This window comes from Veronia pacifica, from assembly GCF_001707825.1.
GTDB classification, from domain to species: domain Bacteria; phylum Pseudomonadota; class Gammaproteobacteria; order Enterobacterales; family Vibrionaceae; genus Veronia; species Veronia pacifica.
The window spans coordinates 1-115,343 of the sequence record NZ_LYBM01000006.1; the positions used below are offsets into that span (position 1 = coordinate 1).

At 43.9% G+C, this 115,343-nt stretch carries 96 protein-coding genes and 3 pseudogenes (1 of these 99 running past the window's edge); 46 read left to right on the top strand and 53 right to left on the bottom strand.

Going from position 1 to position 115,343, the window contains the following annotated elements:
* The first annotated feature begins 438 nt into the window (after window positions 1-438).
* Entirely contained in the window at window positions 439-3,180 is a 2,742-nt protein-coding gene (locus A8L45_RS05055; RefSeq protein WP_068899893.1) for a hypothetical protein, read from the top strand.
* 602 nt (window positions 3,181-3,782) lie between these two features.
* Here the strand turns inward: A8L45_RS05055 and A8L45_RS05060 are convergent.
* A complete protein-coding gene (locus A8L45_RS05060) occupies window positions 3,783-4,187 on the bottom strand; it encodes a DUF1801 domain-containing protein (protein WP_068899895.1) in 405 nt (134 codons plus the stop codon).
* An 81-nt stretch (window positions 4,188-4,268) separates the two neighbouring features.
* Window positions 4,269-5,135, bottom strand: coding sequence for a DMT family transporter (locus A8L45_RS05065; RefSeq protein WP_349266990.1), 867 nt, complete (start codon window positions 5,133-5,135; stop codon window positions 4,269-4,271).
* 259 nt (window positions 5,136-5,394) lie between these two features.
* On the opposite strand from A8L45_RS05065, the gene A8L45_RS05070 reads away from it, so the two are divergent.
* Window positions 5,395-6,663 carry an FAD-dependent oxidoreductase gene (locus A8L45_RS05070; RefSeq protein ID WP_068899899.1) on the top strand — a complete coding sequence of 423 codons (1,269 nt, stop codon included), beginning with the start codon at window positions 5,395-5,397 and terminating at the stop codon, window positions 6,661-6,663.
* A 187-nt stretch (window positions 6,664-6,850) separates the two neighbouring features.
* Here A8L45_RS05070 and A8L45_RS05075 read toward each other — a convergent pair whose 3' ends face one another.
* From A8L45_RS05075 to A8L45_RS05095, 5 genes are all read right to left on the bottom strand, one after another.
* Window positions 6,851-9,049: a carbohydrate-binding protein gene (locus tag A8L45_RS05075; RefSeq protein ID WP_068899901.1), complete on the bottom strand. Its 2,199-nt coding sequence runs from the start codon at window positions 9,047-9,049 to the stop codon at window positions 6,851-6,853.
* A 122-nt stretch (window positions 9,050-9,171) separates the two neighbouring features.
* A complete protein-coding gene (locus tag A8L45_RS05080) occupies window positions 9,172-10,782 on the bottom strand; it encodes a glycoside hydrolase family 3 protein (RefSeq protein ID WP_068899903.1) in 1,611 nt (536 codons plus the stop codon).
* A 25-nt stretch (window positions 10,783-10,807) separates the two neighbouring features.
* On the bottom strand, window positions 10,808-11,788 hold the full coding sequence (locus tag A8L45_RS05085; protein WP_068899905.1) for an ABC transporter permease: 981 nt from the start codon (window positions 11,786-11,788) through the stop codon (window positions 10,808-10,810).
* A gap of 15 nt (window positions 11,789-11,803) precedes the next feature.
* The gene (locus A8L45_RS05090; protein ID WP_068899907.1) at window positions 11,804-13,288 is read right to left on the bottom strand and encodes a sugar ABC transporter ATP-binding protein; all 1,485 of its coding nucleotides are present in this window, start codon (window positions 13,286-13,288) and stop codon (window positions 11,804-11,806) included.
* 39 nt (window positions 13,289-13,327) lie between these two features.
* Window positions 13,328-14,347: a substrate-binding domain-containing protein gene (locus A8L45_RS05095; protein ID WP_139122310.1), complete on the bottom strand. Its 1,020-nt coding sequence runs from the start codon at window positions 14,345-14,347 to the stop codon at window positions 13,328-13,330.
* A gap of 404 nt (window positions 14,348-14,751) precedes the next feature.
* Here A8L45_RS05095 and A8L45_RS05100 point away from each other — a divergent pair, with 404 nt between their 5' ends.
* The 11 genes and pseudogenes from A8L45_RS05100 (at window position 14,752) to A8L45_RS24125 (ending at window position 29,070) form a co-directional block, all read left to right on the top strand.
* The gene (locus A8L45_RS05100) at window positions 14,752-15,495 is read left to right on the top strand and encodes a helix-turn-helix transcriptional regulator (protein ID WP_068900092.1); all 744 of its coding nucleotides are present in this window, start codon (window positions 14,752-14,754) and stop codon (window positions 15,493-15,495) included.
* Window positions 15,496-15,706: 211 nt separating this feature from the next.
* Window positions 15,707-16,954 (top strand): efflux RND transporter periplasmic adaptor subunit, encoded by a 1,248-nt coding sequence (locus tag A8L45_RS05105; protein ID WP_068899911.1) that lies wholly within the window; start codon window positions 15,707-15,709, stop codon window positions 16,952-16,954.
* A 276-nt stretch (window positions 16,955-17,230) separates the two neighbouring features.
* The gene (locus A8L45_RS05110; protein WP_068899913.1) at window positions 17,231-17,935 is read left to right on the top strand and encodes an ABC transporter ATP-binding protein; all 705 of its coding nucleotides are present in this window, start codon (window positions 17,231-17,233) and stop codon (window positions 17,933-17,935) included.
* A complete protein-coding gene (locus tag A8L45_RS05115; RefSeq protein WP_068899915.1) occupies window positions 17,935-20,358 on the top strand; it encodes an ABC transporter permease in 2,424 nt (807 codons plus the stop codon). Before A8L45_RS05110 ends, A8L45_RS05115 begins: the two co-directional genes overlap by 1 nt.
* Window positions 20,359-20,361: 3 nt before the next feature.
* Window positions 20,362-21,768 carry a sigma-54-dependent transcriptional regulator gene (locus A8L45_RS05120; protein ID WP_068899918.1) on the top strand — a complete coding sequence of 469 codons (1,407 nt, stop codon included), beginning with the start codon at window positions 20,362-20,364 and terminating at the stop codon, window positions 21,766-21,768.
* Complete coding sequence (locus A8L45_RS05125) at window positions 21,761-23,044, top strand: sensor histidine kinase (protein WP_068899920.1); 1,284 nt, start codon at window positions 21,761-21,763, stop codon at window positions 23,042-23,044. The genes A8L45_RS05120 and A8L45_RS05125 overlap by 8 nt, the downstream gene beginning before the upstream one ends.
* Window positions 23,045-23,418: 374 nt before the next feature.
* Complete coding sequence (locus A8L45_RS05130) at window positions 23,419-24,924, top strand: methionine--tRNA ligase (protein ID WP_068899923.1); 1,506 nt, start codon at window positions 23,419-23,421, stop codon at window positions 24,922-24,924.
* A 159-nt stretch (window positions 24,925-25,083) separates the two neighbouring features.
* A complete protein-coding gene (locus tag A8L45_RS05135) occupies window positions 25,084-26,946 on the top strand; it encodes a M48 family metallopeptidase (RefSeq protein ID WP_175401907.1) in 1,863 nt (620 codons plus the stop codon).
* A gap of 185 nt (window positions 26,947-27,131) precedes the next feature.
* Entirely contained in the window at window positions 27,132-27,866 is a 735-nt protein-coding gene (locus A8L45_RS05140; protein ID WP_245680646.1) for a PhzF family phenazine biosynthesis protein, read from the top strand.
* Window positions 27,867-28,308: 442 nt separating this feature from the next.
* A pseudogene (locus A8L45_RS23740) lies at window positions 28,309-28,491 on the top strand (eCIS core domain-containing protein); the annotation flags it as partial.
* A 57-nt stretch (window positions 28,492-28,548) separates the two neighbouring features.
* Entirely contained in the window at window positions 28,549-29,070 is a 522-nt protein-coding gene (locus A8L45_RS24125) for a hypothetical protein (protein WP_139122306.1), read from the top strand.
* A 69-nt stretch (window positions 29,071-29,139) separates the two neighbouring features.
* On the opposite strand, the gene A8L45_RS05150 is transcribed toward A8L45_RS24125, so the two are convergent.
* The 3 genes from A8L45_RS05150 to A8L45_RS05160 all read right to left on the bottom strand — a co-directional run bounded on the left by A8L45_RS05150 (window position 29,140) and on the right by A8L45_RS05160 (window position 30,600).
* The gene (locus tag A8L45_RS05150) at window positions 29,140-29,511 is read right to left on the bottom strand and encodes a hypothetical protein (protein WP_068899932.1); all 372 of its coding nucleotides are present in this window, start codon (window positions 29,509-29,511) and stop codon (window positions 29,140-29,142) included.
* 107 nt (window positions 29,512-29,618) lie between these two features.
* Complete coding sequence (locus tag A8L45_RS05155) at window positions 29,619-30,263, bottom strand: hypothetical protein (RefSeq protein WP_068899934.1); 645 nt, start codon at window positions 30,261-30,263, stop codon at window positions 29,619-29,621.
* An 88-nt stretch (window positions 30,264-30,351) separates the two neighbouring features.
* The gene (locus tag A8L45_RS05160; RefSeq protein WP_068899936.1) at window positions 30,352-30,600 is read right to left on the bottom strand and encodes a hypothetical protein; all 249 of its coding nucleotides are present in this window, start codon (window positions 30,598-30,600) and stop codon (window positions 30,352-30,354) included.
* Window positions 30,601-30,857: 257 nt separating this feature from the next.
* Here A8L45_RS05160 and A8L45_RS05165 point away from each other — a divergent pair, with 257 nt between their 5' ends.
* Both A8L45_RS05165 and A8L45_RS05170 read left to right on the top strand, forming a co-directional pair.
* Window positions 30,858-31,307 carry a hypothetical protein gene (locus tag A8L45_RS05165; RefSeq protein WP_068899938.1) on the top strand — a complete coding sequence of 150 codons (450 nt, stop codon included), beginning with the start codon at window positions 30,858-30,860 and terminating at the stop codon, window positions 31,305-31,307.
* A gap of 126 nt (window positions 31,308-31,433) precedes the next feature.
* Window positions 31,434-31,709 (top strand): hypothetical protein, encoded by a 276-nt coding sequence (locus A8L45_RS05170; protein ID WP_068899940.1) that lies wholly within the window; start codon window positions 31,434-31,436, stop codon window positions 31,707-31,709.
* A gap of 80 nt (window positions 31,710-31,789) precedes the next feature.
* Here A8L45_RS05170 and A8L45_RS05175 read toward each other — a convergent pair whose 3' ends face one another.
* The 4 genes from A8L45_RS05175 to A8L45_RS05190 all read right to left on the bottom strand — a co-directional run bounded on the left by A8L45_RS05175 (window position 31,790) and on the right by A8L45_RS05190 (window position 35,331).
* On the bottom strand, window positions 31,790-32,242 hold the full coding sequence (locus A8L45_RS05175; protein WP_068899942.1) for a hypothetical protein: 453 nt from the start codon (window positions 32,240-32,242) through the stop codon (window positions 31,790-31,792).
* 258 nt (window positions 32,243-32,500) lie between these two features.
* Window positions 32,501-33,055 (bottom strand): TFIIB-type zinc ribbon-containing protein, encoded by a 555-nt coding sequence (locus A8L45_RS05180; RefSeq protein ID WP_068899944.1) that lies wholly within the window; start codon window positions 33,053-33,055, stop codon window positions 32,501-32,503.
* Between the two features lie 202 nt (window positions 33,056-33,257).
* Window positions 33,258-34,412: an FMN-dependent L-lactate dehydrogenase LldD gene (gene lldD / locus A8L45_RS05185; RefSeq protein ID WP_068899946.1), complete on the bottom strand. Its 1,155-nt coding sequence runs from the start codon at window positions 34,410-34,412 to the stop codon at window positions 33,258-33,260.
* A gap of 241 nt (window positions 34,413-34,653) precedes the next feature.
* Window positions 34,654-35,331: a hypothetical protein gene (locus tag A8L45_RS05190; RefSeq protein WP_068899947.1), complete on the bottom strand. Its 678-nt coding sequence runs from the start codon at window positions 35,329-35,331 to the stop codon at window positions 34,654-34,656.
* Between the two features lie 675 nt (window positions 35,332-36,006).
* Here A8L45_RS05190 and A8L45_RS05195 point away from each other — a divergent pair.
* The gene (locus A8L45_RS05195; RefSeq protein WP_217492125.1) at window positions 36,007-36,816 is read left to right on the top strand and encodes a tetratricopeptide repeat protein; all 810 of its coding nucleotides are present in this window, start codon (window positions 36,007-36,009) and stop codon (window positions 36,814-36,816) included.
* 320 nt (window positions 36,817-37,136) lie between these two features.
* Here the strand turns inward: A8L45_RS05195 and tkt are convergent, their stop codons facing one another.
* From tkt to A8L45_RS05210, 3 genes are all read right to left on the bottom strand, one after another.
* Window positions 37,137-39,131 (bottom strand): transketolase, encoded by a 1,995-nt coding sequence (gene tkt, locus A8L45_RS05200; RefSeq protein WP_068899949.1) that lies wholly within the window; start codon window positions 39,129-39,131, stop codon window positions 37,137-37,139.
* 91 nt (window positions 39,132-39,222) lie between these two features.
* The gene (gene tal / locus A8L45_RS05205; RefSeq protein ID WP_068899951.1) at window positions 39,223-40,173 is read right to left on the bottom strand and encodes a transaldolase; all 951 of its coding nucleotides are present in this window, start codon (window positions 40,171-40,173) and stop codon (window positions 39,223-39,225) included.
* Between the two features lie 243 nt (window positions 40,174-40,416).
* Window positions 40,417-41,394: a sugar-binding transcriptional regulator gene (locus A8L45_RS05210; protein ID WP_068899953.1), complete on the bottom strand. Its 978-nt coding sequence runs from the start codon at window positions 41,392-41,394 to the stop codon at window positions 40,417-40,419.
* Window positions 41,395-41,736: 342 nt separating this feature from the next.
* On the opposite strand from A8L45_RS05210, the gene A8L45_RS05215 reads away from it, so the two are divergent.
* A complete protein-coding gene (locus A8L45_RS05215) occupies window positions 41,737-44,265 on the top strand; it encodes a bifunctional diguanylate cyclase/phosphodiesterase (protein WP_175401908.1) in 2,529 nt (842 codons plus the stop codon).
* A 47-nt stretch (window positions 44,266-44,312) separates the two neighbouring features.
* On the opposite strand, the gene A8L45_RS05220 is transcribed toward A8L45_RS05215, so the two are convergent.
* A complete protein-coding gene (locus A8L45_RS05220; RefSeq protein WP_068899956.1) occupies window positions 44,313-45,413 on the bottom strand; it encodes an anhydro-N-acetylmuramic acid kinase in 1,101 nt (366 codons plus the stop codon).
* Window positions 45,414-45,681: 268 nt separating this feature from the next.
* Between A8L45_RS05220 and nagZ the strand changes: the two genes are divergently transcribed.
* On the top strand, window positions 45,682-46,668 hold the full coding sequence (gene nagZ, locus A8L45_RS05225) for a beta-N-acetylhexosaminidase (RefSeq protein WP_068899958.1): 987 nt from the start codon (window positions 45,682-45,684) through the stop codon (window positions 46,666-46,668).
* Between the two features lie 176 nt (window positions 46,669-46,844).
* Here nagZ and A8L45_RS24415 read toward each other — a convergent pair whose 3' ends face one another.
* A complete protein-coding gene (locus tag A8L45_RS24415) occupies window positions 46,845-47,021 on the bottom strand; it encodes a hypothetical protein (RefSeq protein ID WP_175401909.1) in 177 nt (58 codons plus the stop codon).
* A gap of 462 nt (window positions 47,022-47,483) precedes the next feature.
* Between A8L45_RS24415 and A8L45_RS05230 the strand changes: the two genes are divergently transcribed.
* Entirely contained in the window at window positions 47,484-47,819 is a 336-nt protein-coding gene (locus tag A8L45_RS05230) for a MaoP family protein (RefSeq protein ID WP_068899960.1), read from the top strand.
* Window positions 47,820-47,919: 100 nt separating this feature from the next.
* Here the strand turns inward: A8L45_RS05230 and deoD are convergent, their stop codons facing one another.
* The 3 genes from deoD to A8L45_RS05245 form a co-directional block, all read right to left on the bottom strand.
* Window positions 47,920-48,630, bottom strand: a complete 711-nt coding sequence (gene deoD / locus A8L45_RS05235; protein WP_068899961.1) for a purine-nucleoside phosphorylase — start codon at window positions 48,628-48,630, stop codon at window positions 47,920-47,922.
* Between the two features lie 425 nt (window positions 48,631-49,055).
* The gene (locus tag A8L45_RS05240; protein WP_068899963.1) at window positions 49,056-49,946 is read right to left on the bottom strand and encodes an aspartoacylase; all 891 of its coding nucleotides are present in this window, start codon (window positions 49,944-49,946) and stop codon (window positions 49,056-49,058) included.
* A gap of 149 nt (window positions 49,947-50,095) precedes the next feature.
* A complete protein-coding gene (locus tag A8L45_RS05245; protein WP_245680647.1) occupies window positions 50,096-50,746 on the bottom strand; it encodes a pyridoxamine 5'-phosphate oxidase family protein in 651 nt (216 codons plus the stop codon).
* A gap of 99 nt (window positions 50,747-50,845) precedes the next feature.
* On the opposite strand from A8L45_RS05245, the gene pdxR reads away from it, so the two are divergent.
* The gene (pdxR, locus tag A8L45_RS05250; protein ID WP_068899965.1) at window positions 50,846-52,297 is read left to right on the top strand and encodes a MocR-like pyridoxine biosynthesis transcription factor PdxR; all 1,452 of its coding nucleotides are present in this window, start codon (window positions 50,846-50,848) and stop codon (window positions 52,295-52,297) included.
* A 185-nt stretch (window positions 52,298-52,482) separates the two neighbouring features.
* Window positions 52,483-52,944, top strand: a complete 462-nt coding sequence (gene ybiA / locus A8L45_RS05255; RefSeq protein ID WP_068899967.1) for a riboflavin biosynthesis intermediates N-glycosidase — start codon at window positions 52,483-52,485, stop codon at window positions 52,942-52,944.
* A gap of 64 nt (window positions 52,945-53,008) precedes the next feature.
* Here ybiA and A8L45_RS05260 read toward each other — a convergent pair whose 3' ends face one another.
* Window positions 53,009-54,232: a glycosyltransferase family protein gene (locus A8L45_RS05260; protein WP_068899969.1), complete on the bottom strand. Its 1,224-nt coding sequence runs from the start codon at window positions 54,230-54,232 to the stop codon at window positions 53,009-53,011.
* Window positions 54,233-54,634: 402 nt separating this feature from the next.
* Here A8L45_RS05260 and A8L45_RS05265 point away from each other — a divergent pair, with 402 nt between their 5' ends.
* The gene (locus tag A8L45_RS05265) at window positions 54,635-54,976 is read left to right on the top strand and encodes a hypothetical protein (protein WP_068899971.1); all 342 of its coding nucleotides are present in this window, start codon (window positions 54,635-54,637) and stop codon (window positions 54,974-54,976) included.
* A 52-nt stretch (window positions 54,977-55,028) separates the two neighbouring features.
* Here A8L45_RS05265 and arsJ read toward each other — a convergent pair whose 3' ends face one another.
* The 3 genes from arsJ to A8L45_RS24420 all read right to left on the bottom strand — a co-directional run bounded on the left by arsJ (window position 55,029) and on the right by A8L45_RS24420 (window position 57,843).
* Window positions 55,029-56,264, bottom strand: coding sequence for an organoarsenical effux MFS transporter ArsJ (gene arsJ / locus A8L45_RS05270; RefSeq protein WP_068899973.1), 1,236 nt, complete (start codon window positions 56,262-56,264; stop codon window positions 55,029-55,031).
* On the bottom strand, window positions 56,265-57,281 hold the full coding sequence (locus tag A8L45_RS05275) for an ArsJ-associated glyceraldehyde-3-phosphate dehydrogenase (RefSeq protein ID WP_068899975.1): 1,017 nt from the start codon (window positions 57,279-57,281) through the stop codon (window positions 56,265-56,267).
* Between the two features lie 397 nt (window positions 57,282-57,678).
* Window positions 57,679-57,843, bottom strand: coding sequence for a hypothetical protein (locus A8L45_RS24420; RefSeq protein WP_175401910.1), 165 nt, complete (start codon window positions 57,841-57,843; stop codon window positions 57,679-57,681).
* A 256-nt stretch (window positions 57,844-58,099) separates the two neighbouring features.
* Between A8L45_RS24420 and A8L45_RS24425 the strand changes: the two genes are divergently transcribed.
* The 5 genes from A8L45_RS24425 (at window position 58,100) to katG (ending at window position 64,127) form a co-directional block, all read left to right on the top strand.
* Window positions 58,100-58,243: a hypothetical protein gene (locus A8L45_RS24425; protein ID WP_175401911.1), complete on the top strand. Its 144-nt coding sequence runs from the start codon at window positions 58,100-58,102 to the stop codon at window positions 58,241-58,243.
* 523 nt (window positions 58,244-58,766) lie between these two features.
* Window positions 58,767-58,925, top strand: coding sequence for a hypothetical protein (locus tag A8L45_RS24430; protein ID WP_175401912.1), 159 nt, complete (start codon window positions 58,767-58,769; stop codon window positions 58,923-58,925).
* A 270-nt stretch (window positions 58,926-59,195) separates the two neighbouring features.
* Window positions 59,196-60,134 (top strand): lipase family alpha/beta hydrolase, encoded by a 939-nt coding sequence (locus A8L45_RS05280; protein ID WP_068900097.1) that lies wholly within the window; start codon window positions 59,196-59,198, stop codon window positions 60,132-60,134.
* A 545-nt stretch (window positions 60,135-60,679) separates the two neighbouring features.
* On the top strand, window positions 60,680-61,648 hold the full coding sequence (locus A8L45_RS05285; RefSeq protein WP_068899977.1) for a cytochrome-c peroxidase: 969 nt from the start codon (window positions 60,680-60,682) through the stop codon (window positions 61,646-61,648).
* Window positions 61,649-61,922: 274 nt separating this feature from the next.
* Window positions 61,923-64,127 (top strand): catalase/peroxidase HPI, encoded by a 2,205-nt coding sequence (katG, locus tag A8L45_RS05290; RefSeq protein WP_068899979.1) that lies wholly within the window; start codon window positions 61,923-61,925, stop codon window positions 64,125-64,127.
* Window positions 64,128-64,252: 125 nt separating this feature from the next.
* Here the strand turns inward: katG and A8L45_RS25475 are convergent, their stop codons facing one another.
* A complete protein-coding gene (locus tag A8L45_RS25475; RefSeq protein WP_139122313.1) occupies window positions 64,253-64,564 on the bottom strand; it encodes a phage integrase N-terminal SAM-like domain-containing protein in 312 nt (103 codons plus the stop codon).
* A 362-nt stretch (window positions 64,565-64,926) separates the two neighbouring features.
* Here A8L45_RS25475 and A8L45_RS05295 point away from each other — a divergent pair, with 362 nt between their 5' ends.
* The gene (locus A8L45_RS05295; protein ID WP_245680648.1) at window positions 64,927-65,205 is read left to right on the top strand and encodes a VOC family protein; all 279 of its coding nucleotides are present in this window, start codon (window positions 64,927-64,929) and stop codon (window positions 65,203-65,205) included.
* A gap of 97 nt (window positions 65,206-65,302) precedes the next feature.
* Here A8L45_RS05295 and A8L45_RS05300 read toward each other — a convergent pair whose 3' ends face one another.
* The 4 genes from A8L45_RS05300 to A8L45_RS05315 form a co-directional block, all read right to left on the bottom strand.
* A complete protein-coding gene (locus A8L45_RS05300) occupies window positions 65,303-65,725 on the bottom strand; it encodes a hypothetical protein (RefSeq protein ID WP_139122307.1) in 423 nt (140 codons plus the stop codon).
* A 65-nt stretch (window positions 65,726-65,790) separates the two neighbouring features.
* Window positions 65,791-66,927 (bottom strand): glutathione S-transferase family protein, encoded by a 1,137-nt coding sequence (locus A8L45_RS05305; RefSeq protein WP_068899985.1) that lies wholly within the window; start codon window positions 66,925-66,927, stop codon window positions 65,791-65,793.
* A gap of 162 nt (window positions 66,928-67,089) precedes the next feature.
* Window positions 67,090-67,620, bottom strand: a complete 531-nt coding sequence (locus A8L45_RS05310) for an NADPH-dependent FMN reductase (RefSeq protein ID WP_068899987.1) — start codon at window positions 67,618-67,620, stop codon at window positions 67,090-67,092.
* A gap of 34 nt (window positions 67,621-67,654) precedes the next feature.
* Window positions 67,655-68,863, bottom strand: a complete 1,209-nt coding sequence (locus A8L45_RS05315) for an MFS transporter (RefSeq protein ID WP_068899989.1) — start codon at window positions 68,861-68,863, stop codon at window positions 67,655-67,657.
* 332 nt (window positions 68,864-69,195) lie between these two features.
* On the opposite strand from A8L45_RS05315, the gene soxR reads away from it, so the two are divergent.
* Window positions 69,196-69,624 carry a redox-sensitive transcriptional activator SoxR gene (soxR, locus tag A8L45_RS05320; RefSeq protein WP_068899991.1) on the top strand — a complete coding sequence of 143 codons (429 nt, stop codon included), beginning with the start codon at window positions 69,196-69,198 and terminating at the stop codon, window positions 69,622-69,624.
* A gap of 96 nt (window positions 69,625-69,720) precedes the next feature.
* On the opposite strand, the gene A8L45_RS05325 is transcribed toward soxR, so the two are convergent.
* Genes A8L45_RS05325 through A8L45_RS05335 form a run of 3 tightly spaced genes read right to left on the bottom strand, consistent with a single transcriptional unit; the run spans window position 69,721 to window position 72,117 of the window.
* Window positions 69,721-70,779: a succinylglutamate desuccinylase/aspartoacylase family protein gene (locus A8L45_RS05325; protein WP_068899993.1), complete on the bottom strand. Its 1,059-nt coding sequence runs from the start codon at window positions 70,777-70,779 to the stop codon at window positions 69,721-69,723.
* Window positions 70,766-71,671 (bottom strand): 30S ribosomal protein S6--L-glutamate ligase, encoded by a 906-nt coding sequence (gene rimK, locus A8L45_RS05330; RefSeq protein ID WP_068899995.1) that lies wholly within the window; start codon window positions 71,669-71,671, stop codon window positions 70,766-70,768. The genes A8L45_RS05325 and rimK overlap by 14 nt, the downstream gene beginning before the upstream one ends.
* Window positions 71,671-72,117 (bottom strand): ATP-dependent zinc protease family protein, encoded by a 447-nt coding sequence (locus tag A8L45_RS05335; protein ID WP_068900099.1) that lies wholly within the window; start codon window positions 72,115-72,117, stop codon window positions 71,671-71,673. The genes rimK and A8L45_RS05335 overlap by 1 nt, the downstream gene beginning before the upstream one ends.
* An 858-nt stretch (window positions 72,118-72,975) precedes the next feature.
* Here A8L45_RS05335 and A8L45_RS05340 point away from each other — a divergent pair.
* Complete coding sequence (locus A8L45_RS05340; RefSeq protein WP_068899997.1) at window positions 72,976-75,042, top strand: S8 family serine peptidase; 2,067 nt, start codon at window positions 72,976-72,978, stop codon at window positions 75,040-75,042.
* Window positions 75,043-75,140: 98 nt separating this feature from the next.
* On the opposite strand, the gene A8L45_RS05345 is transcribed toward A8L45_RS05340, so the two are convergent.
* From A8L45_RS05345 to A8L45_RS05370, 6 genes are all read right to left on the bottom strand, one after another.
* Window positions 75,141-75,506 (bottom strand): histidine triad nucleotide-binding protein, encoded by a 366-nt coding sequence (locus tag A8L45_RS05345; RefSeq protein ID WP_068899999.1) that lies wholly within the window; start codon window positions 75,504-75,506, stop codon window positions 75,141-75,143.
* Between the two features lie 757 nt (window positions 75,507-76,263).
* The gene (locus tag A8L45_RS05350) at window positions 76,264-77,223 is read right to left on the bottom strand and encodes a DUF2860 family protein (protein WP_068900001.1); all 960 of its coding nucleotides are present in this window, start codon (window positions 77,221-77,223) and stop codon (window positions 76,264-76,266) included.
* A 299-nt stretch (window positions 77,224-77,522) separates the two neighbouring features.
* Window positions 77,523-80,429 (bottom strand): EAL domain-containing protein, encoded by a 2,907-nt coding sequence (locus tag A8L45_RS05355; protein WP_068900002.1) that lies wholly within the window; start codon window positions 80,427-80,429, stop codon window positions 77,523-77,525.
* A gap of 2 nt (window positions 80,430-80,431) precedes the next feature.
* On the bottom strand, window positions 80,432-82,009 hold the full coding sequence (locus tag A8L45_RS05360) for an ABC transporter substrate-binding protein (RefSeq protein WP_175401913.1): 1,578 nt from the start codon (window positions 82,007-82,009) through the stop codon (window positions 80,432-80,434).
* Window positions 82,010-82,465: 456 nt separating this feature from the next.
* Window positions 82,466-84,061, bottom strand: a complete 1,596-nt coding sequence (locus tag A8L45_RS05365; protein WP_083228213.1) for an ABC transporter substrate-binding protein — start codon at window positions 84,059-84,061, stop codon at window positions 82,466-82,468.
* Window positions 84,062-84,399: 338 nt separating this feature from the next.
* Entirely contained in the window at window positions 84,400-85,143 is a 744-nt protein-coding gene (locus A8L45_RS05370) for a hypothetical protein (RefSeq protein WP_068900008.1), read from the bottom strand.
* A 480-nt stretch (window positions 85,144-85,623) separates the two neighbouring features.
* Here A8L45_RS05370 and A8L45_RS05375 point away from each other — a divergent pair, with 480 nt between their 5' ends.
* Window positions 85,624-86,058, top strand: a complete 435-nt coding sequence (locus A8L45_RS05375) for a TIR domain-containing protein (protein WP_068900010.1) — start codon at window positions 85,624-85,626, stop codon at window positions 86,056-86,058.
* Between the two features lie 311 nt (window positions 86,059-86,369).
* A complete protein-coding gene (locus tag A8L45_RS24435; RefSeq protein WP_068900012.1) occupies window positions 86,370-87,296 on the top strand; it encodes a GNAT family N-acetyltransferase in 927 nt (308 codons plus the stop codon).
* A 339-nt stretch (window positions 87,297-87,635) separates the two neighbouring features.
* Here the strand turns inward: A8L45_RS24435 and A8L45_RS05385 are convergent, their stop codons facing one another.
* From A8L45_RS05385 to uraD, 4 genes are read right to left on the bottom strand one after another with little or no spacing between them, the layout of a single operon-like run.
* Entirely contained in the window at window positions 87,636-88,916 is a 1,281-nt protein-coding gene (locus A8L45_RS05385; RefSeq protein WP_068900013.1) for a TRAP transporter large permease, read from the bottom strand.
* A 15-nt stretch (window positions 88,917-88,931) separates the two neighbouring features.
* On the bottom strand, window positions 88,932-89,429 hold the full coding sequence (locus tag A8L45_RS05390) for a TRAP transporter small permease (RefSeq protein WP_068900015.1): 498 nt from the start codon (window positions 89,427-89,429) through the stop codon (window positions 88,932-88,934).
* A gap of 14 nt (window positions 89,430-89,443) precedes the next feature.
* Window positions 89,444-90,454 (bottom strand): TRAP transporter substrate-binding protein, encoded by a 1,011-nt coding sequence (locus A8L45_RS05395; protein WP_175401915.1) that lies wholly within the window; start codon window positions 90,452-90,454, stop codon window positions 89,444-89,446.
* A gap of 59 nt (window positions 90,455-90,513) precedes the next feature.
* Window positions 90,514-91,023: a 2-oxo-4-hydroxy-4-carboxy-5-ureidoimidazoline decarboxylase gene (uraD, locus tag A8L45_RS05400; RefSeq protein ID WP_068900018.1), complete on the bottom strand. Its 510-nt coding sequence runs from the start codon at window positions 91,021-91,023 to the stop codon at window positions 90,514-90,516.
* Between the two features lie 149 nt (window positions 91,024-91,172).
* On the opposite strand from uraD, the gene A8L45_RS05405 reads away from it, so the two are divergent.
* The 5 genes from A8L45_RS05405 to A8L45_RS05425 all read left to right on the top strand — a co-directional run bounded on the left by A8L45_RS05405 (window position 91,173) and on the right by A8L45_RS05425 (window position 99,568).
* A complete protein-coding gene (locus tag A8L45_RS05405) occupies window positions 91,173-92,105 on the top strand; it encodes a LysR family transcriptional regulator (protein WP_068900020.1) in 933 nt (310 codons plus the stop codon).
* 545 nt (window positions 92,106-92,650) lie between these two features.
* Window positions 92,651-93,829, top strand: a complete 1,179-nt coding sequence (locus A8L45_RS05410) for an MFS transporter (protein WP_068900022.1) — start codon at window positions 92,651-92,653, stop codon at window positions 93,827-93,829.
* A gap of 560 nt (window positions 93,830-94,389) precedes the next feature.
* Window positions 94,390-95,427: an efflux RND transporter periplasmic adaptor subunit gene (locus A8L45_RS05415; protein ID WP_068900023.1), complete on the top strand. Its 1,038-nt coding sequence runs from the start codon at window positions 94,390-94,392 to the stop codon at window positions 95,425-95,427.
* Window positions 95,424-96,512, top strand: a complete 1,089-nt coding sequence (locus tag A8L45_RS05420) for an efflux RND transporter periplasmic adaptor subunit (protein WP_068900025.1) — start codon at window positions 95,424-95,426, stop codon at window positions 96,510-96,512. Before A8L45_RS05415 ends, A8L45_RS05420 begins: the two co-directional genes overlap by 4 nt.
* A complete protein-coding gene (locus A8L45_RS05425; RefSeq protein ID WP_068900027.1) occupies window positions 96,509-99,568 on the top strand; it encodes an efflux RND transporter permease subunit in 3,060 nt (1,019 codons plus the stop codon). The genes A8L45_RS05420 and A8L45_RS05425 overlap by 4 nt, the downstream gene beginning before the upstream one ends.
* A 72-nt stretch (window positions 99,569-99,640) precedes the next feature.
* Here the strand turns inward: A8L45_RS05425 and A8L45_RS05430 are convergent, their stop codons facing one another.
* Window positions 99,641-100,051, bottom strand: a complete 411-nt coding sequence (locus A8L45_RS05430; protein WP_068900029.1) for a GFA family protein — start codon at window positions 100,049-100,051, stop codon at window positions 99,641-99,643.
* Between the two features lie 217 nt (window positions 100,052-100,268).
* On the opposite strand from A8L45_RS05430, the gene A8L45_RS24440 reads away from it, so the two are divergent.
* The 5 genes from A8L45_RS24440 (at window position 100,269) to A8L45_RS24130 (ending at window position 103,042) form a co-directional block, all read left to right on the top strand.
* On the top strand, window positions 100,269-100,430 hold the full coding sequence (locus A8L45_RS24440; protein WP_175401916.1) for a hypothetical protein: 162 nt from the start codon (window positions 100,269-100,271) through the stop codon (window positions 100,428-100,430).
* A 199-nt stretch (window positions 100,431-100,629) separates the two neighbouring features.
* A complete protein-coding gene (locus A8L45_RS24445) occupies window positions 100,630-100,776 on the top strand; it encodes a hypothetical protein (RefSeq protein WP_175401917.1) in 147 nt (48 codons plus the stop codon).
* Between the two features lie 292 nt (window positions 100,777-101,068).
* Entirely contained in the window at window positions 101,069-101,719 is a 651-nt protein-coding gene (gene grxB, locus A8L45_RS05435) for a glutaredoxin 2 (RefSeq protein ID WP_068900031.1), read from the top strand.
* Window positions 101,720-102,184: 465 nt separating this feature from the next.
* Window positions 102,185-102,370 carry a hypothetical protein gene (locus A8L45_RS05440; RefSeq protein WP_068900032.1) on the top strand — a complete coding sequence of 62 codons (186 nt, stop codon included), beginning with the start codon at window positions 102,185-102,187 and terminating at the stop codon, window positions 102,368-102,370.
* Window positions 102,371-102,721: 351 nt separating this feature from the next.
* Window positions 102,722-103,042, top strand: a complete 321-nt coding sequence (locus A8L45_RS24130; protein WP_139122308.1) for a hypothetical protein — start codon at window positions 102,722-102,724, stop codon at window positions 103,040-103,042.
* A 113-nt stretch (window positions 103,043-103,155) separates the two neighbouring features.
* Here the strand turns inward: A8L45_RS24130 and A8L45_RS05445 are convergent, their stop codons facing one another.
* Window positions 103,156-103,719: a dioxygenase family protein gene (locus tag A8L45_RS05445; RefSeq protein ID WP_068900033.1), complete on the bottom strand. Its 564-nt coding sequence runs from the start codon at window positions 103,717-103,719 to the stop codon at window positions 103,156-103,158.
* 244 nt (window positions 103,720-103,963) lie between these two features.
* Here A8L45_RS05445 and A8L45_RS24450 point away from each other — a divergent pair, with 244 nt between their 5' ends.
* Window positions 103,964-104,134, top strand: coding sequence for a hypothetical protein (locus tag A8L45_RS24450; protein ID WP_175401918.1), 171 nt, complete (start codon window positions 103,964-103,966; stop codon window positions 104,132-104,134).
* Between the two features lie 55 nt (window positions 104,135-104,189).
* Here A8L45_RS24450 and A8L45_RS05450 read toward each other — a convergent pair whose 3' ends face one another.
* The 6 genes from A8L45_RS05450 to A8L45_RS05475 form a co-directional block, all read right to left on the bottom strand.
* Window positions 104,190-104,756 carry a carboxymuconolactone decarboxylase family protein gene (locus A8L45_RS05450; protein WP_068900034.1) on the bottom strand — a complete coding sequence of 189 codons (567 nt, stop codon included), beginning with the start codon at window positions 104,754-104,756 and terminating at the stop codon, window positions 104,190-104,192.
* A 531-nt stretch (window positions 104,757-105,287) separates the two neighbouring features.
* Entirely contained in the window at window positions 105,288-105,704 is a 417-nt protein-coding gene (arfB, locus tag A8L45_RS05455) for an alternative ribosome rescue aminoacyl-tRNA hydrolase ArfB (protein WP_068900101.1), read from the bottom strand.
* Window positions 105,705-106,624: 920 nt separating this feature from the next.
* On the bottom strand, window positions 106,625-107,119 hold the full coding sequence (locus A8L45_RS05460) for a GNAT family N-acetyltransferase (RefSeq protein ID WP_068900036.1): 495 nt from the start codon (window positions 107,117-107,119) through the stop codon (window positions 106,625-106,627).
* A 292-nt stretch (window positions 107,120-107,411) separates the two neighbouring features.
* Window positions 107,412-108,302, bottom strand: coding sequence for a DNA-3-methyladenine glycosylase family protein (locus A8L45_RS05465; protein ID WP_068900037.1), 891 nt, complete (start codon window positions 108,300-108,302; stop codon window positions 107,412-107,414).
* A 402-nt stretch (window positions 108,303-108,704) separates the two neighbouring features.
* On the bottom strand, window positions 108,705-109,418 hold the full coding sequence (locus A8L45_RS05470; protein ID WP_175401919.1) for a response regulator: 714 nt from the start codon (window positions 109,416-109,418) through the stop codon (window positions 108,705-108,707).
* Between the two features lie 85 nt (window positions 109,419-109,503).
* A complete protein-coding gene (locus tag A8L45_RS05475; protein ID WP_083228219.1) occupies window positions 109,504-111,129 on the bottom strand; it encodes an ATP-binding protein in 1,626 nt (541 codons plus the stop codon).
* Window positions 111,130-111,360: 231 nt separating this feature from the next.
* On the opposite strand from A8L45_RS05475, the gene A8L45_RS05480 reads away from it, so the two are divergent.
* The 3 genes and pseudogenes from A8L45_RS05480 (at window position 111,361) to A8L45_RS05490 (ending at window position 114,488) form a co-directional block, all read left to right on the top strand.
* Window positions 111,361-112,362, top strand: a complete 1,002-nt coding sequence (locus tag A8L45_RS05480; RefSeq protein ID WP_083228215.1) for a tripartite tricarboxylate transporter substrate binding protein — start codon at window positions 111,361-111,363, stop codon at window positions 112,360-112,362.
* Window positions 112,363-112,460: 98 nt separating this feature from the next.
* Entirely contained in the window at window positions 112,461-112,982 is a 522-nt protein-coding gene (locus tag A8L45_RS05485; RefSeq protein WP_068900039.1) for a tripartite tricarboxylate transporter TctB family protein, read from the top strand.
* Window positions 112,933-114,488, top strand: a pseudogene (locus A8L45_RS05490) (tripartite tricarboxylate transporter permease). The gene A8L45_RS05485 and the pseudogene A8L45_RS05490 overlap by 50 nt, the downstream one beginning before the upstream one ends.
* 141 nt (window positions 114,489-114,629) lie before the next feature.
* On the opposite strand, the pseudogene A8L45_RS05495 reads toward A8L45_RS05490, so the two are convergent.
* Window positions 114,630-115,343 (bottom strand): annotated as a pseudogene (locus A8L45_RS05495) (DEAD/DEAH box helicase) (it continues 533 nt past the right edge of the window).

Here is a 115,343-nt window from a genome sequence, read left to right on the forward strand (position 1 = left end):
AAATGGTATTTTATTACTTTATTTAAATATCAATTTTTTTAATCAATAAAACTATGAAAATGTTTTCAATAATTTACTTGAGTTGAATCACAAAGTAATAAAAATAATAAAACAAATTAGTGAATATGTTTTTTTTCATATTAGATTTTAAAGAAAAACAATAATCGACTTCTATGTTTTTTATCCGGACGGCACCATCGAAGCTGTAATAAGAAAAAAGAGATATATTTTTTTTATCAATTTTATTGGTTGAAGTAGAGAGGGCTATTTATTAAATAAATTTTACTTGATGCCTTTTGGTACCTTTTAATGATTATTTATGTCTCTTTGAAAAACACAATTTATTGAAATTTAAAAAACAACGTCAGCTTTATCACTGTCATTAAAAACTCAACCACCCTAAAAAATTTAGGGTGGTTATAACTGTGAGAGAGTATTATGTCCGATTTAACAGCGATATCATCTAAACGTCTGGATGCCGCAAACAACATTACTAATGATGATAAAAACGTAAAAGATGAAAACCAAGAAGATAGAGATCAACAAGCTCGTGATCAGGTTAAAGATAAACGTGGCAAACCGAGAACGAATGAAGGTGCAAGACTGAGTGGTGACGAAGTACAGCGCAGGGCTCAGGCTCAGGTAAATAAAGACAGTAATTCAGAGGCAAAGAAACCAACAGAACAGTCAACTCCCCCCGCTACATCATTGCCGAATGACAAATCGCAAAGAGAACAGTCGCAGTTACCCAGACAAGGTAAGTCTTTATCAACACAGCCTTCCCAGCAAGAGGTGAACGAGTACGTAAGTAAACACTATACAAAACAAGAAGAGAAATATTTGAGAGAGAATTACGAGAATGCCAAAAAGTCTAACCCAAACTTGAGTTTGGGTGACTATGTACAAAGCACCAATGTCGATGGTAAAGGAAATCCGGTGCCGATTTTCGGCAATAGCGGGAAGAGTCAGGCAAAACGATCTGCGGACAATCAAACTACTACTGGGAACAGCACAGTAGCGGAATATAACCCCAGTGCGGCTCAGCAAAAAAGTGATGAAAAAGCCGCAACCTCAACGTTTTTAGGTGTGATGAAAAAAGCAAATGAACTCGCCAGTAAGGGAAGTTTAATCACAGAAGAAAATGTAGAGAAATTAGGAAATGCCTTTAAAGATTATGCATCAAACAATAAGGAATTTTTGAGGAATTTAGTAAAAAACACGAAAGAGGGAGAGGCCGTTCCTCTGAAAACGGAATGGTTAAGTGGAAATCCGACTCTTCTTGCTATTGCACAATACGGCACTCAAAGCAGTTATGGTACAGGTAACAGTGTGATTAGCGGTGTAGGAGGGAAAGGACCGTCAGTACAATTGCTTGCATATTTGAACCCTGAAACTGGAGGTTTTGGATTTCAAGTTGCGCAACACACTGAAGTCAGCTGGGACTACGGCAATTCTCGGTTAAGTTCAGATGCGGTCAATGCATTAACTCAAGGAATAATAGCTCCGTCTCTGGGGGCTGGGGGGCAATTAATCACCAACAGAGGAATACAGTGGGACTTCAATTGGCAAAATGGCGAGCCTAAAATGGATGGTGGCTCCGTTTATGATGAAACAATTTTACGGCCTGTGGAGGCAACATTTAAGGCATTCCCTGGTGCTCCTACTCACCAAGGCACCGTTGGTCTTGAGTTTGGAATGGTGAACAAAGATAAATTTGATTCTGAATACAATGGCTTAGATTGGGAAGACGTGAATAAACGTGCCGTAGCAAATGGCTATGAGACGTTGGCCGGAGCGGGGGGCTTTGCAGTAGTCGCTGCTGCAAAAGCCATGTCCGCCTATTCCCAAGGAGACAGTACTGGTCGGGCTTTAGCCGGTATTGCGGCAGCAGCTGCGACTGGTTACAGAGTAGGTCAACAACTTTATGGGACAGGGGACACTATTTATAACTTTGCTAGTGGTTCTGCGGATTCGTCCCATGCTTGGGGGCATGTAACATTCGGAGGGGCGGATTTCAATGCTAACCCCGCGCCTGTAAGAAATGCAATTAACACAATAAGAGATCAGATCCGCTCTCAGGGAGTGACATCTTCTGATATTGACATTGAAGCTGGCTCAAACAATATTGAGTTAAGTATATTAGGGTCAAGTGAGGATAGACCATATGTACCACTGGATGAAGATCAAATACCACAAATACCATATGTACCGCAGGGCGCCGATCAAATACCATATATCGATGATGACCCTATAGAGGAGCCTATTGGTGCACCAGTCCCCGGTGCAATTCAGCCGCCAACCCCTGCCGAGGGCAGCAGACCTCAGACACCTCAAGATCCAGCATCGCAAGTTCCGAGGCCTCCCACACCTGTTGACTCTGGATCTGTTGGCCCAGAATCGCAAATACCGAGTCCCGATACAAATAACAATGCTGTAGCAAAAGAGTTTGCCGCGATTTACCCAAGACTTAACATAAACTGGTTTAGTCATGACCGCATAAATGTACCGACTTCTGTGGACGGAAAACCCGTTGATTTGCCTGATGGAAGAAAATTAGATGGACTCAAGCCAGACTATCCTGACTTTGCAGAACGCTATGAAAAAAGTTCCTGGTCGGCGCTTGCAAACCTCGGTCAGAAACTCGGTGCACGAAAACAAGCTATCCGATATAGCGATGGCTCCATATTAACTGGCGGTCCGTCGAATGCTCCGGGCTATGATAATTACGGTCGATTAGAGCTTATCGATGGCGACACCGGCCAAACACTTTGGTCCTACGACAGCGGACAAGCACGTGCCAAACAAATTCAAAATTCGCCAAACTTTTCTCCAACCACACCACATCAGCAATGGAGTCAACAGCAGATAGAAGATGGCGAACCACTACGATGGGCCCAACAACACTTTACCTCAATTAATGGTGTAGAGAAGTATGCTGGGATACATTCATTGGATGCTTTCCGTAAGAATGTCGATAACTTCAATTATTACAATGACTGGGGTGATTGGGGGCCAGGTTGGTCGTCTGCGCAAAACTACCTTAAGGGTGAGTATTTTGCGTTTCAAGATGGGTATGCTGTTGCTATGCCAGGAAGTACAACTGGATCATGGCATTGGTATGCTTATACCAGAGAGGGGCAATTAGCGTGGCAAAGGGATCTTCCAAATTATAAAAATTAAATAAAACTGTAAAAAAGTAAAAACCTCAGGTGACCCCTGAGGTTTTTCACCATATTGATTATCATTTCTGTACATATTTTATGCTTTGCCGCAGGAGCAGGTCTACAAATAGATATTGAATGTTCCGATCCTTTCCATTAATCAGTCAATATCACGTGACTTTAGTTATTCCTGCTGCCGCATAAGTTATTAAGTATATTTTAGCAATATACTTAATAATTTTTTAAAACAGCACTTTAAAGATAAAATGCATACTGTTATGAATAATTCAATGTCAGTTAGTTTTTTATAACATCACATTCCGCATACTTTTATGCGAAGGAGTAGATGGTAAGAGGTGAATATATTATGTCTGGAACTTAGAAAATACCATCTTAAACAAAAGAGTGGATAGAATTGATGGTGTAAGTCCCTTTGTTGTTAACAGAGGAACTGTTTACGTTGAGTGTTAAAGCTTGCTGACCTATTTTTACTCAGCGCATCTTGTTCGAATAGTAGGCTTGGAGCACAGCTGAGATAAGTACAGCGATGCTTGAAGCAAGGTAGATATACTGTGATTGTTTGTGGTGTAGGCTCCCGCCTTAACACGTAATGGCTTTGTATCAGGCACCCAGCAAGGGTAAGTGCTTGCAACGTTTATAGGTCATGGCTATCTCAATGCAATGCTGAATGACGTTTAGCGGCACTGGTTCGTTGGTCTGTAAGACGATCGCCCGGCTTCCTTCAAAAGAAAGTCTGTCGTCGTATAGCTCACGGAATGCATCAATCAACTTGGTTCTACAATGAAAAAAAATAAAACACTGTGCCGGGTATTTTTCTTTCCAGTCAATTCGAAGCGGGCTACCACTTTTTACTTTGTAACTGAGTTCACCCCACTTTATGGATTCTTCAACTTCACCAGCATCAGTGGCTTTTGCAACCTCGTAGATGAGGTCTCTTAACTCAAGGATCAGTGGCTTAATATGTTCTGGGTAGCGATCTATTTTTTCCTGAATATCTGCTTTCATTTGAACACGCCTTACGTTGAATTATTTTGTTGTCAGGTCTATTCAAGTGGCTTTCTCATGCCGCTCTTTAGTGCAATCGAATCATTTTTTCGTCGTTGGTATGTCTGCTGCGCGCGTTTGATTGCCATAGATATTGAGCAAATTTCCAATCAGCATTAATAAAGCGCCAACCAGCAAGGCGATCTCAAACTTTTCTCCATATAGGAGTACACCCACCACAGCAATTAGGGGTAAACGCAGAAAATCCATCGTCACGACTAAAGTCACTTCGGTATAAGTCATCGCTTTTGTCAGACAATAGTGGGCAGAGAGCGCCGTGAAACCAACAATACCTAACCATAACCAGTCAACACCGTGCGGCTGCTGAAAATCGTGGAGTGATAAAAGTAGCCCGATCGGTAGCTGAATGAGACACATCATGAATAAAATGGTCAACGGGTGTTCTGTATTGGACAGTGCTTTGGTTGATGAGTGGGCGATGGCGTAACAGATGGCGGCGACCAGCACGATAACAGAGGCTGAGTTGATGATGGCGATACCGGGTTGAACAATAATCAATACCCCAGCAAGCCCGAGTGAAATAGATATCAGTTTTTCGCGGGTCAGGCTTTCGTTAAGAAAAGTACAGGCAATCAGTGCTGTCCATAATGGTACGGTAAACTCCAAAGCGAAAACCTCCGCCAGCGGTAATAATGCGATCCCCTTAAACCAGCCAAACTGACCACCAAAATGAAAAAGATTGCGAAAGGTATGCAGGTGGAGACGCTGAGTCGTAAACAAATGGGTTTGTCTGGTGGAAGCGATGACGGCCACTACCATAATAAGGCCAATGACGCTGCGGTAAAAAAGTATCTGAAAGGTGTCGAGATGCTCGCTTAACTCCCGTCCTCCGATGGCCATAAGGCAAAAAGAAGCCAGCGCACCAATCATCCACAACACCGAAAAAATATTGATACAGCCTCCATGCCGCCATCGTTATAGCCGTTGGGGGTCATTCTACACCCAGTTATGACGATTTTCGAAAACCGGCGAAAATAAGGTGCTAAATCTGAGGTATATGGCAATTAAGTCGTGGATTCTCATCTTCAAAGGGTGTTGTATCTGTCCTGAACACGCCCTTTTGCTGCTGACGTTTACGTCTTATATTGATGGAGGTGTCTGCCGTTAGAACAAGCATTTTCCGACAGCATTGATAAGAGAGGTCGCTATGAAATACTCAGATCATGCCACCATTATCGGAGGTGGAGTGGTGGGCTTAACCTCAGCCTACGAGATGCTGAAACAGGGCTTTGCGGTCACGCTCCTGGAGAAAGAGCCGGATGTGGCATTAGGCGCCAGTCATGCTAATGGTGCCCAATTGAGTTATAGCTTCGTCGACGCCATGTCCTCTCCTTTAATACTCAGAAAACTCCCGGTTATTCTGGCGGGAAAAGACCCTGCGTTAACGGTGAAATGCCAGCCATCAATCATGCTTACCCGCTGGAGTGCAAAATTTCTGTTCAATGGTCTGGCATTCAGAGAACGGAAAAACAGTGAACATCTTTATCGTCTCGCGTTATTTTCAAGTGAAAAAATGGAGAAGCTGAGGCGAGAGAACAATCTGGAATTTAACTTTCGTGAGTGTGGAAAACTGGTTGTTTACCGAAACAAGGACGACTATGAGCGGGCCAAACAGGGGGTTGAACGAAAAGCTGAATGGGGATTCAGGCAGCAGATTCTTTCAGTCGATGAATGTGTGAAAAAAGAGCCCGCGTTGAGAAATATCTCGTCGAGTCTTGCAGGGGGTCTGTACTCAGGCATTGACCATATTGGGGATGCGGCACGTTTCTGTCAGTCGTTACTCGCTGTATTGCAAGACATGAAAGGGTTTGACATTAAATTTAACTGTGCAGTCTCTCGGCTCGTGGCAGTACACGGGCGCGTTACCCATATTGTGACTCATCAGGGGGTGTTTGATACTGACAAGGTGATCGTCGCTGCTGGCTGTGGGGCGCAACACATACTCCGCTCGCTTGCCATATCTTTACCGATTTACCCTGTTAATGGCTATAGTCTGACTTTTCCCGCCAATAATTTTTCACCCAATTGCAGTGTGACTGACCTGGCCAATAAAGTTGTTATTGGCAAAATCGGTGACCGGGTTCGTCTCGCTGGGTTTGCAGATATAGTCTCCGGCTCAGCTCAACATACTGAAGGTCGATTGGCAGAGTTACTGGCGCTTGGGCGGGCTCTCTTCCCGGACGCAGCAGATTACGATCACATTCTGGATAGGTGGCAGGGCAGCCGGCCCTGTACGCCAACAAGCTTGCCAATCATTGATCGGGTGGGCTATGAAAATCTTTACGTCAATGCGGGACATGGAATGTATGGATGGACGCTTGCCGCCGGGTCTGCAAGATTGCTGGCTGCGCGGATAACCGATGATGATCTGTGGCAGCAGTTTGGCGGCCTTTCCCGCGGATATCACGCGTTTTAACGCTGCCGATTAGCCTGCTTTTTACTGTCTAGCCCAATCAAACATATCGGGTTGGCAGCGTCTCTAAAAGACTACACGCAGGATGTCATGATTGCTGACACCGTGAATATTGCTTAAAGCAAAAAAATGGCAGCCTCCCGACTGCCAAAGCATCACGTAGTGATGAAATTTTACAGAGAAGAAACGATTACTCACATGGGCCGATTAGATCCCACGGTCCCCATTGACCACCCGGTGTGACATTTTTATTCCACCACTGCGCTCTATAAATATTTTGTTGATAAAGCACTTCCTCGCCGCCTGTGTAAACAGTATCTGGATCCCAGTTTGCAGGACAGCTTGGGGTTGGATTATCACTCTTTTCAAACGACACACTTACCGTATGTGCGCCGCTGAGTGCGGTGAAGGTATAGGAGCCTGAGGCTGGTTGGACTTGGCCATCAACAATGACGGCCTTGACCGCATAACCCTGATCAGCCGTGAAGTTGATGGTAAAGTCTGTACCACCTTTGCCTTTGATCACTCCATTTGCATCAGGAGTTGGTGATACTGAACCACCCAGCCCATCAACGGTGACAGTGATGTCAAAGAAGACAGGATTGTCGACGGTGACTTCTGAAAAGTCGCCAGTGAAACCGGCAAAATTATTTGCAGACAGTGAGCCAACTTCTGTATTTTTCAGGATAATTTTCTTCTTATCGCCCTTTGCATACGGTTCAACAAGACTGATCACTGTATCTGCGCCCTGCTGGACAAGTTGCAGGCTGGCAAACGGTACTGGGTTATTGCTGGGTACGGTTAGCACTGTTTTGCTGACATCAAAAGAGCCAACAACCAGTTCCATGTTCCATCCCCAGTTGATGTGGTTCAAAGGAACGATAAAGCCGAGTCGATCAAAGCTGCCCGTGACGTTAACAAACATATCTGGGCGCAAGTCTGCCAGTGTCAGCCCAGTCAGTTCGTAGTAAGCATAAATGCCGCCGTCCTGCGCCTGGGGACCGATGATCACTGAGTTTTCAGTCTGGTAGGCTTTAAGGTGTTTGAAGCCAATACCTGAGGTGCCTTCGATCTTATCTATGTTTGGATCAAAGTTATCAACCACTGACTTACCACGCCATGCCAGCGGGTATATGTTTGATTTCACGATAACGTCGGCGGGGTTTGCCTGAACCGAAGATGCAGATACACCGTTCAATACTACACGCTGCCCAGCAAATTGAAGCTCCGCACCTTCACCTGTCTCGGCAACAACAAGGTTAGCGAGAGGGTCAGCCGCATTCCAGCCACTCAGTACGACAAGGTCATCACCGACAGTAAAGTCGACGACGGTGGTGGTTGAGCCCTGTTGCTCATTCAGCATTAACTTATCGCTGCCGCCGCCAGTGATGACGGTGTCATTACCCCAGCCTGCGGTGAGAACTTCTGGATACGGTGAGCCATGTGTCGTGCTGTCACCCGGTACATCGAAAATGGTGTCAAAGCCGCCAAATTTATACACATACTTGGTAATGCAGGTGCCAAGCTCATCACAGGTGATTTGGTCTTTTGTCAGCAGCGCGCCGGTTCCCCATGCGCCGCGAAGGTGTGCTGCGGCGAGTAAGCCTGACATAGTGGCTTTAACCTCAATAGGTCGCCCATTGTCATCTTCTCCCGGCCAGCTTTTATTCAGTGCCTGTTCCCACGTCATATTGGCGTCAGACAACAGCTTGGTCAGCACTTTATAGTTAAAGTGCATGGCGTCACGAATCACCAGTTCCTGCTTCTCCGGTAGCCTGAGGTCAGCCAGTGAATTAACGCCATTTTTACCGACAAATGTGCCTTCCCAGAGGTTGTTGTCAGTCACATAGACTTTGTTGCCGCCTGAACCCTCAATTTCTGCCAGTGCTTCTGTTTTGCAGCCAATCCACGTTGAATCAGGAACAAACATGTAGAAGCTGTCATACTCGACACCATCAACGACCGCAGTGGTTGGGCTGTAATAACCGGAATCAATCAGCAGGGCTTCACCCAGTTGATAGCCAATAAAGCCCCATGCATTCATTGAGTTATATTGCATCTCTCTGAACATTGCTGGGTCGTTGGGGGTGTCAGGGTTATAAATTCCGTCGATACCGAGCTTTTTAAAGAAGTCACTTATTGTGGTTGGCTCAGAAATCATTTCTCCGGTTGAGCAATCGCGAACCAGTCTGCCCGGTTCTGTTACCTGGGCATAGGTGTAAACAGGATTGTCGAGGTTTTCGAGGTAAAAATCCGCCAGAGCTGGGTTGATTCCCGATTCGAAGTCGCGCAATGAATCCAGAAATGCCTGCACGCCTGAAGCCTGAACAGGGGCTGCACACGCGGCGGCGATCACGAAGCCAAGCGCTGTTTTCTTGGTGTTAAACATATTTTCCTCTTGTTCGTAGGGTAGAGGTTTTAGTGATAACTTTGCTGAAAAAAGACAGCAAAGTGCCTACCCGCTGCCAGTGAGGCAGCAGGTGTGATTCTTATTTGAATATTGGTGTTTGTTTAGCTCACGTTAATCACTGCGTTACCCGTTCCCGGCTCTGCTCGACCCAGCAACACATTGGCTGCAGCGACTGCACTTTCTGGTCTCGGTGAGTGGGCGCATAGGTAATGTTGCACGTCGGGATACGTCAAAAGGTCATAGGGACTTCGCAGTGCAACCACGACAAGGTTGGCGAAGTCAGAGCTCAACATTTTTACTGTCAGCTTTGCTTCAACCTGATCAAAATCTTCACCCGGGAGCGGGTGATTTTCAGTGACGACAACAATATAGCCATCAACACAATTCGAGAGATCCTGAATGGTGACATCATGGCAGTGAGGATGAATATTTTTTATGGCTTGTCTGAATGCACTAAATGCAGGCTCTGCCTGATTAGGGCCGATACCTCTCGGATTCATAAGATTGTGGTAACTCGCGCTGGGTGTGGCATTGAGCAAGTAGAGGGGTTTATCAGCAACATCTGCCACGCCACCGCGCACCCAGGTAACCGCCTGTTGCGCCGTCGACTGGGCAACGCGTTGATTTGCAGCAATGTCAATATCACCAAATAAAGACTGAGGTACAAGCTTGTCGAGTTTACACTGCACCACACGTCTCACAGCGTCATCAATGATGGCTTCATCCAGCTCACCACTCTCAACAGCGTCAATCAGACCATGAATCATGGCAAGCTGCTTATCCAGATATGCGTCGGAGTGATCGTAGTGTTCTTCAGAGAGCATGATCATGGTGATACCCGCTTTCATGGCTTTGACAGCGGCATCGACAGGGGCGTAGTGGTTTTGAATCGCGCCCATATTCATGCTGTCTGAGATAATGATGCCGTCAAAGCCCATATCGCGGCGAAGCACATCTTGCAGAATGACGTTTGATAATGTCGCTGGGTTATCTTTATCCAGCCTCGGATACAGTATGTGGCTGGTCATGATCAAATCAACACCTGCATCAATCGCTGACTGGAAAGGAGCAAGATCGTTTGATTTCAGCTCATCATATGTTTTGTCAACGCGTGGGATATCGCGGTGAGTATCGCCTTGCGTATCGCCGTGGCCGGGGAAATGCTTAGCACATGAAAGAATGTTTCCGGCACTCAGTCCGTTGACCGCCGCGGCTGAATGCGCGCTGACTTTTTCAGGCATGTCGCCAAAGGAGCGGGTATCGATAATCGGGGAGTTTGGGTTTAGGTTTACGTCGCAGCAAGGCCCGAGAATACAGTTGAAGCCAGCAGCACGCATTTCGTCACCAAACACCTTGTACATTTGCTGTGTTCCGCTGACATCATCCGAAACACCCAGAGCAAGGTTGCCCGGGCCTGTTGTTGATTCACCAACCAGTACGCCCCATGCGCCTTCCTGATCAACGCCCAGTAGCAGTGGCAGACGCTGGTGGGCATCGAGGATCGACTGTAACTCTTTGTTGAGATTTTCCGCTTCAGCAAAGGTCTCTGCGTTGTCCTGACTCAAGTAACAACCGCCCAGATTGTATTCAGCGATCATTGTGCGTGCTGTCTCGGCCGACTTACCCGGAAAAGCCAGAATAAATAATTGCCCAATCTTCTCTTTCAGGCTCCATGCCGAGATCTGTTTCATGATGTCGTTATTGTTTTTCATTGTTTCTCCAAAGTTCCTATTGGATTTATTTCTTGCGCAATTGTTTTATCTGACCCATGGTGAAGGTCACCGCGACGATGATGATGATTCCGCGCAATATGAGTTGCTGGTCAACATTGAGCCCCATCAGAACCAAACCGTTGTTTACCATGCCCATAATTAATGCGCCGATCACTGAACCAACAACGGTTCCTTTTCCGCCAAACAGACTGGTTCCGCCAATAATGACTGCCGCAATAACCAACATGAGATCACTCTCGCCCAGTGTGTACCGGGCGCTATAGAGGCGACCTGAGTAAAGGATCCCCGCCAGTGCGGCGAGAAAGCCATTGATCATCAGGACATATAACTTGATGCGATTGACGTTGATGCCTGAATACATGGCCGAGACTTTGTTGCCGCCGGTGGCCAGTACATGTTTGCCAAAGGTGGTATTTCTGAGGACAAATGCTCCGATGACGGTCACAATCAGCGTCCATATAAAGAGGACAGAGAAGGGGCCAATATCTCCGGAGCCGAAGATAAAGGCATACGTATCGTTATCGACAGGGATGGTTTGCAGCGAGGTCGACCAGCGTGCAATACCGGTGATGATGCCAGTTGTGCCCAATGTGACCAGAAACGAGGGAATACCAATCTGTGTGACGAAGAAACCGTTGATAAAGCCGATCATCGTTCCGACAGTGAGTGCCGCGGTCACGGCGAGTAAAATACTGTCTGTTTCCTGCAAAGTAAGGGCAGAGACGATGGCAGCCAACGCGACAGTGGCACCAAATGAAAGATCTATTTCAGCGGCGCTGAGCACGAAGGTCATCCCTACAGCCATAATAGCTATCGTGGCTGTTTGACGGGCGATATTCATCAGGTTCACCGATGAAAGAAATCCCTTGTCATGCAACATGATAGAGAAGAACGCGAAGATCCCTATAAATACAAAGTAAATAATGTAATCACGCCACTGAACCTGCTTCAGCTGTCCGTGTAAAGACAGGACTTTTTCAGTCATGCTAACTCCCTATTTTCATTGAACTGCTTTTAACAGCGCGTCTTCAGAAATCTGATGGCCTTCGATACGCTCAGCAATTCGTCCTTTTTTGACTACATAAATAACGTCACAAAAGTTACCGATTTCTGCGTATTCACTGGACACAAAAAGGACGCCATATCCCTCAGCAACATACTGGTCGACAATTTTCATGATTTCGTATTTGGCGTTGATATCGATGCCGAATGTTGGGTCATCGAGCAGCAGGACTTTGGCCTGAGTAGACAGACATTTACCTATCACCACCTTTTGTTGATTACCGCCGGATAGAAACCGGACAGCTTGCTCTGAGCTTTCTGCTTTGACCCCCAGTCTTTTCATTGCTCTATCAACAACGATTTGCCCTGATGCCTGATTGATCACAGACGATTTGGCGATTCGGTCGAAAGAGGCCATTAGCAGGTTGTCTGATACAGAAAAATCGAGCACTAAACCCTGTGTTCTTCTCTCCTCAGGCACCATATTGATGCCATTTTTAATCGCCTCTTTGGGTGATGATATGCGCACGCTTTTGCCACCAATCAGAATCTCACCTGACGTTGGCGGTGAAAGGCCATAGATGGTCTCTAATATTTCAGTGCGTCCGCTACCCAGTAAGCCCGCTAGACCAACGACCTGACCAGGCATCACACTAAGGCAAATATCGGTCAGACAGTGATTACTGACCGACTTTAATTCGAGCAAGGGCACTTTATTTTTTTGTGAATGTCTTGATGAAAGCCAGTCAAACTGGGTGGCTGTTTTGTTGCCTAACATAGCCTCAACAAGCGCGGCGATAGATGTGTCAGACGGTCGAGTTTCAAGCACAGTGTAACCGTCCCGCAGTACAGTCACGGAATCACATATCTGCATGACATCGGCGAGATAGTGGGTGATATAGATGATGGTGATCCCACGCCTTTTCAGCTTTTCTATCACATTGAATAAGTTCTGGGTTTCACTGTTAGAGAGGGATGCAGTCGGCTCGTCTAACACAATAATTTTTGCATCTACGGCCAGTGCCTTTGCAATTTCGATCAGCTGTTGCTCGCCAAGACTTAAGTTTTCTACACGGTCACTGGGCTGAATATCAACGCCCAATAAATCCAGAATGGGCATGGTCATTTTTTCTCGTGATCGATTAGAGAAAAGTGATGTCCGCTGAGTAGGGTGATTGAGAAAAATGTTATCAGCGACACTGAGACTGGGCACCAGACTCAGATCTTGATAGACCATGGCAATCCCTTTCTCCTGCGCCATTTTAGGTGATGAAAACTCCACTTTTTCACCAAAGACGGCAACGGTTCCGCCATCGCGGGAATGGAATCCGTTCAACACTTTGACGAGTGTGGATTTGCCTGCTCCGTTCTGACCGAGCAAGGCGTGCACTTCGCCTGTTTTAAGCGTGAATGTGACATCCTTCAGTACAGGGGTGCCATCAAAGCTTTTTTTGATCGCTGATGCCTTAATTGCGACGTCCAATGTTCTCTCTCCCGACACAATGATTACCTATACCCGCGGTTACTTTTCCAATGCTCTGTGAATGGACTTTGGTGCGGGCCTTCTCAGTGCTTGCTGCCAGGAGTCAAGCAGGTTGTCGCGTGTCACCGCGTTTGCGCCAACGGTGACAAACGGAGGCGTGTATGCGCCCAGCTTTGCTAACGAGCCCATCCGTGCGAGTGTCTGGCCAAGGTCATAAGGGAGGTCGGTGACAATGCCTGATACATTGCGATTCTTTGCCATATCGAGCGCATTGGCTGCGCCAAGATCCATGGTAACGACTTTGATGTCTTTTCTTCCGGCCGCTCGTGTCGCTGCAACCACGCCCTCTGCAATGCTATCCCACGGTGCATAAATCGCCTTGATATTTGGATTTTGGGTGATCATTGCGGAGGCAATCACTTCGCCGTCATTGGCGTTGGCGATCCCCTGTTTTGCGACCACATGGATATCGGGATAGAAGTGTTCAATGCTTGATAATGTGGCTTGGTCACGCTGATTGGTAACGTAGTAATCAGCCTCGTGATAAATGAAGCCGATGTTACCCTCGGAATCGACAGCGTCTGCGATGAGATCCGCAGCCAGTTTCCCCATTTGATAGAGATCATCCGTGACTATGCCGGCGTAGTCTTTACCATGCTCAAAACCAGAGGGTAAATTGCTGATCAAGACCAGCTTGCTGCCCTGCTCGATAGCTGGGCGGAATGCAGCAGCACCTGACACAGGGTCAACGACCAGAGAAATAATAATATCTGGCTTCCTCACCAAGGCTGTTTCAACATCTGTTTTTTGTTTATTGGCGTTAAACTCTGCATCGGTGACTGCTACAATCTCAACATTCAGATCTGAGAAGGTAGATTTTGCTCCTTCGATCAAGGCATTAGACCAGTCAGATGTGCTATGCATTAGAATTGCAGCTTTCAGGTTCTTTGCCCGAACCGCTGCTACTTGATTTTCAGTCAGTGATATATCGGTGTAAGGGGTCGCTTTTTCACCATTTGGACCGCGGGTTTCAGCCATAGCTGGCAAGGTTGTAGCCATAGCAAAAACCAAGATGCCACCAATAAACCACGCTGCTTTTGAGATGAATTTTTCTACTATCATACGTTCCGACACCTTAGTAGGTAATAGTTGAGTATTAACATAGCTACTAATATAGGTATTACATGAGTATTTAATGTGCGAAAGATCTCGTCGAAAGCATTTAACAAGGTGATAACACTCGCATTGATCTTGGTAAATCAATGAATAGCTAATATTCCAATCTGTTTTGGTTCCCGAAAGCGACCAGTTAAGTCGATGGTATATGCAGAGTGCTTATATAGGTGAAATATAGGTGTTATGATGAATTGTCTAACATGAATACCTACGCTTGCAGGGTAAATGAGAGGGTAAAAACGTTAATGGAAGAAGGCACCAATAATTATAAAAGCCACTTAACCAGCATGTACCACGCACTGCTGTCCGACAGAGATGTTTACTTCATTGCATTTGATAGCAACGAGGTTGTTATAGACACTAATTATCCTGTTGTGTCGTTAAACCTTAACCACTTAGATGATTTGATCTTTTTGGTTGGTGCAGAGCAGCTGTCCGCCATTCGGCAACACATGACCCAACAACCACTGAATTTCACATTCAATGTTGCCAACCTGAGTTTTGCCATGTCGCGTTTTGATATCGACAATTCGGATACTGTTTTTTGTTTGCAAGTCGAAGCAAAACAGGAATTATCAGATGCGGGTAAATTGAGTGCGATAGAGCGTGATTATCAATTGATCACTGAGTTATCGTCATCTTTCAATTTGCTCAACAGCGCAGGTGCTGCGCACATGACTGATGACCTCAAGCATGAGATTCGAGATGTTCACCTACCAGAGGTGAAATCAAAGCTGGCAGAGCTTGAAGATCCCAGCCTGAAATTGTGTCTTGAGATTGTTCAGGCAAATATGGAATCGCTGTTAGCTGAGCCAGATGTGAACAATCAATTGCTGTCGGTTTTAACGCCGTCGGAATATCAGGTGGCTGAATTTATTCGAAGTGGTATGTCGAGTCAGGAAATTGCCAATACGTTGAATGTTGCTAAAAAAACAGTTGAGAATCACAGGAACAGCTTACGTAACAAATTGGGTATCACCAACCGAGGTGTCAATCTGAGAAACTACTTACAGACACTGGAGACCAAGTAGTCGCCTCGTTGTCTGTCTTTATCGCCGCTATTTCTCAAGCACGTTTCCCGACCAGTGTTCCTATTTCGGCACACTCTATTCTCTTTGTGTGTTCCGGTATCGCTACACCCCTCAGTGCTCCCTGAAAATAATCAATAATAACAATCATTTATTTTTGGCACTGTCATTGCTTCAACTCACAGACTATCGCGAATATTAAGTGGGTAAAGAAATGGATATCAAGTTAGAAACCAAAGGGAAATCATACAAGCATCTGATTTTATTTGGCGCTGCGTTAGCAGTTCTCATATCAGGCGTCGTAGCGGGAAGAAGTTACCTTGGTGACGCCAGCCAACTTGCAGATAGCAATGACCTGAGGCGCGCTGTTGTTGAACAGGGAAAGTTCGACATTCAGGTGAGTGGTATGGGGAAATTGTTGATCGATAACCAACAGCTGATCACAGCGAATACCGATGGCAAAGTTGTCGATATTCAGATAAAACCGGGCCAGATTGTTCAAAGGAATCAAGTCATCGCCAGACTTGAGAATACCGTGACCCGCGAACGTTTGGCGCAGAGGCGTAATCTATTAAATCAGCGACTTTCCGAGCACGATGCTGAATTAACGGTAATGGATGTAAAACTGGTTGAGCTTGAAGCCGAGAAAAGTGATTTGGCGCTTGAGCTGAATAGCAAAGAAAAGATGCTGCCAGGTTACAGAAAGTTGTTTGATAAAGGTTATATATCCGAGCTGGAATTCAGTTCAGAACAGCTTGCATTGGCAAAAACACGAAATGCGCTCAGGGTGCAAGAATCGCGGGTTGAAAAACACACCAAAAAACTGGCAGCAGTGAAAAAGGCACAGTTAGCTGAACTCGCAGGCCTAAAACTGGATATTTCGACACTGGAGTCAAACATTGATGCTCTGACGATACGTTCGCCAATGACAGGACAAATCCAGCAGGTCTCCGTCACGCTCGGCATGCAGGTATTATCGAATCATGCGATTGCCAATGTAGCTGACCATAATCAGTTGATTGCCAGGCTGCAGATTGCTGAGCTTGAAGCTCCTTTTGTGAAGGTCGGTCAGAATACCATCATCGATACTTTTAGCACTGAAATGACGGGTTTGGTCAGCCGTGTGTCACCCATAGTGAAAAACGGACAGGTAAAGGTTGACGTAACGCTCACTGGAGAGCTTCCAAATGAAGCGAGAAATCAGCTCAATGTACAGGGCATTATCAAAACGATGGAACGAAATAATGCCCTGTACGTGAAGGTCCCTGCCAATAGCCAGCCAAATCAGGTGAATACTGTGTTTGTGATTAGTGGCAATAAGGCAAATAAATATCGGGTACGTTTTGGCCTGAGATCCATCAACAACATTGAAGTCAAAGATGGCCTGTCTGTCGGCGATGAAATTATCATTTCGGATACCCGTGAATATGCCTCAGACCAGCAGATTCTCCTATATCACTGACAGTTGGTTTCTCTTCTCTATTAAAGCCTGCTTATTAAGTAGGCTTTTGTTTTTTTATTCCGAGATTTTTGCCGCAATTTATCTGATTTGATTTTTCTGGCTATATTACTGGTGTCTCGATATCGATACACTGAATTTGAATAGTGTGTCGATATCGAAACCCTATGTATTCATGATGATATTAAAGTCATATAAAACAATATGTTAAACTTGGCATGCGCCTTGCTATTAAGCCCATATAAGAATAGGGCTTAAACAGATATCAAGGACGAAACGATGAAAAAGATCATTGAACTCAAAGGCATTAGTCGAGTATTCAAGACAGAGGACATTGCCACACAGGCACTGAACAATATTAATCTCTCTGTCGCAGAGGGTGAGTTTGTTGCCATCACAGGGACATCGGGCTGCGGTAAGTCCACATTACTATCAATTCTCGGTTTAATAGATATTCCCAGCAGCGGTGAATATTGGATCAGCGATAGGCCGTCAACAGATCTCTCGTCAGACCAAAGGGCTTTTATCCGTGCTAATCACCTTGGTTTTATTTTTCAGGCATTCAATCTGATTAGTGACTTAACGGTAATGGAGAATGTGATTCTCCCGCTGACCTATCAGGACGGGATAAAGCGTGAAGAGATGCTCGCTCGCGGTAAAAAGGTGCTCGAGGAAGTGAATCTGATGAACCGCTGTGATCACTATCCTGCACAGCTTTCAGGCGGGCAACAGCAACGTGCTGCAGTGGCAAGGGCATTGATCAACGAACCGGATCTCATTCTGGCAGATGAACCGACCGGTAATTTGGATTCGAAAAATGCCCGGCAGGTGCTGGAGTTACTAAAACGTCTTCACGCTGCCGGTAAAACCATCTGCATGGTCACCCATGATACAGATTCAACCCGTTACGCTTCTCGCACCTTAACTCTGAGTGATGGCGCAATCGTGAACGATCGTCAACAAGTGCTGGCGGAGGTATTGTGATGGGTGGAATACATGAAGTGAAACACAGCCTTCGACGTCTGGCGAAAGCGCCCTCATTTACCCTGCTGATGCTGTTTATCATTGTTGGTAGCCTGACCGTGAGTATGGTTGGGTTCAACTACGTCTACACGGTCACGGTGAAGCCTCTTGACAGTGAGAGAGAGCAGTCGGTCCGTATCATTCGACAGATACGAAACACTGTATATATGGGAGAGGTTGGCGAGCCACGTTTTGTGAGATTTCATCATGATGAGATCAAGAGGCTTGAGCAATCCGGTGTGCTCGATGAAATGGGAGAGTTTACCTACGTTTCCCCTGAATCGGTGTGGTTATCAACAGGAACAGTTGGAGAAGAAGTTCAGGGAATGTCGGTGTCGAAAGAGTTCTCCTCTTTCAGTGGCGTCAAGGCGATACTTGGCCGTGCCTTGAAGGACAGTGATTATGACCCTTCTAATTCTCCTGTTGTTGTCATTAGTCACTGGGTCTGGCAACACTTTTACGCAGGCCGAGAAGAGGTGATTGGCAAACGGGTTACGATAGATGGTGTCCCAACAACCATTGTTGGTGTCATGCCGGAAGGCTACCGATTTCCGACTTTCAGTCATCTCTGGAAACCCGATACGGGTTCGTTATCCGAGTCCAATCAGATTAAACTGTATTTTCGTGCCCGGAGTGACGAGCATGAGGAAAATGTCAGACAGCTCATCGCCGAACGCATGACAGACGAATTGAAGGCTTCTGTGAGCCAGATTCAACGCGAGATGGTTACACCGGTTGAGGTGCGGTCACTGAGCCTTGTCGAAGAGAGCACAGACAGCATGGGCATAAAAATTATGCTTGCCAGTTTGTTATTGGTCATCGCTGTTGTGGTGGTGGCAGCAATCAATATCAGTAATCTGCTATTGGCTCAATCTCTGAAGTATCAGCGAGAATCAGCGATCCGGGCGGCACTTGGAGCCAGTAAAAGTCGAGTTGTCGGTCAACTTGCCAGTGACGGACTACTCTTGTGTGTTGTTGGCCTTTCGGTTTCTTTACTGCTGACCTCTTTAACCCTAGAGGGACTCAGCAGTGCGATAACAGCACTGATTGGCTCACGCCTGCCTTATTGGTGGCATTGGCAACTCGATATAGCAACTAGCATCTTGGCGGGCTGCCTGACATTGATCATTATTCTGGTTGCCGTTATTTATCCTGCCAATAAAACGGCGAACTTTAATATCAGCGATATTCTGAGAGATGGAACGCGCGGTGCGGTCAGTAAAATTAACACCGTGGCCTCTAAGCGCATGCTGGGTATTCAGCTGGGCGTTGTGAGCTTCCTGATCATGGTCGGTAGCCTTGTTGTCTATTTAATGACGAGCGTGATCTCATCGACTGACCTGGAGAAGGATAAGGGCTTTTACACGATTTCACTTGAGCGTAGTGGTGCAGAAGAGATCAGCCAAGAACTGCAAATCGCTCTCAGAGAGAGACTGTCAACGAATGCGATGGCGCCGATGATAGACGAGCCTATCTTAAGAGGCGCAGAGAAAATTGATACGAGAATCTATCAATCACAACGCGACATCAACAAGCGTATTCGAACAACATTTATCAGCACTCTCGACGCGGACAGGCTTATACGCGGTCAGAATTTTGGAGCGTCTGACCATCTCAATAGCGAGCGGGTTGCGATTATCAACTCGTCTCTGGCTAATGAAATCTTTGGCTCGCTAGACGTGATTGGCAATAGGATCGAGATTGGACCACTTGAACAGGAAGACAGTTTTCTGGAACGTGAGTACGTCAGGATAATTGGTCTTGCTGAGGATAGTCTGATCAGCTTAACAGCAGATACAGATCATAGAATTTATTTACCCTTGTCGCAGTCAACTTCCATCCCCTGGCTAGATTTATCTTTCCGTTCGCAAGATATCAATCAGACCATGACATTCATCCAACGTAGCCTGAAAGCGATGGATCAGCAGCTTATCGTCACCAATATTTTTGATCACTACCAGAATCGCCGGGCCATGTTGGCTACATTTGGTCTGTCGATGGGAGGGATCGCGATCATTGGTGGCTTCTCACTGTTTATGGCGTTGATTGGTATTTACGGCATGGCACGTTCACAGGTAAATCAAGCGAGATATGAAATTGGCCTGCGCAGGGCGTTGGGCTCGACGGACAGGCGTGTGGTCTGGCTGATGATCAATAAGAATATGCATTATGTAGGTTTGGGGATTGGCATTGCGACTGCCATCTTTGCTGCCTGTGGTTTTGTTGGTTATCAGCTATTTCAAGGGAAAATACCCGTCAGTATGTTTGTTCAGTCTGGTTTCTTCACTTTTATCGGATTAGCTGCCGTTGTTGTACTGGCACTCTATATCCCAGTCAGAGAGGTGTTGAAACAGACGCCGTCGGCTAGTTTAAGGATGGACTAATACTTGAAAAAAATACTCATCGTTGATGACTCGCTGGATATTCAGGCGAGTCTCAAATTCCTTCTCGAAGATGAAGGCTTCGAAAGTCGGGGTTTTACCCAAATCCCGGCAGTGTGCGAGTTCTTGAAGTCTAACAGCGCTGATTTGATATTGTTAGACATGAATTTCAATTCAGATACCACATCAGGCAAAGAAGGCTTGGACGCGATTCCTGCTATCAGGGCTATTTGCCCTGATTTGCCCATAATTATGATGACAGGATGGGGCACGATAGATATCGCGGTCGAAAGCCTGAAACGTGGTGCGAGTGATTTCATCGAAAAGCCGTGGAATGACGACCGCCTGATCCATGCCATCAAGCAGCAGGTGTCGCAGTCTCAAACGCTGAAAAAGCTACAGCGTATTAGTGAGGAACATGCCCGGCATCAACAGCAAGAAGCACAGCCGCACATTGACTCCCTCTCGCCAAAGAAGCAAAGGGTATTGCAGCAGCTTGCTGCGTTGGCAAAGAGTGATATGAATATCTTGCTGCGAGGTGAAAACGGGACCGGAAAAAGCTTTTACGCCAAATACGTTCACCAACATTCTCAGCGTGCCAACGAGAGCTTTATCGCCGTCAATCTCGGTGCAATCTCAGACACCTTGTTTGAGTCAGAAATGTTCGGCCATGTGAAAGGGGCGTTTACCGATGCGAAGGCCAATCGCATCGGTAATATCGCGTTGGCAGATGGCGGCACGCTGTTTCTTGACGAAATTGCCAACCTGTCAAAAGGTGGGCAGGCCAAACTGTTACACGTTCTGGAAGAAAAGCGTTATCAGTCGGTGGGTAGCAGTCGGACGCTTGAAGTGTCTGCCAGAATTATTTCGGCAACCAATGGGGATCTGCCTGCGTTAATGGAAAGCGGTGAATTTCGACAGGATTTGTATTTCAGATTAAACACTGTGGAGATTGAAATCCCCCCATTGAGAGCGTGTCAGGAGGACATTTTGCCTTTGGCAGAAAAGTTTATTGGTGAATTCAGTCAGCAATATTCACTGCCTGCTGCCGCACTAACCACTTCGGCGAAGCAGGCGCTTTGCCAGTATCACTGGCCGGGTAATATTCGAGAGCTCAGGCACGTGATGGAAAGGATGGTATTTGTCTGCCAGCAGGGGCAGATAACTGCTGATGATTTAGGTCTCACATTGAGCTCTGGCAGTGAAGATGAGAGCTCTCAGTCCCTTCATCGATCTACCGTTTCTGACTCTTCAATGCTGCCAGAAAATGAAGCAATGCCAACACTGGACAATATCGAGGAACAAGCTTTGTTTCATCGTTTGGCGTTCTTTGAGGGCAATGTGAGTAAAACGGCCAAATCACTCGGTTTATCACGCAGTGGCTGGTATCGCAGAATGGCAAAGTATGAGTAAGTTTCCCCTCTATAATCCTACGACAGCCACTCTGTGGCAGGTAACATTATTGATGCAGGCTGGCATTACTTGCCTGCTGTATTTCCATGACTATCCGCAGCAAGTTGTTATCCTCATTTGGCTATTATACGTTTCGCTGATTTGTGGCATTGCCCTCAAGATGACTCATCGTGATAAAAAGCAACTCAATATCGTTAATACCCTGATTCATGCGATGGTAGAGCGTGATTTTACCCTGCGCGGAGTCGAGGTCGCAGATACCCGCTTGAATGACACTGTTGAGATGCTCAATGAGCTTGCTGACAGGTTAGAAAACGATCGCAGGCAGACGATTGAGCATCAGCAGCTCACCAGCCAACTGATTGAACAACTTGATGCTGCTGTATTTGTCGTTAACTCTGACAGGCAGTTAATTTTGAGCAACAGTTATGCCCGTCGGACATTGGAGCCTGTTTATCGCGATCTTGGTTTTGCAGATTGGATAGAGGTAATGCAAACGAATCTATCGGCTTCAACGGTGACTATCGATATTGACGGCAATAACCACACTTTTTTGCTGGAGGCGGATACCTGTCTGTTAAATGGCGTTCGACATGATATCTATCTGTTCAAACAAGTGGACAATGTACTCTACCAACAGGAAAAACAAGCATTGCAGCGATTTGTCAGGGTGATCAGTCATGAAATTAATAACACGATTGCACCGGTTGGGACGATCGCACGTAGCCTCAGCAAACGTTTGGATAAGCCTTTTTCGCGGGAAAACTTCGCCAGTGGGTTACAGTTGATTAACGAACGTAGTCAGTATTTGACTGACTTTATTCGTGCGTATAGCGCACTGGCTAAATTGCCCGCCCCGTCGATTGAGACCGTGGATCTTCAGCTTTTCATGGAAGACCTTAGAACAATATATCCATCGTTGGTGATCACATCCGAAGGCAGACACACCGCGCATTTCGATCGTGGTCAGGTTAAACAGGCACTTTGTCATTTGATCAATAATGCTTACGAGGCTGCGAGTGATGAAACCTCGGTTGTCAGGCTGGAAGTAGAGACAACAAACGGTGCGTGTTTCAACGTGATAGATCAGGGGCCGGGATTCAGTAATCTTGAAGAGGCCTGTACGCCTTTCTATACCACTAAGTCATCAGGTAATGGAATTGGGCTGATGCTCGCCAGATCGATAGCGGAAAATCACACTGGCCGTCTTGAGCTGAGGAATAATGATGATCAACGCGGTGCAAATGTGCGTTTATGTCTTCATGGATCGCCATAACAAAGGCTAAACAGCACTCTATATGGTAGTGAGTATTAACTTATTGCTGTTCACATACATTCATGTGTTCAGCAATACCGCCAGATTGTACGGAACCAATAAACAACCTCGCTCGCAAATCCAGTTGGACACGGCCCATTTTACTGTTGCGGTAAATTCAACCTCCTGTTAATTTCGAAGGATGAAAAGATCAAGCACTTACTTCACTCCAATGATGCGCATGCCTGCTCAGCGAATGCTGAGGGGGATGGGCTGCTTGTTCTGAAGAATCACTGAAAGCAACACCATTCCAACTTTGTACTCTGCTGGAATGGTTCGTTGACAGTTCATGCATTGTCTCCATTCCAGCACCTACCACGGCAAGGAGACGATAAATGACAACATTCACTACCACACCGATATTTTATGCCAATGGTGAACCCCACCTCGGACACGCGTATAGCGGGATCCTCGCTGATATTTGTCACCGTTATCAGCGACTCGCTGGTCATAATGATGTGCTGATCACCGGGACTGACGAACATGGCAAAAAGATAGCTTCAACGGCCGAGGCACATCACACGGATATTCGTGAGTTTGTCGACCAAAAATCTGCTGCGTTTTCAGCCTTATGGCGACCTTTGGTCATTGAACCTGATGTGTTCGTTCGTACCACTGACACCTATCATAAAGCACATATCACAGAGGTCTGGTCCCGGCTTTTGGCAAAGGGGGATATTTATCTAGGTGCCTATTCTGGGGAGTATTGTGTCGCGTGTGAACAATATTACTCAGAGCGCGATCTAAATGGCAGACAGTGTCCGGTTCACGGTCGTGAAGTGGAGACGATTTCTGAACCGACATATTTATTTAAGCTTGAGCATTATCGCCAGTCGTTGCTGGCTTACTACCACGCAAATCCAGGTGTCATCACACCATTGCATTATCAGGAAGCCATTATTGAGCAGCTCGAAGCTGGCCCTCTGGAGGATTTGTCTGTCTCGCGTATCAACAACAACTGGGGTGTGGAAGTGCCCAATGATCAGGAACACACTGTGTATGTGTGGATTGATGCCTTATTCGGTTACATCACCGCGATAACGTCCCAAGACGGTTCAGAGCAAGATATCGCTAACACAGTTCATGTGCTGGGCAAAGATATTCTCAAATTTCACGCTTTGTACTGGCCATGTTTATTACTTGCGCTGGAACTTCCTTTGCCGCGCAAGCTGGTGGTCCACAGTTGGTGGACCATAGAGGGAGAAAAAATCTCTAAATCTAACCCTGACACTATTGTGAATCCGGAAGTGTTCGCAAAAAGGCTCACGGCCGACGGTTTACGGTACGCACTGGTCAGGCAAAAGCCGTTATCCCGCGACGGTAATGTCTCTTTGTCTGAATTTATCGAAACCGTGAATGCCGATCTGGCGAATAGTTTTGCCAATTTGGTGAAGCGAAACAACACACTGATCACTCAGTATTTTGCTGGACATATCTCGCAGGACAATGCCATCGCTCTCGACGATGAGTGTCTGCTGCTTTTATCCTCTGCTGAGGAGTATATCCAGCAGGCTGCTACTGCTTACCAGTCCTTTTCTCCCTTTGAGGTCACACTTGCCTTAAAACAATTACTGGATGAGACGAATGGCTTTTTCCACCATCGTTCTCCTTGGTTAATGAATAAAGGAAAGGGCAGTCAGCATGTGCGTCAGACCTGTTTTGTCGTGGCTAACATTGTCCGTCAGATCGCAATTGCTATTTCACCCATCACACCAATACTGGCTCAAAGCGTGCTGTCAGAATTTGGTCTGAGCCTTAAAACACTGAAGTGGGAGAGTGTTGCGTTTACTGACGAGGTAAATGTCACAGGAGCAAAGAGCCATTTCCAGCGAGTCAAATGATGGCTCATTAGATTTATACGCCTATCGTTTTTATTTTGAATACTGGGTTTAAACGTTCACGGTTTTTATCTGGCTAACAAAGCAAAGCAAGTATGAATAGAGGACGTTAGTTTAACTCGTTCTGACTATTCAAATTATGTTCAATCCATGGCTGGTGATATGACAATTAATACAGAAGATGACTTTATTGCGTTGGTAAGAAAATCAGAAATTGACGCTAAAAATAACCCCAGAGCCTATAACCGAAAGTTATTTGTTTATGCATTATTTGGTTACGGCATCATATTATTGATGCTGGTTTTACTTTTGGGTTTGGTAGGTGGCCTGATTGGAACAGCGTTTTTTAGTGCGGGTATTTTCATCCTATTACTAAAGACAAAAATTATTATTCCACTTGTACTTGCCGCGTGGGTATTGATGAAGGCTTTATGGGTGAAAATGTCACCGCCTGAGGGAATGAAGTTGAATCGACGTGATCATCCAGAGCTCTTCAAAGAAATTGATCAGCTTCGTCGCGAGCTTAATTCTCTGAAAATTCATGAGGTCATTCTGGATGATCAATTAAATGCCGGTGTGGTCCAGCACCCTAGGCTGGGTATTCTGGGCTGGCATAAAAATACCTTAATTTTAGGCTATCAGTTGTTGCTCACCATGGATCCTGAGCAAATGCGCTCAATTCTTGCACATGAGTTTGGTCACCTTTCCGGAAACCATAGCCGTTTTTCTGGATGGATATATCGGGTTCGAACGAGTTGGTTGAAAGTAATGCAGGCTTGCGATGAATCAGACTCCTGGGGCGGGCGAATGACGCGAGCTTTCTTTAACTGGTATGCCCCAAACTTTGAGGCGTATTCTTTTGCACTAGCAAGAAATAATGAATATGAGGCGGATGCGATTGCTGCCAAGCTGACGTCGCCTGCAATTGCGGGAAGTGCATTGGTCAATGTGTATGCAACGGCGCCTTTTATTGAGCAAAAGTATTGGGCGAGTTTTTACCAAAAAGCTGACGAATATGAAACGCCCCCTTTCTCTCCATTTTTGGGGTTAGAAAAGTTTTTGGTCGACAATGCGCTTGGAGAAGAGGAGCTCAGAGACCGTATTGATTTGGCGATGAAAGAAGAAACACATTATTCAAATACCCATCCATCTCTAAAAGATCGCATGAGTGCGCTAGCGATAGATGCGACAACTCCTGAACCATGCATCAATCACTCAGCGAAGGTATGGCTGGGTGATAGACATCATGAAATTGTTGCTCTCCTTGACAAAGAATGGCTTGAAAATAACCAAGAGTCTTGGAAGCAAAGATATAATTATGTATCGGACGGTAGACAGTCTTTGGCCGCTTTTAGTAAGAAAATGCCTGAGGTATTGAGTGACAAAGAGCTTTGGAAGTACGCCTACCTCACTTACGAATTTGAGACGCACAGCGCCGCACTTCCTTTGTTTATGCTCTATCAGAATCGCAATCCAAAAGACCCGGAATCTGCAATGTTTGTGGGTTCCATCCTTATTGAACAATCCGATGATTCAGGACTGTCATTTCTCAAGCAAGCTCAGGAGAGCAGCGAGCTCATTAGAGATGCGGCTAATTTAGGGTACGACTTTCTCATTGAGCAAGGCAGGGATGAAGAGGCTGAAACGTGGTGGCAGGAAGCGACTCAAAAATATGAATACTTTGAAAAAATCTTTGAAGAAGCGAGAGAATTTCGTCCTCTAGATGAATATAAAGCGCCTGAGCTTCCTGATGAGGCACTGCGCAAGTTAACGGATGCACTTTCCGGTGAGAACAAAGTAAAAGAAGCTTGGGTATCTCAGAAAGAGCTATCAGATGATGTAGGCGTATCGGCTTTTATCGTTGTTTTTTCAGTAAAATTTTTCACATTGAGTCCCGAGAAAATTGAAAAAAGATTGCAGGACGCGCTTAATCTTGAAGGATACTGGGCCTTTATCTGTGATACCGACAGTGATCGTATTCAGCTGGTAGACAAAGTAGTGGCCAATTCTAAAAAGCTGTTATAGCCACCGTATGTTTGAGAGTGCCTCATAACTAGTCTTTTTCTGTGTTGGAAATAATCTTATCCCTTGGATATAAGTCACCGGTTATAGGCGTTTAAAGAGGTGTTGAAGAATCTCTAATAAGGAATAAAACCATAAACACAGACATTTATAACGTATTCTGCAGTCACGAATACGATGATCGAGCAGTGAGCAAAAAACAGGCTCAAGGAAATCCGGCAGCGGTAGTGTTAATGCATAACTGGCCGGATGATAACGAGATGTTGACCTTTGCCAGCGAGAGAGAACAGCCTGTTACTGCATTTGTGGTGAAGGAATCGAAATCTTATGCGATCCGCTGGTTTTCTCAATCTGCTGAAATCAATTTATGCGGTCATGGCACACTTGCGGCGGCGGCAGCGATTACGGATCGTGATGGCATCGAGGCTATGTCTTTTACCAGTCGGTATGGCGATATTGATGTGACCAGAATTGGTGAACAATATCGGATTCAGTTCCCTATCTTTTCGCGCGATGGCGATAAAGCAACCATTGATGTCGGTTGTCTTCCCATCCAGCCAGTGGAAGCATTTTTCACCCGGGATATTGTTTTGGTGTTGGCCTCAGAGTCTGAGGTCATGCAGTTCGAACTAGATAAATCGTGGCTGAAACAACAATGTGAACATCATGCGTTGATCGTAACAGCGCAAAGTGCAGACGATGAATATGTACTGCGTTATTTCGCGCCATCGATTGGGATTGATGAAGATATTGCCACTGGCTCGGCTCAGTGTTCACTGGCTCCCTACTGGTTTGAGAAGACCGGGCGACGTTCGCTTGCGGTCCGGCAACTGTCAGAGAGTGGAGGACAATTTAATGTTCATCATCATTCTGATAGTCAAATTTTCCTCGACGCATCAGTACATCAATGCCACGTTGAGTAATTCATTGAAGTAGGTCATTGATCGTTATTATTTGAGTAAATCCTACTCTAGAAGAAGATCTATGGATGGATACCGCTTTAGTACGGATAAAAATGACCTCGATATTGACCTTATTTTCTCGTTTATCGCTGACAGTTATTGGACAAAAAGGAATACCGACGTAAAAAATGTGCAGACCCTGATGCAGATCTGGCGGCCAGGAGTCTATCTCAGGGGGTAAGGGACACACAGGATAGGCACATTTCTCCTTTTTGTATTGAAAAGTAGACAGTGATGAGAGGTAAGTGATCCTAGCCTTCGCGTAGGAGGTTTCTATGCTAAGCTACAACTCGCATTCTCACGATACTCGGTCAACAGCATCCAAAACGCCTTGCGCTTGCCAACAATGCGCGAAAAAGAAAAAGCAATCTGGTGTCCTTGACCGGTCTTCGTCTTCTCTAGTGGTCAATATAAACCCGATACACATTCCGGTAGGCATTTATTGGCTCATGAATTGACTCATGTCGTCCAACACCAACGTGGTTTTGGTATGGGTATAATTCAGGCGCAGGACAGAAATAAAACCAGTAAAGCACCAAAAGCTGCGGCTAAAAGCGGTGTCGTATGTGGTCCTGACGTGACATAACAAGTAAAAAAAGCGGTAAAAAATACCCAAACCACATTTGGCGGTTGGTCAAAAAGTTTGAAAACTGACCACTGTAATGCGCTTGATAGCTGTATAACAGGCGGTTATGCATGGGACATTATTCACCTTCACAATAATGCCTGGATATACCAAAACTTCCGACCTGATTGTGCCACAAAAGGCGCAAATCCTCCTTGTGGTTCAACGGTTGAGGTTGATGGTGGCTGTAGTTACGCAGGATCACTGAACCATGTCATTTATGGCTCCATGTGCAAACTATGCCATGACCACTTCAAGGCACATTCTAATACGTCCCGAATGAATGACTTTACGCAAAAAGAGATGGAAGGCTGGATAAACTTTTATAAAGGGACAGGCTCTTTAGGTTGGAGCACTCCGTCTAAAAACTTTGTCCCATCCAAAGAGTGGGCGATAGCCGGATATAAAGGGTGGCCCGGTGTCGCATCGCCAAAAGGGGACAGACCTAACTGTAAACCGACGTGCACCCTGAAGTATTCGAAGCCTGACTTTCAGGTCGCATGGTTCCGGCGTAGTAACAAAAAACGAACAACAATCTAATAGCAACAGATGGGGATCCGGTAAACGGACACTGGCTGCCTTGCTCAGACAGAGTGCCCGTATTGTCGGTTATTCGAAGATTTCAGTCGCCAAGTGATACTTCAGTACTTCATCGGTAGACATCAAATGAGTATTTTCACATTTGGCGCTGTAGATGGTGTAGAAGTAAAATGCGGGACCATCTTTCTTGCCCAGCATCTTGTCGAAGTAGGTCAGTTGCGCCCAGTGCTCTTTGTCATCTCTTGGAAGTGAGCCCGCTTGGATAACGTTATCGCCATCTTCATCGGTTCCACACCATGAGTGAACATGCAACTGACCGCCTTTTTGTAAACGACGTTTAAATCCGGCAGAGAAGAGATCAACTCCTCCTGAAGCAACTAAGCTTCCTTTGGGCACAACTGTGGTGATCTTGTGGTCACGTATCAGACTTCCGGTGTGCATGTTGACCTCATCATTAATTGAGCCCGGAACATCGACCAGATAAAGCGTATCAATCTTGTCTGCAACCTGCTCTATCTGTCTGTACGTTTTCGCGCCCAGAGTACCGGTCAGGCTTGCCTCTCTTTTGTTCTCATTAACAGTGATTGTTGAAGTACCAAAATTCGCAAGCTTGGGTCGAAGGTAAATGCGATATCTGATGTATTACCATACTGATCAACGCGTTGACCGGAAATGTTGATCGTACCATCCTGCTCATTATTGATAAAAGTGAAGGACGGAGCCGATGGATCAATGTAGAAGTCAGGATTTAGAAAATACTCATCTTCCGGATCTATATCGTCAGGTATTTTGCCATCATTAACAGTGATCCTGCCGGGAATAGAATCGTTCTGTTCTGATAAGGGGAACCAGATGTAACCGAAATCAGACGCGTCTTTTTTATTGGTATACTGCAGCACCACAATTTTTTCGCCATCATCATCGTCTATTTTCGACATGTCCTCAACGTCAACATAGTAGTCTTGCTGACCTGTTGGTCGTGACATTCTTAGTCCAACGTGATCATATTGTTCATATTGTTCATCAACTCTAGAAATAACCTCTTGCTCTGAAAGAGGTTCAGTTTTTTCAAAATAGACTTCTTGAGAGTCTGGTGCCGCAGTATGGTTTATTAGTTGGTCTCTAGGCTGCGCACCATGGCAGCCCTGCAACAAAATCAAAATTGCTGACACCAGAAAGACGGGCTTACGCATATTTACCTCGTTAAAAACATTGTTCAATTAAGTGCGCAGGCTAACAGCAACTGTAATTTACAATCAAGTTGCTGCTTGGATTTATTGGTTACTTTTTGTTGTTACAGAACGCGTCGAATGCCGCTTGAGTGTTATCAAACCCTTGATCATCAGCCAGTTCCCACGAACGAACACATTCATTTTTACTCTCGCACCAAGAGTAACCAGCTGAACCAATACAACCATGCTTGTCACGATCAGAACCTGGCATCGTGTTACCTGTGTTGTCATGGCTTTGTGAATGTGTGCATCCAGCAAGGGCCAATAACAGAAGTGAAGTCAGGGTAGGTTTAATCATTATTTTTCTCCATTTGACGGACAGGGCGATATAAAGACGACCAGCAGTGTACTCTTTTTAATAGTGACGCGATAAGAATTTTGTTTGTGAGATAAGGTGTTGGCTAGCTTTCGAGATAGTGACTTTCAGGTAAGACTTATCTCTTTGTCACGGTTTTGAGTCAATGGCAGTTAGAGTAAAGACGTAACCTCATTAAAGGTGAGTAATTAACTAAATTAGGCAAAAGACAAACGCTTATAAAAATAGTCAGGGAGTAGATGATGGTAGCAGAGAGCCTATCGATTTTAGCGGCAGGGATCTTTTTTTTAACGGGTCTTTTGACGGGGATTTGGAAATATCAGCAAATCATGTATTCAGAAAAGGGAGAGGCTCATCCTTACGTGGATATTTGCCACCGGACATCGTTGCTGTATTCCTTTGCTGCTATTCTACTGGCAAAATTTGTTGAGATTAGTCAACTCGATAGCAACATCGAACTGATCGCGACAGGCGTGGTCCTTTTTTACTTTGGTTTTGCCATTTTCACCTACTTCGTACATGGAGTACTACAAGATACAGATAACCAGCTCAAAAAGCCGTTTACGCTTGGTTCCTTCCAACTCCCTAAAGCAATCATCTCACTGAGTATGTGGTCTCTGATCCTTGCTGAAGTGAGCGGGTTTCTGGTGCTTTTTTATGGCGTCCTGATTGCACTGAAATGGCATTAAAATCAAAGCCTAGTGGTGAATAGTAAACGTCATCATTATTTCTTTCACGGTTTCTGTCTTGACGTTATGACATAAATATAGTCCAATGCGCCATAATAAAACGATGTTCAAAATGGTGTGATAAATATGTACAAGTCAAGCAACATCAAATCGGGATTAGGCTTTTTCATCAATAATCTTCTTGCTTACTCAAGTGTTGGTGTGTTGGCTTCGGGTATCCCTTTCTCCTTTTTCGGTATGACATTTGGTTTTATACCGGTGGTTATTGCATCAATCACTATGGCAGCTATCCGTACGGCGGAGTATAGAAAGAAAACGTTTCCTGCGATGAACTGGAAGCCTTGGTTAATTGGTCTGGCTGTCCTGCTACTGGCCAATATTGTTGTGGCCATCATTGGTTAGATGTGACCACGGATTAGGGAGATTTACAGATTTTGTCTGTCTGTTAGGTCTGTTGCGGAAAAAAACGAGTAATAACGAATTTAGCCTGTGGTGGTACTCAGTGTTGCCCAACGTTGTTTCACGCCAATGGCATATAAAAGGCCTATTATTGAGCAAATACCAGAACTCACCAGCCAGAACGTCAGACCGTTTTCCGGAAAGAATGGTGTAATGGCAATGAAACCAATACCTCTTAACAAATAGACAGATGTGATAGCGCAGAGGCCAATACGCAGAAGGGGCAGCCTTTTAATAATTCCAGCACCTGAAAGGGCGTATAATGCCCAAACAATCAATATTCCGGATATTATCAAAGTCACTACGGTAGGATACCAGTGCCCTTGCTCTGCCATTGTAGCCATTTCCTCTCCCGCACCAAAAAATCGGTACCAATCGCCACCAAAAACAATACAAAGCAGGTGAGCAGCCGCTGCTGCAAAACTGCAACAGGCTGCGAGAATAAGTGGCTTATTGACCTTCGACTGTCTCTCCATCAGGTATTTCCTTAATCAAGTAACTTCATGAATAAATGAAGATTCTGCCAGAAGAGTCTATAAATTCATTCAACAAGACGGGTTAAATTAAGAGTAAAAAGAATACTTGTGTTGTCTGTGCAAAAAGGATTGAAACGAGGTAAAGATATATTATGCATGCCCAACAGATAGGTAGAGATGGTAAGTGTTGCTCGACGAGACCCGGACAACATGAGATCAATAAGGGCGTATTGACGTTGTCCGAGTACCTTAGCCTATTTACTTTTCGGCAGAGTAGGGGTTATCGGCCAAAAGGTACGCACGTAAATCGGCCTTCTGCGGATGCTGATTGAGCCAATCGCGTAACGATTTTACTTTTTGGTACGAATCTTCGCCAAATTTGTCATTGTAAAGATCGACAAACTGCTGTTCGGCATTTTGTTCTCTGATTCGGCTTTGCCATTGTTGAGTTACGACGGCATTCAGCGACCCAGCAAGGCCTTCTGATTTGAGCAGTTCCCATTCCCCTTTGTCGAGCCAGATACCGCCAACAGCGTTACTGTAATCGACCCGATGAGCGTTGCTGGCAGAAATACGAAACTTTCGCATAATACTGCCGGTAACCGGGCAAAGAAGCGCTTTTTTTGTTTCGGATGCATCCGCTGAGAATTCAATATTCTCAGCGAATTGGTAATCGGGATGACGCTCTTTCCAGCAGACGAAATCTTCAATTAAAATCCAGTTTCCTTCGCAGGCAGAGCAGGTATGCGCGCGGAATTGACCTTCAATAAAGTCTGGCTCTAAGCGGCCATTTTCACAGTTTGTGCAGTTCATAGTTTTCCTTCGTGTATCACACCACAAAACGTTGCAGTATTTGCACGCTACTTAATAATGCCAACTCAAACCAGCTTAGCGAGGGAATTTTGAGATAACTACATGAGGATAGGTGAAATTTTTTTAAGCTGATCGCAACTGAAAGGTATATGTAGCCCAACCACTCCGGCTCTACAACATAGTGAGCGCCGCATCAGTTAAATCATTTTGAGGCGTCTTTAAAACCGTCCACCAATAGCGAAGACGATATGTCTGCTATTTTTTTCGCGCCAGTAAGGGTCATAGCGACCTGCATTTCTTTTTTATACAGCTCAAGCAGATTTTCAACGCCCTTTTGTCCGGCCACTGCCAACGCATATATGTATGCTCTCCCGAGCAGTGTGCAATCTGCTCCGAGTGCCAGCATCTTTACAACATCAAGGCCTGAACGAACTCCAGAATCAACCAAAATAGTAATATCATTTTTTACTGCAGCGGCAATCGCTGGCAGGGCTTCAGTTGACGACAATACGCTATCTAACTGTCGGCCACCGTGGTTTGACACTACTATGCCATCCGCACCAAAGCGAACAGCGTCTCTGGCATCTTCAGGGTCTAAAATGCCTTTAATAATGAGATCACCTTTCCACATGTCACGTATCCATTCGAGATCCTGCCAGCTGATTGATGGATCGAAGTTGTTACCCAGCCAGCCAATGTAATCATCGAGCGGAACTGATTTACCTCTATAAGTAGATACATTGCCAAGGTCATGTGGTCGGCCTCTGACACCGACATCCCATGCCCAGAATGGATGTCGTATGGCCTGAAAGAGTTGTCTGGTCTTTGAAAATGGGCCACTCATACCCGAGTGGATATCGCGGTATCTTGCGCCAGGTATTGGCATATCAACGGTGAACACTAGGGTAGTTACTCCCGCAGCTTGTGCCCGTTCCAGTACATTTTTCATAAATCCCCGATCTTTGAGAACGTAGAGCTGAAACCAGATAGGCTGATGAACCCTGGTCGAGATCTCTTCAATTGAGCAAACTGACACTGTTGATGAAATGAAAGGAATACCGACATTTTCAGCGGCTTTAGCAGCCTGTACTTCTCCTCTTCTGGAGAACATTCCCGCAAGGCCAATGGGGGCTAGAGCCAATGGCATTGCTATTTTACGACCAAAAAGGCTGGACTCAACACTCATCGAAGACATGTCTCGCAACACTCTCTGTCTGAGTCTGACCTCGGACAAGTCACGACAATTATTGTTGAGTGTATGCTCCTGATAAGAGCCGCCATCGATGTATTGAAAAAGAAATGGCGGCAGCTTACGTTTTGCTGCTTTTCTATAGTCTGAAGGAGCCGATATCAACATAGGTAAAAGCCTGAGCGACTATTTTGGTAGGTTTAAAATAGGGGACAATTTGAAGTGCGTCTATGTCATAACGCTGACTTTGCTTCACTCATCGTACATTCAATGTTGCTCAAATGCGTGAGGCTCAGCCTAAAAACGGATTGAATACCCTTTTTCTTGGCCGGGTCGATATTCTATTCGTGTAAATAAACAAACATCGCCCGGATGAGCGATGTTTGCAGAGAGTTTTATCAGATAGCAGTTATCTGGGTTTGATGACACTTTTTATCGAGTTTTTTAAACCATCCCCACTGGGTTGTAAGATCTCCTCACCTTTACGGGTTGTGGGGTAGGGAATAGAGCGATATTTTTCTGCAATTTCTTTGGCCTGTTCAATAATCTCAGGCTCGGTCAGCCCAAGTCTCTCTGACCGTTCAATCAATTCGGCACCGAAAAAGCAGTTACCCACTTGGCGAAATTTAGCATTTATCCAGCCCACAGTATTACCGAGGCCCGGATTTTCACGCCACTCAACCCAGTGACCGGTACCTTCCATTCTTGGAGAGCGGGTGACAATTTCCCAAGTCATGCTGTCATGCCCAATGTTATTGGCATAGTCGCCATGCATGAAAATGTCATCACCTTCTTCACTCACAAATCCGTTCCAATTTGGAAAGGTGTCAGAGTACCAAAAATAAGTGGAGTGCGTGCCATTGGTCCCGATTGGGATAAAACATAGTCCCTGAGTAGCCCATTGCTGGTGAACAGGACTACGGTCGTTATAAGCTGTTATCAACCAACGATTACCGCCATTGACTAAGTTGGGAAAATGCGGTGGATTAGCGTTCGTCGGTTGTGAGACGAGAAGACCAGTTACTAGGGCGGTTAACGCAATATTAATCGATGTTTTTCGCTGATAGTTTGCTGACATTATCTTCATGGTTTTTCTCCATTGACCAGTCTGAATGAGAAGAAATAACTGGCAATGACAATGTCTGATTATTAAGGCATCCTGGCAAGGCTGTTAACGAGTAATACTTCAAAAGTCAAAAAATCTATACATATGTCTTCGCTGTCTCGATTGTCATACGTTACTGATTTTTTAAGTGGCAAATCAAAGGGGGTGATTAAGAAATCAGCGAATAATCAATAGTGTTTTGAAAAGTATAGTGATGATGTTTTGATGACTAGAATTAACTATCGTTTGTTATTTTTTACTTTAGCGCCGAGTCTTTTTTCATTTTCGACATTAGACAATAGATTCCACGAGCCAATTGCATATTTTTGATGTTCTCTATGCTTATGATTATCAGAGAATATATTTCATCTGTTTTCAATATTTTTATTACCAGCGAAAATGGACTTATCAAACTGCAATCATGTCTTTGCCTTTTAAACAATACCCTATCGTCTCACGCTCGCATGCTAGACTGCGATGAATCAGCGCAATGCTGAGCTTATCTATTATTTGTGTGTGTCAACAGATATATAGTCAGAGTATTGCTGTGTATTACACAGAGTCATCTGATTAGAGGAAAGGGAGGCAAGTGTCACTGCTATGTCGATGAAATCTATGATGTCCGCGGTAATTCTATTCTTTAGCTTTTGCGGATCAGTGCAAGCCGCTGACGCTTCAAAAGCAACAAATGAGGATGTAGAGCAGTTACAAAAACCGCTCTATAGTCCGTTTATTGAGCGCTACATCCTTGACGAACTTAGATTGCTTCGTCAGGACCAACAAAGGTTAAGGGCGGATGTCGCGGAAAAGGTGGCTAATGCGAAACTTGAGGCTTCAGACAGGGCTATCCGATATACCGCAGACACAACAAACAATATCTTTTATATCATTACAGCAGCTGCATCGATTTTGGTGTTACTGGGATGGAAGTCTATCCGTGATATTAATGAGTACATGGAGACAACAACGTTCAAACGAATTGAAGAAATGACCCTTGAATATGAAAAAAGGCTTAACAACCTTGAAATGACGATAAAGGAACGGTCTAACCAAATCGTTGATGCACAAAAAGTTATATCAGACAGTAACTTAATTCACTCTCTCTGGATGCGGGCGGGGCTTGAAAAGAGCGGTCAGGAAAAAATTAATATCTACAATCAAATTCTTGAAATTAACCCGAAAGATGTCGAGGCTCTTACTTACAAAGCCGATATGTTGTTAGACATGAATGATGACTCGTGGGCTCTGTCCTTGGTTGATCAGGCTTTGGAGTACGATCAAGATTACGCGCTGGCTTATTGGCAACGTGCGTGTGCCAAGGCGAAACTCGATCATAAAAAAGATGCGATAGAAGACATTAAAAAAGCCATAGAGCTCTCCAGCACCCTGAGAGAGGAACTTCTGGGTGAGTCGTACTTTGAGAGCCTGAAAGATGATCCGGATTTCTTAAAACTTGTGTCCGACTGACTGTTCAAGAGGAGAACATCATCAGTGAGTAAACGATTTTGTTGAATATTGGACTTAGTGGGAATGTATAAGGCCGTCTTAACAAGGACGTTGAGAGACTCAATAGCCAGTTTACTCAAGATGTCGTAACGTGAGATGTAGGAAATTTTGCTGATCAAAAAACGCATATCAGATTCTTAGTGTTTACATCTACAAAGAAGAAATACTATAAGACGTGTTTGATGAGTAAATCCTGTCACATTGGGTGTGACGTCTGTCTGTGCTCAAAATAAAAAACCCTGCCGGTAAGGACAGGGTTTTTCTTAACATAAGAGAGTGGCTTATTGAAGCAGCTCTTTCGCTGTTTCGACAACATTTTCGGTAGTGAAACCGAACATCTTGAACAGCTCACCTGCTGGCGCAGACTCACCGAAAGTGGTCATACCGATGATACGACCGTCAAAGCCTACATACTTGTACCAGAAGTCAGCAATACCAGCTTCCACCGCAACACGTGCAGTCACGTCAGATGGCAGCACTGACTCGCGATATGCAGCATCCTGAGCATCAAATACATCAGTAGATGGAATAGAGACAACGCGTACCTTGCGACCTTCAGCAGTCAGTTGGTCTGCCGCTTCTACTGCCAGACCCACTTCTGAGCCAGTAGCAATCAAGATAAGTTCAGGCTTGCCATCGCTGTCTTTAAGGACATAACCACCTTTGGCGATATCTGCAACTTGCGCTGCGCTGCGATCCTGCTGAGCAAGATTCTGGCGCGAGAAAATCAGTGATGTTGGACCATCACGACGTTCAATGGCAAGTTTCCACGCCACAGCAGATTCAACTTGGTCACATGGACGCCAGGTACTCATGTTCGGCGTCAGGCGAAGAGAGGCTATTTGCTCAACAGGTTGGTGAGTTGGGCCATCTTCACCCAGACCGATAGAATCGTGAGTATAAACCTGAATGTTTTGAATCTTCATCAGTGCGGCCATACGCATAGCGTTGCGCGCATATTCCATGAACATCAGGAAGGTTGCACCGTATGGTACAAAGCCGCCGTGCAGAGCAATACCATTGATGATGGCTGTCATACCGAATTCACGCACACCATAATGGATATAGTTACCAGATGCGTCATCAGCTGTCAGCGATTGAGAACCAGACCACATGGTCAGGTTTGATGGGGCTAGGTCAGCAGAACCACCCATGAACTCTGGCAGCATTTTGCCGAAGGCTTCCAGTACGTTCTGAGATGCTTTACGAGAAGCAATGTTTGCTGGATTCGCTTGAAGATCCGCAATGATTGCAGCTGTTTTAGCTTCCCACTCTGCAGGGAGTTCGCCATTTACACGACGTTTGAACTCAGCAGCCAGCTCTGGATGCGCCGCTTCATAAGCTGACAGTTTTTCATTCCATGCTGCTTCTTTTGCTGCGCCTGCTTCTTTTGCATCCCACTGAGCGTAGACATCAGATGGAATTTCAAATGGACCATGCTCCCAGCCCAATGCTTCACGGGTTGCTGCGATTTCATCATGACCTAGCGGCGCACCGTGACAGTCGTGGCTGCCCGCTTTATTTGGTGAACCAAAACCGATCACTGTCTTGGTACAGATCAGGGTTGGCTTGCTGCTATCAGCTTTTGCCGCAGCAATTGCTGCTTCAATTGCAGCCGGATCGTGGCCGTCAACTGCAGGAATAACCTGCCAGCCATATGCTTCAAAACGCTTTGGCGTATCGTCAGTGAACCAGCCATCAACGTCACCGTCGATAGAGATACCATTGTCATCCCAGAATGCAATCAGTTTGCCCAGACCCAGTGTGCCAGCCAGTGAGCATGCTTCGTGAGAGATACCTTCCATCAGGCAGCCATCACCCATAAAGGCATAGGTGTAATGATCGACAATGTCATGACCGTCACGGTTGAATTGCGCAGCTAATGATTTTTCAGCAATCGCCAGACCTACAGCGTTGGTGATACCTTGACCGAGAGGACCTGTTGTGGTTTCAACACCCGGTGCATAGCCGTATTCTGGGTGACCCGGTGTTTTAGAATGAAGTTGACGGAAGTTTTTCAGCTCTTCAATTGGCAGCTCATAGCCTGTCAGGTGCAGAAGTGAGTAAATCAGCATTGAACCATGGCCGTTTGAAAGTACAAAACGGTCGCGGTCAGCCCACTCTGGATTGGTAGGATTGTGGTTCATGTGGTCACGCCACAAAACTTCTGCAATATCAGCCATACCCATAGGGGCGCCCGGGTGGCCTGAGTTAGCCTGTTGTACTGCATCCATGCTCAGTGCGCGGATAGCATTGGCAAGCGTTTTACGTTCCATTTGTTTCACCTTGTGTTTCAAATTTGTTGGAATTCGATAAATCAAACAAAAGAGCGGCTCGTGAGCCGCTCAGTATCAACTGTAAGAATGATTACAGGCGCTCGCGGATCATAACTTCCAGCTTGCCCTGGTCAACCGCAAAGTTGCGAATACCCTCAGCCAGTTTTTCAACGGCCATTGCATCGAGGTTGTGGTCCCACAGGAACTCAGAGTGAGTCATTGCAACAGGACGACGTTCAACTTCAACATCTGCAGACAGTTTTTGTGTTACTTCACCTTCCGCTTCGCTCAGCTCTTGAAGAAGCTGAGGGCTGATCGTCAGACGGTCACAGCCTGCTAACTCCAGAATCTCTCCTGTATTGCGGAAGCTTGCACCCATCACAACGGTGTCATAACCGTATTGCTTATAATACTGGTAGATCTTAGTCACAGAAAGTACGCCCGGATCTTCTTGTGCCTCAAAATCGCGATTTTCTTTCGCTTTGTACCAATCCATGATTCGGCCAACAAATGGCGAGATCAGGTATACACCGGCTTCAGCACATGCACGTGCCTGAGCAAAAGAGAAAAGTAGGGTCAGGTTACAGTTGATGCCTTCTTTCTCAAGAATTTCACCTGCGCGGATACCTTCCCATGTAGAAGCAAGTTTGATCAGGATACGATCGTTTGAAATGCCAGCGTCGTTGTACATACGCATTAACTTGCGCGCTTTTGCTACGCTGCCTTCGGTGTCGTACGAAAGGCGGGCATCCACTTCGGTTGAAATGCGGCCAGGAATAACCTTGAGGATTTCTTTACCGATATTCACTGACAGGCGGTCGCCTGCATCAATCACTTGCTGCTCGACATCTGAGCTGTTTGCTTTAGCAAACGCTATCGCATCGTCGATAAGTGGCGCATAGTCAGCAATTTGTGCTGCTTTGAGAATAAGAGATGGGTTAGTGGTTGCGTCTTGTGGCGTGTACTTGGCAATGGCATCGATGTCACCGGTATCGGCAACAACGGTAGTGAGCTTGCGAAGTTGTTCCAGTTTATTGCTCATCTCAAAAACCTTTTGTTTGGCTGGTATGTCTGAGGCTATCTAATGTAAGCCAGTTATACTCAGACCTAAAAGCGTGAATGCGTTGCGCATTTATCCAACAATTGAACAAATGCTACAGGCCTGAGCAAATGAATAGGCTAATACTTTATTTTTTGTTGCCTTTTGTCAATGAAAATGTAGTTGAAACACTGAGGGGATCCCACTTAAAACAATAGGCTCGGCGGATCTTCTGAAAGTCATAATTTAGCCTTCTTCAACCATGTTCAAAAGCGCCAATGCGCAGTTTGCATTGGTGGCTAGAATATCAATGGCACCCGTTTTAAGCGCTCCCAGCATAGCCACTGCTTTTCTGCTTTCACTGGCGATAGCGATGACGTTTGGAATTTGTCTGAGATCGGCCATCTGGAGTCCAACCACCCTATCCTGTATCAAGGTATCTGCCCGCTTTCCGTTGAGCTTAAAAAAGTCGAAGCCGCCAATATCACCGACGATACCATCATTCAGTCGCGCCTCTACAAACTCCTGAGCACTGAAAAACCCCAGCTTAACCATATGGCTGTTTTCATTCATATCGCCAATGCCGACGAGTGCAAACTCAGCTTTACGAGCCTGAGTGAGGGTTTCACTGATATTCTGGTGAGAAATAAAGGTGTCGCGCATTTGGGAACTATCAACGTAAGCTGGCGCATACAGTGTTTCGCTACTTCCGCCAAACTTTTTAGCTAGCCGTCTACAAATGTGATCGGCATTGATCGTATCTCCGCTGCGGTGTGTTCCACCAATGGCACAAACAAACCGTGCATTTCGGTGCGATACCACACCCGGATGGTCGGCGACATATGCCACATTCTGCCCCTGTCCCACAGCGACAACCATACCATCTTGTAAGTTGGCATCCAGATAGGAGGAAACTTGCGCGGCAACCTGACTGCGCTGCTCATGAAGATCTGGCTGGTCAAGCGCGATAAGCGCGCGTTTGAGGTTGAACTTTTCAACCAGTCTCTGCTCAAGCTGTGCGCTGTGAACTGGATGATATTTAACGGTAATTTCAACGATTCCCTCTTCTCGGGCCCGTCTCAGTAGACGACTGACTTTGGCACGGCTGATATTAAATTTTTTCGATATTTCTTCCTGAGTCGCACCATTTTGGTAGTAAAGCACGGATATTTCAGTCAGCAGATCGGTATCACCGAGGAGTGAATCAAAGTTTTTACTGTTCATAGGTCTGTATGCTTGCCTGTAGACATAGGCGATAGTCTAACCAGTAATCTTTAGTTGAACAAATGTATTATCTATTCGCATTTGTTCAGTATGAATTGTTAAACATCCTGTTGCCTTTAAAATTGTGATAAAGATGTCTAAAAAACAAGTCTAATGTGTCTGCTTTGATGCTAAATTTAGAATGAGTAACGTTCTGTTTATTAAATGATCGTTCGGAAAAATCCGAAACACATCGCGAATATAAATTTTTTGAGATAACGCAGACAGTAGCTTACTGAGACATTTTTTATGCTAAACAAGATTTTTTCTTCCACAAGGCGGGTACCAAAAATAGTCCCCATCATGTTGAGTGTTACCATATTTATACTTGGTATAAATTATTTGCCTTCGGTAGATGTTTTTCAATATAACAGTAAGGCAGTAGAAGTTACATATTCTTTCCAAAATAATAATAACTATATATTAGATAAAGAACTGATAGGAAATAATAGTTTCTCCACTTATGAAAGTCTCTCCCCTTTTAGGTTACAAGACTCTTTTAACCAATTATGGTTAAGGATAGAAATAAAAAATACACTTTATGAACCGATAAATTTAGTGATTTCTTCTCCTCAAATGAATCAGCATTTTCTGAGAATGTATTCAGTAACTAGACAATATGTAAGTGGGGATGTGCCAACATTAAATATTTTAGAAGGCGTAAAAGAACCGAACCGATATAATGATAAAACAAATAACAAAGTAAGAAAGCTCACTGTAGATTTGAAGGGTGGAGAGTATACATCGCTCTATATCTTGGTCGAGGCAGAAAAAGGCTTTATCAATCCCCCATTAGTGAGAGAAGCATTCTTTGATACTATTTCAGATACGATCATAGACAATGCGCTGGTGGTGACATTTACAGTCTTCTTCCTTATTGCAATGCAAAGTATCATTAACCTGCTTTGGCGTAAGAAGCTGATTCATATGTATCAGCTTGCCCTCACTATCTGTTTCATTTTGATGGTGGAGAGTACGTATATGGCTGATGAACCCGTCATTCACTCTCTTGTTAACATTGGTTACGAACATTACCAGCTCTTTATATTCCTATTAACATTACCTATTTTTATTCTTATGTCAGCTCGTCATACATACATAAGACCTGTTTTAAAAAAAGTAAGGTTCTTACTTCCCTCCTTATTTATATTATCGATCACTGTTATATTATTAAGCTATTTGGTTTCTGAGAGTATTACGGTCAACGTGATGCTGGTATCTGTGCTACTCGCAAGCTTGTCGCCTCTTATCTTGTCTATATATGCCAAAGAAGCTCCCATTCATTTTCGTCTAATGATTGGTTTAAGTGCATTGCCTATGTGTCTGGGTATTGTTATGACATCTTTGCTGGATCACGGGCTAATTAATTACTCAATCATTGCAGATTTTGCCATGATTATTGGTAATACAATGACTCTACTAGTACTGGCACTTTTACTTGCGTTAACCGCACAGCAGGAACAGAAACAACTTGTTAGAGAACTGGCGCATAACAACATTAGTGAGTTACCGAATCATGCTCTGTTAGAATTAACAATCAGTGACCTCATTAAGAAAGATAAACAGTTCAGTTTTTTTTCTTTCTTGATACCTAATTACACTATGGTGATTCCTTATCTTTCACAAAAAGAAAAGCAATATTATTTAAAAGAAGTGTCTAATAGATTGAATACATACTTGGCTGAGGTAGGTGCTTTTTGTATCGAGATGGGCCCTAAAAAGAGCCAACAAAGGCTGGGTTACATTAGTGATGGAAGGATTGGATTTATCATCACGGACAAAGACCCGAAGAGTTGCCAACAAGCGGTAGCAAAAGTCCAAAGCCAGATGAATGGGTTTTTGGAAGTGGAGAATATCCTGTTGTCTTATCAAGGAAGTATTGGCATGAGCTCTTTCCCTAAAGACGGTAGGGACCATGAAACATTGATTAATAAATCTATGCTCGCTTTGAGCCAGAATAAGACAGAAAACAAGTACAGGTTATTTGTTTTCGATCCGAATTTTTACCATCACAACACAATGAAGTCATTCCTGGTCAGGGATATTCGTCAGGCCATTGATAATAATGAGTTGGCGCTTTACCACCAACCACAGATTGACCCATCAGACAATACAGTGGTTGGTTCTGAAGTTCTGTTGAGATGGAATCACTTTAGGCATGGATTTGTCAGCCCTGAAGTGATTGTTAGGCTTGCTGAAGAGCTTGGAATTATAAATGACTTAACATTGTGGGTCGTCAAGCATGCCTTTAAACACCAAAAGGAGCTTATGGCTGTGCAGAACAACCATCGCATCTCTATCAATATTACTGGTTCAAACGTTGAGCAGTATCAGTTTGTAGCTAACGTTACCGCATTGGCGGAACGTCAGGGGGTTGATCTGAGTAGCGTCAATTTGGAGCTCACTGAGGAAACTCTGGTGAAGAATGCTGATTCTCTGAATGAACTGATAAAACAGTTGGCAAGCCTCGGGGTTCAGGTATCAGTCGATGATTATGGAACAGGATACTCTTCATTAAATTATCTCTCGAACTTTTCATTTAGTGAGTTGAAGATTGATCGCTCTTTAATAGATGGCATCATAAAGAATACACGGCAGAAAATTATTGTTGAAGCCACTATTAAGTTGGCGAAATCTCTAGGGCTTATTACTGTCGCTGAAGGTGTTGAAGATGGCGAAACTGAGACGCTGGTCAAGATGATGGGTATAGATATTGTTCAAGGTTACTACTACTCAAAACCTCTTCCGTTCGAGCAGTATCTGCAATTTGTTGATAACTTTTCCAAGAAGAGTAATGAATCACTGAGCGCCTCGAGTCAAAATATCTCTTGATAAGCTGACAGGCGGCGTTATCCAATGTGCCGCCTGTCGAGTGATGCTTATCCTGCCGGATAAATAGCGCCAAGTACGCACTTTTGGGACGCCCCGGTAACCTCAGGGACGTTGGCAGGTATTTGGTTGAGTGCACAGTGAGCCAACCAGGCAAACGCCATTGCCTCAAGGTAATCAGGATCGATGTTCACTTCCGCTGTGCTAGATATTGTCCAGTTTGGCAGCGCCAGAGACAAGGATGAAGTCAATGCACTGTTATGTGCTCCACCGCCACATACATACACTTTACCGTTACCGAATTTAGCAATTTCATCAGCACATGTTTGTACAGTTAACGCAAGAAGAGTTGCCTGTACGTCTTCAGGTCTTAATTGTTGATTAAGGCGGTCCAGATGTTGCTTTATCCATGCGGCGTTGAAATATTCTCTTCCTGTTGATTTTGGCGCAGTCTGAGAGAAATAGCTGTCTTGGAGCATATTATGCAGCAGTGACGGAATACTCTTTCCTGAGGTTGCGAATTGACCATTTTTGTCGAATCGTTCCCCTTTAATATTGAAGATCCAGTGATCCATAAGCATGTTGCCCGGTCCGGTATCATAGCCAAAAACGGTATTGTCAGGGTTCAATACCGTGATATTAGCAATACCACCAATGTTAAGAATAACCGTTGATGTATCAGGCTTGGAGAAAATATGTTGATGAAAGGCGGGAACCAGCGGGGCACCCTGACCACCATATGCCATGTCTTTCCGACGAAAGTCGGCAACAACGGTAATCTTAGTTTTTACAGCAATCAGATTGGGATCACCCAGTTGCATCGTAAAAGGATAAGGTTTTTCGGGCTGATGGCAGACTGTCTGACCGTGACTGCCGATCGCCGCAATGCTTTCCCTTTTCACCGGAAAGGTGTCAATGGCATGATTAATAGCGTCAGCGAAAAAATATCCCAGCTTGTGGTCTAGCTCACCCAGTTGTTCAGCGGTAACAGCGTTATTGTTTGCGATAGAGAGCGTATCGCGTCTTAACTGTTCCGGTATACTTTCAAAGTAACTCCCCAAAAGAGTGACCTGATCGTTTTCAAGTCTTACAGCCACAATATCTACGCCATCAAGGCTGGTACCCGACATAAGACCCAAATACACTGTCATTGACCATATCCCTTATACATTTACTGAATATATAAACAATGGTAGCGCTATATCTTGTTGATTAAACGCGTAAGAATCACACATCTTATTGCCGATATGGGTTTTGATTCTTCAGAGAGTCCAGCATTTATATTTTTTTGTTGTATGTATCGTCGAAAAGGCTGAATTGATGAGTTCACTGAACTGTGACAGAAAGTAATGGAAGAGCCTCCATATCCGTAGTATTTAGGTATAAAATCCTCAAATAATCATGAATTAAGGAGACAAGATGGGCCCGTTATGGATCGATCTCGAAGGGTGTGAACTTGACGCTGAGGAGCGAGAGTTACTAGAACATCCTATCGTTGGTGGTGTTATTTTGTTTGCACGAAATTATCACGACAACCAACAGTTGCTAGCTTTGACGAAATCTATCCGGAAAGCATCAAAAAAAGATATCTTGATCGGGGTAGACCAAGAAGGAGGCCGTGTACAACGCTTTCGGGACGGATTTACACGTTTACCTCCAGCACAGAAATATCAAGGGCAACCCAACGGCTTAACTCTCGCCGAAGACTCAGCTTGGCTTCTCGCCGCAGAGTTAATCGCGCATGATATTGACCTGAGTTTCGCGCCAGTAATGGATTGTGGACATGGAAGTCGTGCAATAGGTGATAGAGCATTCAGCGATGATATAGAAAAAGTGACTGATTATACTGAAGCTTTTATTCGCGGAATGAGTCAGGCAGGAATGGCAACGACGGGTAAGCATTTTCCCGGGCACGGCGGAGTTTTAGAAGACTCACACCTAGAAAGTCCTATTGATGACAGGAACAACATTTTTGAGAGAGATATGCGGGTCTTTGAGCGCCATATTAAGAAGGGATTGCTGGATGCAATGATGCCTGCCCATATCATTTACTCAAATTATGACGCCGATCCGGCCAGTGGTTCGTCATATTGGCTCAAAGATATATTGAGGCAAAAGCTGGGATTTAAGGGTGTTATTTTTTCGGACGACCTAAGCATGGAAGGGGCGACTGTGATGGGTGGTCCCGCCGAGAGAGCCAAGAAAGCCTTGGATGCTGGCTGTGATTTGTTATTAATGTGCAATAATCGCGAGTCTACGATAGCCGCAGTTGATTCGCTTCCAATCAGTGACGTTCCAGCCGCCGCATGCTTAAAGAAGAGAACGACATTCACTATGAGTGAGCTCAGACTATCTGACCGGTGGAAGAAAACAAGAAGTCAGTTGGAGAGACTGATTGAAGGCTGACGATGATTATTTAGAAATAAGCCCTCAACCAAGCAGTGGCCATAATGGCCACTGCGGATGAAGACACTTCATTCATACACTAATGAGCGTGTTGGCCCTGATTTATCCATTGATATGGACGAATACGTTAAGCAAATAATGACAACTTCACGGTCTGATGTATGTGATGTGTTTAATTAGATGTCACGCTCGTCATCGAAGATCGATCTCTTATCTCTGTTGTGCTTACGGCGCGATTTTTTGTCGTGACGTTTGTCACCTTCAAAATCGTCATCATAATCATTGAATTTGTTATTAAATTTCTGTTTTGCTTCGGTGTTACCGTCTTTGAGCCATTTATCCCACTTGGCCATAATTCTCTTTCAACCCAAAATTATACTGTTGGTAAAACAAACTACATATCTAGTGCTTTTTAAGTTCACACATAACTGAAATTGCGTGAATTTCAGAAGATATCAGTAAAATATTTCTAAATAATGAATTTACCGTCTGTTTTGACATCGTGGTGTATTAGTTATGAGATAAGTGAGTTTATTACCTTGGACAGAATGTAAAGAAAATTTCAATTATCTTTAATGCCCAAGCCTCCAACATTCAGAAAATCTTCATATGTACACTCGTACAATCATCGCTACTCGAGCGATAGCTGTTGTTTATCTAATTGATAGTGTTATCTAATTTTGTCTACCAAATAGTAAACATTAGTCATGCTTTCTCAGGTGGTCAGTAATATCTGTCTTTTAAATGGGTAGGGCTGAGGCGTAATAAAAAGACTCAAAATTAATGATCAAAAAGACTTTTAGAGGAGTGAAGAGATGTTTAGTGGTCAAAAGTTTTTTGATGACAAGCATTTTCCTAAAGGCTTTAAGCGCGCAGGTTGCTTTACAATAAAGGAAGCAAGAATACTTGAGGAGTCTGGTCGTGCAATGAAAGCATTATTTGATGGCTCTCAAGAACCAGTAAAACCGGAAGAGCAGGTATTTATTGACGAAGTCAACGGTGTGAGAACAGCCCAATCGGAATATGCTCGATGTTGGTTAAAATATCTTGCTGAAATCAATCACAGGCATGTGAACTACAGTCTTTGCAGCACGACACGTAAATCTTATGAAGAGAGAGTAGACTCCGAACCCTTGCCTGCTGAAGAATAAAACAAAAAAAGAGCTCAGATGCCTGAGCTCTTTTATGTTGATGGTACTACGGTCTGAGCAATGCCCAAAATGACTCAGTTGGACATGTGAAGACCTTTTATCAGAGGCTGATTGCAGTTTCGAGGGCCACTTTCATCATTTCATGGAATGATGTCTGGCGCTCTTCTGCAGACAATGCTTCTCCACGGGTAATGTGGTCAGATACTGTCAGGATACCCAGCGCATTCGCGCCAAGCTCAGATGCTACGCCATATAGGCCAGCAACTTCCATATCCACACCCAGGATTCCCATTTTGTCCATTACACCAAAGATATCGCTCTCAGGTGTGTAAAACAGGTCAGTGGTGAATACGTTACCTACTTTTACAGGCACTTTCTGCTCACGAGCTTGGTTGACAGCAGTCTCAAGCAGATGGAAGTCTGCAATTGCAGCAAAGTCATGGCCTTTCAGACGAAGGCGGTTCACTTTGGAGTCAGTACATGCACCCATCGCAACCACGATATCCATCAGATTAACGTTTTCATTGACGGCACCACAGCTTCCGATACGGATAACGTTTTTAACACCAAATTCTTTGATCAGCTCATGTACGTAAATTGAACAGGAAGGAATGCCCATTCCATGTCCCATCACTGATAGGCGCTGGCCTTTATATGTGCCAGTGTAACCAAACATATTACGGACATCGCACACAAGCTCTGCATCTTCCAGATAAGTCTCCGCGATGAGCTTTGCTCGCAAAGGATCTCCCGGCATCAGAATAGTTTCAGCAAAAGCTCCCGGTTTCGCGTTAATGTGTGGGGTTGTCATAGTTGACTCCGACTTGATTATCGATCAGAAAAGGGTTTTACATTGATTAAGGTTGTCATTCCACCCCTAATCATCGTTATTGGTGAAAATACTGTTTAATAGACGGCCTAATCACCAATGAATTCGTTACTTGTCTCAGATAATGGTATTTTTGTTTGAGTTGTAACCATGCTGAAACAAAGCAGAGTCGGATTATAAAAACATTGGTCAAGAATGCTTGTGCTGCTGCTTAGGGTTGATAACGCAATCGTATACGCTGTGTCGCGTTGACCAGAAGTGGAAGCAAAATCAGAAATAAAATTAGACAGTATTATCTTCCGTAAATCAGCGTAGTAAAAAACTGTACAGAAAATCATCATCATTAAAACAAAAACGGCCTGTCAATATTCAGGCCGTGTTATCGATATCATGTGAGTCATTTTCAGCTAGCGAATGACGTCAATCTCTACTTTTTTCGCTAACGACATCGCAAGGTTGTTATCGTAGTAGGCGGCTTCATTGATAAAATGAGGGTAAGCTTCATAGTCTCCCTGCCAACATACTTCCTCGCCTGTGAAGAGAGTGAAAATTGGGTCACCGTTCTTCAGCAGAGTAAAATCAGCATCTTGAATACTTTTATGAACCATACCAATGCGCTCTCCGGCTTCATCCATCGGTAGCTTTAACGTTTCATGGTATCGGTAAGCGGTGAAACTTGCTGGTAATTCAGGGAGTGATTTCTCATTAAACAGGTCAACAAAGTCCAGAATGTGTTGGGTCATCTCGTCCATCCAATCCAGTACATCTTGACGTAACACAGATTGTGGCTGCGGACCAATCTCAACAATCAGCCCTTGTTTGCCAATCGAGCACAGGAAGAAATGATCTTCCATCGCGACCTGATCTTCCACAACGATGATTGCCTCACTCATTTTTTCCAGTAGGTAAGCGGCTAGCTGCGTGTTGAACGCATCAAGCTGCAAAAGGATCAGAGTAGGCCCCATGTTGCTGGTGGTATTGTGGAGATCAATAACCAAATCTATGCGAGGATCACCTTTGGGGCCAAGATGTTGGTTTATCGCTTTCGCCCGGCTTTGCTCGTAATTCATCAATTGAGGGTCAGCCAAATCTTTCTCAGTGAATTGCCGATTTAAGTCGCAATCAAGATACCGCTTGTTGTCTCGGTAGCCATTTGGGTTCCCAAACAGGGTTTCAGTTGAAAAGGTTTTTCGGGAAATGAGTTCAGGCGACTGATCCCATTTTTTTAGAAGATAAATGCCGCTAAATTCATTCCCATGCGTCCCACCAACAATGGCGGCAGTATTGATTTTTCCCATCCCTGTCCTCTCCGTATAATTCCGCATCAGTGTATCAGGGACATACAAGAGTTTCAGCAGATCAAATACCCACATTGTCGGTATCTGAAGATTGAGTCGTATTTCTCTGACTACTGAAACCTTGCCTTGAGAGAAGTAGGGGGATGTGATCATTCCAGATTGAGATAATCAGGCACTCGCTTTACCTGACTTTTACTATCGGTAATGGCTGGTCCAATCTGGGTATGGTAAGGAAGGACGCCAGCCCAGACATCATGATCCATATCTGCAATGTCATCATTGACGCCTCGGTCGCTTATTTTTAATGAGGCTTCAGCGAGGGGCATGACAAGTAATTCAGTTGCCGTCAATTCACGTTCAGAGCTTGTTCGGACCTCCTTGCTTCTTCCCGGCGCAATATGGTCAATAAAGATATCAAGTAGTCGGGATTTTTCTGCGTTGTCTTCTACGGTTGTGAACTGACCAAATACCATGGCACAACGATAATGTGCACTGTGATGAAAAGCTGATCGCGCTAAAACCCAGCCATCAAAAAGTGTAAAGGTGAGGCATGTATTAGCGCCGGATTTTAGGTATCTGATCATTGGGCTGTTTTTGGCCCCGTGTATAAAAATATTATCGTCTTCACGCCAGGCAAGCATGGGAATAACAGATGGGCCACGTTTGTCGTTGATTGCTATATGCGCGATATTCGACGCATCTATGGTTTGGTACAGATGTTCTACCTCTAGGCTTACTTTGTGAGCGGCTTTTTTTAGTTGGGTTCTTGAGGTTCTGCTCAATTGCGGCTTTGTCGTCACTATTGTGATCTCCTTTGATGTTCTTTATTTCCTGGTTGAACAATAAGGTTTAATTGGGTCTTAATTAAGTACCAATTTTTGATTATCTAAGGGTCCAATTTGCTTTCGATTGATATTGGGGACTTATCTTTAAAACCTGAAATCTCAACAAGACAAGAAGCACTCTATTTGGCAATTAAGGAAAAAGTGCTAAGTGGATGTTGGCGTCCGACACACCGCTTGCCCGCAAGCAGAGCACTTGCAGTCCACCTTTCGATTAGCAGAAATACGGTGATCGCCGCCTATGAGCAACTGAAAGCTGAGGGATACATCGATAGTAAGAGAGGCTCAGGATTCTTTGTTACCTTAAATGCACCAGAAAAGTTTCTTGCGGTTAGCCCGGATATTCAGCCTGAAATAAAAAACATCGATACATCCATAAATGAGGAAATTCTAGCCAGTCAACGCAATCGCCCTTTCAGACCCGGTGTCCCCGATCTTGAGGCTTTTCCTTATCTAAAATGGCGCAGAATTCTAAATCGCCATACATCAAGACCGATCTTCGCCGGTCAGAATTCGGTGCAGGGGACATTGGCGTTACGTCGCGCAGTCAGCCAATATCTTGCCTCCAGTCGTTCTGTCGAGTGCGGGCCTGAGAATGTCATCGTTACGCAGGGCGCTCAGCAGGCACTGTTTATTGCCGCATCAGCCATTTTACGACGCGGTGATAGGGTCGCGATTGAGGATCCGGGCTATCAACATGCTACGAAAATTTTTCGACATATTGAATGTCGTTTACAACCGATTAATGTCCGCCCAAAGAGCGGTCTGGATCTTAGCCAGTTACAGGATGTCAAAGCCCGATGTTTATACCTCACACCAAGTAATCAGTATCCAATGGGAACCAGTATCTGTTCATCGGGTCGGCTGAGTTGTATTGACTGGGCAGGTCGGAATAATGCGTGGATCATTGAGGACGATTACGACAGTGAGTTTCAGTTTGCGCATCGACCCCACCCATCGCTTCAAGGTTTGGCGTTAAATATGGCAGACGCTTTCTCGAACGTCATCTATGTCGGTACTTTCAGTAAAACAATGTTGCCTTCTTTGAGGATTGGCTATTTGGTTGTGCCAGAGCACCTGGTTGATCAGTGCCTGATGCTTAAAGCATTGATCACTGGCGATACTCCAGCATTTCAGGAACTTGCTTTGGCAGAGTTTATTGAAAATGGCGATTATCTGCGCCACATAAGGAAAATGAGAAACCTCTACAAAAGCAAGCATGATTTTTTTATTTCATGTCTAAAGGCTTCACTTGGCAGCAACCATGTTTTGATGAGTCAACCAGCGGGAATGCATATTACTTTTGGCTGGCTGAAAGGACGCTCTGCAATTGAAGTAAAGAATAAGTTGGCAGCTGTTGATATTACAGTGCGAACTTTGGATGAATTTCTTCTACATAATCATGCCCATTTTTTTGACTATGAGAAGACACTTATTGCTGGATTTGGCAATAGCTCGTTAGAGCAGATTGAACGTGGTGTGAAGCAAATATCAGCCTATATCCAATAAATACACGCATTTTATTCTGATTAATATCAGCTATTAATGTGCTGTCTGTGTAGTAAGGAGTGCAAAGATAAGGCAACATAAAAGGTGAAAGTTGACCTATTGCAAAATTTAGATTTACGTCCAATTTTTAAGACGATCCTGTACTACGCTTTATTCTAGGAAGTAGTGATAAAAAGGGGCAGTCAATGGAAACCACGACAATCCACTTCTACGAGCCAGAGGATGAGTTTGGATTTTTATCTAATTTCTTCCCCGCTCCCTTGTTCATCGAAGGAGTAAGCTGGCCGACAGCTGAACATTATTATCAGGCACAGAAATTTAATCATCCGCCAGTCATTGAAGCGGTAAGGTTTGCTGAATCTGCGAAAAAAGCATTCAGATTAAGTCGGCTTTATGGTCACCTTGTACGGGAAGATTGGTATGAGATCCGCAGAGATATCATGTCACGTTCGGTCAAAGAAAAATTCTTACAGCATAACGAGCTGAAAGATAAATTACTTGAAACGGGCAGTTGGCAATTGATTGAACACACTAAAAAGGATCCTTTTTGGGGTGATGCGGGAGATGGCAGCGGCCGTAACGAGATGGGTAAGGTGCTTATGGAACTGCGAGAGCAATTTAGAAATGAGAGCGCACAGCAAGTGTGACTTAACGAGGACAAGCCGCCACGTCAGCTATTAGAAAAGAATCATCGCGGCTTGTTCAAAATAATCATGCGGTGTGGTTGTCAATATGTTCACTTACTATGCCCTCTGGCCTTGCGCTTCGGGGGCTAAGCAGTTCGGAGAAATGTCCTTTAAAGATATTGAAATTGAAATAATGCTGTATATGTTCTCGGGATTGTCGTCCAATTCGCCCTCTCTCTAATGGACATAAAAACAGCTTCATCATTGCAGACACAATAGATGCGGTGCTGAATACAGAAATCACATTCTCTGACTCTATATCGTTTCGATCCAGAAGAGTCCGTATTCTTGGGCTACAGAACCCTAACACAGGTACTCCCATACTCATTGCTTTGAGCATTTCCTCTGTCGGATACGCAATAGCATATTTCTGTATGACGATATCCGTCGTGCAATAAAAATTGAAACTGTCATTGCCATAGTCAGCAAGTTTTACATTTTTCGTTATGTCTGGGAGCTTAGCCAATACATTACTCAATATGCGACCCAGCTTGTCTGAATCGCCATGAATGAACACCATAGTGTTTTCTCTGAACTCCTGGCTTTTTTTGCACGCCTGCTCATATGATCTCAATACAGACGCTAAAAAAAACATCTGATTCTTTTCAACGCGGATACCAACAATGAATTTGTCGTTTGTTATACCAGTATGAGAACGTGGTTTGTTGATATTGTTTGTGTAGGCAAGGCACACAGGCGGGCGCAATTGTTTACTATCCACTCCGGGCCTAACAAGGCTAAGTTTATGATCAGGTACCCTACTGATGGATCTAAACCATTGATAGTTTGAACGGCATGATGAGATAACCTGTTCAACGGAGTAGGCAAGAAAACGCGATTTTAGCCCATTCAACAAACTACCCTTCATGTCAGCGCTAGACGGGTAAAATGTGTGTTGAATATGAAAGCGATGAGGGACACCACCTAGTTTCGCTATCCACTGTGCTGCAAAGCATTCACTGTCATAGCTGATACATATATCTGGCTGTTCGAATGCTATTAAATGTTTGAGTTTTAGCCAACCTCTAATAGGAGAGTTATCTTTTGTCTGTAAAACGAAGAATGAGAACTTGTCAGCTACGGCTCTTGGAAAATGGCTACCGTCCTCGACTGAAACCAAGGTGTGTTTGAAGCGCTTGTCCGAAAAAGCGTCAACGATCGCCAACATATATTGATATTTGTAAACATCTGAGAAGCGGCGGACCAAATGAAATATTCTGGTGACATCTGAACTGTCAGATCTGTCCATTTATTTAGCCTCGGTGACATTATTCGTAAATATTTGCACAGTATTTTAGTTTGTGGGTTCCAAAATTAGAGACAAATTCAATAAACGACGAATTGAAGAAGAATCAGGCTAAAACTGTGAAATTCATCGCTAATTGAATAAATGAAGAACACTTGGCATCTTTCGAATAAAGAATAATAGAAAACGCTGTGCTTTTATTTGAAAATGCATAGAATCACAACTCTCAAAGAAATACCTTGAATTATGAAAGAATAGAGAAACTGATTTGGTCTATCTGTGCAAATAGGTCAATAAATTGATAGGTAGAAACTTTCTGAATATCTGAAATGAGAGACAACCCATTTTTTGTGTCCAGAAAAGAGTACAGAATAAGTTGGCTAGGCAAAATAAAGAGACTGACAATTGAAACGAAAAGCTTCCCCAAAGACTAGATTTCCTCTCGACTTCTACGGCGAGGACAGTACATGGCGATTTGCTGTTAGGGCTCAAAATGCAAATGAAGTGCTCGATGCTCTTTTCTGGCGCGCCTACTTATCTGTCCGGAGAAAAGAGGTCAATCTATTCAGTGCCGCTGTAAATACTTTTGCTTATGAGTGTCACGAATCCTCATCAAGGGCTGCGGAGATATCAGCTTCACATGGGGTGGTGATGAAGATCAAAATGATGGGACCAATTGTCAATGTCAGTGCGCTGAACAAATTGGCTGAGGAAGTTTCTATTTCAGCAGAAACCTGCGCTGCATAAACCATTCATTGTTAAAATAAAAAAGCGGACAACAATGTTGCCCGCTTAACGATTACTGCGTACTCACGCTTTTTTCGGCAGGTAGCCTTAGAGAGATGACACTTGCTACTGTCAGCATTATGCCAGATGTCCACAAGCATGCCTCAAGGCCGTAAGCCTGATACATCCATCCTGAGAGAAGTGTTCCCAGTAGTCTCCCCATAGCGTTGGCCATGTAGTAAAAGCCAACATCCAAAGACACGCCATCACTTTTTGCGAAGCTCACAATTAAATAGCTATGCAATGACGAGTTAACGGCAAAAAGTACGCCAAACAGCATTAATCCACCAAGAACGGCAACTTCAGGAGATCCGCCGCTTTGTAAAGCCACGGCAATACCAAGTGGTATGACGGCTAATGTACCTGCCCAGCCTGCAATGGTGAGGTGGCCCGGCACGAGGTTTTTTTGTTTCCCCGTCAACTTGGGAGCTTGAGTTTGCACTAAGCCATACCCAATGACCCAGCTGGCAAGAAAGCCACCCACACCCCAGTGATCCCAACCGAATTCACTGGCAAGGTAGACGGGTAGAGCGACGACAAACCATACATCCCTGGCACCAAAAAGCGCCATTCGTGCCGCTGAGAGTACATTGATTGACTGACTCTTCGAGAAAATTTCCGAAAATTTAGGCTTGGATTTTGCCTTGCCCAGTTCGGCACGAAGAGACAACAGGCTGGCAATCCAGACCAGTGACAGGCTTGCTGCCATCGCGAAAACAGCACCTGAAAAACCGAGTAATGTCAGTAACGCACCGCCAAGAAAAAAACCTGCGCCTTTGAGCGTATTCTTCGAACCAGTAAGAATAGCTATCCACCGATAAAGCGCACCCTGTGCGTTCTCTGGTACTAACTGTTTTACTGCGCTCTTGGCACTCATCTTATTCAGATCTTTGGCGATCCCGGATATTGCTTGCGCTGCCATTACCCATATAACCGTAAGGGAATCTTGCGGCACGAGTAGCATAGAGAGTGCGGCAATTTGCAGCCCGAGACCAATATTCATGGTTCGGTTTAAGCCTATTCGGGCACCGAGCCAGCCGCCGAGTAAGTTGGTGACAACGCCAAAAAATTCATAAAAAAGAAAGAGGCTAGCTATCTCTAGTGGTGAATAACCCAGATCATGAAAGTGAAGAACCACTAACATCCTGAGAGCACCGTCAGTCAGCGTGAATGCCCAGTAATTACCCGTAATGATGAGGTACTGTCTGAGTTTTGGCGATATCGCTGAAAGTGGAGATGTGTTGACCATTTACATTTGTCCCAGATCCTGACGACCTACCATCAACGCAAGTTCTGCCGTTCGCGATGCATAGCCCCACTCGTTGTCATACCACACGTATAGCTTCACTTGTGTGCCGTTGACAACCATGGTTGAGAGCGCATCAATGATGCCTGATCGCGGATCAGTACGGTAATCGACGGAAACCAACGGGCGTTCTTCGTATCCAAGAATACCAGCAAGCTCTCCCTCGGAGGCTTCTTTGAGAAAAGCGTTTACTTCTGCCTCTGTGGTGGGTCTTTGCACTTCAAACACACAGTCGGTTAAGGAAGCGTTGGTAAGAGGAACTCTGACAGCATGGCCATTGAGTCGACCTTTTAGCTCAGGGAAAATATGAGTAATGGCTGTCGCTGATCCCGTTGTTGTCGGGATTAAACTGGTTCCGCAAGAACGTGCACGTCGCAGATCCGGGTGTGGTGCGTCGATAATTGTCTGGGTGTTGGTGATATCGTGAATCGTGGTCATTGAGCCATGTTGAATACCCAGCTTCTCATGAATAACCTTAACCACAGGTGCGAGACAGTTGGTGGTGCATGATGCAGCAGTGACGATTGAATGCTGTTCACTATCATATTCATGATGATTGACGCCCATAACAACGTTCAACACACCCTCTTCTTTGACGGGGGCGGTAACGACAACGCGTTTGACGCCTTGCTCAAGATACTGACTGAGCAAGGCTCGGGTTTTCATTTTGCCAGAGGCTTCGATGACTATGTCGCAGCCAGACCAGTCAGTATCTGCGATAGCAGCATTCGACGAGGTAGAAATTGAATCACTATCTATGAGGATTTTATCGTCTTGACTGGTTGCTTCCCGTGTCCACTTACCGTGAACAGAGTCGAAATTTACTAGGTGCGCCAGAGTGTGTGCATCTCCTGCTGGGTCATTAATATGAATTATTTGGACATCTTCGTGATCATATAGATTTCTGAAGGTGAGTCTTCCCATGCGGCCGAAGCCATTAATACCGATCTTTATTGCCATGTTAAACCTTTCAAATCCATGTTGATTGCTGCACACAAACGTTACTAACGTCGATTCACGTTTTATATATGGAAAATCATATATGTTTTGACATAAATTTAATATTTCTTTTTTATGACAAACACTATGCATGATAATTATTGCGTGACGTTGTAGCCGTTTGTGTAAGGGCTTCCATCATCCGTTTGAGAGACCTATGTTTTGCTGGAATCGACAAGTAGGGCGAAAGGCAAGATATAAAAGAAGCAAAATAAGATGTCGGGCTTACTTATAAAATGCCCGACACGTTGAGAGTAACTTTTATGCCAGTTTATCCAGTATTTCTTTTTTATGAAAAATTGAACTAATCACATAGTTGAAGCAGAGTTACATTTGGCTTCAGCGTATGATCGAATACTTATTCAGTAAACAGATGTAGCAGCGCGACGGCTAATATGAGTTGCATTGTGTATGTCAGCGGTACAATCAGAGATGTAAAGAAATCACTGAGATAGTCTTTTGTCGCAATCGAGTGAGAACGTGCGGTTAACCCCTCGTCAAAACGCATTTTGTGCTTGCTCATCAGTGTCATTGGTTTCGGACAGCAAGCTGACGCAATCATTAGCTTTTGTAAGATTCTGATAACGACATATTTGTATATTAATTCATCATAAAAGACTTGATTACGTAAAGTTGGCCGCAAAAATCGAAAGCGAATTGGGCAATAGAGGTAACGGAAGCTATAAATCATGACCTCGTAACATGAGGTTTACATATCTTCTCAGAAAAACGCGCCATACGGGATGCGTCGTAGAGTAGATAAATTTAGGGAGATTAGAATGAATCGAGCTACAGTAGCAAGGACATCACCAGCCAAGTCAGCAGCAAGACCGCCACGTTCATGGTCTTCTCATCCGGCACAGAAGTCACCTAACAGCTATGCGCATTCTCGACCCACTTCAGAGCTGAAAAAAGGCGAATAGAAGCTATTGTCCGGTATTATGACACACACATTTTACCGGACTTCCTCACCCTGCTTCCATCAACGTTTGTACTTCATTTAACGAATCCCTCATTACAATTCTCAGCATGACAGACCTTCCAAATCCGTTTTGACTGATCCGGCAAACAGACAACAGTTGGCTGAAGTAATCTATGGCGTATTTGTGCTGCTTCTCTGTGGTTTGTTTACAAGCAGTCCTAGTCTTTTATTATAAACAACGTTTTACTATGCGTTGCTCGATGTGTGGTGGCTAAATGTGTAGGAAATATATATAAACCTTTTACGTATACGACACGCGTGAAGGTGTTCGACTCGACTGATACCTATTCTCAAGCTCATGAGAAAAGACAAATCGAAATCGATAATCCCATCTTAATTTTCTCTCGGATAATTCCTTATTACTTAACGTATAAATAGCAGCATTAAAGAAACAAACTTTTGAGCCCCTCTCCGTTGCCATCAATTTATTGAACAAAAGCGTTATCACGTTTTTGCACATGTTTATGATTATCTTCACTAAAAATGTGTTCGATTTGGTGGTGAGTGAAATGAGTGAGAACAGGTTACTTGACCAGAACGACGAGCTACTGCATATGCTGATTAACGAGAGTAAACAGTGCCAAAAAGTTCAACTTCTGAACAATATTGAGAGTGAGACATAGTTGTAAGAAATTACATATGCATTTATTTGCTTAATAAGCTTTTCAATCTATATTCATATTGATCGAGGTGTCGATATTTCTTCACTAACATTCTGTTATTAATAGTAAATGTCACGTTAATGAAAGTATTAAATAATCATTGAGATGTCGTATCTAAATTAAGACATATCTATTTATTCGCATAAGCTAATGTAAATACTAGTAGAAATAAAGACATCATTTACATAGATATCAGCAGGATTGCTGGTGATGATAATAGAGAAAATTCAGATGAAAAGATTGCTATTGCTCTTCGCTACGTTATTTCTTACAACGACTCTTTATGCGCAGACCAGCATAAATAACGTATCCGCTCAAGGCTATACAAAAACTAAGTATCCCATTGTCCTGGTTCATGGGTTTCTTGGCTTTGATCGGATAACAGTGATTGATTACTTTTTCAACATCCCTCAATCACTCACAAAAGGCGGCGCGGATGTTTATGTTGTTCGGTTGTCGGCGGTCAATAGCAGTGAGGCGAGAGGGGAGCAGTTACTTTCTGAAGTAAAAGAGATCCTAGCCCTTAGCGGTGCAGAGAAAGTTAACCTCATTGGTCACAGTCAGGGATCTCCTACATCGCGTTATGTAGCGAGTGTAAGGCCAGATTTGGTTGCCTCGGTAACGAGTGTTGGTGGTGCCAACAGGGGATCGGAGTTTGCCGATTTTCTTCGCAGTCTCGGTGAGTCAGGTTCTACCACTGAGTTTTTACTTTCGCTACCTGTGACACTGGCGGGCAACTTAATTTCTATATTGTCAGGTAAAGAGCATAGACCGCAGGATGCATTAGGCGCTTTAGGTTCCTTAACCACAGCTGGTGCGGAGGATTTCAATAAAAAATATCCGCAAGGTATGCCAAAGGGCTGTGAGGACCAGTCACCAAAAGCGACAAACGGTGTTTATTATTTTTCTTGGTCGGGAACGAAAAAAGTAACAAATGCGTTGGATGCCTCTGATATCGTTCTCTTTTCAACAGGCATAATCACTGGTGATGAAAATGACGGACTAATTCGGCGTTGCAGTAGCCGCTTGGGCAAAGTGATTAAAGACGACTATGAAATGAATCACCTTGATCAAATTAACCATACTTTTGGCCTGCACAGTCTCCTAGAAACAGATCCCGTTACCATCTATCGTCAGCATGCAAACAGGCTGAAAGGGTTCGGCCTTTGAAACCAAGAGTCTGTTCATAAAGAGCGTTTTTTGTGTCGTACCAAGATGTCTGGAATGACACAAAAACGCGAATAACTATGGCGAAAATCTGTCAAAAATTAACGAGTGAAAACCCGATAATTGAGTCGGGTTTTCACTGTCTAATAGATACGTTTCCATAGTAGGGCCAGCATTGCAATGGAAACGTCAGTAGCCTCATCTGTCACCCCTGTCGTTGACTTACTCCTCGAGTCTGGCTGTTGTTACCGTCCTCTGATCTGCCTTTAAAAACATTCAATCTAACTCGTATTTAATGTCTAATAAATGAGACTGTTAACTATTAAATAGCAGATTATTAACTAATAAATAATCATCTTTTGAGTTCGTTGAAATACATGATCTTCAAATAAAAGTGATATTTTCCGTATATTTACAATCGAAAATAACGAATAAAAACTATATTTCAATCTATTTTTTCGATTAATGCTATCGTTATATTCGTTTGTAAGGCACACATTAACTGTGTCTATAATAATTAACGGCTATGGTTGCTTTTCTGGATTGTGATGATGAAAAGTAAGATTGTAATTAGCGTTTTGTTTATAGCGATAGACGGGACAACACCGTCGCTCGCTGAAGAGCCGCTTCATGCGTTAGCAAACGAGCTTTTTGGCGCACTTCCGCGTGTTATGCCGGGAAGTGAGAATGATACTGAAGAGAGAATCGCGTTAGGTCGGGCACTGTATTTTGAACCTCGTTTGTCGGCAAATAATGTACAGTCCTGCAATACATGCCACAATCTTTTGACTGGCGGAACTGAGCCACGATCAACGTCCAAAGGTGCTTTGGGAAATTTAGGTAGAAGAAATAGCCCAACAACTTGGAATGCAGGATTTCAGTTCAGCCAATTTTGGGATGGTCGAAGTGCTGATTTATTTAATCAGGCAGGTTCCCCTATTTTAAATCCTAATGAAATGGCATTGCCGTCAAAACAAAAGGCAGTTGATAAATTAATGGCGAGTGGCTATTTACCCAGATTTATCTCTGCTTATCCAGAAGATAGTAAACCGCTTAACTTTGATAATATCCTCGAATCGCTTGCTGCATTTCAACGCACACTTATTACTATAGACAGATTTGATAAATATTTGTCTGGAGATATTTCAGCCATTAGTGCCCAAGAAAAAAACGGACTGCTTACCTTCATTACTAAGGGTTGTAATGCCTGTCATAACGGACCATTGTTGGGAGGTGAACTATTCGTGAAAATGGGATTGGTAAATCCATATCCAAATACAAGTGATAAAGGGCGAGCAGAAATAACCGGTAGTTCAGCAGATAACTTTATATTTAAAGTTCCCACCCTAAGAAATGTATCTAGAACCGCTCCCTACTTTCATGATGGAGCGGTAGAGAGACTTGACCAGGCAATTGAGGATACGGCTTGGCACCAACTTGGTATTAGGTTGACTAAGAGTGAGGTAGAAGATATCGAGGCATTTTTCAAAACACTGGATAACACGAAAGTACTATAAATTTTTATATTAAGGAGGTAAGAAAGAAGATATAACTAATCGTCTTTTTCGGATGTGAAATATTCATAGGGATCGATGTGTTCATCCAATAGATTTTATTTTTGAACACTTACATAAAAGACAATATTTGTTTTTATTTCCCCACTGTTTAAATGATTATTCATTGTTTAAGTTAATAGTTTGTATTAAATCGCTTTAACTTTTTGATGATCATATTCCATAAACTGCAAATTATGCATGTTGACAATTAAAAACAGGGTAAAGGAGCAATTCAATGTCTAGTAAAACACTTATCGCAATTGCTATTTCAGGATGTTTAATAACAGGCGGCGCTCTCGCTGGCGAAGCCAAAACAAATCAGTTCTGGTGGCCTAAACAACTTAATCTCAGCCCACTGCGTGATCATGGCGGGGAATCCAATCCAATGGGAGCCGCCTTCAACTACGCAGACGCATTTAACAGGCTTAATGTCAAGCAAGTAAAGCAAGATATTAATCAAGTACTCACTACGTCTCAGGACTGGTGGCCAGCAGACTATGGAAATTATGGGCCTTTCTTCATCCGGATGGCATGGCATGCTGCGGGTACCTACCGTGTGCATGATGGACGCGGGGGGACTGGCGGAGGCCAACAACGGTTCGATCCACTTAATAGCTGGCCAGATAACGGCAATTTAGACAAGGCACGGAGATTACTCTGGCCGGTCAAACAAAAATATGGAAGCAGCTTGTCTTGGGGTGACCTGATGGCATTGACGGGCAATGTTGCCCTCGAAAACATGGGTTTTAAAACGTTTGGTTTTGCAGGAGGACGCACCGATGACTGGGAACCCGATTTCGTCTATTGGGGGCCGGAATCGGTGTTCTTAGCAGACGAAAGACGTGATAGCAAAGGCAAGTTAAAAGGACCACTTGCTGCAGTTCAAATGGGATTGATTTATGTCAATCCTGAGGGACCCGGTGGAAATCCCGATCCATTGGCTGCGGCGGCGGATATTCGGGAGTCATTTGGTCGAATGGCAATGAATGATGAGGAGATAGTGGCTTTAATCGCTGGCGGTCACACTTTTGGTAAGGCACATGGTGCGAAAAAGCCTGAAGGGTGTGTTGGACCCGAGCCTGCAGCAGCTGGCATCGAAGAACAGGGGCTGGGTTGGATCAGTAAGTGCGGCACAGGCAAAGGTGGAGACGCAATCACCAGTGGTTTAGAGGGAGCATGGACAGTCACGCCAACCCGATGGACAACCAATTACCTCGACAACCTTTTCAATTTTGAATGGGAGCTGACAGAGAGTCCTGCTGGTGCAAAACAATGGGTTCCCACGTCAAAAGCCGCTGCGTTTTTGGTGCCCGATGCCCACGATCCTACAAAACGCCACGCACCCATCATGTTCACCACCGATATTGCACTAAAAAAAGATCCTGCGTTCATGGCGATTGCAGAACGTTTTCGTAAAGATCCGCAAGCATATCAACTGGCATTTGCCAAAGCCTGGTTTAAGTTGAATCATCGCGATTTGGGTCCCAGAGCCCGTTATCTTGGTAGTGAAATTCCGCAAGAGGTTTTGGTATGGCAAGACCCGGTGCCAGATCTTGACTATCCGATGATCTCCGATGCTCAGGCTAATGAGTTAAAAGCCGATATTTTGGCAACTGGGCTGACAGTGCCCGAACTGGTTAGAGCGGCATGGGCATCTGCCTCGAGTTATCGCGGTACAGACATGCGTGGAGGAGCCAACGGTGCCAGAGTCATGCTTGAACCTCAAAAAGATTGGGAGGTGAATGATCCCGAAGAATTGGCTACGGTACTGACATCCCTATCTAAGGTGCAGCAAACTTTCAATCGTCAGTCTGCGCCCGTCAAAGTATCTATGGCAGACATCATTGTACTTGGTGGGGCTGCAGCAATCGAAAAAGCGGCCAGCGATGCAGGTTACACTGTTAGCGTGCCTTTTGTCGCTGGTCGAACTGATGCATCTCAGGCAATGACAGATGTGGCGTCGTTTGCAGTACTTGAGCCTACGGCAGATGGTTTCAGAAACTACTTCGATAAAAGTAGCTATCGCTCTCCTGCGGAAATGCTCGTTGACAAAGCCGACTTGCTCACCTTGACCGTGCCAGAAATGGCAGTGTTAGTCGCGGGTATGCGAAGTCTCAATGCTAATTATCACGGACAGGCTCATGGTGTATTTACCAACAAGCCAGGTACGCTCAGTAATGACTTCTTCGTGAACCTCCTTGATATGTCGACAAAGTGGAGTAAATCCCCGTCGGCGGAAGGTGTGTACGAAGGACACGACAGAGCGACGGGCAAGCTGAAATGGACCGCAACTCCAGTCGATCTAATTTTTGGTTCAAATGCCGAGTTAAGGGCGGTGTCTGAATTTTATGCTTCCAGCGATGCTACACAAAAATTTGTCGATGATTTTGTATTGGCATGGAATAAGGTAATGGTTAATGACAGATTTGATCTGCAATAGCCATCAATCATCGAGAAGAGGTTAAATGAATTCTTAACGCAAAGCGGTATCTGAGTGATATCGCTTTATTTCTTATGAAAGAATTTCTTAAGGCACCTATCGATATCTGCTCTCGATTCCCAACCCTATTTGAATTTGGTATTAAGTCTACTTTCTTGACTCTGACACGGTATCAGCAACCGATACGTCATAGCTTTTGATGAGCGAACAACGAATCGTAGGAGAACGGAAATGAGGTAATCAACGCTGCTGATTCTACTATCGAGTGTGGCGCATAAAGCTTGATTTTGAGTTGCAGCGCTAACTTGACGATTAACTGCTAAATGATTAAGAAATCGCTCTATCACAAAGTTTCTCATTTCGTTCGGATGACGCTTTTCATTAAAAATCTCAAAAATCTCAAAAATCTCAAAAATCTCAAAAAACGTAAAAAAAATGGCACGTTATGTAATCTCTATTTTGGCTCGAATAAGTAGGAAAAAATAATAAAAAACTGATTATATTGGAATTTTAATTTTACATATCGTGCCATCTTAGGCTCGGATATCTAAATGCTCGTTTTCTACAAATGAATTTCACTTAGACATTAATAATTTCACCTGTTAACCTCATGACTTTATTAATAAAAAATCAGCTTGCAATCGTGTTTTTTACATTTTCATTTTCGGCTTAACCCGAAATGCACGCTAATACACGGTTAGGCCATCGGAGAATTGGATATAGCATGAAACTCTCGACGCTAAGAATCCCCTGTGAGAACCTGAAGAATTCAGAGCTTTTCTATTCGAACATGTTAGGTATGAATAAACTGTTCGGTTCAGAGACAGAGGGCTTTATTGGCTACCAACTCGAAAATGTCCAAATTCTCTTAGAGTTAGAGGAAAAGGGAGAGTTTGAATGTGGCAGATACTTGGGGTTCAGTCTTGAAGTAGACGATATAAATGAATTTTATCTCGTTTCCAAGGGAAAAGGCGTTACTTTTACAGGGGCACCTGAAAAACAAGCTTGGGGAGGTTTAATGACTCACGTTGTTGATTGCAATCAAAATAGCTTCTCTATTGTGCAAACTGAGGCCTAACAAGTAGGCAAGAGCCAGATTCTCCTGGAGTCACCTGATAATGCTTGTCAGGTAAACAACTGTAGATAGGTCGTATCGAAGTAAGCCAGCGAAGCATTTAGTTGAGTGTCAAAGTGAGGACGAAGGCGTTGGTATGGCCGCGTCTTGCAAAAGTTCTCATCTGAAGAATGCGGAGGATATATGTGCCGTTTAAGCTCATCGAAAACCCCGTGTCCATTTGGCTTGGCAGGTGAACAGAGTGATTGAACGCTCGATGAAAAAGCAGTACATCAAGGGTGTTTTTATTCCCCTCGATATCATCGTTTAAATCAACATACAGTATCTGGCCTGCTGAAGCATAAAACTCAAAATCTATGTATTGATAACCCTTCACCTTGCTGGTGAAACGTTTCGTTGTTTTTCCATCACTAAAATCGATGGAGACGCATTGGCTCTCACTGGAATTACAAGCATACGAAATACTTGGTGAAAAGATGTATGTAATAGTGAGCAGTATCGTTAGAAAGAGAACACTCCGCAAAACAGAAACCTCTTAATGCAACGTCATGACAACCGAAAAATAGCGTATGTTCTGGGTAGTGTGAACTAATTTCTGGGTTGCCCAAATAGCCAAACAAATAAAGAGAACCTTGCTCGCTTTTTGTTTTTTGGGTATCGCGGAAGCGCAAAATCATCATCCATATTGGTCTCTATCCGTGCTTCGCGGATAAACGATGTAAACCCCTCAATACCAGAAAACATCTCAATCACTGTTGCCTTTTCTTGTTCTGTCAATTGATTGAATGCCTTTTGAAGCTGGCTATAGCACCATACCCGATAACGGGTCGTTTTCGTTGATGGAAAGCGCAGGTTTCTACCGACAAAGTCAAACCGACGTTTACCAGCAGCAAACGCATCTGCATTTTGCTTGAGATAGGGTAGGTAGTCGTTACCTATTCTGTCTAAAAGTGGCTTCCAATACGGCTGCTCCGGCTTTATCCATGATTGGCTTTTGGGTAGTTTTTCCGGTTTGGCATTCCACATTCTGGACAGCCACTCATAGGTGTTGGGTGCGTGAATACGCATGGTTTCGGCTGAGACTGGGTCATTACCAAAATGACGGAACATAGAGGCAAAGTACCCGTAGTCAGCAATACTTGGATGACTGCCAAGGATGAAGGGCTGTTCCTCTAGCAGAGGTTCGAGAAACTCAAACTCCCGAAACAACATCTCTTTGACATCATTGCTATTGTGTTTGTTGACGCCATCCTTCCACAACCATTCATTTTGTTGGCGTTTGGCAAACCACCAACCCGCGGGGCGACCAAGCCAAGGGTGAATGATCTCAGTAGCGATTGTCCAACCCAGTGCTCGCCTGCTTGTTTCAGGTACCCAGCGCCACCACATTGCAGGTCGCCAAAGCCATTCATCTCCGTAGTCTTCAATCAAAATAGCCAGAAACCGGAGTGCAGGATCGCTGGGGTAGATGGGAGAGCCACCGTAGCATTGTTCTAACCAATGGATCATAGGAGTGGAATCAAACAACCAGCGTCCATCCTCTGCTTCAAGGGCTGGCATCTTCTTGAACCCTGTGTTCATATAGATTTTGTTCAGTGTACAATAATCGATATCTTTGTAGGTGAACGGTATCTGTTTGTATCTAAGATACGCTTCAACTTTTCCACTGAAATAAGAGATGCTTGACCGATACAGTGTCCACGGCGTCGAGGGAGCTTGGTGCATTCAGACATCCTGTCTTTAAACAACATTGTTTTGATTAGCCGGATATTGAATATCCGGCCAGTCTCAAAAGATGATGGCTAAATTGTCAGACGCTTGCTTGCTCCAGATGTAAGATTGGTAAAAAATAATATTGTTAAAAAGTGAGATTTTCCGGTAATTAAGTTAGCGAACATTCAGTGTTGCAACGACCTGCTTCAAGTTCGCCCTCAGTGCAGGATCTTTTACCTTGCCAGTGTCAGTATCAAACACGTCATAGAACTTACCAACAGACAAACTGGCTTTAAGGTCGGCGCCGATATACGCTGCTGATTCGACCGCGAAGTCTAGAACACTTCTCGCACCGGCAGCTCCGGGAGAGGTCGATAGGAAAATGACAGGTTTTCCCTGAAAGACTTTACCTTCTACTCTCGACGCCCAATCATATATATTCTTATAGGCAGAGGTATAGGTGCCATTGTATTCGGCGAAAGACACTATAACGGCATCAGCCTGTGCAATTTTTTCGATAAAGCGGTGAGCAGGCTCCGGGATCCCTGTGCTATTTTCTCGATCAATACTGTAAATTGGCATCTCAAAATCGTTGAGGTCGATAAGGTCAATGTCAGCGTTGCCGACAAGGCTGGCTGTGTAGTGAGCAAGTTGTTTATTGATTGAATTGCGACTGTTTGTTGCGCCAAATGATAATATTTTCATCACTTATTCCTTGTCATTAGTGTTATTTCAATTCTTATGTAAAAGATGTCACTGTGGATGCAGGTTTTTTCTTAAGGGATATCATGGCGAGTCCGGCTAATAACATGATTAAACCAGCCATCATGAATCCAGATTGAGTCATGTCGTAACTACTCAGTAAAGCAATGACCACGTAACTAATGCTTTGTGCCGTCGTCGTAAAAAGTTTCAGACCGCCGTCGACACGCCCCCTCATTTTTATCGGAATACTGACGTGAAGTAGATTTGTTCTTGCTATCCGATTAAAGGCATTGAAGAAGCCGATGCCAACGGTAAATGCGACCAGTATCAGCGGTGATAACAAGGTGCTAATCATTAAGAGTAAGGTTGAGATGACCAACACTGACACTATCATCGCGTTTTGATGGTCGATACGTTTCAGCAGCATGTTGACTGAGAACCCCATCAGCAACCCGCCTATCGCAAATGCCATATTCCATGAGGCAAACCATGCCCCGTCAACACCAAGCTCAGCCAGATAAATAGGTACCAGTCGTACGAGAAATGTCAGCACTGGATAAGAGAGGCTTGAGAGTGCAACAAAAGCGAAGAAACCCGGCGCTGATTTGAGTATGTTTTTGCTTTCCAGTAGTTGTGAAAAGAAAGCCTGCCGTGACGATCGTCTTATTTTTTGCTGGTAAGGTGTTTGCCAATAGCTAGTGAGTGCAATGATAGATAACAGGGAAGCAACGGCAGAAAATTCAATGATGGTCCAGCTCTCCAAGAGCAATATGCCCAACATGCCTGCCGTGAGGCTGGTTCCCTGCATGACTACCTCTCTGTGCCCAGAGATTATCGGGTATTCTTGAGTCTGGTAGTTCTCTTGGATGAAAGCGTTGTGATTTACCCATGCAACATCATTAACCACCCAAAACACGATCTGAAACACAGCGAGTACCCAGATAGAGTCATTACCACTAATGAAAAGTAGAAAAGTAATCATTGCAGCAGTCACTTTGACCGTCTGAGTAGCCAGTAAAATAGACTTTCGCGATAAGCGATCAATCATTGTTGAACTGAAGGGAGTGGCGACAAAGCTCATCGCAGTACAAATGAGTGCAGTCAATGCGACGAAGGGACCATTACCCGGCTCTGACAACATTGCCCAAGGTACGGCAAGCATAAGCATACTGCTTGCTATTCCATCAAATAATTGACCAGTTAAGTAAGGGTAGCTTCTTGCTTTTATTGAGGTATTAGCCATATTTCTCATTCCGGTTCAGTACTATGAGACTTACTCTAAAACCTCAACTTAACTTTAGGTAAAGAGGTGTTTGTTGGTTTCAGACGACAGATCGAAAAAGTGCGGCAGATATCGTGTTTCTTGGTGAGTGACAGCGATATTCTAATAACGCTACCTCAGGTCTATTTTTGAATGTGACTCGATTTTTAGTCAAATGAGACTGGCGGGCAGTCCAGCATCGTGGCAACTTCAAAGCTCAACTTAAGTTAAGGCATTTATAGTGACACTCTGACGAGTATGTCTATCGAGCACCGGGGTATGAACTGTTGCCAGCACTACAGGGGATAAACGCAGTGGAATTATCAGTCGGGCAGGTAGCCAAAAGATCAGGAGTTGCAGTGTCGGCACTCCACTTCTACGAAAAAAAAGGGTTAATTTTTAGCAGCCGTAATGCTGGAAATCAGCGACGCTATTCAACATCTGTACTGCGAAGGGTGGCTATTATTAAAACAGCACAGCAGCTCGGTATTTCTCTTGAAGATATTAAGAGAGTTTTGTCTGAGCTGCCACGTGAACGTTCACCCAGTAAAGAGGATTGGTCCAAAATGGCCGCAATATGGCGGATTGAGCTGGAGCAGCGTATCGCGGGTCTTCAAAGGTTGAGTGAAAACCTCTACTCTTGTATTGGCTGTGGCTGTTTGTCCCTGGAAAAGTGCGCATTGAGAAATCCGGACGACCTGATGGGAAAAGAAAGTTCAGGTGGTGTGTTATTAAAAGCCTGAGTACAAAGGCTCGGGAAATTTAAAGGCTCGGTATCCGTTTTACTTGTTTTGAGAGAGCAGCCTGTCACAGAGACGAGCTGCCCTATTAGTCGGATGCTAGCTTACGCTTACGCCCCAGTTAATTTCGTTTGCGTCACTATCAGTAACCTCATCGAGATAGTTCTCAACCTGTTGGGCTACCACCTTATCGGGCTCTTCAAAGAAGGCGATATGGAAAATGGCATCACCTTCATTTACAAGTGGTAGCGTTTGCTGTCCAATTACTATGCCTCCCTGAGGCGCAATAATAGCGATATCATTACCGCCAGAGGGACTGCTTATCGTCGCGATGGTCTGATTTTTACTCACACGTTGACCCAATCCAATATGAGAGCGCAGAATACCGTCTGACTCTGCCCTGAGCCATCTTGTATCTCTGGCGACAACAGGCTCAACAAACTTCTTACGCTTATTAGAACGTATCATGCCTAAATGACGCATCACCCGTTTGACCCCCTTAACACCTGCAGTAATAGCATAAGGTTCAAACCTGAGTGCCTCTCCCGCCTCATAGGTTATCACTGGGATACCAATTTTTTCCGCTTCGGCCCTGAGTGAGCCTTCTCTCAACGCTGCGTCAACGACAACGGGTGTACCAAATGCTGTCGCCATTTCTTCCGCCGCTTTGTTCGATAAATTCGCCCTTATTTGAGGCAAATTAGTACGGTGTATAGCCGCGGTATGAAGGTCAACAATGTGAGTGGTTCGACTCACCACCTGGCTGAAAAACTGGTAGGCCAGACGACCAGCAATTGAACCACGCTCTGCGCCGGGGAAACAGCGATTGAGGTCCCGACGGTCTGGCAAGTATCTGGATTTATGAATAAAACCAAAAACATTGACGACCGGAACGGCAATCAGTGTACCCTTGAGTTTTTTCGGATCGATCGTTTCCAGTAGCTGACGAACAACCTCGACGCCATTTAATTCATCGCCGTGGATGGCAGCATTGACCATCAACACGGGTCCCGGTTTGTTACCATGCAATACCTCAATATTCACGCCCAGCGGAGAATGTGTATAAAGGCGGGCGGCCTCTAATTCGACACTTGCTCTGGTTCCGGGTAATACATCTATGTTTGCAATGTTAAAGCTTGAGTGTTTAGCCTTTGGCACGTGTAGCTGTCCTCTGAGGTTTTGCCGTTTTTTCAATATAATCAATGATCATGCCTGCGACATCTTTACCGGTTGCAGACTCTATTCCTTCCAAGCCTGGTGAGGAGTTTACCTCCATAACCAGAGGGCCTCGTTCCGAACGCAGAAGATCTACGCCTGCGACTCTTAGGCCCATCGCTCTTGCCGCTTTCACCGCCGTTTTTCGTTCTTCCGGCGTGATCTTAACCAGTGATGCTGATCCTCCTCTGTGAAGGTTGGAGCGAAACTCACCGGGCTGTGCCTGCCGTTTCATTGCAGCTATGACTTTATCGCCAATGACAAAGCAACGAATATCAGCACCGCCAGCTTCTTTTATATATTCCTGTACCATGATGTTCGCTTTTAATCCCATAAAAGCTTCGATAACACTCTCTGCCGCTTTTGTCGTCTCGGCCAGCACGACCCCAATCCCTTGTGTGCCTTCAAGCAGTTTAATAACCACTGGAGTACCTCCGACCATTTGCAACAGGTCCTTAATGTCTCCCGGTTTACTGGCAAAGCCGGTAACAGGCATGCCTATATTCTCCCGTGATAACAGCTGCAGCGACCTCAGTTTGTCTCTGGAACGAGTGATTGCAACAGACTCGTTAAGTGGGAAAACGCCCATCATTTCGAATTGACGTAACACGGCACAGCCATAAAATGTCACGGATGCACCGATACGCGGGATAATGGCATCAAAGTCAACCAGATCCTCGCCACGTAAGTGGACTGATGGCTGAGTAGAATTGATGTTCATGTAACAACGCAGTGCATCGATGATCTTGAACTCATGACCACGTTGCTCACAGGCTTCGATAAGACGACGTGTCGAATACAGATCTTTGTTGCGCGAGAGAATGCCGATTTTCATCATCTATCCTTTGTAACGCCCAGAAGAAACGAGGCTTCAGGGTCGACTGTGCACATCCCGGACATTGCCGTCCGGCCCAATAACATTTTGAATTTCATTTTGGCACGTGAGATCAACGTCATTTCAATCACAGAAGTCAGTTTCCCAGCAACCAAGGTGGTCTCAATTACATATCGTTCAGTTTGATGACCGCCGGAGTCTTTCACCTTACGGGCAGCTTTCACTTTCGCCTCACATCGCAAGGATTCTCCCTCACCTTTTTGGCTCGGATTAGTATCGAATTTTACCCATAGCTCATCGTCACGGCAGAAGGTCTCAATGTTTGTTGCATGGAGGCAGGATGTCCTTGCGCCAGTATCTACTTTGGCCTTGATACGAGAAAGATTCAGGTCGGGTAGTGTTACCCACTCTCTCCAGCCCAGTGTGATTTTGTCGGTCGATTTCATGATTACCACCCTGCAAATTTTGGCGGATTTTTGTCCAAACACTCGGCGGCTGTCAACAAGATAAAAACACTGATATCCGCCATAAATGTAACCAATTGTTAGCTGTAACACTGCACAGTATTTCGCGCGTGTTGCCCCTCTCATTGTGCTGATATGACGATAATGAGTTGAGTTTCTGCAATCACTTAGTGCTGTAAACATTTAACAAAAGTCAGTTAAATCGTGTCCATGAAGTAAAAATGACTCGAGGGTTTATACCCGCAGCATAATCATCTGGAGTACAGCGTATTTGGTATCTGTGAGGGATGTTGATTCAGTGTTGAGAATCTAGATTGACCTAAAAATATCGACACTTTCAGATAAACCGAATTGATAAGCGAGTTGTTAAACGTTTTCTTGTGAAGAGAAAAATGTCAACCTGCTTTGTATCGCATACTCATTGTCTGCACCGTTATTTCCTATCACTAATATGTGTTCTATATAGATAAAGCACTGATAATAATGAAAATATTTTAGTTATAACTTATGCATTAAAAGCTATATGAAGGTGTTGTGAAAAGTTTACACATAAGTAGCGATATATGAATTCAGCCTATATATATTAAGGCCTTAAAATCATTCTTCACTGTAACTATCTTCGTCTATTATTCTTTACATTTTTTTATCTAGTATTTTATCCTGAAAAAAGGTTTTTTTTGTATAAAAAATAACCTTGCAATCCGTCGGCTTGGTTTGTTAGAAGATTGTTAACGATGAGGGCGCCATCATCGTGGGTAGCACCCAATTTAAGCTCATGTATTTAATGAGTTTATGTTCGATTTAGCTGATTTATTCTAGGATTGTATAAACAGGAATGTTATGAAAACGTCAATGATAAAACCTGCTGCTTATGCAGGTGCCTTTGCACTCTCTCTGCTGGCGTCCTCCATTCAGGCGGAGACCCAACAGAGCCCGGGTACAGAACCTCAGCGATTTATTGTTCAACTAAATGACACGCACTTCAGTGCGCTGACAGCACAGAACGTTAGTCCTGAAGCGCTGGAACTGGCCAAAATAGAATTGTTAAATCAGACGGCACTTACAGTCGATGCTGAGGTGATCCGTTCGTTGCCAAGCGTTAACGCCATGGCGCTGATGTTGGATGCCGATCAGAAAGCAGCATTGGATGCCAATCCCAACGTCGCCTTTGTGGAGGTTGACCCCAAGCGTTACCTGATGGCTGAGAGCGAGCCGTATGGCATAGGTATGGTGCAGGCCGATCAGGTATCTGACAGCATGTCTGGAAACCGTAAGGTTTGTATCATGGACACGGGATATGAGCGTGGACATGAAGACCTTCCTAATACTGGTATTACTGGCGATGATGGTTACGGTAGCAATGATACTGGTAACTGGTTCCAGGACGGTAACGGTCACGGTACTCACGTTGCGGGAACTATCGCTGGACTTGGTGGTAACAACCGCGGTGTCGTAGGTGTTAACCCGTCTGGCTTGCTGGGCTTGCATATTGTTAAAGTCTTCGACGATTCCGGCAGCTGGGCTTACGGCTCTGACTTAGTTGCTGCGGTTAACCAGTGTGTGAATGCAGGCTCTAACGTGATCAGCATGAGTCTGGGCGGTGGTGGTTCATCTAACGCCGAGCGTCAGGCATTTGCAAACGCCAAGTCAAGAGGTGTACTGAGCATCGCTGCAGCGGGTAACGATGGCAACTCAACCAAGTCTTATCCTGCCTCTTACAATGATGTTGTTTCTGTTGCTGCAGTCGATAGTTCAGGTAATAAAGCCAGTTTTTCACAGTATAACGACCAGGTGGAAATTGCCGCGCCGGGTGTGGGTGTGAATTCAACGTATATCAATGGTGGTTATCGCGCACTGAGCGGAACCTCAATGGCTACTCCTCACGTTTCGGGTGTTGCCGCATTGATTTGGAGTTATTACCCCTCGTGTAGTGCTGACAAAGTTCGTCAAGCGATGAACGAGACAGCACAGGACAGAGGTGCGGCAGGACGCGATAACCAGTTTGGCTATGGTATTGTTAAAGCGAAAGATGCCCTGACAAAACTGGGCTTGCTCTGTGAAGGTGATATTGATCAGAAGCCAGTGGCTAAATTCACTGCCACTGTTAATGGTAAGAGTGTATCTTTTGTCAACGAGTCAACGGATGACAAAGGCATAACAGCGTTTATGTGGAAATTTGGTGACGGTAATACATCAACGCAGGAAACACCTCGACATACCTATGCTTCCGATGGTAAGTACACTATCGAATTGACTGTCACAGATACTAAAGGTCAAAAAGGTAGCACTTCAAATGTTGTGAATATCGGTGGACCGGTTGATCCTACATGTGCAGCGCCATGGTCTGCTGCTACTAGTTATAAAGTAGATGATGAGGTCTCCTACAAAGGCTATAAATACAAGGCGACTTGGTGGTCGACAGGTGCTCAGCCAGATGTTTATACCAATGTATGGAAGAAACTGTCTGTTTGTAACGGCTCGGGTGGCAGCGCTCCCATTGCTGACTTTGGTGTGACAGCAAGTGACCTTACTGTGACCCTGACTGATAAATCAACAGACGATAAGGGCGTTGTCTCTTATGACTGGAGCTTTGGTGACGGCGGTGTATCTGTGCAGAAAAACCCTGTTTACACTTATCAGAAGAGCGGTACTTATACTATTCGTCTGAGTGTGAAAGATGCCGAAGGAAAAACAGGTGTTAAAACCAAGTCTGTCACTGTCACTGTCGGTGGAAACACAGGCGGCTGTAATGGCGTCTCTGCGTGGCAGTCTGGTGCAATTTACCTGACTGGTGACACTGTTAGCTACAACGGTAGTAAGTTCTCAGCTCGCTGGTGGACACAAGGCGAAGAGCCTGGAACCACTGGGCAATGGGGAGTTTGGAAATCTGAAGGCAGCTGTCAGTAATTAATGGCGGTACTAAAAATTAAAGCCCTGCATCGCAGGGCTTTTTCGTTAACGCTTGCCTAATCGGCGTAAAATAAAGAAATAAAATCTTCTTGCGATCAGGCTGATTGCTTTGGGGCGCCACTGTAAGGAGGCCAGCCCATAGGTTTTCCTGCCAGCATGTGAAGATGGATGTGGTATACTGTTTGCCCACCATACTCGTTACAGTTCATTACCACACGATATCCATCCTCTGATATGTTCCACTCTTTAGCCAGTTTCGCCGCTGTCGTGAATAGCTTTCCAACCAATACTTCGTCTTCTGCCTGAATATCATTAATAGTGGCAATCGGCTTTTTAGGGATGATTAAAACGTGGTGCGGTGCTTGCGGATTGATGTCTTTAAACGCCAGAACCTGATCATCTTCAAACACAATATCTGCAGGTATCTCGCGATCAATAATTTTTGTAAAAATAGTAGTCATAGCTTTCCTTAAAAAAGAAGACGCATTCAGCGTTATCATAACGCGCTAGCAGAAAGAGTTAAATCAATCAGAGCGATAGAAGTGCCAGAGCAAGAAAGCAGGAAAAGATTCCGTGAAATCTAATTCATGTATATCGATTAGAAGTCATCCGGTAGACCCTTATCACCTGTAATTAAGTTAATGTGATGAAAGAGCGTTGAAGATTCACAAGGCTCCCTTTTGTATCAGATATACTGTAATGCATTAAATCGCTTGTATCTCATGTTGTAAAAATGAATATAATTTTGGGGTTAGCCTTTTAAAAGGCAGGAGTGGCATGGGAAAGAGCCGATGTATGGCGTCTTTTCTGGTCTCTATGCTAAGCGGGAAAGACGTATCCATAGCTGATGAAAAAGTCACCCATAGATTTATAGTAGGTCTATCTTCTTGTCATTTAATAATAATCCCGCCCCGGATGGACAGTAAGTCTGATATAAGAATAGCTATGTGTCCTCTACTCACAGAGTGTTACGCCGGTCATTGACTCACTTGACGTTGAGGTAAAATAAAAACCTGCGGACAAAGAAATGAAGCCAGTACTGTCTTTTTTAGTATTGGCTATTCAATAGGGTGATATTGTCGTTTGATAACATTGATTTGTTTACGCGTAGTAATCTGATATTTTTATATTTCTATGAAACCTGAAAATATAGAACTTACTCCAATCACCTTGAGGTTGACATAATTCCAGTATCTTCAGGTCGCATAGCAACAGAGCCTAGAAATGGTAAATAATGCCGGTTCCCACTGTCAGGTTCTGTTGTTCAAAAAAATCAATGTTAGACATATTGTCTGAGTATGATGCATTTACTGCCAAAGATGTATCGTGCCATCCGAACGGTGAATCAAGCGTATAGATAAAACTCGCATCGACTATGTCATCGTCACGGGTTTTTCCGAAGATTGGATGCAACGTCTTGAACTCGTTGGTCTGATAGCCAAATTTTAACATGACAAACTGGTTATCAAGAGGTTTGAACAGACCAACACTTGCTCCTTTACCATCAAAGGTTTCTGCGTCACCATCAGCGCGATACTGTTCGAACGAAAGCTCGACCGATGCAAAGATTTTATTAGCAAGAGAGACTGGAAACTCGATGCCACTGGCAAGGGTTAGACTGTCGGCACTTCGCTTCAATACCTGTTGCTCTTGGATGCCCAAGGTTGAACCAGCTTTGTCATTTTCTACGTTGAACTGATGGTAAGTGGCGGTCAACGACAGAGGGGTGCCTAAGATATTCTTACCCCAGAGATCGAATGAGTGTGCTTTGGTGTCTGTCGTATCCCGTACCTGCTTTAAAGGATAAGGGTCAGCGAAAGCTTCATTACCGAAAAGGCTGGGGCGGTAGTTCAAGCCGGCTGATGAATCACCAATCTTTGTCTGATATCCGAGCTGAATAAGTTCATTACTATTGAACAGCGATAGGTAAACTTGTTGTTGGTCCCAGTTATAGTGAAGTTCTACAGGAGGTCCTGCGAAAACTTGTTGCGAGGCTTCTGGGTCACCCGTTGTGACTGTATTTTCTGTATTGAAATTTGATGTTGATGACTGATATGCCACAAAGACACCAATGTGACCGCCAAAGCCATCCTCTCGATTATCCTGTTTGGCAGAGCTACTGCAACTGACGATAGCAACGAGACCTGTCAGGCTATATTTCCATATACTTTTTTTCATGTCGGTCTTCCCATCATCGGACTTTGACATCAATCTTTAAAACACCGATCGAATATCTACTTCCTCTTACAACAGATATAGCTATAACCTAATATCTGGCTGCGAGTGCTTTACACACTCAATACGTAGACGCCTAGTTTTAATATCAGCTTGGTTAGTAAGGATTTGTTAGATAAATACGACTTTAGCGTGGGTAACAGACATGTTCGATGACTTATTTATCGATCACTGAAGATTATAGATATAGATCATAACTTTAAGATGTCAAAGACATGAATTCGTCGTGCGTCAGTTTGGTTTCAGCGTCCACTCATACGCTGTTTTTGGTTCTGTGTCGCGTTTATATCGGCAATATCATATTGATAGAAATTGGCTTCGATAATGTCACTCAGGTCTTCCGGGCGGGAAAATATAAATCCTTGTGCTTCGTTAATTCCCATGTCTCTCAACATGTTCAGAACATCCACATCTTCAACGCCCTCTGCAACCGTAACCTTGTTCATGCCAATGCAAAACTGGCTCAGTGAGGAGAGTAGGCGAGAACTGCCTTCTGATGACGAGATCATGCGAACAAAAGAGGCATCAATTTTAACTTTGTCGACAGGGAACTCGGCGAGATAAGTCAAAGAACCATAGCCAGCACCAAAATCATCAATGGCCAAACGACAACCTAGTTCTACTATTTGTCTTGCATAGTGTTTGCCAATGTTAACCTGATTTATTGCAGCTGTTTCGGTCACTTCTATGACGATTTGCTGCGCAGGCAGACTAAGGGCTGTAATGTATTGCTGAAGTAAGGAGACAATGGCAGGGTCTGTTAATGACTTCGCCGATATATTTAAGTGGAGCTCAAGATCTGGCTTTTGCCTGAGGAGAATCGGGAAGTCGGATAACGCTTTGTTCATCACCAGCTTATCGATTCGCCCAATGTTGCCATCGCTTTCTGAAAAGGGAATAAATTTACTGGGAACGATGAGTTTGCTCTCCTCGTCAATCATTCTCACCAGTGCTTCATAACCACTAACGGCACCCGTATTGATATTTACAATTGGCTGGTATTTAAGTCTGAAGTTACCCTCCAAAAGCGCCTGTTCAGTCTTTTTTCGCCAGTCTACAGAATCCTGAAGATAGCTCAGCATCCGTTCGCTGCCATTGTAAACGTGCCAGTTGGTCTCACCGTCCCTTGCCTTAACCTCATACATGGCGCAATCAGCCTGATGCATAAGTGTATCGATTGAATCAGTCGACTGATCGAACTCGACGATACCAGCAGAAACGCTGATAGGAAGCTGGAAGTAAGAACCCGAGATTTGTACTTCCTTCAGGCTTTGATTCAGTAAGCGAATTTTTGCAATGACTTCACGAGCCGTACTGTTTCGAACCAATACTGCAAATTCGTCTCCCCCTAGTCGCCCTACCTCTGCTTCCGTATGAAAAATATCTCTCAAATAATTGGCGACTTCTATTAACGTTTGGTCACCAAATTTGTGGCCGTAAGTATCATTGATCAGTTTGAAGTAGCGTAGGTCGAAATAGCACAAAGCACCGGATTCATTTTGTTCAATGAATTGAGATATTAAGAGTCTGATCTTATTGCGATTATACAATCCGGTGAGTGTGTCCCGTTCTGCAAGGTATGAGAGTTTTCTCTGGCTGTTTTTTTGCTCGGTAATGTCGAGACCAACAGAGAGAATCATATACTCGTTTTCTGATTCGCCACGAATACGCCGATGCACCCATGCTACATCAAACACAGTGCCGTTATTATTTGTTAATTTACTCTCAGTTCGTATCACTTGCTCAAGGTTTTTAAGTAGATAAATGCTGTCGTCAGTATTGAAAATGGCTGGGAAAAATTCGTCGCTATCTTCATTATCAGACAGGCCAAGCAATGCCCGGCCAAACTCATTCACCCGGTGAATCCGGCCATCAAGACAATGCATAACGACGAGCAACGGGGCGCTATCAAGCAGGTTATTAACAAAGTCAGCCTCTCTGTCCCGTTCGGCCAGCGAATTAGTCAGGGCGTCGGTTTGTGCATCTATTTCACTCTCTAGTCTGTTTAATCTGCCGCAAAGTAGGTAGGACGTTTCATGGAGAAGGTCGAGTTCATGACTTTTGGCGGTGAAGAGCGGTTTGCCGATTGCATCTTGGAATTCGTCGAATCGTTGTTTGCCAAGGAGGGGCAGTGCTGAGGTGATTTTTCTCAGTCGATTCATTGGTTCACCGATGACCCAGAACAGGAATGTCCCAACCAAAAATGCACAGCTGATCAGAATAATGAACAGTATTTGCAAGAAAGACGTGACTAATTCTAATTCCTTATCGATCTGTTGCAGAAATACGAGGTAAAAGGGCAGCGAGAGGTCACCAAATGATGCTGGCTGATAACTGAGTTCATATTGATGGTCAAAAACTTCAACAAAGCGCGCTGAGTTGAATTCAGGGTTTACTCCAAGTTTTTCAAATGCTTTGAGAAATATTTCTTGATCGCTGACTGAGGCAAAAGAAAAGGCACTCCCCGGTATCTGAAGTTCAAAGTAGCGATCTAATTGATTATTTTCTGCCTGATCCTGATTATTTGCTGATTTCTGAATCAAAGCGACTTCAGAGCCGACAAAATCGCGGAATTCCGTGGTGAAGTTCCCGAGACCCGCGCCAAACATCAGGAGGCCCACTAATTCAAAATTCGCCCACAGGCCAACCATGGCATGCTGTTTACACGTATTCTCGCAAAGAATTTGCATTTCGGGCGTCAAACTCTGCATGAATTTATCAACAATAGGCTGGTGAAGTTTATTGAAATCATGCTCTGAGAGTCGGGTGCCCCATGAGCTGACCAATCGTCCATCCGGTGAGTACAGGGTGATTTCACCAATCTCAAACCTTTCATTTATAAAATGGCGATAGGAGTTAAGTAACGATTCGATTTCTTGAATGTCAGGCTTGTTAGAGCTGTTATATCCGATCACCGAGGAAACAAATTGCCCGGCAATCGCGTACTTCTCCATCCTTGATTCGAGCATGGACGAGAACTGAATGGCCTGTTGATGTTGGCGCATTTCCCTGATCCCATCAAAGTAATATTGGAGGCTGAGGTAAATCAGTAAGGCAATGAGCAAAAGTGCAGCAGAGAACAAAACGCTGAGACGTTTTACAACAATCCATTTGAGACTCGCAAATCTCCTCAGACGCCCTTCCTGCATAATTAATTTTCACTCCATCTGAACATGTCTGGTTCTGTCCGCCAGGAGCCGGGACTGGGTGAATAAGTCACATTATTTGCCATACCCCAGTTTGCCACCTGAAAATGGAGAGGGATGATTCCAACATCATTAATCAGCACTTCTGAAGCCGTTCGATAGAGTTGGTTACGGTAGCTTTGATCGAAGTGTTTATCTGCCGATCGTATTAAGTCAGTGAGGCGGGAGGATGAATATCTCCCTGAATTGGCGAGCCCAACTTGTTCGTCGCCATCAGGAAGTAAGAAGAGGTTTTTGAAGGTATAACCACCGTTGATATTGGGGGCCCACCCCATGAGGTTAATACTGAACCGGTTTTCAGTCATGGCTTTGCGGAAGTACTCTTTGACTGGAAAGGTAACTGTTTCGGCATCTATTTTCAGATCTTTCAGCATGTTAGCGATGGCAACTACTATCGACTCGTCGTTGCTATATCGTCCTCTTGGGCCGTGAATCACCATTTTGAAGCCATCTTCATAGCCCGCGCTTTTCATCAGGGACTTAGCCCTTTCAATATTATGCTCTGGTACTTTGAGGTTTTTACTAGAAAAGGGCCAGTCATCCAGAAAAAGTTGTCCGGCTGGTGAACCATTCCCTGACATTACGGTGGCGGTTATGTGTTGTCTGTCGAGAACAAGTGAAATTGCCTTCCTAACCCGAATATCCTGAAGCGGGTTGCTGCCCATTTCAGAGCCATCGTGGTGCCAGATATGAGTGGGTTTCTTCCGAAACGTATCTAATTGTAAAAAGATAACTCTGGTTGTGTTGCGTCTGAAAACACGGAAGCCTTTTTTCTGAAGAGATTCGAGGTGAAGAGGCGAGAGCATATTTGCAACCTGAATATCCCCGTCGATCAACGCCTGATACCTCTCATCATCAGAGGCAATAAAGCGTATTTTGACTCGCTCAATAGCATCTAGGTTGCGCCAGCTTTTGTCATAAAGCTCAAGGCTCAGCATGTCTTGATCAAGATCCGCTGATTTGAGTTTATAGGTTCCTGTGCCAATGAGAGTCTGTCCGTCATTAAATGTGTCTTGGTTGTTGGGGTGACTGTAGTGTGCAGGTAAAATGGCAATCTTGGTTAGATCTCCTGCAAACTCCGCATATCCGGCCTGTAATTGAATATCAATAAGGTGGTTGTCACGTTTAACCATCTTAACGATCGGCTTCACGTATACCTTAAATGAGTTGGTGTTGTGCGGGAGTGCCCTGATACGATTAACACTATAAATAAAGTCGTCCACCGTAAGCTCGTGACCATCATGAAATAACACTCCCTTACGCAGGCGTAATTGCCAGATATTATTTTCAATATCTATTAACCTAACATCTTCTGCAATACTTTGCTTAAAGAGCCGTTCTCCCTCATCGAAAGACCCTGGTCGGTCAAAGAAAATATTAGAAATGTTTAAACTGTTCCCTACGTTAAACCTATGCGGGTCAAGAGTATCAGGCTTATTCTTGTATGCGATAGTAAGCTCTTGTTTATGTTTGTTTTTTATATTCCCCTGTATTTCATTTTCTGCTACTAATCCTGAAGACATGAAAAAAAGAAAAGCAGACATTATTAGTCTTAGGGCGAAGAACATTAACCCGCTCCGTGTGGTTATTTTTCGGTTAAAATTAATGAAGTAAAAATATCAAGATCAAATTGATTTATCAATATTGTTTTATTCTTTTATTGATTGAAAAAAGTTTTAAAAAAAACACTTTTGAATCATATTGGATGCATATTAAAGAATGTCTCATTATAATTTCCATCTATTTATATGAAAAATGGTGAATTTGTTTATCGCTTAGCGGGAAGGTTATTAATATTTTGATTGATCTAGTTGTATATATCACCACTTATATACGAGGATTAATTCTTATTATTAAGATGTTTGTTAGCATTTAAGAAAAAGAAAGCGATGGCTAAAGGCTCAGAAATTTAATAAATCTGGCATGGAGTTGGGTATTAGATTTTTACCTGAGCCATGTTTTTTATCAACCTCGATGTTTTAACGTGCTAGGCGGAAAGATGCAATATTGGTTCGCCAGGTACCCGGTTTTGGAAAGTAGTTAACCTTTGCTGACATCCCCCAATTAACAACCTGAAAGTGCAGTGGAATGATCGCTACATCATTGATCACTAACTCAGACGCTCTTTGATACAGTTGACGACGGTATATGTCATCAAATGTTTCCTGTGCTTTCAGAATGAGCTGGTTCAGTTTTTCATTGTTGTATCGTCCGGCATTGCCAGAGCCAAGTTGCCGATCTCTGTCGGGTGGCAGAAACAAATTATTAAATGTATAGCTGCCGTTTACATTTGGTGCCCAACCCAAAAGGTTGATACTGAATGTGTGTTTAGCCAGTGCTTTAGCAAAATATTCTTTTGCTGGTAAAGATTTTGCCTGAGCATCAATATTGATATCAGCAAGCATAGAAGCAATAGCGTTGATAAGCTGTTTATCACGAATATAACGGCCTTCTGGTCCGTGAATCGTTAACTTAAAACCATTTTTATATCCCGCCTCTTTCATCAGCCTACGCGCTTTTTGAAGATTGTGATTTATTGGTTTTAGGTTTTTACTCGCCAAAAGGGAGCCAGACAGAAAAATTTGTCCGGCTGGATTGGCATTACCGTCCATAACGGACTCGATAAGTTGCTCTCTGTTGATGGCGATTGATATTGCCTGTCGGACACGTCGGTCTTTGAGTGGGTTAGTATCGAGTGAGCGACCTTTATGATCAGTGATAAACGGTGTTTGTTCTCTGAATGTATCTAATTGAAGGAAAATGACTCGGTTTGTATTTCGGGTGAATGATTTAAAACCTTTTTTTTGAAGTTGCTTAATCTGTTTGAGAGATAGACGGTCTACCACATCAACCTCATTATTGATGAGCGCTTCCATTCGTTCGTTATCGTCAGATATAAAAACATAATTTACTTTTTTTATTGCATTTTCGATAAGCCTGTTACCGTCAAACCGTTCAAGCTCAACAACATTTTTTTCTAAATCATAATTCACCAATCTATAAAAATGAGTACCAGAAAAAGACACATCGTTGTCTAAATGTGTATAGGTTGGTGACGGCTTCGAAACAATAGAAATTTTACTGAGATCACCATTAAACTCGGCATACCCTTTTTTAAAACGCATATCAATTCTATACTGATCTACGACTGTCATAGAAACTATAGGTTCAACATATTGCCTGAAGGAGCTGGGTGAGTTTGGGAGCTGTCTAATTCTGTCGATACTAAAGATCACATCCTCTACGGTTAATTCTTTTCCATTATGAAATTTAATATTTTTCCTAAGATTAACCTGCCACGTATTTAAAACCTGATCGATCAGTACTATATCCTCAATAATACCTTCTTGAAGCGATTCATTTCCAAACTCATCACCAATTAGTTGTTGATATATGCTACTGGTAACTTGTAGATTATTTCCGACATTATATCTGTGCGGGTCTAGTGTATCAGGCTTATTCTTCAATGCGATTCTGATTTCTGAGGCAAAACATTGACTTGAAATAACTATCAGGATGAGAGAAGACAGAACTCGGCTTTTTATGTTTTTGAAAGACATTATCGACCTTAGCATTTGTTGCTGTATTTAGAGATATAGATATTGTAGTTACGAATGTTACAACAGGAAATTAACAACCTTAATGGCTTATATCAATGGCAAAAAAATATCGATATCGGAAGGATACTATATTTATTATCATTATTATTAATATCGAGAAAAACACAGAGCTATATATTTTATTTGAGATGATTGGTTCAATTGAAGAAATATGGTTTATACCGATGAATTTAGAGAATTGTTATTCCAAATGTACATGTTAAAAGGCCGGTCAGTCCGGCCCTTGTATCACTTTCAGTGGATCACTATTGTTATACAACACAGCCTGTTACACTCTAATATTGAATTCACTCTTACAATTCAGTAATTTTGCCTGGTAGACTTAAGTCGCCAGAAGCCACATCAAATACATTAGTTACGCAAAATAACGGAGCGTGAACATTGGCATTGACTCTTAATGCAGCTGTAACGCCATCAAAGGATGCATTCTGAACAATTGTTTTGTCTGGAAACGGTACACGAATGGTCACCGATTGACCGTCAACAATAGGGTCATATCCAGGACTGTCGAGTAAAATTGGAAGTCCGGGCCAAGTGACAGGTAACCGTGGTGTTGCCCCTTCAGGAATATCTTTTACTGCGAGAGCTCCGGGTCCACAACGTTCTTCAGGCGAAAGTACAACCCAATGGGTGTGCCACACACCTCCATCGTTATCATAGTTGTTATCGCCGCTCTCATCGAAAAGTGGGGTATCGTCAAAATCAGGGTGCGTTGCTGCAACAATAGCCAAAATACCCTGTTTTTTGTCAAAACCTGCGTGATAACTGTCGATAGACGTTGGCCATACGTAAGCATGTGCCTCAGCACCGGCTGCACCAGCTCCTGGTCGACGTTTTGCGACTTTACTACCCGCTTTACCTACAACCTCCATTTCAAATGTTGCTATGTTACCTTTACTGGTCACTCTGGCAGTGAGTATGTCAAAAGTTGGCAACTGCGCATTTTGTTTTTTCGGTGAACTGATGGTATCGGCAATACTCAGTTGGCTCACTAATGCTGTTGCGATGGCTGACGCTAGAATAAGTTTTTTTTTCATTGTTTTATCCCACTGTTGCTTAACATTTTAAATTGAGAGTAACGTTAGATGTCATTTAAACGCCTAACTTGGTTACGACTTAATCATTATGTTAATAAGCACGTCAACTTTGTTTTGACTCGAAACTATATGCTCGTCCAGTTTGTCTTGATAAAAAATTTATCGTATTGCTTATGAGTTAAATTACATTTTTTACAGTATCCAATACTATTATTTGGATATTTTTAGATTAGTATTTTAATTTATATTATTAACATGAACTAACATAGCGGGTTGTGCTTAAATCAGCGTTGAGGATATTTTGATTAATATATGAATTTGATTTCTTAATCTTAACGATAAAATTTTATTTCAAATCTGTTAAATTAGGTTTTCAACCTGTAAGGGAATAACAGGTGAACCTCTCTCATTATCGACGGAGAGACCCAGCAATATTGAAAAACGAAACATTGTGGTTGGCTATCATTAAAAGGAGTTTCGATGAAGTCGATTTTTGTAAGTTATGCGCCAGAGGACTGTGGTTATTATCAGGATTTACGGTCTATTTTTGGAGCTCAATCGTCGCCATTTCTGCTACTTGACGGCTCACTTAGCGAAAAGTTGAGAGATAAAGACGGAAAAATTGTTACAGAATTACCATACGATCCTTTGTCACATAAGGTCAGTGAACATATTCAATATCAGATGTCTCACTCGGTCTTAATGTTGGTTCTCGTCAGTAACATTGCACTTGAAAGTAAATGGTCGGAATGGGAGATCAGGCAATTTATTGATTTACACGGTTTATCGAAGATAATTTTTGTTTGTTTACAGGAAGATAATCATAAGCAAGTGAAGAAACGCTTTTCTTCAGCGAATATTATCCATTGGAACAAAGAGCAATTATATGAAGATATCTGTCACTTTCGTTTCTAGAGTGCTTCCATTCTGACTAGGTAAATATGAACAGCACTGTGTTGATTGACTTTGAATATGTATGGCCTCGGTTATCCACGCTGAGGTCAAGTAGACGGATACATTTATACAGCGCGATGTTCAGTATGGCACTCAGTCATTCTTTTGCGAAATACCTCCCGTTCTTTTGTCCCAAAAGAACGGAGTTTACTGCTTATAATATTCATTTAAATTTATAACCAAATTTGATGACATCATCCGAACTGCGTTATTTCAATTGCATCTACTATTCCTACCGATAAGCTACATATCAATAACAATAGGTACTACTCATGTTTCTTATTCAGCCATGTTCCCCAGATGTTGTCCCACTACCACTTTTACTTGAGGCTGACCCCTGTAAAAGGAAGATACAAGGTTATCTGGATCAATCGCAGGCTTGGGTGGTAAGGGAGGGAGAGGTAATTATCGGCGCTTGTTTAACTGTTCAAAGTAACGAGTGTATTGAAATAATGAATCTCTCTGTACTGCCTGAAAAACAGCAGCGTGGGGTAGGAAGAAGACTTTTAGAATATGTCATTTCCCATCTACAGCAACAATCCTCTCTTCCTCTTGTACTGGGCACAGGTTCGTTTGGGCATCAACTTGCATTTTATCAGCGTCTTGGTTTCAGGTTAGCGTCAATTGAAAGAGATTTTTTTCTGAAGCACTATTCAGAACCTCTTATTGAGGAAGGTATTCAACACAGAGACATGATTCGTATGAAGTATGAGGGTTCAGACCGTATATACGTTGATGGCTTTAACGAATGCTTCTCGTTTCAAAAGGCGACGGATGATGATATTCCATTTTTATACGCACTTAGAAAGATAACAATGACGCGCTATCTTGAAGAGGCAGGTATGCCATGTGATGAGGTGTCACATCTCAAAAGAATAAAATCATATTTCGAACATGCAGATCTCATTCACTATCAAGGTGATCCTGTTGGTTTATTCAAAGTCATTTACAGTGTAAAAGAAAATTATTGGTACCTAGTTCAAATTCAAATACTGCCTGAATACCAAGGTAAAGGACTGGGTCGGGCTATTTTACAGCGATTGTTGTTGAAAGCAGCTCGACATGGTGAAGATGTGCACTTGTCTGTGATTACATCGAGCCCCGCCATGAAACTGTATAAGTCGATGGGCTTTGAAGAGTTTGGCGTTCAGGGGTCGGAGATTCTGCTGAGAAAGATTCATAGCAAGATAAATAACTGAGTCAGTGCGGAATTATTTGAGTCACATAGCACGCCCCAACATCCTGCTATTCAAATGGTGATAATTATGTGGGGCTATTGCCAGGCTTTATTCCAAAAATATTGAATAGCGGTTTGCGTTAAGTATATGACCCGTCGTTCAATATCGAAAAATTGTGACGCTGTCACTTTACATTGTATTACTCATTGTCGATTTTAAACGTCCATCGTAGCTGGCAGATTTTTGACAAAAAAAACCCCGGCCGGGCCGGGGCAAAACTACCACAGTAAATATATTTAGGATTGATGGGATAGTGGCCTGGGACTTACCAAACCACTGCTCTGTAATTTATTTCAGCCTTTAGTAACCGAGTGACCTTGGTAACCAAGTCGCTATGCTTGGCACAAATATACACACGACAAGCAACACGTACATGGCGGCAATGAATGGCCAGCTTTCTCGAACCAATTCGCCCATTTTCACGCCTGTGATACCGCAGACAACGAAAAGGACCACACCCACAGGAGGCGTCAGCATCCCGATCACAAGGTTAAATACAAACAAAAATCCAAAGTGAAGAGGGTCGATACCGTAGGTAATGGCTATCGGGTGAAACAGCGGTACAAGCATGATGTAGGCTGCATTTGACTCAAGAAACATACCGACAACAATCAGCATAAGGGCAACCAGCACCAAGAATATATGCGGGTTATCTGTAATGCCGTGCATCATGTTTGCCAACTTCATTGGCAGCAGGTCAATAGTGAAAAGAAACGTTACTGTTGACGCATAGGCTATCATCGCGCCAACAATCGCTGATGTTTTTGCTGCTTGGAGAAGTACACCGGGCAAGTCGCTGATACGCAGTTTTCGAGTAACAAAAAAGCCAAGCAGGAGGGAGTACACCACACCTACTGCTGCACCTTCTGTTGGGGTAAACACACCACCAACGATGCCACCTATCACCACTACCGGCATCATGAAAACAACCAGAGAGCGACGAAGTTGACGGAATACATTAGCGAGATTTGCTTTTTCTCCGACCAAAGGATAATCACGCAAATAGGCAATCAACCAGCATAGGAACATGAGAATAGTGACCAGGATTAGCCCTGGTACTACCCCTGCCATAAACATCCCACCGACAGATACCGTCGAGCCAGCCATGAAAGCGTAGACAATCATTGCGCCTGAAGGGGGTATAATAGGACCAAGGTTTGCTGCTGCTGCGACGATACCCGTCGAAAAACCCAATCCATATTGCTTTTTGAGTGAGGGAACGAGTGTCGCTGAAAGTGCACTGGCATCAGCTACTGCTGCGCCTGATACTGATGCCAGTCCAGCGCCTGATAACAAAGCGACTTGAGCAAGGCCTCCTCGGACTCTTCCGACGAATGCATTCGCAAAATCAACCAGCCTGTCCATTATCCCTGCTTTCAACATCAACTCGCCTGTCACCATGAACAGCGGAATAGACATCAATGGAAAAGAGTTAACAGAGTTCATGATTCGTGGGGGTAGAACACTGAGATCAAAACCAGCCAAGATGAGGCCACCAAGCGCTGATACGCCAAGTGAAAATGCCAGCGGCATACCGAATGCTGCCAACAATAAGAAAAGAAATATTACTAAAAGGCTCATGTATTGATCTCCCTATCAATCGCGCTTGGCTTCTGACTCATCATCGGCTGGTGGAAACACCACCAAATTAATGAGGTGAAGTGCAGAGTGGGCTGAACCGATGATCACGGCGACAAAAAAGTAGCTGGACGAAATGTTTATTGCGCCGAGACGCTCAGACCAGGTTTCTGACGCGACATGAACGGATTCAAAAGTCACTACGCACATGAGAACGAATGCCAGCGAGAGCATGACACGGGCTAATGCCCGCGCCAGCTGCTTTGGAAGTCGACTTGTTAGAATGTCGATACCGACGTGAGCGCCTTCACGAACACCCAGCGGTATGGCAATAAATATCGACCAGACAAATGCCATGCGAGAGACTTCGTCTGCCCAATCGATGGAGCTGTTAAGCGCGTATCTCATGAACACTTGACTGGCGACAACGGAAATCATCACCACCATGCACGTCAGTAAGACAGATCGTGCGACGGTATCGATGCGAGTGAGAACGTTTTCAAACAAGGCTTCCATGCATGTCCTCCAATTTATTTCGCAGCTGCTGCTGTTTCAGCCTCAACGAGAGAGAAGAGTTCACTACCCACTCTTTCTTTTACTGAGTCTGCAACATCAGCAGTTTTTGAACGAAGTTCAGCGGCAAATTTTGGAGATACCGGGGTGTATACCATGCCTTCAGCTTTCAATTTGCCCAGCGCTGCAGCGTCTTGCTTGGCGGCGAGGTCTCTTTGATAAGCCACCGCAGTTGCCATTGCATCTTTAACGGCTTTTTGATGCTCAGGGCTGAGTGCTGCCAGACGCTTGGTATTCGCGACGACTGAAATGAAATCGAAGAAGTGGCCTGTGTTAGAAACATGCTTTTGCACTTCTGGATATCTTGCGACATGGATGATGGCAAATGGGTTTTCCTGACCATCAATTACACCTTGCTCGAGAGCGGAATATAACTCTTTAACATCCATTGCTACCGGGTTTGCACCGAGTGCACGGAAGGTTGCAAGGTGTGTTTCGTTTGGCTGAAGTCTAATTTTGAGCCCTTTCATATCGGCTACAGAGTTGATGGCACGCTCGTTATTGGTTAGCTGTCGGAAACCGAGCTCCATATAACCAAGTGAAACGAGATTTTCTTTTTCTAGGTAACCATCAAGTTTGTCGCCCACTGGACCGTCAACGACTTTGAATGCAGACTCGCGATTAGGAAACTGGAAAGGTAGACCAATAACTTCTAACTCTGGAATGGTACGGGTAAGGTATGCCGTTCCTACCCAGATTAACTCCACTGCGCCGATCCTAACAGCCTGAACATTTTCTGCGGCACCGCCAAGTTGTTGAGCAGGAAAGATGTCCACTTCCAGATCACCGTTGGTGAGTTTTTGCACTTCATCCTTAAAAACTTGCATTGCTTTACTGGATGAATGCTCAGTGGCAAAGTTTCCCGCTACACGTATTTTTTCCGCTTGTACATTAAACGCACTGATAGAGAATGCTGCACCGACAATGCCACTCAGTAGCATTTTTATGGTCTTATTCCGTGATATCATGGTTTGACTCCTTGTTGCGTTACTCATTGTGACGTTAATTTCATTCTTTCAAGCGTGACTTATTCCTCAAACTGCTCGGCACGCCCCTGAACGACCTGCATTATTTCTCTTGTTGCATTTTCCACTTCCAGCTCACGACTGTTTGTTAGACGTTGTTCAAATTCGTCAAAAACAGTCAGTAAACTGGCCTGTAGCCTGAGAGCAATAATGAAAGGAAAACCGAACCTCTCACGGTACTCTACGTTCATCGATTTAAGCTTTGACAGCTGATCTTTTTGCAGCGATAACAGCCCGAGTCTTCCTTGCTCTCCGGTTGATGCCTCAGTCATGGTGCCTTCTTGCGCCTCCATGCCTGCCAACTCTGGGTGAGCGTTAAAGAAGCTGACTAGCTCGTGTTCCGGCAAGCTGCGAATGACATTTTCTATTGCTTCGCACATTGCATCGATAGAAACGAATGGCCGATCGTTCGCTGCTGACTTCACAATCCAACTCGCGTTCTCAACTAAGTTTCCCGCTAGCTGAACGAAATCCTCTTCACTGAGATCATTGAGTTCTGTTAAATGCGTCATTATTCAGTGAAACCTTAATTACAATATTAGCGTTCAGGCTAACATGTACTCAGCAAACTAAAAATTTCAATAAACTCAGCTCTTCGTACTAAAATTTAGAATGCACATTTTGTTAGATAGTCAATCGTTTAAAACAAAAAGGTGAAAAAATGCCAATTTCTTTATTACCTAATTCATTAAGATATGTTGAAGCGGTAGCTAAAAATGGATCAATTCAAGCGGCTGCAAGAGCAATCCCAATATCAGCGTCAGCCATTAACCGGCAGATCCTTTTACTTGAGGAAGCCGTGGGTGTTCAGCTCTTCGAGAGACATGCATCTGGAATGACATTGACTCAGGCGGGTGAAATGCTCGTTGTCTTGGCACGAAAGTGGCAAAACGAAGGTAATGACCTCTGGTCTGAATTGAAGAAGATGCAGGGCATTGATTCAGGACGACTGAAAATTGCGGTGATGGATAGCATGGTTAATTGCTTTTTGCCTGAATTTGCGAACAAAGTTGCAACTAAATATCCGATGGTACAAATAGATTTAGAGGTAATGACACCTACTGACGCTATCGATTCCATTGAGTCGGGCAATATGGATATCGCGATGGCATTCAATGTCCGCCCACATCGAAATATTGAGATCATGTGGACAGAGCAGTTGCCATTTGGCTGTGTTGTAGCGCCATCCCATCCTCTGGCCAACCATTCCAGTCTCGAATTTGATGAGATAACGGCGTATCCTTTGGTTCTTCAAAGCCACGCGCTTGCTATTCGTCATAAGCTTGAATTGGATCATGACTGGGTGATTCATGAGAGTCATCAACCATTAATCACCAACTCACTTCAATTCATCAAAGTCATGGTACGACAGGGCAATCATGTTGCTATTACTTCAGAGCTGGATGTTGCGAAAGAGGTCATAGATGGCTCAATTATCTTTATACCCATCAGAGATGCGGCATCATCGCAGCGTGTTTCCCTCGTTAAAGCAGAATCAAGAAGTTTGTCCCGTGTTGCTCAATCTATCTCGACATTATTTATTGATACTATTGTCACTTCTCTTAGCGAAGCGCGACAGACAAATAGACAATGAAAACTCATTGCCTTTCAATGTCTCACTGTCCTTTCGATAGGAAGAAAAGTCACTTTCCTGTTGTAATCTTTATCCCTGAGAGCGGGATTTTTAGATGGTGACGAGACAATACCCTCGACAACATGTCCCTCCATACTCTCCAGTCCTGAATGACTGCATAAATGCTATCCCTTTATTGCTGCCTTCACTCGCAAAACCTTTATTGCCCCCAAGTAATAATTGCTTGTCATAGTTAAATTCAGTACTGCACACTGCAAGAAAGAACATTTTCAACAATGAACTAAAGAGAGGTTTGTCAGGATTCGCGGTAAAACAAGGATGGATCACCTTACAATGGAAGGTATGTTAACGATGGAGTGGTTTGTAGGAAAGCGATAACTAATAGTCTATTTAGTGTTGGTTTTTTGATAAGACAACATCTGTTTAAGTGCGGTTTCTCCTCATAATATCTACAAATGCAAAGACGGAATGTCTTCGGTTTTATCGGCTGACGCTCTGCATTCCTTGGTGGCTGGGTAATAAAAGATGATCGAAAGGATAAAAAAATGAATAGGAATGTCTGGTTACTTGCATTATCACAGGCACTTTTAATGTCAGGTAATGTGCTGTTGATTTCGGTTAATGGCCTGATAGGGCAGTCCTTGTCCCCAAGTCCTGTGTGGGTGACGTTGCCTGTTGCAACGCAATTTGTTGGCATGATGCTGGCAACGATTCCAGCCTCTCTGATAATGGGACGCATCGGCAGAAAAAAAGGATTTATTATTGGTAATACTATCGGTATTACTGGCTCCATGATGTGCGTATATGCATTGTATCAGCAGGAATTTTGGCTGTTTTGTTTTTGTACGCTTTTGCTGGGTATTGGAATTGGATTTGCAACGCTATATCGGTTTGCTGCTGTTGAAGTCAGTGCCCCCGAGGCCAAAAGTCGTGCTATTTCTATATCAATGGCTGGTGGTGTGATCGCAGCTGTGTTAGGACCTAATATTGCTATTCATAGTAAAAATTGGTTATCAGGCGCTGAGTTTAGCGGAGGGTTTGCAGCACTGACTATGTTGTACTCTTTCGCGCTGATTATTTTACTTTTTATTCAATTTCCTCCTCTCACACCGAAAGAAGCGCAACCACGCCCGAATAGTTTTGCTTCCATATTATCTCGTCCGGGATACCTGCTGACAGTGTTTACTGCGCTCGTGGCTTACGCCGTTATGAACCTTTTGATGACAGTGACACCAATTGCAATGCATAAGCACGGCTTTTCTTTTGAAGCATCAGCGATAGTGATTGAATGGCATGTTTTGGGTATGTTTGCTCCGGCCTTTATCACGGGACATATTATTGATCGGGTCGGCACCCGTTTTACCGTACTCATGGGAACCACGTTAATCATTACCTGCACCTTGATAAACATTCAGGGTGCTACCGAGTGGCACTTCCGCCTGGCTCTTCTTTTACTTGGCGTTGGTTGGAACTTCATGTTCATTGGCGCGACGTCAGCATTGACTGAGTATTACCTTCCTGAGGATAAGGCACAGGCTCAAGCATTTAACGAGTTTGCTGTATTTGGCTCTGTGACCGTCAGCGCTTTATTGTCCGGTCAATTAGAGTCAACCTTGGGTTGGCAGGTACTCAATCAAGTAACGTTACCTTTAATGATAGCTGTATTGGTATTCTACTTCTTTAAATCCCGCGTGAAACCCGAATTGGCCTCTCACCAGGGCTGAATTCAGTTAAAAAATGAAACTGCAGAAGCCAAAGCTGTAGTTTCATTTTCATGCGATAAATTTGTCATTTTTTGTCAGCGTCCCAACTGACGTTTGCCCAGTCAAAACTATTTCTCTTGTTGTTATTTACCCAGTTCTGAACATTTCTCCTGCTTCGTGCAGATAAAATTTTCTTGGCATATTGATTGATCACAATATCAATAAATTATTTACAATTTTGTTGACTTTTTTTATTGATTTATTCCGCATTTTATCCGTAAATATGTTGATTTTTTATTGGGTTAATTTTGTCAGTAATAATCTGTCGGCATGTATTTAAACAAACTCAAAGCGCCAAAAAAATAGACTAACTCTACCTCAGTGTATAAAGAGCCAAGATGCATATTCCCAATATTTAATCAAATGTAAGGAGGGTGAGTTTGGTATAAAAAAGTTTACAGAGCTCAAATGAAGATTAAATACAGTATTATTTGCTGTGTTTTAAACATTAATGTTGCCATAAAGCTGCGAAGTAAGATTGATATGGCAAACGCATAACAATAAATATTGGAGTGATCACAATGGAACGTTCACCGCTTTTAGTGATCTCGCTTGCTGTCCCGTTATTTATCCCCATGTTAAGCCATGCCGAGACATCGGACTCTCAACCTGCAAGGCTTGCAAAAATCATGACGGTATCAGTAAGTGGAGAAGCGGAAAACCGGGTATTACCTGCATTGGTGACGGCAGATGACAGCGCCACGCTTGCGTTTCGTCTCCCCGGTCAGTTGGTTGATATGTCAGTTGAAGCTGGTATGACAGTTCAGGCAGGCCAGACGCTGGCAAAGATAGATAAGCGTGAAATCTCGTTACAACTCGCGAAAGCAAACGCGTCATACGCATTGTCAAAGGTGCAGTACGAGCGATTAGCACGTTTGCGAAAAAGCCGTGTTGTGTCTGAGAGTAAGTATGATGAGGCCAAGTCAAATCTTGAGGCTGCCAGTGTTCAACGAGAACAGGCAAAAACAAATCTCGGATATACTTCTTTGAAGGCCCCTTACTCTGGTCTCATATCACTTCGTTACAAATCCAATTTTGAATTTGTCGGAGCTAACGAACCTATCATGAACATCCAGACCTACGACGTAGTAAACGTCACCTTTCAGGTGCCGGAGCGATTGGGTAGTCGCTTGGCAAACCGGGAACCTAGACCTGTTGAGGTGAGTTTTGATACTTATCCTGATCAGTTTTTTCTCGCCACGCTGAAGGAAGTGGATACTTCTGCAGATGCGAAGACAGGCAGCTACAACGTTACGCTTACTCTGGACAGGCCCGAAAACATTAATGTTTTACCGGGCATGGCTGCTCAAGTATCAATTGAGGTCGGCGTAAGTGAGAGTTCAATGTTACCGAATAGTGCCTTATTGACTCAGGACGGAAAGACCTACGTCTGGCGTGTTGGTAAGGGGGGCGTTGTCAGCCAAACTGAGATTGAATTGACACCAGAAGGCCGCATTATGTCAGGTCTCAAAGACGGTGACCAAGTAGTAACTAATGGCATTGCTGTGCTGAATGAAGGAGACAAGGTGATCCCTTGGATTAAGGAGCGCGGTATATGAAATCTTTAACGTCTATTTCACTGATTGCTCTTTCATTACTGCTTGTAACGGGTTGTGATGAAGTCCAGCAACAGACAGCCAAATTACCGCCGTTAGTTGATGTGGTCACGGTGGGCAGTAACAACCAGACTGGCAATGCCGAGTTTACCGCCGTTGCTGCTGCCTCCGACCTCACGCGTTTATCTTTTCAGGTCAACGGAAAAATTGACAAAATCAATGTCAAATCTGGTGAGTTTGTAAAAAAAGGTACTTTGCTGGCCACGCTGGATCCAAGAGACTTGAAGCTAAAAGTGAACGACGCTAAGTCGCGCTATGATTTGGCTAAACGCCAATACGATCGGGCCCGAAAGCTCCGGGGAACGGGAGCGTTACCAAAATCACAGGTTGATGAAATAAAGGCCAATCGTGATGTTGCCAGAGCAGATTATGATCTCGCCCTACTGAGGTTGAGCTTCACCTCTCTTACTGCGCCTTTTGATGGCATCGTTTCTAAGATATCTGTCGAGCCTTTCGAGACCATCGGTGGCGGTGCGCCTATTCTCACTATGCACGATGTCCGTCATATTGATTTCAAGCTGAAAGTCGCAGATCAGATTTATATTCTCCAAGACGGTCGCCCCACTGAAGCTGTGATGAAAACTATCAACCCAAGAGTGGTATTGGAAAATGGTGAGGAGTATCCACTTACACTGAAAGCCAATACAGGGGAGCCTGATCCCTCCACGGGTGCTTTTATGGTGACCCTCACTATGCCAATGCCGAAAGACACCTTGGTGTTGGACGGGATGAGTGTGAAAGTTAAAACAAACTCTGAGGCCGTTTTTGCCAGCCCAATCAGTGATAACGTCCCCATTGAAGCCATTTTCAACGGAGATGGCGACAGCCTTTCACCTGATCAGAACTATGTTTGGGTTGTTGGCAATGATTTGCGTGTCAGTAAAAGACAAGTCGAAATCAGTACTCAGTCCTTTAAAAATATCCGTGTCATTGGTGGACTTAAACCCGGTGAACGTGTGGTTGTAAAAGGAGTAAATAAGGTGATGAACGGGCAACAGGTCAGACTGGCTGAGGGCAACGAGTCATGAATAACAATATCGCCACGTATTTTATAAACAACAAAATCATCTCATGGATGCTCGCTCTATTGTTTCTTGTTGGTGGTACCCTCTCATTCCTAGAACTAGGGAGGTTGGAAGACCCAGCGTTCACGGTGAAAGATGCACAGGTGATAACAAGTTATCCGGGTGCCACACCGCAGGAAGTTGAAGAAGAGGTGACATATCCACTTGAAAAAGCGATTAAACAGTTACCTTATGTCAAGCGGGTGAAGTCAACGTCAACAGATGATGTCTCTGTCATCAGTGTTTCGATGAGAGAGATCTATGGGCCAAATGAGTTACCTCAGATCTGGGATGAGCTGAGAAGAAAGGTTAACGATATTCAGGGTTCGCTTCCTCCCGGTGTCGCTAAACCTAAAGTAGTTGACGACTACGGTGATGTTTTTGGCATTTTGATGTCGATATCTGGCCCTGGCTACAGTTATGCAGATTTAGTGACCTACGTTGACTATCTCAGACGTGAGCTTGAGTTGGTCAAGGGTGTTGCCAAGGTCAATGTGTCAGGCAATCAGCAGGAGCAGGTGTTCATCGACTTATCGATGAAGAATCTGAGTAATTTGGGGATTGCACCGCAGGCAGTATTCCAACTGTTGAAAACACAGAATGAAGTCATCAGTTCTGGTGCTGTAAAGATTGGTGACGAGTACATTCGCTTGCGCCCAACAGGTGATTTTCAGTCTGTTCAGGCTCTGGGTGACTTGATTATCAGTACTGGTAAGGATGGTGCGATTTTCCTTCGTGATGTGGCAGAGATTCATCGTGGCTATAAAGAAATTCCTTCCAGCATATTGACCTATGACAGTGAAACCGCATTGACTCTCGGTATCTCTTTCTCCGGCGGGGTTAATGTGGTTGAAGTGGGCAAACGCATTGATCAGCGTCTGGCAGAACTAGAACCTCTCAAGCCAATTGGCATTCATACCGGAATGATTTACAACCAGTCTTCTGAAGTAGACGGTTCGGTGAAGGGCTTTGTGCAGAGTCTTGTCGAAGCGATTGTGATTGTTATTGTTGTACTGCTGATATTCATGGGTATTCGCTCTGGCGTCCTGATTGGTCTGATATTGTTACTGACTGTGTTGGGTACGTTTATCTTCATGAAGTATTTAGATATTGAACTGCAACGCATATCACTCGGGGCTTTGGTCATTGCCTTGGGAATGCTGGTAGACAATGCAATTGTGGTTGTTGAAGGCATATTAATCGGTATGAAGAAGGGGTTGACCCGGATGCAGGCGGCGGCGGAAATTGTCACTCAGACCAAGTGGCCATTGCTAGGCGCGACAGTGATTGCAATTTCTGCCTTTGCACCGATAGGTTTGTCTGCGGATGCGACAGGGGAGTACTGCGGGACCTTATTCAGTGTTTTGCTTATTTCACTGATCCTAAGCTGGGTTACTGCGATCACCCTGACACCTTTCTTTGCTCATTTGTTTTTCAAAGAAGAAGTTAGCGAGAAAGATGGTGAGAATGAAGATCCATACAAGGGTATGTTATTCGTTTTATACCGCAAGTTTCTTCAGCTCTGCATGCAGCGTTCACTGGTGACCTGCCTGATATTGGTTGTGGCGCTGGGTGGCGCAGTTGTTGGTTTTGGTAAGGTTAAGCAGGCGTTTTTCCCATCCTCCACCACACCTATGTTTTTGGTGGATATCATGATGCCGGAAGGGACGGATATCCGTGCTACTGCTGAGAGGGTGTCTGAGCTTGAAAAATGGATGATGGGCCAACCAAACATTGAATTTGTCACCACGAGTGTTGGAGGCGGTAATCAACGTTTCATTCTGACTTACGCGCCAGAGAGAGCCAGCTCCTCTTATGGCGAATTGATTGTGCGCACCAAGTCGTATGAGGATGTGGTGCCGACACTTAAGAACGTCAGGAAAGAATTAGAGACCAATTATCCAAACGTCCAATTCAAGCTGAAGCGGATTGAACTGGGACCATCTTCAGGCTCGAAAGTTGAAGCGAGAATTGTTGGTTCAGACCCCACAGTGCTTCGTCGTATTGCCTCTGAAGTCGAGAAGATAATGGCGGCTGAGCCGGACACAGTCAATCTGAGACACGACTGGCGTGAAAGAACAAAAGTCATTCGTCCTCAGTTTAACGAGAGCCAGGCCAGACGTTACGGCATAAGCAAACAAGATCTCGATGACACACTGCAAATGTGGCTGTCTGGTACCCGTGTTGGGCTTTATCGTGACGGTACCACGCAAATGCCGATTATTGCCCGTGTACCGGAAGAGGAAAAGCAGGACGATTTGACGATCGGCGAGATGAAGATCTGGAGTCCGGCGCTTCAGCAATACATCCCATTACGCCAAATTATCTTGGGTTACGAATCGACGTGGCAGGATCCTATTATTGTCCGTCGAGACAGAAAGCGGGTATTGACTGTCTTTACCGACCCAGATCCTTTTGGTAGCTCAACAGCAGCTTCGTTACAGGCCCGGATTCAACCAAAAGTGGAGGCCATTGACCTTCCTGAGGGGTATAGCATTGAGTGGGGTGGGGAGTATGAATCATCCCGTGATGCTCAAGCATCATTGTTTAGTTCAATGCCTATGGGCTACCTGTTTATGTTTTTGGTGACGGTATTGCTGTTCAACTCGGTGCGGGACGCATTTGTGGTCTGGGCTACCGTGCCTCTGGCAATCATCGGTGTAACGACGGGATTGTTGGGCCTTAGTACACCATTTGGTTTTATGGCTTTGCTGGGCTTTCTGAGTCTCTCAGGTATGTTAGTTAAAAACGGCATCGTATTGATTGAACAGATCAATATTGAGCTGGAAGCCGGGAAAGAAAGGTATCAGGCAATCATCGATGCTTCTGTGAGTCGTGTGAGACCCGTTTGCATGGCGGCAATTACTACCATACTGGGAATGGTGCCATTGTTCTCTGATGTGTTTTTCAGGCCAATGGCGGTGACTATTATGTTCGGGCTGGGCTTTGCGACCATCCTGACACTGATTGTTGTACCTGTGCTTTACAAAATGGCTTATCGAGCGAGAGATGTTGGATAATCCTTTCGTGAATAACAAGAAAGAGGCGCATATTGCGCCTCTTTTTTTGTCCTTATATTTTTAGATTAAACTTTACTTATTTCGGCTGGGCTCGAAGCCTTTGTAACGAGGGAGAGGGGAATCTAAATCGTCCCAGTTGGCTCTTGAGGTGATAAAGTTATGCGATTCAGGACGTTCTGTAATGTCGGTATCCAGTAATCCCAGTCTGATTCTGACACGGTTTTTGTCACTATCATTTGAGCTAAAAATAGGTGAACCACAGTTATTACAGAAATGACGTTTTTTACCAGGTGTTTTTTCAAAAAAACGTATGTTGTCACTGCCTGATGTCACCGTCAGCTCATTAGTGTTAACAAAACCATTAGTCGCATAGGCTGTACCAGACGACTTTCGACATTTCGAACAGTGACAGTGGATGATATTTGAAATCTCTCCAGTGATTTTCAGTGTCACTTCACCACAATAACAGCTCGCTCTGTACATAAACATTACCTTTTGTGTGCTCACTACTTGTAAGCAATCTAACAAACACCATCAACAATAAGATTAAAATGTCTACTAAATGAGTCATTGATCGCACTGGTGGGTAAATGATGTGAAATACATGTTTTCTCGAGTTTTTGGGACGAAAATACCCAGTCAACTGCTACGTTTAAATGGCTACACATCAATATCCGCCTTGCTTCTTGGAGGTTTCTATATGGAACTTACAGATAAAGAAGGGGATTTGGCATACCTCGATGGGTATCTCACTCTGAAAGAAATGCTGGACATTGGAATGTTAGTCATGGTGTCTGATGCTCAGGATCAAAATGTAAAAAGTAAAGAGGCATCGGAAAGGGAACAAGCGGACAAGGATTAGCCGGAATGGACTTTGCCCTCTTGGTGCTACGTGGACAAATGTGCGTTGAGAGGGCTTTCTCTGGAACAGTATTTAGGGGGTATGAGGTTATATAAACTGATTTGTTTTGAATTCCTCTGCTTACTGTTACTTGGATCGAATAGCGATAAAAATGAATTAAATTGACCATGCTTAAAACAAGCTTTCTGGAGGACAGGTTATGGAGCTTGAAAATGAAAATGGTGAAGTTATGCACCTCGCTGACGATTTGACCCTAAAAGAGATGGTAGACATGGGGTTATTGGTGGTGCTGTCGGACGCTGAAGACGAGTCACAAAATTGCTGGGTGCCTACTGAGCCTGAGTGAAATTAATTCTCCACCGACCAAGTGTTTATGCAAATGAAAGGCCCTCTTCAGGGCTTTTTTTATTTTATATGCATTGAGGAAGCGTCGAAGCTTTATAGTTTCACAAGTATTCCGTACTCAGCTCAACAATTATAAAGAAATGTTGCACCAGCACTGGTGAGATACTTTTCTTTTTCATTATCATAGTGGCGCAATCTGCACGTTCAAGCTTTTGGAGTGTAAGAGCTTGCGATTCTCGCTGCAGTTGATGCAGTCATTGAGGCTATGCCTTTAAGACCAAAAGGATACATACATGAAAATGTTCGTTTTTGACCATTGCCCATATTGCATAAGAGCAATGATGATGAATGGTCTGAAGGATATGGATATCAAGCTGGAATATTTACAGAATCATGATGTTCAGGCCAGAACAGATAAAGTCGGCGCGAATATGGTGCCCATTCTTGAGAAAGAGGATGGTAGTTACATGGCAGAAAGTCTGGATATTGTCGCTTATCTAGACGGTCTGGACGGAAACCCGGTGCTTGGTCAGGGTGATCAGTCAGAATTGATAGCTGACTGGTACAAACGTGTATATGGCGTCAGTCAGCGATTGGTTTATCCACGTTGGATGAAAGTCGATTTGCCAGAATTTGGCAGTTGGGAAGCAAAAGAATGGTTTATAAAAAATAAATCTGCTGCTATCGATATGAGTTTTGATCAAGCATTTGTGATGACAGAGAACTACTTATCTGAGCTTAACGAGTTGCTGATGGATTTGGAGTGGATAAGGCCACCTTCAGAACGAAGTAACCAATTGAGTTATGACGACATTACATTTTTCCCAGTTCTTCGCAACTTCACAGTGATTAAGGGTGTCGTCTTTCCCGCTCGTGTCAGGCAGTATCTTGACGAGGTTGCAGCATTAACTGACATTGTGCTTTACGACGATATTGCTGTTTAGCCCCTGTGCTAACGGGTCTGATGAAAATGCGAAGTGTCACTGCAGACATACCTTTCATCAGCCCCGTAACTGATAAAGCACTGACTTGTGCTTACTTAAATAAAAGAACCTTGAGCCTACACGTTTTTAGCATCTCATAGTGTTTCTAACCTATTTTGCTAGCGTCTTATTTATGATTCTATTTCCAACCCTTTTCAGTGAAGATCGAGTAATCACTCCAAAACGCTAAGCTGTTAGGAACCACTTTTACCCTCCCGTAACGAAGTGACATGCTTACTGGCTTGGCGAGTATTGCTAGTATCCAATCACGCGCCAGTTAAAAGTGTCGATACATCACCAAGCAGTTACATAAGAAATCGATAGGGACAGGTAGAGGGTGCAGTCGTTGCCCCATAATCTGATTAGTCAGCAAGTTCTGTTGGTTCATCATCGAATTTCTTTTTTCTACGCTCACAAGGATGCAATATGACGATTTCACTTGATTACTTTTGTTGTGAACTACAAGCAGATATCGATGTTCTTAAGCAAGCTATTGAAATACTGGATCATGAAGAGGAGCTTGATAGCAGCAAACGTGACAAAGCAGTGAGTCTTATCATTGCTCGAATCAACAAACTTGAGGTTCGTGAGCGTTTGCTAAGGAATTACTGACTATGAACTTCAATCGACTGAGCACTGACTTGCTCTACAAAGATACAAAATAACTATTTATCACCCTCAGAACACTGTCTCGTCTAGGTATGGGTAAAAATGAAATTCTCCTCTAACAGGTAAAGGTATCTTGCCGGATACCATTTGCTATTCTTTAACTCATTATATTAACTCAGTTTATCGATTATTTAATCATCGAAAAGTTATCACTTCTTCAACAGCGTCATTCACGATTTCTTACTCAGGTCATCCTCATCTTTAAAATTCTACGCAAGCAATTGCAAAATTAACTCAGTCTATATACTGTATATAATAACAGTATATAAGTGTTATTCAGACTGGGAGGTCACCGTGCAATACAGAAAGCCAATAACCTGTGAGCTGGTCGAGTTTCGTTGTGATGAATGTAAAAAAGGAGTGCTCCGAGTCATTTCGGATAAGCCCATCATTCATTCAGGAGGGATAAAGCAATGGCCTCACAGGTGTAGCCACTGTCAGGCTGAAGGATGCATGACTTATCCTTTTCCGTTGCTACGGTATATGGGTGAGGAATTTGTACTGGCAAAACATGTCAGAGCAATGACATCGTATTCGGGCATTGAAGGTATCGATAAACCTCTTCATGATGAGCAGATAAATGCTCTTACCAGCAGTGTTTCTGAAGCTACCTGATGGTGACTACTTAACTGAAACCTGAGCCTTGAATTTGCTTAAGGATGAAGTGAACGTGTTAACTTTAGATATAGATATAGATTCAGCAGGTGCAGATGAGTGTCATCTAGAAATCAAACGACAAAATCGAATCGAGAAGTCCAACGTTTCTCATCTATTTTTTCAACAGAGAGTCGAAGTCGGGGTTTTGTGTCAAAATGCTCCACAGATTTTACGGGCAAATAGAGTTGGGTTGTCAGGCGCTCCTTGCCTTGAGACCAAATTTTGACATGTATATGTGGAGGTCTTCCGGGATAAGGATATGGATAAATAGTGTCAAAACGAAACTTTCCAGAATCATCTGTCAGGCAAGAACCGGCACCAGAGAAAGAGGGATCAAATTGCTCATTTCCAGGTTGTCGCTGGTGGTTATAAATGCCTTGAGCATCGCACTGCCAGATCTCAACTCGTGCATTTGAGAGCGGTCTTCCAAAGGTGTCTGACACAGCCCCAGTCAGTTGCATCTCTTCGCCCATAATATTCTCATTATTTAAAATCAAGTTACTGTTTTCCGGAATATTACCCGAGGGGTAAAAGGGGCCTTCAGCTTGTTGTGGCGTCAATGACTTTCGCGTGCTGGCCCATATAACGGGCAGAGACATTACCCCTAGCGCGCCCAGAAATATCCTGCGTTTCATCATCTCCTCCTTTGTCTTTGCTTAAGCAAGAAGCATGTATTTTTAGCTACCAGTTACGATCCTTACAAGTTCTCATGTCAGTTTCATCATCATAATATGCGTGCTTGCACCGCGTTTATAACAAACATTATCAGTTCGTGAAACGTGAACTGCGACCTTAATTCAATCTCAGTCCTGCTTGTTTTGTGTACAGGTGGATTTATTGATAAATAGAAGATGTCAGACCACGAAGGAGGTATTGATAATGGAGATCGTTTGCAGAGGGTTAGTCGTGGCCGGTGTAGCCGGCATTCTGCTCAGCGTATTTACCCATGTATTTCCTTCCCCTTGGGTACCAGTATTTGTTTTCTTTCTGGTTCTTGGGTGGGGAATGAGAGAGGAGCCAGTTAGGGCTCAATATGGTAAGGCTCTGTAACGCCTTATTGTATCGGAATGGCCCTGTAAAACGGGGCCATTTGTCTACAGTGTCATTACATATTAAGAAGCGGTTTTTTTTCCATTTCTTTGGCAATATATTCATCAATAGGTACATCGAATGTGTTGAGTATGTAGCCAAGTGACGAATAAAAACCCACTGTTGCGATAACGTCCAATATGCCTTCTTTGCCAACAAGTTCAAAAAGCTGACTTGCCGTATTTTCAGACAGCTTTTTGTCAGAAAATAGCTCGTCAACAGCTGTCGCAAGAATCCGGTCTTCTTCAAGCATTCTACTGGGATCCTCTTTGAGCGATGCAATTCGGCTGTCACTCATACCGCAAATTCTTGCCCTGGAAACATGATGACTCCATTCGTATTCAGACAGTAAGTTAACGCCCGCTCTCAGTATTACGACTTCACTCCTTTGAGTTCCTAGAGCGTTTTTAACTACAATATGCTCTCTGAGATTAGACCAAGCTGTCAGAAGATTGGGGTGATGCGCCATTGTTCGATAAACATTGAGCTTTCCAGCGAAGCACGGTAAGAGCGACTCTATTTCTGCTGGCCATTCTTCATCTGAGATAGGTGAAAGAAGTTCTGATATTCGGTCTTTTTGCATTTATTATTCCTTTGTACAGAAAACATATTCCTTTTGCCCCTATTTCTTGACAAATTAAATATATCAAACGGTAGAGTAAAAAGCATTTATTACACTAAGTATAGTGAAGAATAATGACGAATATTATCTGCTTATTTAAATTTCAAATATGATAATCATTCAATAAAAAAAGTGCGACATGTTATCTGAAGGTTTTCATCTCAAATATGCATTGAGTATTTCATTTATGATAAGAACTCTAAATGTTTTTTAATCAGTAACCAAAGATAAATATTAATTAAAGGTATTATTATTAATGTGCTTTTTAAATAATCATGAATTAAATAAAAATCTATATTTATTTTAGTGTGTTGTTATTATCTTTTGATTATTGCATATAAAAATGTCCACTCCTCGGACATATATATGTTTGAACATTTTGCGTAGTCAGCTGAAACATTCGAGATGAAATGAGTATTTACAGCCTGAAATTGACCCTGCTGAGGTCAGAATGCCTCATTGATTGATGTAGTGGTATGGAATCATTAATTTCTAAAACCCCTTGACCTTTCCTCGTAGTGACTTTGTTTTACCACGTTGTGTCTTCGAGTCTACCCTGCGTTTTTGTGACGACCTAGTAGGTTTGGTTGCATGACGTGCTTTCTGAACTCGGGTTGCATTTGTGATCAAATCGTACAAACGCTGGCAAGCATCCAGTCTATTTTTTTCCTGAGTTCGATATTGTTGGGCTTTGATAACAATGATCCCATCTTTGTTTATTCGGCTATCTTTCAACGCTAACAGACGCGTTTTGTAAAATTCTGGTAGTGAAGAGTTTTTGACATCAAACCTCAGGTGAATGGCCGATGAGACCTTGTTGACATTTTGTCCACCTGAGCCTTGAGCTCTAATGGCAGAAAAATGCAATTCGTCCTCTGGAATGGTGACATTTCTAGAAATAACTATCATATTTTTTGTCATGCTTAAAGTTCAGTACTCGTACATTTTGCATGATTGAACTTGATAATTTCAAGTTGTTTGCGGGGTCTCAGTAACTTAAAGCTCTTGAATGGTGTAAAAAGTGTCTCTGTAAGGTCACCCCGGTAGACATCCACTTATAGCGTATGCAGGTTGAGTCAAAGAGAGTGAGATGTCACAAACTTAAATATAGATAGGCTTTGCATTGTGACAATCTTTAGAGATAGGCGGCATAAATATTGATATATGCCATTGTTATTTATAACAGGGTCGCATTTCTAATTTTCATAGTATTATTAATATGCATAAATAGATATGGTTATCAGCGAGGTTTACTCAACCACACCTCACACCTACGCTTCAAACCCAATATTCCTTTTCGCTTGGAATATTGGGTTTTTTTATTTATAACACATATCATAATTCGTTTATGAAAAATAAGTTCTATAAGAATTAACTTTGATTAAAATATGTTATTGAATATTTTAGAGTTCTTCGGTTATTTAGATAAGCTTAAAAATTGAAAGGTTATACTGTGCATTATTAACTAGTGCGATTGGAACACTACTTTATCACCACACATTAAGAATATGCCATATTAAATGTAGTAATAATGAATTTAATTAACTAATTTTTCGGATGTTGGAAATATTTTGGCATCACAAATATGTTAATTTTTAATTATTACTGTATCGTTTTTTAGAATAAAAATGGGGGTTAGATAAAGAGAATGATTGACTATGCTATGCAAATGCACTTTATTTTTCACGGTAGGAACAGTATCAGTTTCCAACATGTGAGTTGGATGAGTACTTTTAGATTGCTTTAAAGTGACAAAAATAATGCCGGAACTCAGCCCCGGCAATGTATGTAGTAAGAGGTTTAGTCGTTCGGTTTTATCATTTCTTTTCTTAGTCTCGGTTTATCACTCGAGCCAGCATTAACATATCGACATACTCACCGTTACGGAATAATGCTGTCTGCTTTTGACCTTCCACGACAAAACCGGAGTCTTCCAGTAATTTGACGATATCTTCGGCATCTGCAGGAACATCCACCTCGAGACGTAAAATGTTCAACCAGTTATCACTCTGGTCGGTGAGAACCTGAACCAGCCTGTGACCAATTCCCTGTTTGCGAGCCGACTCATCAACTGCTATCACGAAGGTGGCAGTGTGCTTGGTACGTGGCATTGAGTTTAAAAAGATACCAAGGTGCCCATTAGGCACGTCCTTATCATCACAGTGAGTAAGATGGACCTGATATTCTGAGTGGAGATCTATAGTGCCGTAAAACATCTCAAAAGACACTGTTGGTAAATATTTGCTGCTTGCTACCACAGTTGGTGATGTGTAGATACTGTACAGAACTGCCAGATCTTGCTTTTCAGTGATCCTTATAATCATAAAAGAGTCCCTACTATAATTTTGAAGTTTTCTTTTCCGTTGGCGTTATTTGCTTTGTTTTAGTCGTTTTAGAACGCCTTCGGTTCAGTTGATAATTGATATCACTAACTATAGTTGCTAATCAGCGTAAGCAAAGATAACCCAGGCTTTAAATGTTATGGTAAGAATTATGGTGTAGCAAATGTGTTTCTGTATGTATTACAGAGCATTACCTCAAATCGATACAAAAATATTGATTGTGAGTCAGATTTTTCTGATTAGGCGACTGAATAAGAGTATTTGTTCTTTATCATCAAAAGCTTTTGTCTTTATCTACTGCCCAAAGATGCGCTGCAACCAATGCCCGCCATGGAGTAAACTGTTTAAGCCAGTCTTTAGTGAATTTTGCATCCGGTTTGTTTTCTAATCCGAGGAGCTTTTGTAAGTTTCTTCTTACTGCCACATCACCGTCGAGTGAACCATCGAGCCCGCTAAAACCTCTGAGCAAGGTATAGTTGACCGTCCAAGGGCCTATTCCTTTAACAGCCAGCAATGTCTTTTCTATGTTTTCGACATCCACTCTTTCAGTGCTGTGGGGAAAGTGACAGAAATTAGAACGTGCCAGCCGTTTAATTGTTGATGCCTTGGTGGTCGAAAAACCTGACTGCCGCAATTGTTGATCAGACATTGCGGCAACGGTTTCTGGATCGGGATAGCACCATAGACCAGAACTGTGCCTTTTATCTGCTACGAGGATTAATCGTCGCCTGATAGATACTGCTGCCTCTACACTGATTTGTTGTCCAATTACAGCCCATGTTATTGCCTCCCAAGGTGAAATTGATTGGGGTATTCGAAGTCCTGCATTTTTCTCAATCAAGATTCCAATCTCAGGATGATCACAATACTGAGTCTCGAAAATGACTACAGGCTGCTTTAGAGCCAGTAACCGCTCAGCAGTATCCATTAACGTATGTTTATCAGGTAGGCTACCATCTGCTTCGAATTCAACGGTGAGTGCAGTATCTGTCCTGCGCATCGAAATCTTAACCGGAACGCCCTCGATGAGTGTTGCTTTCTCGATCAGGTTGTTGTCAGTCCTTTCTGCTATTTGCTGTTTATCGCGCTGATAAAAAGTGAGGAAATCCTGCCAGCGATAACCCGCTGGGATTGGAAACGCTATTTGGAAATGACTCTCAGCCATCACTCTTTCCCACCAGTATCTGTTAATAATAAAACTCAGAAAAATGAGTTTTCATTGTGATTGCTTAAATAATTCCTCATATTAAACTACTTAAAAATAAGTGTGGGTATTTGGTGTAAGGCAATTACTTGCAACTACATATGATTTACGAGGTATATAACTTTTTACTTAGCTATATACATTACCATAACGCACTATAACTATATATTTTGAACCATTTTATAATAAGCAACAAAGGATAAAAAACTAAACAAAGAATAAACCGAACCTTGGCAAAGTAAAAAATAGCCCAACCACAAAAAATACTCTCAGATTTTCATGTATCGAGCTGTTTACCCTTCATCAGATAACTATCGTAAATGACTAGAGAGGGTTATTTACGCTGGGGTTGATTAGCTCTCCTCAAACGAGAGCCTTTTTATACCGTCTTTCCGGTCGACCAACGGAGCCATAACTTATTTCTGCCTCCAGGTGTCCATTTCCAATCATGTATTCTAAGTATCTACGCGCAGTTGTTCGACTCGCACCAATAATGCGGCCAACATCTTCAGCACTCAACCTCTTTGCTTTGTCGCTGAATACAGATTCGATTTTTTTTAAGGTAATAGCATCGATGCCTTTTGGGAGACGGTGGGTAAGATTTTCATCAGCAGGGTTATTACGGTGAGGTAAAAAGCTGTCGATATCATCCTGACGAAGTGATGCGACATTATTAATTTTTTCCCTATGCCGGATAAAGTTAGCCAACACGTCTTGTAAATGCTCAAAGATTAGCGGCTTGACGATGTAATAGAACACGCCGCAGCGCATTGCTTCTTGCAATGTTTCCACCTCTTTTGCAGCAGTGACAAGAATAACGTCTGTTGCTGCATTCTCTGCGCGAATTCGGCGAAGTAAATCTAGTCCTGTACTGGATGGAAACCTGACATCAAGCATGAGTAAATCGGGCTTTAAAATATCAACTAACTCTCCAGCATCTTTCAGATTATAAGCGACTCCCACTACGTCGAATCCTGGTATCCTTGCGATGAAACGCTGTTGGATCGCCGCAATTTGCTTATCATCCTCCGCAATAACGACGCTTATCTTTTTATTAATCTCCGATATGTCGCTCATTATTTACTCGTTCCTTTCCATGGCAAAAGAGTCTCTAATTAAAATGGGATTCTGCGCTGTGCGAGTATAAAGGCCCAGCACTCTGTCAAACTGGACGTACTTTGGGAATGGTGACGACACATCGTGTCCCTTCCTTCAGTGCAGACTCAAAACTGATATCACCCGCAAGATCGCTCAGCAGTTGTTTAACAAGATGGAGGCCAAAGCCATGCCCTGCCTCCTCCTTACTGCTCACCCCTTTATCAAACATACTACTTTGTTCAATATCGGTGAGCCCTCTACCTTGATCCTCTATCTCAAAAATTAAGTCGTTACCCAAATCTGTCATTGATAGTGATACCAACCTACGATGGTTAGTTAAGGTGGCTTCCAAAGCGTTGTCTATCAAATTTCCGAGAATACTGACCAGTTTTTCCCGTGAAAGTGAGTCAGGAATTGCCTGCATGCTACTGTCAGGGTCGATGAAAAGCTCAAGACCCATCTCTTTTGCACGATTAAATTTACCGAGTAAACAGCCTGAAACAATAGGATCCGGTACCGCCTGTACTAACAAATCAATTAATGCCTGATGACTGCGAGATTCTTGACCAGCATAGGATAAAGCCTCCTCGAATGCACTGATCTGAATCAGACCAGCAATAGTATGAAGTTTATTAGAATATTCATGGGCTTGACTGCGAAGTGAATCTGCGTAGGCCTGCACTTCTGCAAGTTTACTGGTGACTGCGTCAAGCTCATCTTTCCTCCTGAAACTGGAGACAACACCCACTATTTTTTCGTCTGAGATCACGGGTAGTCTATTCACGATCAGTTTTTTGTCCTGTAACCAAACTTCTTTATCGAAATCTGGTTTGCCTGTATCCAGTATCAGCATTAGCTCACTATCAGGGAGGACGTGATAAATATGCTTGCCTGTTATAGGTTCACTGCTATCAAGACCCAGTGTGTTGATAGCTGCCTGATTAAAAGTGGTGATCACACCATCATTGTTGATGGCGATAATCCCCTCGCGAACAGATTCCAGCGTGGCGTTTCTTTCTTGAAATAATCGCGCGATTTGTTCTGGCTCAAGTCCAAAGATTGCTTTTTTAAAGTGACTGGCAAAACCGATGGCGAAAAATACGCTCAGGGTAAAACTGACTAAAATGACGACAGTTAAGGTCAGTTGGTAGCGATTTAGAATGTCCGCAACGGCGGCAAGAGAAAAACCAACGGATACGATGCCAATCACTTTTTCATCTGTCAGGTCAAAAACAGGCGCTTTGCCACGAACAGAGGGACCAAGACTACCAACCGCTTTTTGTGTGTAAGGTTTACCGTGAATCAAGGCCGATACATTTTCATCTCCCTCGTCATCATGCATTGGCTTTCCCAGTTTTGCTGCGGTAGGGTGAGCGAGTCTGATACCCTCTCTATCTCCAATGACAACAAAAAGTGCATCGTTTTTTTTAGCCAGTTGTGAAGCAAGAGGTTGTAACGTATTGCTGTCATTCCGTTCAATAGCACTGATCACAGTAGGGATTATAGCGACAGTCTTTGCAACATGCAGAGCACGTTGAGCGATTTGTTCATCCAATGATTGGTTGAGATAGGTAAGCGTAAAAATACCTATTCCTAATGTTTGCAGTAGGCACATCATACCCAGTAGCAGAATCATTCTGGTTTTAAGCTTCATCCCCGTTATCCAACGAGCCTGCCTTTTATTATTCATTCCTTTGGTCACCTGAGTTCCTTAACTGAATGCATGTAGGGCGACAAATATATTGCCTCTGATTCATAGCCTAAGTGAATTCGACCAATATGTGCGTGAACAATATGAACAAAATAAATTTTATGTGGTTAAAGAATACTATTTTCTAAATGTGGGAAATTTAAGAACTCTATTCTAGTTTTAGGTTCGTGATTAAAAGGAACATCTATTCAGAAACGAAAGGATAAAATCATGATTCACGTAGACAAGGCAAGTAGAGTGTCGTCACGCTGGCTGAAGAGCATATTGATAGCTGGATCATTGGCTCTCGGTGGCATTTCATCCGTTGCACAAGGGGATACGGAAAGCATTCACTTTCTCATTCCCGGTGGTGCGGGAGGTGGATGGGACGGAACTGCAAGGGGAACGGGAGAGGCCTTGACCAAGTCCGGTATTCTCAAGACCGCCTCTTACGAAAATATGTCTGGTGGCGGCGGTGGTAAGGCTATCGCGCACCTGATTGAAACGGCTGATCAGGCAAAAGAAACCTTGATGGTAAACTCAACGCCAATCGTTATTCGCTCACTGTCGAAAGTCTTTCCACAATCATTCAGAGATTTAACACCGATTGCAGCAATCATTGGTGATTATGCCGCTTTCGTTGTTCCTGCCAATTCTAAATATACCAGCTTCACTCAGGTAGTTGCTGACTACAGCAAAAACCCCCGATCTATCGCGGTAGCAGGAGGGTCTGCACGAGGAAGTATGGATCATCTGGTCGCCGCTATGGCGTTCAAAGCAGCGGGTGGAGAACCCAAAAGAGTCAAATACGTGGCTTACGATGCGGGTGGTAAAGCAATGGCTGGAATATTATCAGGCGAAGCACACCTGCTGTCTACAGGGTTTAGTGAAGCATTGGCATTGAAAAATGCTGGTGAAGTGAGAATTCTTGCAATGACAGGTGACAAACGCTCACCCGCCGCTCCCGATGTTCCGACTCTAAAAGAGCTTGGCTACGATGCCACTTTTGTTAATTGGCGCGGTTTCTTTGGTGCGCCGGGGTTGTCAGATGCACAGGCTGAGGAATATCAGAAGATCTTGAAAAAAATGTATAGCACAGATGCGTGGAAGGCCGTGCGCGACCGCAATGGTTGGACTGAAATTTACAAGCCGGGCAATGAATTTGTGTCATTCCTTGAAGCGCAGGAAAAAGAAGTCGGCGCACTCATGACAGAGCTTGGTTTCCTTCAGTAGACAATATCGGGCCTATTTCATGGCCCGACACACTTATTATTTTTTAATTGGATGTAGAGGGTAGTTGCCCATGGATGAAATGGAGCAAGGAGGGCGAAATGTCTGTTAATAAAGACCACATTGGGGGACTCATTTTCCTCGTATTGTCGGTCACGTATGGTTACTACGCACAGCGTATACCCATGCTTCCTGGTGATGAATTTGAACCTTTTCATGCTCAGACATTGCCCATCGCTCTATCTTACCTTGGTGGAATTCTTGGTATATGCATGTTGGTGACTTCAAAAGGTTCGGCTGGCAATAAATTCAATATTGCGGGTTTGGACTTTTTGTTGGTGGCAAAGTTATTAGCGAACATTGTGCTCTTTGCTGTTGCATTGGAGTGGATTGGTTTCACATTAGCAACCATTTTGTTTTTGGTGGCAGGGTACTGGCTACTCGGTGAACGAAATATAAAAACGTTGCTCATTGCCTCTGTCCCTTTCGCAGTCGGGATTTGGTTCATGTTGGCAAAACTGCTGGATATTTATCTGGCACCGGGACGATTATTTAGTGGCTTGGGGCTGAGTTATGTGGGATGGAATTACAACAGGCCTGTCTACTGCCATTATGCCTTTTAACATCATGATGGTTGTTGTGGGCTGTTTCGCAGGCACTTTTATTGGAATGCTTCCCGGACTTGGGCCAATTTCAGCCGTTGCGCTGATGATTCCGATTACTTACGGCCTTGACCCTGCGTCTGGCATCATTTTGATGGCTGGTGTTTATTATGGTGCGGTGTTTGGGGGTCAACATCATCAATTTTGATTAACGCGCCCGGTTGCGCAAGTACGGTAGTGACTGCCTTTGATGGTTATCCGTTGGCGCAAGGGCGACATGCCGGAAAAGCACTCGCGCTTGCTGCTTATAGCTCCTTTACTGGTGGAACAATTGGTGCATTGGTGTTGTTGGTTGCGGCTCCGGCATTGGCATCTGTGTCTCTCAGTTTTCAGTCGAGTGACTACTTTGCGCTGATGGTGCTCGGACTTACTGCTGTATCTGCGTTTTCCGGTGAGGGTAAAGTACTCAAAGCCATGAGTATGACTGTGTTTGGTTTAATGATCGCAACCATAGGCACAGATGTGATCTCAGGTGCGCCGCGCTTCACCTTTAATAATCTGGATCTGGTTGACGGGATCAGTTTCCTCCTGCTGGCTATGGCAACCTTTGCCCTTGCAGAGGTGATCATGACGGTGTTAAGGGGACAGCATAATGAGCCGGAGGCTGACATGGACATGACAGCTCTTGGCAGCATGAAACTGACCAAAGAGGAGATCAAAGAGATCGCCCCAACCGTTGCCCGATCATCTGTATTTGGCTTCATCGTCGGTGTACTCCCGGGGGCAGGTGCAACCATTGCATCTTTTCTCGCTTATGGTCTCGAAAGGAACCTTGCTCCCAAGCGATTGAAAAAACAGTTTGGACGCGGAGCACTTCGTGGGTTAGCAGCACCTGAAACGGCCAATAACGCGGCTTCCACAGGCTCATTTGTACCCTTGCTGACATTGGGTATTCCCGGGTCGGGAACAACAGCGATTATGCTTGGCGCACTCATTGCCTATGGAATACAGCCGGGACCTCGTTTATTTGTTGATAACCCTGACGTGTTCTGGTCTGTCATTATCTCAATGTATTTTGGCAACCTCGTGCTTTTGATCCTTAATCTGCCGCTCATTCCATATATATCAAGGTTATTGGTGATACCGAGACCAATTCTTATTCCTCTGATCTTGTTCTTCTCAATAACTGGCGTTTACTTGGTGAGCTTTAATACTTTTGACATTCATATGATGGTCATCATCACTGTGATTGCGATATTTCTCAGGCTGTTAGATTTTCCAATGGCACCCATGCTACTGGGTTTTATTCTCGGCGGCATTATGGAGAATAATCTCAGCAGGGCACTGATCATCTCGGATGGAAGCCTGTCTTTCCTCTGGGAACGGCCGCTGACGCTCACCATCATCCTTATTTCTTTGGTGGTGGTAGCTATGCCTTTACTCATCAAAATGGTGGAAAAAACAGGTTTGCTGGGACAGAAGGGAAGGCTGAAAGTGATGCCGAATTCCGACAGCCATGGAGAATAATCTCTGGCTTAACCGATGAGGTAATAGTCGTTCAGTAAAACAAAAAAGGAAGCGAGGCTTCCTTTTTTAATAACAGTAAAGACCATTCATCAGAGCATTAGTATCCTGCTCAGTATTGTTGGCAGGAACCGATGGGTACCGTCACCGGCGATGAAATCCTGCCTTTTTAGCAAGTTGACGCTTAAGGCGTCGTTTTTCACCGCCGCGCCCGCCACGTTTTTCTTTATGCTCAAACTCGGCTTGCAAATCAGGCTCATATCCTGTGAGCCATCCTGCGGAAGGCGCTGATCAATGAGTGTTTCAATCGCGTTCAGCATCCCTTCTTCTTCTCGACTGACGAGAGATATAGCTAGTCCTGATTTCCCCGCCCTTCCTGTGCGGCCAATCCGGTGCACATAGTCCTCGGGCTGGTGTGGTAACTCGAAGTTGAAAACAGTATCGAGAGAGGGAATATCCAGTCCTCTCGCCGCCACGTCAGTGGCAACAAGCACGCGGATTTCACCTGACTTGAACTGCTTCAATGCCCGGTTACGTGCACCTTGTGTTCGTTCACCATGAATGGCATCCGCTTTTAGTCCGTCAAGATTGAGCTCTTTTGCCAGATTTTCTGTGCTTTGCCGAGTTTTAGCAAACACCAGAACCTGCTGTAGATTTTTGCTCCCTATCAGATAAGAAAGCAATTCACGTTTCCTTTTTCTGTCGACGGGATGGACCTTCTGCTCAACAGTCGTTGCTGTTGTGTTGCTTTCATCAATATCAACCCGTTCTGGCTTATCCAGCAGTCGATAAGCTAGATCCGTGACCTGTTTAGGGTAAGTAGCAGAAAAGAAGAGTGTCTGGCGCTGTGAGGGCATT

Excerpts from the sequence above, each read along its gene's own strand:
- A8L45_RS05405 (WP_068900020.1), top strand. The coding sequence starts at position 91,173 with ATGCCAATTTCTTTATTACCTAATTCATTAAGATATGTTGAAGCGGTA.
- A8L45_RS05190 (WP_068899947.1), bottom strand. The coding sequence starts at position 35,331 with ATGAAGATAATGTCAGCAAACTATCAGCGAAAAACATCGATTAATATT.
- grxB (WP_068900031.1), top strand. The coding sequence starts at position 101,069 with ATGAAAATGTTCGTTTTTGACCATTGCCCATATTGCATAAGAGCAATG.
- A8L45_RS05130 (WP_068899923.1), top strand. The coding sequence starts at position 23,419 with ATGACAACATTCACTACCACACCGATATTTTATGCCAATGGTGAACCC.
- A8L45_RS24440 (WP_175401916.1), top strand. The coding sequence starts at position 100,269 with ATGGAACTTACAGATAAAGAAGGGGATTTGGCATACCTCGATGGGTAT.
- A8L45_RS05085 (WP_068899905.1), bottom strand. The coding sequence starts at position 11,788 with ATGACTGAAAAAGTCCTGTCTTTACACGGACAGCTGAAGCAGGTTCAG.
- A8L45_RS24430 (WP_175401912.1), top strand. The coding sequence starts at position 58,767 with ATGATTATCTTCACTAAAAATGTGTTCGATTTGGTGGTGAGTGAAATG.
- A8L45_RS05305 (WP_068899985.1), bottom strand. The coding sequence starts at position 66,927 with ATGCACCAAGCTCCCTCGACGCCGTGGACACTGTATCGGTCAAGCATC.
- A8L45_RS05230 (WP_068899960.1), top strand. The coding sequence starts at position 47,484 with ATGTTTAGTGGTCAAAAGTTTTTTGATGACAAGCATTTTCCTAAAGGC.
- deoD (WP_068899961.1), bottom strand. The coding sequence starts at position 48,630 with ATGACAACCCCACACATTAACGCGAAACCGGGAGCTTTTGCTGAAACT.
- lldD (WP_068899946.1), bottom strand. The coding sequence starts at position 34,412 with ATGTTGATATCGGCTCCTTCAGACTATAGAAAAGCAGCAAAACGTAAG.
- A8L45_RS05060 (WP_068899895.1), bottom strand. The coding sequence starts at position 4,187 with ATGAAAGCAGATATTCAGGAAAAAATAGATCGCTACCCAGAACATATT.
- A8L45_RS05365 (WP_083228213.1), bottom strand. The coding sequence starts at position 84,061 with ATGCTAAGGTCGATAATGTCTTTCAAAAACATAAAAAGCCGAGTTCTG.
- A8L45_RS05360 (WP_175401913.1), bottom strand. The coding sequence starts at position 82,009 with ATGTCTTCAGGATTAGTAGCAGAAAATGAAATACAGGGGAATATAAAA.
- A8L45_RS05115 (WP_068899915.1), top strand. The coding sequence starts at position 17,935 with ATGGGTGGAATACATGAAGTGAAACACAGCCTTCGACGTCTGGCGAAA.
- A8L45_RS05420 (WP_068900025.1), top strand. The coding sequence starts at position 95,424 with ATGAAATCTTTAACGTCTATTTCACTGATTGCTCTTTCATTACTGCTT.
- A8L45_RS05460 (WP_068900036.1), bottom strand. The coding sequence starts at position 107,119 with ATGATTATAAGGATCACTGAAAAGCAAGATCTGGCAGTTCTGTACAGT.
- rimK (WP_068899995.1), bottom strand. The coding sequence starts at position 71,671 with ATGAAAATCGGCATTCTCTCGCGCAACAAAGATCTGTATTCGACACGT.
- A8L45_RS05075 (WP_068899901.1), bottom strand. The coding sequence starts at position 9,049 with ATGTTTAACACCAAGAAAACAGCGCTTGGCTTCGTGATCGCCGCCGCG.
- A8L45_RS05470 (WP_175401919.1), bottom strand. The coding sequence starts at position 109,418 with ATGAGCGACATATCGGAGATTAATAAAAAGATAAGCGTCGTTATTGCG.
- A8L45_RS05485 (WP_068900039.1), top strand. The coding sequence starts at position 112,461 with ATGTCTGTTAATAAAGACCACATTGGGGGACTCATTTTCCTCGTATTG.
- A8L45_RS05425 (WP_068900027.1), top strand. The coding sequence starts at position 96,509 with ATGAATAACAATATCGCCACGTATTTTATAAACAACAAAATCATCTCA.
- A8L45_RS24445 (WP_175401917.1), top strand. The coding sequence starts at position 100,630 with ATGGAGCTTGAAAATGAAAATGGTGAAGTTATGCACCTCGCTGACGAT.
- A8L45_RS24425 (WP_175401911.1), top strand. The coding sequence starts at position 58,100 with ATGAATCGAGCTACAGTAGCAAGGACATCACCAGCCAAGTCAGCAGCA.
- A8L45_RS05385 (WP_068900013.1), bottom strand. The coding sequence starts at position 88,916 with ATGAGCCTTTTAGTAATATTTCTTTTCTTATTGTTGGCAGCATTCGGT.
- A8L45_RS05315 (WP_068899989.1), bottom strand. The coding sequence starts at position 68,863 with ATGGCTAATACCTCAATAAAAGCAAGAAGCTACCCTTACTTAACTGGT.
- A8L45_RS05210 (WP_068899953.1), bottom strand. The coding sequence starts at position 41,394 with ATGAACAGTAAAAACTTTGATTCACTCCTCGGTGATACCGATCTGCTG.
- uraD (WP_068900018.1), bottom strand. The coding sequence starts at position 91,023 with ATGACGCATTTAACAGAACTCAATGATCTCAGTGAAGAGGATTTCGTT.
- A8L45_RS24420 (WP_175401910.1), bottom strand. The coding sequence starts at position 57,843 with ATGAGCAAGCACAAAATGCGTTTTGACGAGGGGTTAACCGCACGTTCT.
- A8L45_RS05095 (WP_139122310.1), bottom strand. The coding sequence starts at position 14,347 with ATGGCTACAACCTTGCCAGCTATGGCTGAAACCCGCGGTCCAAATGGT.
- A8L45_RS05100 (WP_068900092.1), top strand. The coding sequence starts at position 14,752 with ATGTACCACGCACTGCTGTCCGACAGAGATGTTTACTTCATTGCATTT.
- A8L45_RS05370 (WP_068900008.1), bottom strand. The coding sequence starts at position 85,143 with ATGAAAAAAAAACTTATTCTAGCGTCAGCCATCGCAACAGCATTAGTG.
- A8L45_RS05440 (WP_068900032.1), top strand. The coding sequence starts at position 102,185 with ATGACGATTTCACTTGATTACTTTTGTTGTGAACTACAAGCAGATATC.
- A8L45_RS05280 (WP_068900097.1), top strand. The coding sequence starts at position 59,196 with ATGAAAAGATTGCTATTGCTCTTCGCTACGTTATTTCTTACAACGACT.
- arsJ (WP_068899973.1), bottom strand. The coding sequence starts at position 56,264 with ATGGTCAACACATCTCCACTTTCAGCGATATCGCCAAAACTCAGACAG.
- A8L45_RS05135 (WP_175401907.1), top strand. The coding sequence starts at position 25,084 with ATGACAATTAATACAGAAGATGACTTTATTGCGTTGGTAAGAAAATCA.
- nagZ (WP_068899958.1), top strand. The coding sequence starts at position 45,682 with ATGGGCCCGTTATGGATCGATCTCGAAGGGTGTGAACTTGACGCTGAG.
- A8L45_RS24435 (WP_068900012.1), top strand. The coding sequence starts at position 86,370 with ATGTTTCTTATTCAGCCATGTTCCCCAGATGTTGTCCCACTACCACTT.
- A8L45_RS05350 (WP_068900001.1), bottom strand. The coding sequence starts at position 77,223 with ATGAAAAAAAGTATATGGAAATATAGCCTGACAGGTCTCGTTGCTATC.
- A8L45_RS05335 (WP_068900099.1), bottom strand. The coding sequence starts at position 72,117 with ATGAAATCGACCGACAAAATCACACTGGGCTGGAGAGAGTGGGTAACA.
- A8L45_RS05170 (WP_068899940.1), top strand. The coding sequence starts at position 31,434 with ATGTACAAGTCAAGCAACATCAAATCGGGATTAGGCTTTTTCATCAAT.
- A8L45_RS05110 (WP_068899913.1), top strand. The coding sequence starts at position 17,231 with ATGAAAAAGATCATTGAACTCAAAGGCATTAGTCGAGTATTCAAGACA.
- ybiA (WP_068899967.1), top strand. The coding sequence starts at position 52,483 with ATGGAAACCACGACAATCCACTTCTACGAGCCAGAGGATGAGTTTGGA.
- A8L45_RS24450 (WP_175401918.1), top strand. The coding sequence starts at position 103,964 with ATGGAGATCGTTTGCAGAGGGTTAGTCGTGGCCGGTGTAGCCGGCATT.
- A8L45_RS05395 (WP_175401915.1), bottom strand. The coding sequence starts at position 90,454 with ATGATATCACGGAATAAGACCATAAAAATGCTACTGAGTGGCATTGTC.
- A8L45_RS05240 (WP_068899963.1), bottom strand. The coding sequence starts at position 49,946 with ATGGGAAAAATCAATACTGCCGCCATTGTTGGTGGGACGCATGGGAAT.
- arfB (WP_068900101.1), bottom strand. The coding sequence starts at position 105,704 with ATGATAGTTATTTCTAGAAATGTCACCATTCCAGAGGACGAATTGCAT.
- A8L45_RS05260 (WP_068899969.1), bottom strand. The coding sequence starts at position 54,232 with ATGGACAGATCTGACAGTTCAGATGTCACCAGAATATTTCATTTGGTC.
- A8L45_RS05285 (WP_068899977.1), top strand. The coding sequence starts at position 60,680 with ATGATGAAAAGTAAGATTGTAATTAGCGTTTTGTTTATAGCGATAGAC.
- A8L45_RS05220 (WP_068899956.1), bottom strand. The coding sequence starts at position 45,413 with ATGACAGTGTATTTGGGTCTTATGTCGGGTACCAGCCTTGATGGCGTA.
- A8L45_RS05295 (WP_245680648.1), top strand. The coding sequence starts at position 64,927 with ATGAATAAACTGTTCGGTTCAGAGACAGAGGGCTTTATTGGCTACCAA.
- A8L45_RS05125 (WP_068899920.1), top strand. The coding sequence starts at position 21,761 with ATGAGTAAGTTTCCCCTCTATAATCCTACGACAGCCACTCTGTGGCAG.
- A8L45_RS05275 (WP_068899975.1), bottom strand. The coding sequence starts at position 57,281 with ATGGCAATAAAGATCGGTATTAATGGCTTCGGCCGCATGGGAAGACTC.
- A8L45_RS05165 (WP_068899938.1), top strand. The coding sequence starts at position 30,858 with ATGATGGTAGCAGAGAGCCTATCGATTTTAGCGGCAGGGATCTTTTTT.
- A8L45_RS05180 (WP_068899944.1), bottom strand. The coding sequence starts at position 33,055 with ATGAACTGCACAAACTGTGAAAATGGCCGCTTAGAGCCAGACTTTATT.
- A8L45_RS05415 (WP_068900023.1), top strand. The coding sequence starts at position 94,390 with ATGGAACGTTCACCGCTTTTAGTGATCTCGCTTGCTGTCCCGTTATTT.
- katG (WP_068899979.1), top strand. The coding sequence starts at position 61,923 with ATGTCTAGTAAAACACTTATCGCAATTGCTATTTCAGGATGTTTAATA.
- A8L45_RS05215 (WP_175401908.1), top strand. The coding sequence starts at position 41,737 with ATGTTGAGTGTTACCATATTTATACTTGGTATAAATTATTTGCCTTCG.
- A8L45_RS05340 (WP_068899997.1), top strand. The coding sequence starts at position 72,976 with ATGAAAACGTCAATGATAAAACCTGCTGCTTATGCAGGTGCCTTTGCA.
- A8L45_RS05105 (WP_068899911.1), top strand. The coding sequence starts at position 15,707 with ATGGATATCAAGTTAGAAACCAAAGGGAAATCATACAAGCATCTGATT.
- A8L45_RS05450 (WP_068900034.1), bottom strand. The coding sequence starts at position 104,756 with ATGCAAAAAGACCGAATATCAGAACTTCTTTCACCTATCTCAGATGAA.
- tkt (WP_068899949.1), bottom strand. The coding sequence starts at position 39,131 with ATGGAACGTAAAACGCTTGCCAATGCTATCCGCGCACTGAGCATGGAT.
- A8L45_RS05055 (WP_068899893.1), top strand. The coding sequence starts at position 439 with ATGTCCGATTTAACAGCGATATCATCTAAACGTCTGGATGCCGCAAAC.
- A8L45_RS05390 (WP_068900015.1), bottom strand. The coding sequence starts at position 89,429 with ATGGAAGCCTTGTTTGAAAACGTTCTCACTCGCATCGATACCGTCGCA.
- A8L45_RS05480 (WP_083228215.1), top strand. The coding sequence starts at position 111,361 with ATGATTCACGTAGACAAGGCAAGTAGAGTGTCGTCACGCTGGCTGAAG.
- A8L45_RS05475 (WP_083228219.1), bottom strand. The coding sequence starts at position 111,129 with ATGAATAATAAAAGGCAGGCTCGTTGGATAACGGGGATGAAGCTTAAA.
- A8L45_RS05445 (WP_068900033.1), bottom strand. The coding sequence starts at position 103,719 with ATGAAACGCAGGATATTTCTGGGCGCGCTAGGGGTAATGTCTCTGCCC.
- A8L45_RS05080 (WP_068899903.1), bottom strand. The coding sequence starts at position 10,782 with ATGAAAAACAATAACGACATCATGAAACAGATCTCGGCATGGAGCCTG.
- A8L45_RS05150 (WP_068899932.1), bottom strand. The coding sequence starts at position 29,511 with ATGCACACCGGAAGTCTGATACGTGACCACAAGATCACCACAGTTGTG.
- A8L45_RS24415 (WP_175401909.1), bottom strand. The coding sequence starts at position 47,021 with ATGGCCAAGTGGGATAAATGGCTCAAAGACGGTAACACCGAAGCAAAA.
- A8L45_RS05355 (WP_068900002.1), bottom strand. The coding sequence starts at position 80,429 with ATGCAGGAAGGGCGTCTGAGGAGATTTGCGAGTCTCAAATGGATTGTT.
- A8L45_RS05430 (WP_068900029.1), bottom strand. The coding sequence starts at position 100,051 with ATGTACAGAGCGAGCTGTTATTGTGGTGAAGTGACACTGAAAATCACT.
- A8L45_RS05070 (WP_068899899.1), top strand. The coding sequence starts at position 5,395 with ATGAAATACTCAGATCATGCCACCATTATCGGAGGTGGAGTGGTGGGC.
- A8L45_RS05410 (WP_068900022.1), top strand. The coding sequence starts at position 92,651 with ATGAATAGGAATGTCTGGTTACTTGCATTATCACAGGCACTTTTAATG.
- tal (WP_068899951.1), bottom strand. The coding sequence starts at position 40,173 with ATGAGCAATAAACTGGAACAACTTCGCAAGCTCACTACCGTTGTTGCC.
- A8L45_RS05345 (WP_068899999.1), bottom strand. The coding sequence starts at position 75,506 with ATGACTACTATTTTTACAAAAATTATTGATCGCGAGATACCTGCAGAT.
- A8L45_RS05465 (WP_068900037.1), bottom strand. The coding sequence starts at position 108,302 with ATGGCTGAGAGTCATTTCCAAATAGCGTTTCCAATCCCAGCGGGTTAT.
- A8L45_RS05155 (WP_068899934.1), bottom strand. The coding sequence starts at position 30,263 with ATGCGTAAGCCCGTCTTTCTGGTGTCAGCAATTTTGATTTTGTTGCAG.
- A8L45_RS05160 (WP_068899936.1), bottom strand. The coding sequence starts at position 30,600 with ATGATTAAACCTACCCTGACTTCACTTCTGTTATTGGCCCTTGCTGGA.
- A8L45_RS05375 (WP_068900010.1), top strand. The coding sequence starts at position 85,624 with ATGAAGTCGATTTTTGTAAGTTATGCGCCAGAGGACTGTGGTTATTAT.
- A8L45_RS05175 (WP_068899942.1), bottom strand. The coding sequence starts at position 32,242 with ATGGAGAGACAGTCGAAGGTCAATAAGCCACTTATTCTCGCAGCCTGT.
- A8L45_RS05310 (WP_068899987.1), bottom strand. The coding sequence starts at position 67,620 with ATGAAAATATTATCATTTGGCGCAACAAACAGTCGCAATTCAATCAAT.